This is a genomic window from Sorangium sp. So ce426, assembly GCF_051475585.1.
Classification (GTDB): domain Bacteria; phylum Myxococcota_A; class Polyangia; order Polyangiales; family Polyangiaceae; genus Sorangium; species Sorangium cellulosum_B.
The window spans coordinates 11,662,885-11,778,227 of sequence record NZ_CP150341.1 but is presented as its reverse complement, the minus strand read 5'-3'; the positions used below and the strand labels follow the sequence as shown (position 1 = coordinate 11,778,227).

83 protein-coding genes, 1 tRNA gene and 2 pseudogenes (2 of these 86 only partly in view) are annotated in these 115,343 nt (G+C 69.9%); 56 read left to right on the top strand and 30 right to left on the bottom strand.

Going from position 1 to position 115,343, the window contains the following annotated elements; translation table 11 throughout:
- Positions 1 to 148: pseudogene (locus WMF44_RS44230) on the bottom strand (transposase) (its annotated part extends 254 nt beyond the left edge of the window); the annotation flags it as partial.
- A 98-nt stretch (positions 149 to 246) separates the two neighbouring features.
- Between WMF44_RS44230 and WMF44_RS44225 the strand changes: the two are divergent.
- The 10 genes and pseudogenes from WMF44_RS44225 to WMF44_RS44180 all read left to right on the top strand — a co-directional run.
- Positions 247 to 936, top strand: coding sequence for a hypothetical protein (locus WMF44_RS44225; protein ID WP_437296062.1), 690 nt, complete (start codon positions 247 to 249; stop codon positions 934 to 936).
- 114 nt (positions 937 to 1,050) lie between these two features.
- Positions 1,051 to 1,524 carry a hypothetical protein gene (locus WMF44_RS44220; protein ID WP_437296061.1) on the top strand — a complete coding sequence of 158 codons (474 nt, stop codon included), beginning with the start codon at positions 1,051 to 1,053 and terminating at the stop codon, positions 1,522 to 1,524.
- Positions 1,433 to 2,227 (top strand): helix-turn-helix domain-containing protein, encoded by a 795-nt coding sequence (locus WMF44_RS44215; RefSeq protein ID WP_437296060.1) that lies wholly within the window; start codon positions 1,433 to 1,435, stop codon positions 2,225 to 2,227. The genes WMF44_RS44220 and WMF44_RS44215 overlap by 92 nt, the downstream gene beginning before the upstream one ends.
- Positions 2,228 to 2,353: 126 nt before the next feature.
- Positions 2,354 to 2,932: a hypothetical protein gene (locus WMF44_RS44210; protein ID WP_437296059.1), complete on the top strand. Its 579-nt coding sequence runs from the start codon at positions 2,354 to 2,356 to the stop codon at positions 2,930 to 2,932.
- A 5-nt stretch (positions 2,933 to 2,937) separates the two neighbouring features.
- Complete coding sequence (locus WMF44_RS44205; RefSeq protein ID WP_437296058.1) at positions 2,938 to 3,423, top strand: TIR domain-containing protein; 486 nt, start codon at positions 2,938 to 2,940, stop codon at positions 3,421 to 3,423.
- Positions 3,420 to 4,118, top strand: coding sequence for a hypothetical protein (locus WMF44_RS44200; RefSeq protein ID WP_437296057.1), 699 nt, complete (start codon positions 3,420 to 3,422; stop codon positions 4,116 to 4,118). Before WMF44_RS44205 ends, WMF44_RS44200 begins: the two co-directional genes overlap by 4 nt.
- A complete protein-coding gene (locus WMF44_RS44195) occupies positions 4,115 to 5,260 on the top strand; it encodes a pyrophosphatase (protein ID WP_437296056.1) in 1,146 nt (381 codons plus the stop codon). The genes WMF44_RS44200 and WMF44_RS44195 overlap by 4 nt, the downstream gene beginning before the upstream one ends.
- Positions 5,257 to 5,814 (top strand): TIR domain-containing protein, encoded by a 558-nt coding sequence (locus WMF44_RS44190; RefSeq protein WP_437296055.1) that lies wholly within the window; start codon positions 5,257 to 5,259, stop codon positions 5,812 to 5,814. The genes WMF44_RS44195 and WMF44_RS44190 overlap by 4 nt, the downstream gene beginning before the upstream one ends.
- Positions 5,815 to 5,816: 2 nt before the next feature.
- Positions 5,817 to 6,914, top strand: coding sequence for a nucleotide kinase domain-containing protein (locus WMF44_RS44185; RefSeq protein ID WP_437296054.1), 1,098 nt, complete (start codon positions 5,817 to 5,819; stop codon positions 6,912 to 6,914).
- A gap of 298 nt (positions 6,915 to 7,212) precedes the next feature.
- A pseudogene (locus WMF44_RS44180) lies at positions 7,213 to 7,617 on the top strand (transposase); the annotation flags it as partial.
- 576 nt (positions 7,618 to 8,193) lie between these two features.
- On the opposite strand, the gene tnpC reads toward WMF44_RS44180, so the two are convergent.
- Genes tnpC through WMF44_RS44160 form a run of 4 tightly spaced genes read right to left on the bottom strand, consistent with a single transcriptional unit; the run spans position 8,194 to position 10,811 of the window.
- Positions 8,194 to 9,876, bottom strand: a complete 1,683-nt coding sequence (gene tnpC, locus WMF44_RS44175; protein ID WP_437296053.1) for an IS66 family transposase — start codon at positions 9,874 to 9,876, stop codon at positions 8,194 to 8,196.
- A gap of 42 nt (positions 9,877 to 9,918) precedes the next feature.
- Positions 9,919 to 10,290, bottom strand: coding sequence for an IS66 family insertion sequence element accessory protein TnpB (tnpB, locus tag WMF44_RS44170; RefSeq protein WP_437296052.1), 372 nt, complete (start codon positions 10,288 to 10,290; stop codon positions 9,919 to 9,921).
- Positions 10,287 to 10,628 (bottom strand): IS66 family insertion sequence element accessory protein TnpA, encoded by a 342-nt coding sequence (gene tnpA / locus WMF44_RS44165; protein ID WP_437296051.1) that lies wholly within the window; start codon positions 10,626 to 10,628, stop codon positions 10,287 to 10,289. Before tnpA ends, tnpB begins: the two co-directional genes overlap by 4 nt.
- A 21-nt stretch (positions 10,629 to 10,649) precedes the next feature.
- The gene (locus tag WMF44_RS44160; RefSeq protein ID WP_437296050.1) at positions 10,650 to 10,811 is read right to left on the bottom strand and encodes a hypothetical protein; all 162 of its coding nucleotides are present in this window, start codon (positions 10,809 to 10,811) and stop codon (positions 10,650 to 10,652) included.
- A gap of 96 nt (positions 10,812 to 10,907) precedes the next feature.
- Between WMF44_RS44160 and WMF44_RS44155 the strand changes: the two genes are divergently transcribed.
- From WMF44_RS44155 to WMF44_RS44135, 5 genes are all read left to right on the top strand, one after another.
- Complete coding sequence (locus WMF44_RS44155) at positions 10,908 to 12,146, top strand: hypothetical protein (protein WP_437296049.1); 1,239 nt, start codon at positions 10,908 to 10,910, stop codon at positions 12,144 to 12,146.
- A complete protein-coding gene (locus WMF44_RS44150) occupies positions 12,143 to 13,747 on the top strand; it encodes a hypothetical protein (protein ID WP_437296048.1) in 1,605 nt (534 codons plus the stop codon). Before WMF44_RS44155 ends, WMF44_RS44150 begins: the two co-directional genes overlap by 4 nt.
- Before the next feature lie 298 nt (positions 13,748 to 14,045).
- Entirely contained in the window at positions 14,046 to 16,130 is a 2,085-nt protein-coding gene (locus WMF44_RS44145) for a hypothetical protein (protein ID WP_437296047.1), read from the top strand.
- Positions 16,131 to 16,822: 692 nt separating this feature from the next.
- The gene (locus WMF44_RS44140; protein WP_437296046.1) at positions 16,823 to 18,172 is read left to right on the top strand and encodes a toll/interleukin-1 receptor domain-containing protein; all 1,350 of its coding nucleotides are present in this window, start codon (positions 16,823 to 16,825) and stop codon (positions 18,170 to 18,172) included.
- Positions 18,169 to 24,459 (top strand): WD40 repeat domain-containing protein, encoded by a 6,291-nt coding sequence (locus WMF44_RS44135; protein WP_437296045.1) that lies wholly within the window; start codon positions 18,169 to 18,171, stop codon positions 24,457 to 24,459. Before WMF44_RS44140 ends, WMF44_RS44135 begins: the two co-directional genes overlap by 4 nt.
- Before the next feature lie 216 nt (positions 24,460 to 24,675).
- Here the strand turns inward: WMF44_RS44135 and WMF44_RS44130 are convergent, their stop codons facing one another.
- Complete coding sequence (locus WMF44_RS44130) at positions 24,676 to 25,119, bottom strand: ATP-binding protein (protein WP_437296044.1); 444 nt, start codon at positions 25,117 to 25,119, stop codon at positions 24,676 to 24,678.
- A gap of 135 nt (positions 25,120 to 25,254) precedes the next feature.
- Between WMF44_RS44130 and WMF44_RS44125 the strand changes: the two genes are divergently transcribed.
- Complete coding sequence (locus WMF44_RS44125) at positions 25,255 to 26,403, top strand: nucleoside 2-deoxyribosyltransferase domain-containing protein (RefSeq protein WP_437296043.1); 1,149 nt, start codon at positions 25,255 to 25,257, stop codon at positions 26,401 to 26,403.
- 93 nt (positions 26,404 to 26,496) lie between these two features.
- Here WMF44_RS44125 and WMF44_RS44120 read toward each other — a convergent pair whose 3' ends face one another.
- The gene (locus WMF44_RS44120; protein WP_437296042.1) at positions 26,497 to 27,168 is read right to left on the bottom strand and encodes an RNA polymerase sigma factor; all 672 of its coding nucleotides are present in this window, start codon (positions 27,166 to 27,168) and stop codon (positions 26,497 to 26,499) included.
- A 112-nt stretch (positions 27,169 to 27,280) separates the two neighbouring features.
- Here WMF44_RS44120 and WMF44_RS44115 point away from each other — a divergent pair, with 112 nt between their 5' ends.
- A complete protein-coding gene (locus tag WMF44_RS44115; RefSeq protein ID WP_437296041.1) occupies positions 27,281 to 28,450 on the top strand; it encodes a hypothetical protein in 1,170 nt (389 codons plus the stop codon).
- A gap of 171 nt (positions 28,451 to 28,621) precedes the next feature.
- Here the strand turns inward: WMF44_RS44115 and WMF44_RS44110 are convergent, their stop codons facing one another.
- Both WMF44_RS44110 and WMF44_RS44105 read right to left on the bottom strand, forming a co-directional pair.
- The gene (locus WMF44_RS44110) at positions 28,622 to 31,834 is read right to left on the bottom strand and encodes an efflux RND transporter permease subunit (RefSeq protein WP_437296040.1); all 3,213 of its coding nucleotides are present in this window, start codon (positions 31,832 to 31,834) and stop codon (positions 28,622 to 28,624) included.
- A gap of 7 nt (positions 31,835 to 31,841) precedes the next feature.
- Positions 31,842 to 32,930, bottom strand: coding sequence for an efflux RND transporter periplasmic adaptor subunit (locus WMF44_RS44105; protein ID WP_437296039.1), 1,089 nt, complete (start codon positions 32,928 to 32,930; stop codon positions 31,842 to 31,844).
- Between the two features lie 308 nt (positions 32,931 to 33,238).
- Between WMF44_RS44105 and WMF44_RS44100 the strand changes: the two genes are divergently transcribed.
- Positions 33,239 to 33,871, top strand: coding sequence for a TetR/AcrR family transcriptional regulator (locus WMF44_RS44100; RefSeq protein WP_437296038.1), 633 nt, complete (start codon positions 33,239 to 33,241; stop codon positions 33,869 to 33,871).
- Between the two features lie 539 nt (positions 33,872 to 34,410).
- On the opposite strand, the gene WMF44_RS44095 is transcribed toward WMF44_RS44100, so the two are convergent.
- Positions 34,411 to 34,548 (bottom strand): hypothetical protein, encoded by a 138-nt coding sequence (locus tag WMF44_RS44095; protein ID WP_437296037.1) that lies wholly within the window; start codon positions 34,546 to 34,548, stop codon positions 34,411 to 34,413.
- Between the two features lie 618 nt (positions 34,549 to 35,166).
- Between WMF44_RS44095 and WMF44_RS44090 the strand changes: the two genes are divergently transcribed.
- The 10 genes from WMF44_RS44090 (at position 35,167) to WMF44_RS44045 (ending at position 50,428) form a co-directional block, all read left to right on the top strand.
- Positions 35,167 to 37,572: a protein kinase domain-containing protein gene (locus WMF44_RS44090; protein ID WP_437296036.1), complete on the top strand. Its 2,406-nt coding sequence runs from the start codon at positions 35,167 to 35,169 to the stop codon at positions 37,570 to 37,572.
- A 12-nt stretch (positions 37,573 to 37,584) separates the two neighbouring features.
- Positions 37,585 to 38,343, top strand: coding sequence for a hypothetical protein (locus WMF44_RS44085; RefSeq protein ID WP_437296035.1), 759 nt, complete (start codon positions 37,585 to 37,587; stop codon positions 38,341 to 38,343).
- A gap of 5 nt (positions 38,344 to 38,348) precedes the next feature.
- Positions 38,349 to 39,455, top strand: a complete 1,107-nt coding sequence (locus WMF44_RS44080) for a hypothetical protein (RefSeq protein WP_437296034.1) — start codon at positions 38,349 to 38,351, stop codon at positions 39,453 to 39,455.
- A gap of 50 nt (positions 39,456 to 39,505) precedes the next feature.
- Entirely contained in the window at positions 39,506 to 41,065 is a 1,560-nt protein-coding gene (locus WMF44_RS44075; protein WP_437296033.1) for a PGRS family protein, read from the top strand.
- Positions 41,066 to 41,757: 692 nt separating this feature from the next.
- On the top strand, positions 41,758 to 42,816 hold the full coding sequence (locus WMF44_RS44070; RefSeq protein WP_437296032.1) for a hypothetical protein: 1,059 nt from the start codon (positions 41,758 to 41,760) through the stop codon (positions 42,814 to 42,816).
- 53 nt (positions 42,817 to 42,869) lie between these two features.
- Entirely contained in the window at positions 42,870 to 44,417 is a 1,548-nt protein-coding gene (locus WMF44_RS44065) for a PGRS family protein (protein ID WP_437296031.1), read from the top strand.
- Positions 44,418 to 45,095: 678 nt separating this feature from the next.
- Positions 45,096 to 46,148, top strand: a complete 1,053-nt coding sequence (locus WMF44_RS44060; protein WP_437296030.1) for a hypothetical protein — start codon at positions 45,096 to 45,098, stop codon at positions 46,146 to 46,148.
- A gap of 53 nt (positions 46,149 to 46,201) precedes the next feature.
- A complete protein-coding gene (locus tag WMF44_RS44055) occupies positions 46,202 to 47,758 on the top strand; it encodes a PGRS family protein (RefSeq protein ID WP_437296029.1) in 1,557 nt (518 codons plus the stop codon).
- A 703-nt stretch (positions 47,759 to 48,461) separates the two neighbouring features.
- Positions 48,462 to 48,611 (top strand): hypothetical protein, encoded by a 150-nt coding sequence (locus tag WMF44_RS44050; protein WP_437296028.1) that lies wholly within the window; start codon positions 48,462 to 48,464, stop codon positions 48,609 to 48,611.
- A 566-nt stretch (positions 48,612 to 49,177) separates the two neighbouring features.
- Entirely contained in the window at positions 49,178 to 50,428 is a 1,251-nt protein-coding gene (locus WMF44_RS44045) for a GTP-binding protein (RefSeq protein ID WP_437296027.1), read from the top strand.
- Between the two features lie 167 nt (positions 50,429 to 50,595).
- Here WMF44_RS44045 and WMF44_RS44040 read toward each other — a convergent pair whose 3' ends face one another.
- Positions 50,596 to 51,270, bottom strand: coding sequence for a phosphatase domain-containing protein (locus WMF44_RS44040; RefSeq protein WP_437296026.1), 675 nt, complete (start codon positions 51,268 to 51,270; stop codon positions 50,596 to 50,598).
- Between the two features lie 179 nt (positions 51,271 to 51,449).
- On the opposite strand from WMF44_RS44040, the gene WMF44_RS44035 reads away from it, so the two are divergent.
- The 7 genes from WMF44_RS44035 to WMF44_RS44005 all read left to right on the top strand — a co-directional run bounded on the left by WMF44_RS44035 (position 51,450) and on the right by WMF44_RS44005 (position 61,057).
- Positions 51,450 to 52,322 (top strand): fumarylacetoacetate hydrolase family protein, encoded by an 873-nt coding sequence (locus WMF44_RS44035; RefSeq protein ID WP_437296025.1) that lies wholly within the window; start codon positions 51,450 to 51,452, stop codon positions 52,320 to 52,322.
- 10 nt (positions 52,323 to 52,332) lie between these two features.
- The gene (locus WMF44_RS44030; RefSeq protein WP_437296024.1) at positions 52,333 to 53,838 is read left to right on the top strand and encodes an aldehyde dehydrogenase (NADP(+)); all 1,506 of its coding nucleotides are present in this window, start codon (positions 52,333 to 52,335) and stop codon (positions 53,836 to 53,838) included.
- Positions 53,835 to 55,784 carry a YjhG/YagF family D-xylonate dehydratase gene (locus WMF44_RS44025; RefSeq protein ID WP_437296023.1) on the top strand — a complete coding sequence of 650 codons (1,950 nt, stop codon included), beginning with the start codon at positions 53,835 to 53,837 and terminating at the stop codon, positions 55,782 to 55,784. Before WMF44_RS44030 ends, WMF44_RS44025 begins: the two co-directional genes overlap by 4 nt.
- Positions 55,785 to 56,226: 442 nt before the next feature.
- On the top strand, positions 56,227 to 57,456 hold the full coding sequence (locus tag WMF44_RS44020) for a sugar ABC transporter substrate-binding protein (RefSeq protein WP_437296022.1): 1,230 nt from the start codon (positions 56,227 to 56,229) through the stop codon (positions 57,454 to 57,456).
- Between the two features lie 6 nt (positions 57,457 to 57,462).
- Entirely contained in the window at positions 57,463 to 59,031 is a 1,569-nt protein-coding gene (locus tag WMF44_RS44015; RefSeq protein WP_437296021.1) for a sugar ABC transporter ATP-binding protein, read from the top strand.
- Positions 59,028 to 60,083: an ABC transporter permease gene (locus WMF44_RS44010; RefSeq protein WP_437296020.1), complete on the top strand. Its 1,056-nt coding sequence runs from the start codon at positions 59,028 to 59,030 to the stop codon at positions 60,081 to 60,083. The genes WMF44_RS44015 and WMF44_RS44010 overlap by 4 nt, the downstream gene beginning before the upstream one ends.
- A gap of 5 nt (positions 60,084 to 60,088) precedes the next feature.
- On the top strand, positions 60,089 to 61,057 hold the full coding sequence (locus WMF44_RS44005; RefSeq protein ID WP_437296019.1) for an ABC transporter permease: 969 nt from the start codon (positions 60,089 to 60,091) through the stop codon (positions 61,055 to 61,057).
- Here WMF44_RS44005 and WMF44_RS44000 read toward each other — a convergent pair whose 3' ends face one another.
- The 4 genes from WMF44_RS44000 to WMF44_RS43985 form a co-directional block, all read right to left on the bottom strand.
- Positions 61,058 to 61,978, bottom strand: coding sequence for an SMP-30/gluconolactonase/LRE family protein (locus WMF44_RS44000; RefSeq protein ID WP_437296018.1), 921 nt, complete (start codon positions 61,976 to 61,978; stop codon positions 61,058 to 61,060).
- Between the two features lie 27 nt (positions 61,979 to 62,005).
- Entirely contained in the window at positions 62,006 to 64,510 is a 2,505-nt protein-coding gene (locus WMF44_RS43995) for a GH25 family lysozyme (RefSeq protein WP_437296017.1), read from the bottom strand.
- A 297-nt stretch (positions 64,511 to 64,807) separates the two neighbouring features.
- Positions 64,808 to 66,736, bottom strand: a complete 1,929-nt coding sequence (locus WMF44_RS43990) for a methionine--tRNA ligase (protein WP_437296016.1) — start codon at positions 66,734 to 66,736, stop codon at positions 64,808 to 64,810.
- 433 nt (positions 66,737 to 67,169) lie between these two features.
- The gene (locus tag WMF44_RS43985) at positions 67,170 to 67,661 is read right to left on the bottom strand and encodes an N-acetyltransferase family protein (RefSeq protein ID WP_437296015.1); all 492 of its coding nucleotides are present in this window, start codon (positions 67,659 to 67,661) and stop codon (positions 67,170 to 67,172) included.
- A 120-nt stretch (positions 67,662 to 67,781) separates the two neighbouring features.
- Between WMF44_RS43985 and WMF44_RS43980 the strand changes: the two genes are divergently transcribed.
- The 8 genes from WMF44_RS43980 to WMF44_RS43945 are packed head-to-tail and all read left to right on the top strand — an operon-like array spanning position 67,782 to position 72,360.
- Entirely contained in the window at positions 67,782 to 67,934 is a 153-nt protein-coding gene (locus tag WMF44_RS43980; RefSeq protein ID WP_437296014.1) for a hypothetical protein, read from the top strand.
- A 15-nt stretch (positions 67,935 to 67,949) separates the two neighbouring features.
- Positions 67,950 to 68,486 (top strand): hypothetical protein, encoded by a 537-nt coding sequence (locus tag WMF44_RS43975; protein ID WP_437296013.1) that lies wholly within the window; start codon positions 67,950 to 67,952, stop codon positions 68,484 to 68,486.
- Between the two features lie 20 nt (positions 68,487 to 68,506).
- The gene (locus WMF44_RS43970; RefSeq protein ID WP_437296012.1) at positions 68,507 to 68,848 is read left to right on the top strand and encodes a hypothetical protein; all 342 of its coding nucleotides are present in this window, start codon (positions 68,507 to 68,509) and stop codon (positions 68,846 to 68,848) included.
- A 15-nt stretch (positions 68,849 to 68,863) separates the two neighbouring features.
- Entirely contained in the window at positions 68,864 to 69,472 is a 609-nt protein-coding gene (locus WMF44_RS43965; protein ID WP_437296011.1) for a hypothetical protein, read from the top strand.
- 14 nt (positions 69,473 to 69,486) lie between these two features.
- Positions 69,487 to 70,449 (top strand): hypothetical protein, encoded by a 963-nt coding sequence (locus WMF44_RS43960; RefSeq protein WP_437296010.1) that lies wholly within the window; start codon positions 69,487 to 69,489, stop codon positions 70,447 to 70,449.
- A 41-nt stretch (positions 70,450 to 70,490) separates the two neighbouring features.
- The gene (locus WMF44_RS43955) at positions 70,491 to 71,177 is read left to right on the top strand and encodes a contractile injection system protein, VgrG/Pvc8 family (protein ID WP_437296009.1); all 687 of its coding nucleotides are present in this window, start codon (positions 70,491 to 70,493) and stop codon (positions 71,175 to 71,177) included.
- An 11-nt stretch (positions 71,178 to 71,188) separates the two neighbouring features.
- Positions 71,189 to 71,287, top strand: coding sequence for a hypothetical protein (locus tag WMF44_RS43950; RefSeq protein ID WP_437296008.1), 99 nt, complete (start codon positions 71,189 to 71,191; stop codon positions 71,285 to 71,287).
- Between the two features lie 17 nt (positions 71,288 to 71,304).
- Positions 71,305 to 72,360, top strand: coding sequence for a hypothetical protein (locus tag WMF44_RS43945; RefSeq protein WP_437296007.1), 1,056 nt, complete (start codon positions 71,305 to 71,307; stop codon positions 72,358 to 72,360).
- 74 nt (positions 72,361 to 72,434) lie between these two features.
- Here WMF44_RS43945 and WMF44_RS43940 read toward each other — a convergent pair whose 3' ends face one another.
- Together WMF44_RS43940 and WMF44_RS43935 are read right to left on the bottom strand one after the other, a co-directional pair.
- On the bottom strand, positions 72,435 to 76,691 hold the full coding sequence (locus WMF44_RS43940) for a DEAD/DEAH box helicase family protein (RefSeq protein WP_437296006.1): 4,257 nt from the start codon (positions 76,689 to 76,691) through the stop codon (positions 72,435 to 72,437).
- Between the two features lie 462 nt (positions 76,692 to 77,153).
- Positions 77,154 to 77,465: a hypothetical protein gene (locus WMF44_RS43935; protein WP_437296005.1), complete on the bottom strand. Its 312-nt coding sequence runs from the start codon at positions 77,463 to 77,465 to the stop codon at positions 77,154 to 77,156.
- A 342-nt stretch (positions 77,466 to 77,807) separates the two neighbouring features.
- Here WMF44_RS43935 and WMF44_RS43930 point away from each other — a divergent pair, with 342 nt between their 5' ends.
- Both WMF44_RS43930 and WMF44_RS43925 read left to right on the top strand, forming a co-directional pair.
- Positions 77,808 to 83,864 carry a hypothetical protein gene (locus WMF44_RS43930; protein WP_437296004.1) on the top strand — a complete coding sequence of 2,019 codons (6,057 nt, stop codon included), beginning with the start codon at positions 77,808 to 77,810 and terminating at the stop codon, positions 83,862 to 83,864.
- A 114-nt stretch (positions 83,865 to 83,978) separates the two neighbouring features.
- Positions 83,979 to 85,016: a hypothetical protein gene (locus WMF44_RS43925; RefSeq protein ID WP_437296003.1), complete on the top strand. Its 1,038-nt coding sequence runs from the start codon at positions 83,979 to 83,981 to the stop codon at positions 85,014 to 85,016.
- A gap of 27 nt (positions 85,017 to 85,043) precedes the next feature.
- On the opposite strand, the gene WMF44_RS43920 is transcribed toward WMF44_RS43925, so the two are convergent.
- From WMF44_RS43920 to rpe, 5 genes are all read right to left on the bottom strand, one after another.
- On the bottom strand, positions 85,044 to 91,307 hold the full coding sequence (locus WMF44_RS43920) for a DEAD/DEAH box helicase (RefSeq protein ID WP_437296002.1): 6,264 nt from the start codon (positions 91,305 to 91,307) through the stop codon (positions 85,044 to 85,046).
- A 19-nt stretch (positions 91,308 to 91,326) separates the two neighbouring features.
- Complete coding sequence (locus WMF44_RS43915) at positions 91,327 to 94,785, bottom strand: STY4851/ECs_5259 family protein (RefSeq protein ID WP_437296001.1); 3,459 nt, start codon at positions 94,783 to 94,785, stop codon at positions 91,327 to 91,329.
- 158 nt (positions 94,786 to 94,943) lie between these two features.
- Positions 94,944 to 95,030: transfer RNA gene (locus tag WMF44_RS43910), tRNA-Ser, on the bottom strand.
- Positions 95,031 to 95,203: 173 nt separating this feature from the next.
- Positions 95,204 to 96,484 (bottom strand): hypothetical protein, encoded by a 1,281-nt coding sequence (locus tag WMF44_RS43905; protein WP_437296000.1) that lies wholly within the window; start codon positions 96,482 to 96,484, stop codon positions 95,204 to 95,206.
- A gap of 185 nt (positions 96,485 to 96,669) precedes the next feature.
- Positions 96,670 to 97,383 (bottom strand): ribulose-phosphate 3-epimerase, encoded by a 714-nt coding sequence (gene rpe, locus WMF44_RS43900; protein ID WP_437295999.1) that lies wholly within the window; start codon positions 97,381 to 97,383, stop codon positions 96,670 to 96,672.
- Between the two features lie 175 nt (positions 97,384 to 97,558).
- Between rpe and WMF44_RS43895 the strand changes: the two genes are divergently transcribed.
- A complete protein-coding gene (locus WMF44_RS43895; protein ID WP_012240797.1) occupies positions 97,559 to 97,993 on the top strand; it encodes a GNAT family N-acetyltransferase in 435 nt (144 codons plus the stop codon).
- A 172-nt stretch (positions 97,994 to 98,165) separates the two neighbouring features.
- A complete protein-coding gene (locus WMF44_RS43890; protein ID WP_437295998.1) occupies positions 98,166 to 98,669 on the top strand; it encodes a cyclic nucleotide-binding domain-containing protein in 504 nt (167 codons plus the stop codon).
- 80 nt (positions 98,670 to 98,749) lie between these two features.
- Here WMF44_RS43890 and WMF44_RS43885 read toward each other — a convergent pair whose 3' ends face one another.
- Positions 98,750 to 99,226, bottom strand: a complete 477-nt coding sequence (locus WMF44_RS43885) for a hypothetical protein (RefSeq protein WP_437295997.1) — start codon at positions 99,224 to 99,226, stop codon at positions 98,750 to 98,752.
- Between the two features lie 155 nt (positions 99,227 to 99,381).
- Entirely contained in the window at positions 99,382 to 99,825 is a 444-nt protein-coding gene (locus WMF44_RS43880) for a hypothetical protein (protein ID WP_437295996.1), read from the bottom strand.
- A gap of 213 nt (positions 99,826 to 100,038) precedes the next feature.
- On the opposite strand from WMF44_RS43880, the gene WMF44_RS43875 reads away from it, so the two are divergent.
- From WMF44_RS43875 to WMF44_RS43865, 3 genes are read left to right on the top strand one after another with little or no spacing between them, the layout of a single operon-like run.
- On the top strand, positions 100,039 to 100,737 hold the full coding sequence (locus tag WMF44_RS43875; RefSeq protein WP_437295995.1) for a YggS family pyridoxal phosphate-dependent enzyme: 699 nt from the start codon (positions 100,039 to 100,041) through the stop codon (positions 100,735 to 100,737).
- A complete protein-coding gene (locus tag WMF44_RS43870; RefSeq protein ID WP_437295994.1) occupies positions 100,734 to 101,318 on the top strand; it encodes a TlpA family protein disulfide reductase in 585 nt (194 codons plus the stop codon). Before WMF44_RS43875 ends, WMF44_RS43870 begins: the two co-directional genes overlap by 4 nt.
- On the top strand, positions 101,315 to 102,706 hold the full coding sequence (locus WMF44_RS43865; RefSeq protein WP_437295993.1) for a replication-associated recombination protein A: 1,392 nt from the start codon (positions 101,315 to 101,317) through the stop codon (positions 102,704 to 102,706). The genes WMF44_RS43870 and WMF44_RS43865 overlap by 4 nt, the downstream gene beginning before the upstream one ends.
- 33 nt (positions 102,707 to 102,739) lie before the next feature.
- Here WMF44_RS43865 and WMF44_RS43860 read toward each other — a convergent pair whose 3' ends face one another.
- Positions 102,740 to 103,066 carry a tetratricopeptide repeat protein gene (locus WMF44_RS43860; RefSeq protein ID WP_437295992.1) on the bottom strand — a complete coding sequence of 109 codons (327 nt, stop codon included), beginning with the start codon at positions 103,064 to 103,066 and terminating at the stop codon, positions 102,740 to 102,742.
- Entirely contained in the window at positions 103,063 to 103,584 is a 522-nt protein-coding gene (gene hpt, locus WMF44_RS43855; RefSeq protein ID WP_157907284.1) for a hypoxanthine phosphoribosyltransferase, read from the bottom strand. The genes WMF44_RS43860 and hpt overlap by 4 nt, the downstream gene beginning before the upstream one ends.
- Positions 103,585 to 103,735: 151 nt before the next feature.
- Here hpt and WMF44_RS43850 point away from each other — a divergent pair, with 151 nt between their 5' ends.
- On the top strand, positions 103,736 to 104,182 hold the full coding sequence (locus tag WMF44_RS43850; protein ID WP_437295991.1) for an acyl-CoA thioesterase: 447 nt from the start codon (positions 103,736 to 103,738) through the stop codon (positions 104,180 to 104,182).
- A 22-nt stretch (positions 104,183 to 104,204) separates the two neighbouring features.
- Here WMF44_RS43850 and WMF44_RS43845 read toward each other — a convergent pair whose 3' ends face one another.
- Entirely contained in the window at positions 104,205 to 105,503 is a 1,299-nt protein-coding gene (locus WMF44_RS43845; protein ID WP_437295990.1) for a hypothetical protein, read from the bottom strand.
- Complete coding sequence (locus WMF44_RS43840; protein WP_437295989.1) at positions 105,500 to 106,255, bottom strand: HAD family hydrolase; 756 nt, start codon at positions 106,253 to 106,255, stop codon at positions 105,500 to 105,502. Before WMF44_RS43840 ends, WMF44_RS43845 begins: the two co-directional genes overlap by 4 nt.
- Positions 106,256 to 106,471: 216 nt before the next feature.
- On the opposite strand from WMF44_RS43840, the gene WMF44_RS43835 reads away from it, so the two are divergent.
- Complete coding sequence (locus tag WMF44_RS43835; RefSeq protein ID WP_437295988.1) at positions 106,472 to 106,864, top strand: hypothetical protein; 393 nt, start codon at positions 106,472 to 106,474, stop codon at positions 106,862 to 106,864.
- Positions 106,865 to 106,903: 39 nt separating this feature from the next.
- Here the strand turns inward: WMF44_RS43835 and WMF44_RS43830 are convergent, their stop codons facing one another.
- Together WMF44_RS43830 and WMF44_RS43825 are read right to left on the bottom strand one after the other, a co-directional pair.
- Entirely contained in the window at positions 106,904 to 109,903 is a 3,000-nt protein-coding gene (locus WMF44_RS43830; RefSeq protein ID WP_437295987.1) for a carboxypeptidase regulatory-like domain-containing protein, read from the bottom strand.
- 100 nt (positions 109,904 to 110,003) lie between these two features.
- On the bottom strand, positions 110,004 to 111,266 hold the full coding sequence (locus WMF44_RS43825; RefSeq protein ID WP_437295986.1) for a LeuA family protein: 1,263 nt from the start codon (positions 111,264 to 111,266) through the stop codon (positions 110,004 to 110,006).
- Between the two features lie 158 nt (positions 111,267 to 111,424).
- Here WMF44_RS43825 and WMF44_RS43820 point away from each other — a divergent pair, with 158 nt between their 5' ends.
- The 4 genes in view from WMF44_RS43820 to WMF44_RS43805 are tightly spaced (each overlapping or abutting the next) and all read left to right on the top strand, a layout consistent with a single transcriptional unit that may run on beyond the window.
- The gene (locus tag WMF44_RS43820) at positions 111,425 to 113,719 is read left to right on the top strand and encodes a heme lyase CcmF/NrfE family subunit (RefSeq protein WP_437295985.1); all 2,295 of its coding nucleotides are present in this window, start codon (positions 111,425 to 111,427) and stop codon (positions 113,717 to 113,719) included.
- Positions 113,716 to 114,288, top strand: a complete 573-nt coding sequence (locus WMF44_RS43815; RefSeq protein ID WP_012240781.1) for a cytochrome c-type biogenesis protein — start codon at positions 113,716 to 113,718, stop codon at positions 114,286 to 114,288. The genes WMF44_RS43820 and WMF44_RS43815 overlap by 4 nt, the downstream gene beginning before the upstream one ends.
- Positions 114,285 to 115,034: a hypothetical protein gene (locus WMF44_RS43810; RefSeq protein ID WP_437295984.1), complete on the top strand. Its 750-nt coding sequence runs from the start codon at positions 114,285 to 114,287 to the stop codon at positions 115,032 to 115,034. Before WMF44_RS43815 ends, WMF44_RS43810 begins: the two co-directional genes overlap by 4 nt.
- On the top strand, positions 115,031 to 115,343 hold the 5' portion of the coding sequence (locus WMF44_RS43805) for a carboxypeptidase-like regulatory domain-containing protein (RefSeq protein ID WP_437295983.1). It continues 1,274 nt past the right edge of the window; only the first 313 of its 1,587 coding nucleotides appear in the window; it begins with the start codon at positions 115,031 to 115,033; its stop codon lies beyond the right edge, outside the window. The genes WMF44_RS43810 and WMF44_RS43805 overlap by 4 nt, the downstream gene beginning before the upstream one ends.

Here is a 115,343-nt window from a genome sequence, read left to right as displayed (position 1 = left end):
CTTCAGCGTAATCGTACCCTTTGTCCAGGCACATGCCCTGCGGCTTGCGCCCGCTCGGAGGCGGGCGTTCGACCGGGATGCTCTCGATGGTCTCGCGCGCCATCTTGAAGTCGTTGCGATTGGCTCCGGCCACGGCGACGCCCACGGGCCTCCAGCTGCCTGGCGCTGCTCACATACCGCGTCGGTAAGCGCGACGAGGCGACGACGGACGCCTTCATCGCTGACTTGCGAGCTCGCATGCTCGTGATGCCGCGGCTGATCAGTGACGGCTTCGCGCCGTACATCCCCGCCGTCGGTGCGTCGTTCGGGAAGTCGATCGACTACATGCAGACGGTGAAGAACTACCGCTCTGGCAGCCGTGGACGTCGCGATGACGACCACCGCTACGAGCCACCGCGCGACCCCTTCATCACGAAGTCCGTGGTCTACGGCGTGCCCAACCCGGCCAAGGCGTCGACGGCCTACATCGAGCGTCTGAACGGCACCACGAAGCGCAAGACCGGGCGCATGTGGCGTCTGTGCTTGGCCTTCTCCAAGCGCATCGAGCACCACCGCGCATCGGTCGCACTGGTGTACGCCTACTACAAGCTCTGCCACATCGTGAAGACGCTCAGGGTCACCCCCGCGGTGCAGGCCGGCATCACCGACCACGTGCGGAGCCTGGACGAGCTCCAGGAGACGCTCCTGGCTGAGGCGGACGGGCTCGCCCCCGAAGGGCAGCCGCTCGCTCGTCGCGAGCCTCCCACGCCTGCGAGGCCGCTCCCGAACGGTCGCGGGTTCCTGTGCCTCGTGACCGAGCCGACGCCCGCGTTGAAGCGCGCGCCGCGCCATCCGGAGCCGCCCTCGGGATCGCCTCCGGTCACGGCCGCACCTCCGCCTCCGCCGGTCCAGCCCTACCTGTTCGACCTCCTCGACAGGCCGCCCGCCGATGACTGAGCTTGCGTACGGGTGCGGCACTTTGCTCGCTGGTTACAGCACTTTGACCAAAAGGCCGCACCACCTGTCCAGATGGGCGCGCGGGACGTCCAGATGGGTCGGGGAGCGAGAGCGGTGGGCGTGCCGACGGCGGCGGGGCGCCAACGGCGGGGCAGCGGTAATGGGTCACTTGCCGCCGAGGGCCTTGCGCGTGGGGCCATGTTTGCGGGCGAGCTCTTCGAGGCCGGGCTGGGAGTCGCGGCCGACCGCCTCGTCGCCGCCGAACAGCAGCTCGCCGAGACCGAGCGCGACCTCGCCGACCTCGATGTCGCCGACGCGGAGGCCACGTGGATCCTCGGCGCGCTGCGCGACCTCGCGAACGTCTGGTGCCTGATGACGACCGAGAAGCGCGGGTGCCTGCTGCGTGCGCTCGTCGCCACGGCGCGCGTAAAGGAGGAGACCGGCGTCGTCGAGGTCGTGAACTTCAGGCCGACGCCCGCTCGCAGGAGGCCGCCGCATGACCAGCCCCGACTCGCCGATGCCGCAGGACCGCCACATCCTCACTGGCCCGCTGTTCCGCCGCCGCTGCTCGCGCATGCTCCTCACTGAGCAACCGCCGCCCCCAAAACCCGAACCCGTGCGGCGCCCCGCGAAGGTCGCCCGGATGCTCGCCCTCGCGCACAACCCGCAGGGTGCCATCGACCGGCGCCTCGCCGCCGACCGGGCCGCCGTGGTGCGGAAGCTGGGCCTCACGCGGGCGCGGGTGACGCAGTTGCTCGACTTGCTCCTGCTCGCGCCCGACTTCAAAGAGGTCGTCCTGGCGCTCGAAGCTATCGACGGGGCCGAGCCGATGGCCGAGCGGACGCTGCGCGCCCTGCCGCACGCGGGGACGTGGGGGGAGCAGCGGGCGGCTTGGGTCCGGCTAGAAGGAATAAGGAATCTGAGCCGCGACGCCGCGCGCGTCTTGATGGCGACCTATTCGTCGTCATACTCTGGAAACGGTTGGAAGCCTGCCCCGTCCACTGCCCGGGGGCCTGAATGGATGAGCGACGACATACTCACGATCCTAGAGGTCGCGGACAAGACCGTCCACACGATGGCCCAGAAGGGGGAGATCCCGGCGCACAAGGTTCGTGGGCAGTGGCGGTTCCGGCGCACGGACATCGACGAGTGGATCCTGGAACAGACGACCGCGCCCCGCGAAGACGGCGGGCACCAAGCCAGCCCGCCCTCGCGCTGCCCGTCACGCTCGCCGAGCTCGAATCGCACATCTGGCAGGCCGCGAACATCCCGTGCAGCAGTGCTGTACTGAACAAGACCAGGCCGCTGCAGTCACCAGTTCCGTCCCCTCAACCGCTGCCTCGATCGGCGGGCCAGACCTCCTACATGGTGCGCGACCTGTGATCGTACTGAAAAGCGAACGAGCCGGAGGCCCGCGATGACCACCAAGGTCCGGTTGCTCGTTCACTTCGAGTTTTACCCAGCGTCGAAGGAGGCCGCTGAGGCGGTGGAATACCTTCACAACGTGCTGAACGCCGATCTGGCGGTATCGAGCCTTCAGGTGCCCACCTACTTCACGCTTGACGACGGCTCTCAAGAGCCGCCAGAGCCTCGCGTGGCTACCGAGGCAGACCGCGTGCTGGTCGTATTGCTTGCCGATGCCCATTTGGCTGCAGCCGCACGGCGTCCGACGAAGAGCGGAACGACATGGGGCGAGTACGCTACGAAGCTCCGATCGCTCACAGCATCCCCGGAGCTGACCTGGGCGCACCATCGGACGCTTCCACACTCGGAGGAGCTGAAGCAGCTTTATGCGGTTCGAGGACTCACGTGGGATGACTACCACTCCATCGCTTCCGAGCTGAAGGCGTGCGGCGTCTCCGGGCTCAGGAACGGGCTGACCGTCGACGAGAGCCGAGGGCTCGCGACGTCTCGGTCGGCAGAGCGCATCGTGGAGCTCGTGCTCCGCGGCCTTCAGCAATGCTACCCGCCGGTGGCCACCGGCGACGCGGAGTGAGGAGCATGGCGGACAAGAAGAACATCTTCATCTCGCATGTGCACGAGGACGACAACCTTCTCCCGAAGCTCAAGGACCTCATCGGGCGTGCCGGCATGGAGGTGCGCGATGGATCCATCAACAGCAATAAGCCGAACGAGGCGCAGAACGAGGACTACATCAAGCGCGAGATCCTTGCGCCCCGCATCCAGTGGGCCAGCACGTTGGTCGTGCTAATCACGCATGAGACCGCGCAAAGCGACTGGGTGAACTGGGAGATCAAGTATGCGATCGAGCAGGGAAAGAACGTCGTCGGAGTCTTCGCGCAGGGCGCCACCGACGCCGACATCCCCGAGGAACTTCGGAAGCACGGCGACGCCGTAGTCGTTGGTTGGCAGGGCGACCGCGTAGTGGACGCGATCAACGGCAAGATTCGTGAGTGGGACGACCCCGTCACGGGCGGTCCGCGCACCACGCCGGACTGGGTCGTCAAGAGGTATAGCTGCGGATGAAGCTCTACTCGTACATCGTCGCACGCGACTACGGCTTCGCACCGAACCCGTTCTATGGGTTCTGCACGTTGGCGACGTGCAAGCCGAGGATCCGCGCCGGCGCGAGTGCCGGGGATTGGATCATCGGAACTGGAGCCAAGTCGAGGTATGACTTGGCCGGGCGCCTCATCTACGCGATGCAGGTGGGTGAAGTGCTCGACTTCGACACGTACTGGAACGAGCCTCGTTTTCTCGCCAAGCGCCCCCACCTCAACGGCAGTCTGAAGGTCATATACGGGGACAACATCTACCACCGCGTTGGCAAGATATGGGTCCAGTCTGACTCGCATCACAGCTTCGAGAACGGTCGCCCGAACAAGGCGAACATCAAATGGGACACTGGCGTCAATCGGCTACTCGTCGCCACCAAGTTCGTCTACTGGGGCGCTTCTGCGCCTACCATTCCGAAGCGATTTCGGCCCTTTCGAAAGACGGACGAGGACGTCTGCTGCAAAGCGCGAGGGCATCGCATCTTTGGGGTGGAGCTCGCCACCGCTTTCGCTGCCTGGCTTGAGGAACAGGGCAAGTGGGGCGTGCACGGTGAGCCGCTCGAGTTCGCCAAGCACAAGCGAGTTACCACGGCCGTCGGCGCCAGCGCGCCGATTCAAGGGACACGTGGCGCGCGACAACGGACCGCCCGAAGGAGCAAACGATGAGCGAGGCGACTGCGCTGGCTTGGCTTCATGGGTTCGCCGCGCTGGCGGAGAGGACCGACCGGTTCGCTGGCAAACCTGATCACGCAGCACTATTGGCTGCGGGCCTGATCGGCGAGGCTGGAAGCGTCGTCGCGGAGCTGAAGAAGGAGCGCCGTGAACGGGAGGCGTATCCGGTCTACCGAAATCGGATGCTCGAGGAGGTTGGCGACTTTCTCTGGTACTTCGTCCGTTTGGCCGCAGTCGTCGCTCCCGGTCTGATCGATGAACTGGAAGGCGATGCGGGGGCCGCGACCCCGACGATGGGTGGTCCCCGTCTCTGGGCGTTCCTCGACTTTGGCTCATCCGTGGGCGATGTCCTCGCGTCGATCAGTTCCTCGGGCATCGCCGACATCAGGCCGCGCCTCCGTCGCGCATGGGCTCTGCTGAACGAGATCAGCAAGGACGCAGGCATTTCGCTGCGCGAGGCCGCCAATCGCAACACGGACAAGACAAGAAGCCGCTGGCCGGACGAGATGCAGTATACGCCCCTCTTCGATGACGGCTTCCCCGAGGAGGAGCAGCTTCCTCGGCGGCTTCATGTGGAGTTCCGGGAGCGTTCGCGCGGTTCCCAGAAGGCTGTCCTCCTCCGATGCAACGGCATCAACTTCGGCGACCGCCTGACCGACAACATCAAGGACCCCGATGGGTACCGCTTCCACGACATCTTCCACTTCGCGTATGCGGTGCATCTCGGCTGGTCACCCGTGGTGCGCGCGCTCATGCGGAGCAAGCGCAAGAGTCGACCTGACATCGACGAGGCACAAGACGGCGCACGAGCGGGCATCGTAGAGGAAGCCGTCTCTGCGATCGTCTTCAGCCGCGCGAAGCAGCTCAAGTTCTTCGCGGGCCTCGACCACGTCGACCTTGATCTGCTGAAGACCGTCAGGGAGTTCGTCGAGGGCTTCGAGGTCGCTGCGGTGCCCCTCTGGCAGTGGGAAGCCGCCATCCTCGTCGGCTACCGCATCTTCCGCGCGCTGCGCGACGGCGGCGGTGGCCGCGTGACGCTCGACCTCGTCGAGCGCCAGCTTGTCTATGCACCCCACGCTGCACACCACGAGCAGGCGAAATCGGAGCTGCCTGTATCGTCGCAAGGAAAGACATGAGCAACAGACACAAGGTCTTCGTCAGCTATCACCACGCGCTCGACGAGTCGTACAAGAAGATCTTCGAGCTTCGCTTCGGGAACACGTTCGGAGCCATCGTTCCGGGCTCGGTGCAGGACGGTGATATCGACCCGAACCTCCCGACGGACACCATCCGGCAGAAGATCCGAGACGAATACCTCCGTGACACCTCGGTCACCGTCGTGCTGATCGGCGCGCTGACCTGGCAGCGGAAGCACATCGACTGGGAGATCGGGGCGTCAATTCGGGACACGAAGGCGAACCCGCGCTCTGGCCTGCTCGGCATCCTCCTGCCCGCGTACCACGCGCATCACACTCGCCTTGAGCGTGGGAAGTACAACCCGAAAACCATTCCCCCTCGGCTCTACGACAACATCAAAGCCGGGTTCGCGAGCATCCACAACTGGACGGAGGACCCCACCACTGTCCAGGGATGGATCCATCAGGCGTACCATCGCAAGAGCAGTGCGCTCCCGGACAACTCTCGGGCGTCGTTCGGCAAGAACCGCTCGGGCGACGAGTGGACCGACTGAGCATGCGAACGCCCTACGAAATTCAGCTCCGGAACGGGCGGATGCTGCGTACGACACCCGTGTTCGACACGTACTGGCGCTTCGCGTCTGAGCGCCAAGAGATGTTCATGCGCCGTGTTTTAGGGAGCATGCCGCCGTGGACCGAGGACCCGATCCTCAGCGCGCATCGCTTCACGAACACGTACCGCGCTTCGGATCGGGTGAGTCAGTACCTGATCCGCCACGTGATCTATGAGGGCTCGCAGAAACCTGAGGAGGTCTTCTTCCGAACGATCCTGTTTAAGATCTTCAACCGGATCGACACGTGGGAGGCACTGCGCGCACAGCTCGGGACGGTGAGCTGGCGAGAGTTCACGTTCGATGCGTACGCAAAGGTGCTGGACCGGCTCATCGGCGACGGCCAGCGCATCTACTCGGCGGCGTACATCATGCCGTCGCCTGCGTTCGGAAGCCCGCGCAAGCATCGGAACCACCTCCGGCTCGTCGAACACATGATGGCCGACGGGGCCACGCGGAAGCTCGCCAAGGCGACCTCGCTGCGCGCGGTCTTCGAGCTGCTGCGTGGCTATCCGTCGCTAGGCGACTTCCTCGCGTTTCAGTTCGCGATCGACGTCAACTACAGCGAGCTGATCGACTTCTCGGAGATGGAGTTCGTCGTCGCTGGGCCTGGCGCACGGGACGGCATTCGGAAGTGCTTCAAGGATACCTCGGAGCTGACGGAGGCGGAGGTCATCCAAGTCATGGCCGAGCGCGCGGATGCCGAGTTCGCGCGGCTCGGCATGAGATTCCAGAGCTTGTGGGGACGGAGCCTTCAGCTCATCGACTGCCAGAACGTCTTCTGCGAGGTGAGCAAGTACGCGCGCGTGGCTCACCCGGACGTCGAGGGCGAGTCGAGGCGAACCCGCATCAAGCAGAAGTTCACGCCGCGCCCGGCGCCGATCCCGCAGTGGTACCCGCCGAAATGGGGGATCACCGTCGACGTGCCCGCGCCGACTCCGAACGGAGAAGCGGCCAGCGCTTCCCAGCGGGCACCTGCCCACGCAGGTGACGTGGCAGCAAGGCCACGAGAACGGCGCCGGCAACCGTTGCACGGCCTGTAACGATTCAAGGCGCGAGTGGGCGCGTTCTGTCCGCGAGCCGTGCGCTCGGCGCCTCACGCACCAACGTGGAGACCGCGCGGCGGTCGTCGTGGCTGACCCGGCGATCAACAGGATGCACGCGGGCGACCACCGCGCCTCGCCCGTTCTCGTCCCGCGGCGAGTTACGCCGCTTTGCATCGTTTCCTAAGAACCTATCCCAGTAGGGAGCACTTGGGATCTTGGGCGACTATGTTCAGGAACATGCGGTGGTCCTGGCCAAACGTCTTGCAATTGGCGTGTGACGCGGCAGCCGCGGCAGATGGAGCAGTTCAAGGATGATGGCTGGAGGCTCCCCAACGCGATCTGGGCAGAGATGGGACCCTTGCTGCCGCCGCGCAAGGCGCACCCGCTCGATTGCCATAACCCGCGCGTGCCCGAACGCGTGGCCATCGACGCCATCTTCTTCGTCCTCCGGACGGGCTGCCAATGGGGGGCGCTCGATGCGACCGGTATCTGCAGCCATTCCTCAGCGCATCGACGATTCCTTGAGTGGATCGCGGCGGGCGTGTTTCGGGAGTTCTGGCGCCGCGGGCTGCTGGCGTACGATGAGTTCATCGGCGTCGTCTGGAGCTGGCTGGCGATGGACGGGGCGATGACCAAGGCGCCGCTCGGGGGGAAAAAACCGGGCCCAACCCCAACGATGCCAGGAGGACGAGGAACTCGGAGTCCTCGAGGGCGCTGCGGACGAGGGTGGGGAGATCGGTGCCAGGCCGCAGGTGGCGCTCGTCCCGGGAGATCCGGATAGGAGGTCGCAGGAGCGGCTTCGCATAGGCCATGAGCGCTGCCTCCAGCCGCTCGGCGAAGACGCTGCTCCGCTGGTGCTTGTAGGAGATGAACGCGCGGTAACGTCGCTCCGGGGCGTACGTCGGAAGAACGTATCCGTCCTGTAGACCCCATCCTCGCGTGGTGCGTGGCGTCGCCGTAGATTCGCGACCCGATGCGAGAGGAAGAGCGGTCTGCGGCGAAGGGTGGCTGGGCCCAGCAGCGAGCGGAGGAAACGGCGGTCGACGCTGAGGTCACCGCCCGCGTGCACGTCGCCCGCAGGCGCGCGGCGGCGAAGCCGCGTGCCGCCGATGCCTCTGCCGGGCCCGAATCGTCGACAAGGCGCCGGAAGCCACGCGTCGACCGCGCAAGCGCCGAAGAGCCGGCACCAGCGCGCCAAAGCCGGCGAGCTGCGCGCCCGGCAGCCGGAAAGCATGCGTCCGTGCCCACGGCAGCGGACGGCGACGCCGACGATCGATCAGCTGGGCGTCGCGTCCGGCGCCCGGGGCCACGGACTGGCCGCGAGCCGCTGCCGAGCGTCGGCGTTCTCGAGGGTCTGCTTCCAGGACTTCGGAGCGAGCTCGATGACCCGCTCGGGAGGCCAGGTGGGCAGCATGATCAGCACGTCGCGCAAGTAGGCCCAGGGCTCGATGCCGTGCAGCGCGCAGGAGGCGATGAGCGACACGATGGTGGCGTTCCACTCGGCGCCGTCCTTGCTGCCCACGAAGAGCCAGTTCTTACGGCCCACGGCTTCACGGCGGAGCTCAAGCTCGCTCCGGTTGTTGTCGAGGCGGAGCCGGCCATCCTCGAGGAAGCGAGTGAGTGCGGTCCATTGGTTGAGCGCGTAGCCGATGGCGCCTGCGATGGGGCTCCTCGGCAGGACGAGCAGGTCCTCTGTCTCAAGCCACGCGCGGAAGGCCACGAGCACGGGCTCGGCATCCGTCCGGCGCTGCTCGGTTCGACGGTTCGGAGCCAGCTCCTTGGTCGCCTTGTCGATCGCGTAGAGCTTGCGAATGAAGCCGATGGCTACCGTCGCGCGGTCCCGGTCGGAGGTCATCGCCTCGAAGAACTTCCGCCGGCAATGGGCCCAGCAACCGACCTCGGTCACCCCCTCGGTGCGGAAGAGCTGCTCGTAGACGTTCGAGGCGTCGGCCTGGACATAGCCCTTGTAGCCGCGAAGGAACTCCTTCGGGCCATCCTGGTTGTGATGCGGCGTGAAACGGAACAGGACGTGATCTCGGTCCGCCACCAGGACCCAGAAGTGGCCCCGCCGACACTTGTCCTTTGCTTGCACGAGCACGCCGGTGGCGTCGATGGCGATGCAGTGCGCGTTCAGGGCGTCCTTGGCCATCGCCCCGACGAGGATCGCGAGCTTGTCGGCGCACGACTCGACCCAGCCGCACAGCGTCGAGCGCGAGAGGTGAAGGCCCCAGCGCTCGAACATCTTCTCCTGCCGGTGGAGCGGCAAGTGGTCGGCGTACTTGCTGACCAGCACGTGCGCGAGCAACCCCGGACCGGCGAGCCTGCGCGGGACAGGGCTGTCGGGGACGTCGGCGATCGTGATGCCTTGCTCGGGCTCACCTTTGACCGCGAACTTCGGCCTCACGATCTGCAGTCGCACGAAGCTCGCGGGCCGCCACTCCAGCGTCTCCGACACCTCCTCGCCGATGCGGACAAGCGCGGTCGCGCGCTCGTCCTGCGCCTCCGGCGGCAACAGCTCGATCCGCTCGACCGGCAGATGCTCGGGCAGCCGTTGCCGCCCGTGCGGGCGAGCCTGGCGCCCCTTGTCCCCGCCTCCGGAGGAGCCGTTCGGCGCCGCGCCATCGCCACCGTCGGGTGAGCCGGTCGCGCCCGCATCCGGCTGCGCCCCGGTGCCCGCGAGCATCTGCACGATCGCATCGAAGGCGAGCTGCATCTGCCCGGGGTCGACGTGCTCGGCCTTCTGGCCGAAGATGTGCCGGCGAAGCCGCTCCAGCTCGATGCTGGCGAGCTCGTAGAGCTTGCGGTACTCGTCCCGCTCGTGGGCAGCGCGCGCGAGCTTGTCCTTGAGCTCGCGAATCTGCTCTTCGACCGGCTTGCTCACGACGCGGTAAGTACTCGTGAGCTCTTGCTTTTTGAAGGGGCTTGTGGAGGAAAATTCATGTCGCTCGAGGCAATGCAACCGTGGGGGCTACCCAGGAGCGTGCGAGGCTGTCAGGCGAGATCAGGGGACCTGCGGCGGTGCGGTCTCGGCGAACGGGACCGCTCGCCGCAACTTCGAGGGCGACAGGGCGATGCCTTCCAGGATCTTCGCGAGCTCGGCGGCGTCAATAAGGACGCTCGTGGCTCCCGGAGTGACGGCACGTGGGGCTCGAAATGCCCCACGCTCGAGCCTTTTGTAAAGTAGACAGTATCCGCTGCGGTCCCACCAAAGGGCCTTGCAGCGATCGGCCGCCCGGTTGAAAAAGAGAAACAGCGCTCCGGAGAGCGGGTCTTGTCGCAGCACCTCGCGCACGACGGCAGCGAGACCATCGAACGAGCGCCGTAGATCGAGCGGCTCGGTGGCAACGTAGATCGAGACGCGGCCAGGGATCATCGTGCCCCCCCGAGCGCACGAACAACGCGCGCCAGCGTAACCTCGTCGAACGACGGCGGGACGCGGACGACCGCCCCGTCCGGCAAGACGATCTCCAGCGCCGCGCCCGAAGAGGGCGTCGTGGCTGCAGGCGGGGCGACCACCACGGGCAGCAGCGCCGGAAGCGTCGCCTTCTCCGAGCGCTGCCGGTGCTCGCTCCGCTTCATGCCCAGTCGGCGGCTCCAGGAGTACAGTGTGCCGGCGTTGACCCCCTCCTGCTCCGCGAACACGCGGGCGGAGTGCCCGCTCTTGTGCCAGCGCGCCACGCGGTCGCGCCAGGTGCGTGTGCTCTCGTCCATCGGTACCTCCGGCGCGGGTTTCTAAGCGGCGCAGAGGCTCGAAGACAGGATGTGGTCCGCAGAACGCGTACGAAGAACCGCCCGCTCGGTGACGATGGCCGCCCCGGCCGCGGGCGCGCTGGAGTTCACCGCCGTGGTGGTGCGCTCCACAACCCTTGCCTCGACGGAACGATCGTCGGACATGGGCAGGTACTCTAGCACGTATTCCACCGCCGCAGACGGCCGGGAACGCTCCACGCCGGGGCGCTTCCGGCGCCGATCGTGGTATGCTCGAACCCCATGGAAGAAGCGGCCGTCCGCGATCCGCTGCATGCATTCTTGCGCGTCCGAGACCAGGTGCTCGCCGGCGCCGAGCCGTTCGAGGGCGGCGAGCACCTGTGGATCGGCTACGAGGGCTCCCGCATTGCCGTGGAGCGGGTGGGCGTCGAGTCCTTCGGGCCCTTCCGGCGGAGGAGCGCTACCGACGAGCTCACGTACGGCGAGATCGTGGCCTTCGCCGGGGATTTCTACGAGTCGCCGGCTGCGCTCTTCGACGAGAAGCCCTCCGCCCTGCCCTGGCTCTGGGAGGACAACGATCTCAGCGATCTGATCGAGTCCTTCAAGCGCGAGGTGATCTGGATCGGGCTGCCGCCCAGGCTCCGGGGGACGTCGTATCCCGACGAGAACGCGGCGCTCTGGTGGAACGCCAAGCAATATACTGAGCTCGCCCTGCGGAACACGAGCCACTTCGGCTGGCACAACGCGCTCGCGTACGTCAAGTGGCACGAGGTGGCGCTCGGGCTCGCGTCGACAGCCGCGAAGGAGGCCGACCGCAAGAAGCGCTCCCAGCTCTGGAATGAGGCGGTCTACACGAACGGGTTTGCCGATCACTTCCTCACGGACGGCTTCGCTGCCGGGCACGTGCGGACGCCGGCGGGGCCGATCCGCCGGTGGGCCGGGGAGAACGACATGTCCAAGAAGCTCGCCGGCGCGCTCGTGAAGCTCGTCCATGACCAGGACGGGCACGTTGGCGAGCTGCATGGCCAGGTCGACCACCGTGCAGGCGGGCACGGGCTGCGTGTCGTCAACGCGCGGGGCGACGACTGGTACACGCGCTGCGACGGGCAGCTCTTCCTCGTTGGCACGCGCGAGCAGGCCGTCGAGCAGGCGGTGCAGGCCGTGGCGGCGTCGGTCGAGGATCTCCTCCGCGTCTACAAAGGGGCTCCCGTCCCCGAGGGCGTGTTCGAGGCCACCAGGCGGGTCCCCTGGCCCCATCCCGAGGAACGGCCCCTGATCGAGAAGTTCCCCGCCAACCTCGACGACGCGACCGCCGAGGCGCTCTGCGACGGCATCCGATGGTACGTCAAGCTGCCGGCAGTCGGCGCAGGCATCCGTCCACAGGACGTGAAAGCGTGCTGCTCGGCGCTGCCCTCGCTGATGCAGGCGTTCCGGCATGACGTCGCGGAGCAGGCAGCGAGCAACCCGCTCGCTCGCCGCCTCTCGCCAGCGCTCATCGAGGGCTACAAGGCGATTCAATGATCCCTGCCGACCACGAAGATCGGCTCGAGCGCCTTCGCCGGCGCGGCGAAGCGCTCTTCCGGGACATGAAGCGCGCGCCGCCAGAGCACAGGCAGCTGATGGAGCACGCCTGGGAGGAGGCGCTTCGGGCCACGCACGGCGCGCTCGCCTTTCCCGATGCGGCGTCCGCCGCCGCGCTCAAGACGTCGCGCCTCGACGCGATCCTGTGCCTGATCGAGCGTGTCACCCGCCCGTCCAGCTGGCTCGACGATCAGGCCATGTGGTTCAACCGGGCGCAATGCTGCCTGCTCGACGCGGTATCACACGCGGCCGGCGCTGCGCCCCGACCGCCCCCGCCGATCCTGGCGGTGGAGCCTATCGACTCGCCGCTCTACGTCCCTCGCGCGCGGGTCCCAGCGGCGTGGCTATCGCAGGCCACGCCCGCGGATCTGCCGCTCCCTGTGGTCCTCTGCCCTGGCAACCTCCTCGAGGAGCCGTGGGCGTGGGCGACCTTGTTTCATGAGCTAGGGCATCACCTAGACGCCGCGCGGGGCGACACGTTTTCTGTGGTCCGTGTGCTCGAGGAAGAGGACGACGATCTCGGCTCCTGGGCGAAGGAGAAGTGGGTTGGGGAGGTGATCGCCGACCTGTACGCCGGCATGCTCGGTGGGCCCGGCGCTGTCGAAACGTTGAGAGCTTCGCTCACAACGACGGCATTCTCGGCGAGCCATCCGTCCGACGCTGACCGGATCGCGATCCTCGATGCCGCCTGGACCGGCGTGCGGGACGGGGAGCCGCCCCAGGGAGACCGGCCCCGCGACATCGTCGCGCGAGCACTCGTGAATCGATTCCAGCCCTGGCAGCGCCAGCTCCGGCACGACTGCGCGCGCCCCGAAGGCCCGCTCGACTCCGCGCGGCTCCTCCCGGGCACGCTGCGCCTGCGGCACGAGGCCGGGACTGGGCCCGAAGCGTTGCGTAAGGCGTGCCAGGAAGCGTTCACGTCTGGCCACCTCGGCCGCCCGGAGTGGGTGTTGACCCCGGCTCACCTCGAGACGCTCGCCCGCGCGATGCGGAACCTCGTCGAGACGCGGGTCCAGCCCGGCACCGAATCCCTGAAGGTGCCCCCCGTCGAGTTGTTCGTCCGCCACGACCGGATGAGCTTCATCGGCGCCACCCACGGCCAGTTCCTCGCGGCGCTGCGCGAGGCGATGAAACACCGAACGAAGCGCTACGAGCACATCGAGCTCTTCGCGCTCGCGGACGAGCCGCTGCGGGAGTTGATCCTCGGCGGCAAGACGGGAGACGTGCTGATCGAGGAGCGGAACGAGAGCCTCCGGGCAATCCGCGACTACCTCACCCGGGAGAACGTCCCGCATTGCATCTACATCTACACGCAGCCGTATCTCTTCGCATCGTTCTGGGACAGCGAGCGCGTGGAAGCTCGCCCGGGCGACGCGCCCCCCGCGCACATCCACGTGAGCAGCGCGCTCTGGGGCATGGACCTGCGCAGCGCCGTGGGCCAGGACCTCGAGGCCCCGGCCGGCGTGCCGCTCCCCCCGGCGATGAAGCGCCTGGTGGAGGCGCTGGAGCAGCTGCGAAAGATGAGCCGCAAGCTGGCGTGAGAGGCCGGCCGAGGCGCCGCGCTCATGCGACATGCGGCGGCAGAGCGCCGGTGAGCCGTCGATGCGACAGCGAGCTGTCGGGCGATGGGGTGCGTGTTATCTAATCCGGCGACATCCGAGCAGGGGACGTGCGCCCGATGCGAGGACGCCGACTGCCGTTCGGCGTTACGCGACCGCATCTCCGGGATGCACATCGCCCCGCTCCCGAACGCGAGGGCGCCATGCGCATGCCACAAGCCGTGACCGGGGGTTCCTCAAGTGGCTGCGCGGATGGTAGCGTGCTGAACCACACGGATCGATGCACGTCCCGTCCTCGAGGTCGAGCATGCGCTACGAGCCGCCCCTCCACGTCCACATCGTCTTCGCAGCAGGCAACCCTCACGGCGCAGCGTGGTCCCAGCGGCTCGCACGCTGGTTGACGGGCGATCGTGAGGTCTACGCGGTCCCCGAGGCGAACATCCCGGTGTCCGTGTGGTGCGGCCCCGACGATTCCCCGCTGCCCGATATCGCCTGGGGCGAGGCGGCCCGCACGGCGCTCGTGCTCCTCGTCGACGACGCGATGCTTGCGAGCAAGGCCTGGCGCGAATGGACCGCACGACAAGCCCGCGCCGTGCGCGCGGTCGACCTCCTGCTCACGTGCACGGTGACGCCGAACTTCGCCAATCTCGGTGCGCTCTATTCGGCGAAGCAAGCCATCCGGCTCGACCGGGTGCCTGAGCCCGATCGGGAGAACGACCTCGTGCTGTACGCGACGCACGCGATCGCCCGCTGGTTCGCGAACCGCTCAGGGCCTCCGCGGGCGGTGCAGCTCTTCATCAGCCACTGCAAATTGCCTCATGGCCAGGTGAGCGGCCGGGAGGCCGCGCTTGCGCTCAGGCAGTTCATCGAGGCACGACCGGCGGGAAAGAGCTTCTTCGATGAAGTCGGCATCAGCGCTGGCGATGATTTCGAGTCGGATCTCGCAGCGGGTTTCGAGAACGCGGTCGTCATCGTGCTCCAGACCGATCGCTTCTCGAGCCGGTACTGGTGCGGCTGGGAGGTCATCACCGCGAAGACGCAGAAGCGGCCGTTGCTCGTCGTCAACGCGCTCGAAGAGGGCGAGCCGTCGAGCCTCGGTTACCTCGGTAAATTGCGAACCATTCGCTGGGACATCTCGACCCCCGAGAAGCTCAGCAAGCCGGCGATGCACCGGACGATCGTGGCGAGCGCCCTGCTCGAGCTCCTGCGCAGCGAGCACGACGCCGCGACGATAGAGGCCGTCCGGAGCCACGTGCTGAAGGGTGAGCTTGTCGACATTTGCTGCCGTTCGCCCGAGCTGCCGACATTGCCTGATCGGAGGCCGGGCGGGTCGACGTTTTTCCTGTTGCATCCGGATCCGCCCCTGCCCCGGTACGAGATCGCGCTGATCACGCGGCAGCGTCCCGACGTGCGGCTCACGAGCGTGACCCAGGCGCTGGCCGGCTGTCATGCGGGAGGCGCGCCGCTCGCGGGCAAGCGAATGGCCATCTCCATCTCGGATCCCCCGCAGAGCGAGTCGCACATCCTCGATGCCGACGCGCGCGACCGCCTCTGGGTGAAGCTTTCGACGCACCTGCTCGCCGCAGGCGCAGAGCTCGCCTACGGGGGAGATCTTCGCGTGAAGGGGTACACCGAAAAGCTCCTGGATCTCGCGCGGAGCGCCGCGGATGCCGGACGACCGTTGCCCGCCGGCGTCGTGCACTGGTACGCGGCCTGGCCCGTAGCGGCGGCGCTCGACGTCGGCGCACGCGCGAAGATCCCGCCGGCCTTTGAGCTGCACGAAGAGCTGCGGCCGAAGGAGCTCGACCCGGCGCGGTTCCCGGGGCCCCCTCCGCCGAACGATCTCGTGCCCGAGCACCACTTCGCGTGGGCGTTGAGCATGCGCGACACACGTCTCCGCATGGCGAAGGAGTGCCACGCGCGCATCCTCGTCGGCGGGCAGCTGCGTGGCGTTTCACCCTGGCCGGGGTTGCTCGAGGAGCTCGAGACCTTCGTCGGCAAGCCCATCTACCTCATCGGCGCCTTCGGAGGAATGGCGCGGGCGCTCATCGAGGCGCTCCATGGCGAGCAGCCTGCAGCGCTCACGCACGCGTTCCAGGACGAGAACGGAACGCGCGCGGCGCTGCGCGAATATTATACGTCCCGCGCCGGAACAGCGGGCTTCAAGGACATGCCCCCGATCGATCTGCCTGGCCGCGTTGGAAGGCTCAATGCGCTCGGGGTCCGCGGGCTCAACAACGGGCTCACCGACGAGGAGAACGAGCGGCTTTTCGTCACGCGCGACATGACCGAGATGATCGCGCTCATCCTGAAAGGGCTTCGGACCAAGCTGGCGCCTGAGGAGCAGCAGCGCCCCACAAGCTGAAGAACAAGGTCGTCCGGTTCGCGCAGCAGCGCCGCGTGAGCGACGGCGCCGCGCGGTGACCTCATGGCCGCGTCTGTCGTGTCTGCGTCCTTTGCCGCCTGATGGCTTCGGAGGCCTGACGCCGGAAAGGTAAAGATGAGCGATACCTGGGCTGGGCTTGCCCCTCGAGAGCGACTCGATCCGGGGCGGCCAGGTCCAGGAGGAGCGGAACGCATCGATGACCGCAACGCCCGATTTCGCGCCAGCACCTCCGGTTCGGGCGGCGAGCGCCGGCGAAGCGAGCGCTGTAGAGCGTCAGTGAAAATTACTGTCGCCTGACAGGTGCACCGAGCTGCCGCCTGAAGCTTTGGCCCTGTAACAGACCGGACAGAAAAACGCGGGAGGCCCGGGCGACGACAACGCGCCGGCGAGAGTGCGCCGAGTGCGGGTGCGGGGCGGGGCGAGCGCACAAAACATCACAAACAATCGAAATCGCTCAAGAATCTACGAAAAAGATAGAAACAATCAATTTCACCACCCGCTAGAGAACGTCACACCCTTGCCGTGGGCTGCGGAAGTCGGACTGCGCAGCGCCTCATCGATCGGCGCGGTGAAGCGGGTGCTGATGGACTTGGCTGCCGCTCCCTTGCTCGATACACTCGACGGCTATGCCAGTGCACTTCTACGCAGAACCTGCTTCATCGCGCAGCAAGATGCAGGAGCTGGACTGGGACATTCTGCTCCAGAGCATCAAGGAGCGTCGGGTGGTGCCGATCATCGGACGCGACTTCTTCAGGGTGCGCGATGGGGAAGCGACTGTTCACATCGACCGCTACATAGCCCGTCAACTCGGTGACTACTTCAGGATCCAGGACCCGCCGGACGACCTCCAACAACTCGCACTATCGATCCTTCAAGGCCGCGACATCACCTCCACCAAGTTGCACCGCGGCATCAAGGTGGTCCTTGATACTGTCGCATCGAAGCTTGAGATTGACGAGTCGCTCTGCCAGCTCGCCGGCATCACCGATTTTGACGTCTACGTGTCTACGACCTTCGCTCCACTGATCGAGCAGGCGCTGAGTGCCGCCAGGCGCGGCACGCCCGTGAAGCCGGTCGCCCTGAACTTCGATCCCTATGTCCAAGCCATCAGCGATTTTCAGCCGGACGACGAGAATTCGCTGTCACCAATCGTCTGGTACGTCTTCGGTCGGGTCCAGGCGGCTCGTGCCTTTGCGGTGACCGAGGAAGAGATGCTCGAGTGGCTCGTTCATTTGCATATTCCACAGAGAGCGCCGCGGAACATCCTGAAGAAACTCAACGAGAGCCACCTCCTCTTTCTGGGGTGCAGCTATCCTGACTGGCTCGCCCGATTCTTCATCAGAACGCTTAGCGGAGAGCGTTTTCTCGAGCGCGGCGATCGCTCGGAGGTCGTCGACAGCACACTGCAGTCCGAGAGGAGCTTGCTACTCTTCCTCCAGCAGCACGGGACCAAGCTCGTCGAGCTGGGCGATCCACAAACGTTTGTGTCCGAGCTCTACCGGCGCTGGTCCTCCCGCCGCGAGGTAGCCGCTCGACGCTCTGACGTCCACCGGCCGTATCGGCGCGACATGCCGCAAGACGCCGTTTTTCTCAGCTTTGCGGGTGAAGACCGCGTTCAGGTGCTCGAAATCGCACGCGAACTCACCGACCGAAAGTTCGACGTGTGGCTTGACGAGTGGCAGCTCGAGCCGGGGGCGGAGATCGATCCAACGATTCGCATGAACATCAACTCGTGCGCCTTCTTCCTGCCGGTTCTCTCATCGAGAGCGCTGAGCAACCCGGAGGGCTACTATTACGCAGAGTGGAAGATCGCCCTTTCGCGGCACGCGAAGCACGCCACCGGCGAGAGGTTCGTCATGCCCGTGGTGCTCGATGAGGTCGAGACAAACCACGCGCACATCCCGCATGAGTTCAAGAGCGTACTGTGGTGCCGCTGGAGCGTTCCGAGCGAGCGCGAACAGCTGATAAGAGCCCTCACCGACGGCCTTCGCCGCCGAAGGGCACGGAGAGATGCACGATGAGTATCGCAGAGCGCTTGAAGCCGCTGGATGCGGCGAACCCCTACCCCGGGCTGCCGGCCTTCAAGGAAAGCGACTCGCGATTCTTCTTCGGCCGGAAGCGCGAGACCCTCGAGCTCCTGCAACACGTGAGGCGCGGCACGCTGACCGTTCTGTATGGAACGTCGGGTTGGGGCAAGACATCGCTTCTCCAGGCCGGCCTATTCCCGAAGCTCCGCGAGGAGAAATACCTTCCCGTACCCGTCGACGTCGACTGGCGTCATGCGAGCATCACCCCTGTTCAACAGGCCTTTGCCGCAATCGCCAACGCCGCACAAGGGCTCGACGTGTCCCCGCCCAAGCCGAACGAAGCACTGTGGAGCTATCTCCAACAGACACCGATATGGACTCAAGATCACTGGCCAGTGATGCCCGTGCTCGTCTTCGATCATTTTGAAGACGTATTTTCGGAAGGCGTGAACCGACCCGGCGTCGCGGCGCTCCTCAGCGAGCTCTCCGCGCTGACAGAGCCATGGACATCGATGAGTCGGTCCGACACAGAGCTTTCGGAGCAACTCTCCACGAAACCCAAGGCGCGGGTCGCCATCGCGCTACGCGAGGATTTTCTCGCACAACTCGACGACCTGCAGCGCTTGATTCCAGCGCTCTCTGACAACAGATATCGACTCAACTTGATGCGAGGCACGGAGGCGCTGGAGGCCGTGCTGGATCCCGGGCGGGAACTTGGGCTCCTCGATCGCGATGTCGCCGTAGAAATCGTGCGGCGCGTGGCCCGCTCCAGTCGACCTCGCACGAACCGAGCGGAGCCCGTGCCCTCCGCCGAGTCGAGCTCCGCGCTCGATCACATCGTCGTGGTTCCTGCGCTCCTGAGCCTGGTGTGCCGCGAGCTCAACGAGCGCCGACAAAAGCGCGGGCTCGCGCAGATGACGACCGAGCTCATCGAGCATGAAGGAGATCAGATCCTCGCGGACTTCTATACCAATAGCTTGGGTGACCTGGACAGTCGCGTTCGGGTCTTCGTGGAAGAGAAGCTCCTCACGAGCGAAGGGCGCCGCACGAGCTGCGCCCTCAACGATGCGCTGCTCCAACCAGGCGTATCGAGAGAGGCGGTCGAAGCGCTGGTCCAGAGACGCCTCTTGAAGCTGGAGGAGCGCTTCGGGGACGAGCACCTGGAGCTCGTACACGATGTCATGGCCGAGACCGTGCACCGCAGCCGCGCGGCGCGGCGCGACGCGGAGGCACAACGGAAGCGCGAGGACGAAAGCCGCGAGGAAAAGCGGCGCAACGATGAGGCCGCGCTGGCGAAGCGGCGTGCCGAGGCCGAGCGCCGCCGACGACAATTGGCGCTTTTCGGGCTCATCGCCCTCTTTACGCTGGGCGCAGGCGGATACATCACCTATTTAAAAATACAGGAAAATCACAAGAATCAGGAGCGCGCAATTGCTGCCGCACGAACCGAAGAGCGACAGAAAACGTCAGCTGATGCAGCATCTCAAATCTTTGAACAGGGCCGCCGCGAGCTGCTGCAGCGAAATAATGACGATGCCGTCCGACTTCTGGGCACCGCCTACGCCATGGCGCATCAAGAGGACAGCAGCGTCCTCCCGGCGCTCGCGCTCACGACGAGGTGGGCGCTCGGAGCACTCGATGGCCAGCTGGCAGTCCTTGAGGGCCACGCCGGGCCGATCACCGCGGTGGCGTACGCGCCTCCTTCCTACCGGCGGTCGCTGATCGTCACGGCGGGCAAAGACGGCGTCGCGATGCTCTGGGACGGCGCAAACGGGGAGAAGCTCGGAGTTCTTGACGAGCGCGTCGTCGAAGGGGACGCCCCTGAACTGAAACCGCGGAGCGGGACGAGGCAGCCGGACCCGAAGCCGCCGGAATCGCTGAGCATCCTCCAGGCGGACGGCCTTCTCCAGCAAGAACCGGCGGCGCTCGCGAGCCCGTCGCCCGATGCAGGCAGTCAGCGCATGACCATGCGTCAGAAAGGAGCGGTTAGCAGTGTCGCTTTCGATCCTCAGGAAGAGCACCACCGCCTCGTCACGTTGAGTGAGAGCGGCGTTGGCTTGCTCTGGGACATCTCTACAAGAAAGGCGCTTGCGCGCTTTCGAGACAGTTTCGCAGGAGCGGGCTCAACGGTCGATTTTAGCCCCGATGGTCGGCGCCTGCTCGTCTGGACGCCTGGTGGATCACATTATTCAATATTCGACATCGTCGACTCTTCGACCGAAGGGCCTACAATCTCGAAATCGTGCCAGTGGCCGGATGACGGGCAAACGGAGCGAGTATGGCAGCAAAAAGCTGCAGCTCGCGGAATCGACGGCTCGGACGCGAGTGCGCGCCGGAAAGAGACCAGTCTACCATGGCTGTCCTCCGTGGCGTTCGACGACAGCGGAGAGCGCGTCTTTGCCTCCGGCCGAGAGTTGAACCAACACATCGGAACATTCATCTGGGGATGCGAGCGACAAGACAAATTCACTTCGACACGAACGCTCTCGACTCCGGATAAGACGTCCAAGTCGGAGGAGCTTATTTCCGCAGCCGGCTTTACCGAGGACCACGGTTGGTACCATACGATGAGCGAGACCGGTTTGGCACGCATCTTTCAGGGTGCCACGCTCGCCCCTGGCCCGTCGCTCCTCCAGGGTCAGGCCGCGACGAACATGATGTTCGATAGGCGAAACTCGCGATTCTTGCTCACGCATGAGCGGACACGAACGCTATGGTCTGTCGGGACGTCGACCGAGCCCGCTCGCTTCTCGCAGCAGCTGCCACTGGCCTGGCGTCCCCTGCAGAGCTGGCTGACCGGCCCGGGAGATTCCGTCATCACCTTGAGCGCCAATGTGCAACTTGATGTATGGGATGCCGAGACGGGGCGGCACAAACTCTCGCGCGATTTTCCACGCACCGGCATCTCCACCGCTGTATCACCTGACGGCAAGCGGTTCGTCGTCGGTACCACGAGCGGGGTCGGGAGAATCCTCTCGCTGGAAGGACCTGTGACAACTGAAGAGTCGCGCCACGATCGAACCCTGTCGCAGGGCGCTGTTCTGATCGAAGAGCGTCTCTTGGATCTGAAAAGATTCAACGTGAAGCTTATCCAAGATTTGCGTTGGGTCTCCACGCCCAGTGGAACAGCGTTCGCCGCTGCCACCGAAAGTGGGACTGTAGCGCTAGGCACGTTCGCTGCGGACAACCGCCGACTCAACTATGTCGAGCGTCTAGAGCACGCAATGGGAGTGAGCCGCGTATCGTTTGATCGGGAAGGAAACACGCTGCTCAGCATTGGTCACGAAGGTCGGCTTGCGCTGTGGGACGTCGCACGCAAGGAGGTAGTACGCCGATTCGAGACAAAAAGCGAGGTCGGTCTCGTTGCCACCGGCGTCATCGCACCCGAGGGGAAGACGATCGTGACCGGCGGAGCAACGGGCAAGGTGTGCTTCTGGTCCGTTGAGACATGGATGAAGCGCTGCTCCGACACGGCACAGCCCATCGTACGCATCGAGCTGAGCCAGGACGGCGCACTGGCCGCGTCGGGCGGAGCGATGGGCGAGCTCATCGTCTGGAGCGTGAAGGACGGAGCTCGACTGAGGACGCTCGCGGGTCACCATGACAAGATCAACACGATCGATCTCCGTAATAACGGAGTATTGGTCACAGCATCTGACGACGGCACCGCACGACTGTGGAGCAGCACGAACGGCACTTTGCTGAGCTCCATAAATGTCTCACAGCAAGCTGCCACCGCGCGGCTGGATCACGCGGGGCGACGTCTCGCGGTCGCGAGCAGCGATGGCTCCGTTGAGCTCTGGGACGTCAGCACACCGGAGACTCCTCGAAAGCTATTTTCGCTGCGGGGCCACGAACAGTCTATCGCATCGATCGAGTTCAGCCCTGACGACCGCCTGTTCCTGACAGCGGCAGGCAAAATTACCGCGTTATGGGATGCGAACACTGGCGCGGGAGTTGGCGTGTTCGGCGACGATGCTGCTGTTTCATCGCTGAAGGCAACGTTCTCGCCTGACGGGCGCAATCTCGGCGTGGTCACCGACTCGGGTCGCATCCGCGTCTGGCAGGTCCCCAGCGGCAGCTCGCCTCCGGCGGGAGCCCACCTGGCCCAGATCACCAACGGAGCGTTTTCACCCGATGGAAGTCTGTTCGCGTCGATGGATCGGGTCGGCGCCACGCACGTGTGGAACCTCGCCGATGCCTCGCTGTTGACCACCTTCGACGCCGGGTCGAGCGAAGGTGCCGTCGCGCCAGAGTTTTCTCGGAGCGGAGACTGGCTTCTGGTCCCAATTGCACGGCAAGGCTTGGCGCTCTGGCATCGACGCACGCGCATGTCGAGCTTTCTCGATGGTGCTTCGCAGCGCACCATCAGGGCTGTCGCGACGTCTGAGAGTGGCTCGACGCTGGAGATCGCGGCTGTCGACGATCGCCTCCAGGTGCACGAGTGGAACACCGGCGCGCTTCGCGTCGCTCCGAGCTCGCGGTCGTTCGATCTGGTGGGAAAAGAGCACTCGGGACCTATCCAAGGGATCGCCTTCCACGCAGACGGCGAGGGCATCCTCACCGCAAGCGCGGACGGCACGGTTATCCACTGGAATGCAAAGACGTTCGCACAAACGTCTGCGTTCGAGGTCCGGGATCCTGAGGACCAAAACGCGCCGCGGCATGCGGTCGCTGGGGCAATGATGCGGGCCGGCCAGCTTTTAGCGATCGGCGCCAAAGGAATGTCTCTGTGGCGCGCCCCCGGGAAGATGCCGTTTTACTACTCACCTGATCGTGGCAGCCTTCTCCACACGGACGTGACGCCTGATGGAAGCCGTGTCGGCGTCATTCGTGATGGACGTGTGCTCATCTTCGACGCCGACCGTCCAAACACGGCGCGAGAGCCGCTCAACGAGCCGGACGTGTACAACCGCAGTTCCCGGATCCTCGCGGCCCCGGACAGCTCATCCTTTCTGTCGTTCAACACCACGGGCTCTCTAACAAATGTCGTATTGTGGGATGCGCGAACGGGAGCATCCCATCGACCCGTTCTGGGGAAGAGTCTATTCACAGCCTGCTACAATCCCGATGGGTCAGTTACCGTGTTGGCGGCCACCGGAACACTCACACGAATTACATCGAAGACGACAAGAGCGCTGATGACAGCGAAGGAGCTTGCCTCAGTCCAGACCGCCCATTGTGGAGAGACCCCAGGCTCTCTTATGGTGTTTTCTGGACGACATGCTGAGCTCTGGGATGTCGCGACAACGTCTCCTCGTAAGCTGCGCGAATGGGATGTTGGAGTCCCTGGCATGTTGATCCGCGGCGTCATCTCGAGCGATGACGGTCAACACGTCGGGATCTTCGCAACGATCGGAGAGGAGAACCAGCCCCATATTTTCGTTTGCCCTGTCTCCACCGGCGACTGTCTCGCGCTCGCAGGCATCGACCGCGGCGACAACGTCACCACGCTCCGCGTCAGTCGAGGAGGAGGGAACGTGCTCCTCTTACGGGCGGGCGGCACAGCCGAGCTGTGGCCGGTGCCTTCTTCACGTCCGGTGCACGTGTTCGGATACCAGCGCCCTCTCGATATCGCGAGGATCCAGGGCGAAACCTGGACCGTGACCGGAGGCTCCGAGGGGACGGTGCGGGTCTGGCGGTCCGGGGGTGTCTTTCTCGAAGAGAAGCGTCATGCGAGCGCCGTTCGCGTGGGCCAGCTGGACTCCACAGGCCGGTATCTCATTACAGGAGGGAGTGACGGGTCCGCGGTCCTGTGGGACATCAAGGGTAGAAATGACGTCGCTCTCCCGGGACACACGGAGGAGATCACGTTCGTGAGCTACCGGCAGGACTTGGCGGTCGACAAGGCGGCTCCAGATGCACCGATGTTCATCACCGCGAGCAAGGATTCCACCGCGAGGATCTGGACCCGATATGGCACCACCAGGAACGAATGGGTCCTTCGGGGCCATAGCCGCGACGTCAACATGGCTGGATTCGATCCAAACGGGAACTTCGCCGTTACGGCCGCGGATGATGGCATCGCGAGAATCTGGGATGCCGCAAGCGGGAAGCCGCTGCTCGAGCTAGCGGGTCACGCTGCATGGCTGCCGTTCGCGGCCTTCTCTCCTGATGGTCGTCAGCTCATCACCGGCGGCTCCGATGGCCGCCTCCTGGAATGGGATATGCGTCTGGAGACCCGTTCGGCGAGCGAGATCAAGCGCATCATGGAGAAGCTCCTCCCCAGCGGCAAGGGCGGCTTCGAGCCTCCCCCAAGCCGACCTGCGCAAGCTCCTTGATGGCCGCCAGCCGCAAGGGGCCACGCCCCGGCCGACAACGCTGGCCTCGGGCCGGCGTCAGCCCGCGGTCCGGGCGGGCCTTGGACGCTGCCCTGCGCGCGCGCTTCGGCCCGCGTCGAACACCGCTGCGGAGACCACCCGCCATCGTGATCACCGCGATCGCGCATCGTGATCGCCCTCGGAGCGAAGCGACGCTGGTCCGTCGGGCTCTGGGGTTCAGGTCTCCGTGGTCTCCTTGCCCTTGCGACGCGAGGGGCCCTTCAGCGCGACGCGGTGCGCGTTGTGGGCGATGCGATCCAGGACGGCGTCGGCGATTCTCGGATCTCCGAAATGATCGTGCCACGTTCCGACAGGAATCTGGCTGGTAATATCCGTCGATCGCAGGCCGTGGCGGTCCTCGAAGACCTCGAGCAGGTCGCGGCGCTCCTGGTCCTCGAGCGGAGCGAGACCCCAGTCGTCGAGCACGAGCACGTCGATCTTCGCCAGCCACCCCAGCAGGCGCGTTAGAGCGCCCGCTCGAGCGCCCCGTCGTCCAGTTGCGTGACCTGCTCCCAGGTCGTGAGGCCGGCAGCCTTGGCGCGCGCCAGGACGCTGCCGACCGCCCCTGGGCTCGTGCCGTTGCTCGTCGCCGTCTGCCGGTGCGTACGGCCCAGGAGCCACTTCTTCCGAAGAATCTCTCGCGCATGGCACCCTCGCGTCCGGGACGTCGCGCGTCTCGGAAACGCGGCCGCGTCCCACCGGCCGACAGTCATTCCAGCGTTCGCCTGAGCCACGTGCCACGGTTATGATCGACGCATGGACGTCGTCCGCACAGGTCAGCCCTTCCCCACCACAGTAACCCGCGCGATTTTCCTGGCCGGACCGGCACCGAGCGACGCACGCCGCCCGTCGTGGCGCAGCGAGGTGCTCCGCCTCCTCGTGGAACGGGGCTATGACGGCGCCGTCTTCGTCCCCGAGCCATGCGACGGCATGGCGCCCGGCCCCGACGGCGATCCACGCGCGTGGGAGCACGAGGGCTTGCGGCGCGCCGACTGCATCCTGTTCTGGGTCCCACGCCGGCTCGACACAAAGTCGACGCTCATCACCCATGTCGATCTCGGCGCCTGGCTCGACTCCGGGAAAGTGGTCCTCGGCGTCCCCGACGATCCCGAGCTCCACTATCTCCGGCAGCTCACCGACGGCGCGCAGGTCGCCGCAGCGCCGACGCTCGCAGCGGCCGTGGACAGCGCCCTCGCCCGTGTCGGCGCTGGCGCGGCGCGGCGGCGAGGGGAGTGTCAGATCCCCGCGGATATCTTCCGCACACCCGCCTTTCAGTCCTGGTACGGCGCGCAGCAGGCGGCGGGAAATATTCTAACCGGCGCCACCGTGAAGTGGGTCTTCCGGGTGGGCGTTCGGCAGCAGATCCTGTACTACGCGCTTCTTGTGGACATCGTGGTCGCCGCCGAGAAGCGTCACAAGAAGAACGAGGTCGTCCTGGCGCGACCGGACGTCGCCGCGGTGGTGCTCCACCACCGCGGGGCCACGCCGCGCGAGACGCGGGTGGCGCTGGTACGTGAGTTTCGCAGCACCGCAACCACGGCGGACGGCTACGTGCGCGAGTGTCCGGGAGGATCCTCGTTCGAGGAGACCGACGATATGCGGCGCGTTGCGTTCGACGAGGTGACCGAAGAGGTTGGCTTGCAACTCGATGCGTCGCGCGTGCGCCTCCTGGGAACACGCCAGCTCGCGGCCACGACGTCCTCGCATCGGGCGCACGTCTTCTCCGCGGAGCTCACCGCCTCCGAGCTCGACATGCTGTGCGCCTCCGCCGGGGCGGTGCACGGAGCGGACGCAGACGAGCGCACCACGATCGAGATCTGGACCCTGGAGGACCTGCTGCAGAAACCCGCCGTCGATTGGAGCACGCTCGGCATGATCATGGCGGCCCTCGCTCCCGGCGAGTAGGCAAGGACTCGGACTGAGGCGCTGCCCCTCCAACGTTTTCAGCGCTCAGAAGGCAGGGCACCCGCCCTGACCCCGCTTCGTAAACGTAACCGGTCAGCCCGCTCCACCGTGCCCGTGCCCGCAGCCTCGCTTCGGCTCGGGCTCACCCTTCGACGGCGGGGACACCGGGGCGCACGTGCAGTCGAGGCACCCGTGCTCCGCGCAGCTCCCGCACGACGCGACCACCTGCTTGCGGAGGGCCTCGCGGGCGCGGAAGAGGCGCACCGCCGCGTTGTTCGCGGTGATCGACGCCTCCTCGGCGAAGGCCTGCACCGAGAGGCCGTCGACCTCCACGCGCTGGATCGCGGCGGCGTACTCGGGCTTCAGCGTGCCGGCCAGCGCCCGGACGCACTGGCAGACGGCGCGGCGCTCGACCTCGGGCTCGGCCACCTCGTCGAGCTCGGCGGCCAGCGCGGCCATCGCCCGCTCCGACGCGCCCTTCCGGCGGAAATGGTCGACCACGGCGTTCCGGAGGGTCCGATAGAACCACGCCGTGGCCGACTCCTCGTCGCGCAGGCTGTCGATGCGCCCTATGCCCCGCACGAAGGCGTCCTGCAGGATGTCCTCGGCGATGGCGCGATTGCCCACCTTCCGTTCCAGGAAGCGCAGAAACTCGCGGTGACTCTCGACGAGCGCCGCGACCGCCCCCGCCGCCCGCGCGTCCTCGGCGCCTCCCCTCGCCTGCTCCGCGCCCTCCGGGCTTCGCTCTGGCTCGCGCTCGCTCATGACGCACCAGGCTACCCACGAGGGCCGCCCTCCGCCACCGCGCCACGGCACAAAGCGATGGCCGGCGTGACCGGTCGGGTCAGAATGTCCTCCTCTTCACCGGGAGGCTTGAATGACGCTTCAGAGGGTGCTCGTCCTGGCCAGCGTGGGGCTCCTGCCGGCCTGCTCGGGGGCAGACGCCGATGCCCCGCTGTCGTCCGCGCCGCGCTGTAGTGCGTCGCCGGAGTGCGCCGCCACGCCCGACACGCCGCTGTGCGACCAGGCGCTCGGCGCGTGCGTCGAGCTGCCGCCGGGATCTGCGATCGGCGTGAAGGATGGCAGTCCGTCCTCGGTCGCGCTCGTGTCCGTCTTCGAGCCGAACCGGCAGCGCGAGCCGACCGACCTCGCCTTCAACCCGGAGCGGCCCGAGGAGCTCTGGGTCGTCAACCGCAAGGACGACAGCGTGATCATCATCACGAAGCCCGGCGCGCCGGACGGCTCGTGGGTCCGCCTCCGCGACCCCGCCGCGGCGCACTTCATGGACCAGCCGCCCGCGATCGCCTTCGGCCACCCAGGCACGTTCGGCGTCTGCGGCGACAACGACAACGGCGGCAACTACTTCATGGGCCCGTCGCTCTTCTCCTCGGATCTCTCGATCTTCGCCGAGGAGACGCCCGACGGCCTCGGGTCGCACCTCGACATGCTCCACTCGAGCTCGTTCTGCAAGGGCATCGCGCACGAGCAGGCCAACGTCTACTGGGTCTTCAACGGCAACGACAAGTCGCTCGACCGGTACGACTTCGCCCACGATCACGGCCCCGGCCACGACGACCACTCCGACGGCGAGATCTACCGCTATGCCGCCGGCGAGGTGCTCGGGGTCGAGGCCACGTCGAGCCATATCTTCTACAGCGCCAGGGAAGAGCGCCTCTACGTCGCCGACACGGGCCACAAGCGGCTGCTCAAGCTGGATCCGACGAGCGGCGTGCCCGGCGCGAGCTTCGACGGGCAAGAGCCGGTCAAGGTGCGCAGGCACATGGACGGCGCTACCCTCATCGAGTTCGTCCCCCCGGGGACGCTCGAGGCCCCGAGCGGCCTCGAGGTCCACGAGGGCCTCGTCTACGTCACGGATCACGTGACCAGCAGGATCTACGCCTTCGACACGGCGGGGCAGGTGGTCCGCACCCTGGACACGGGCCTGCCCGCGGGCTCGCTCGCGGGGATCACCTTCGGGCCGGACGGCAAGCTCTACCTCGTCGACACGCTGACGAGCCGGGTCTACCGCATCGATCCGATCCTCTGAGGCGGCCGCGCGGCGCCCCCAGGACACCGATCACGTTGAGCGAGCGAGAGATGAACCGCCAAGGCGCCAAGTACGCCAAGAACAAACACAATCTTGGCGCCCTTGGCGACTTGGCGGTTCGAAATTCTGCGCTTTTCAGGCAGTTTCCAACCCGTTTGTCGCTCTAGCCCATCATTCGCCGCCCGCCGGCGCGCTCGCTCCCGGCCCGCCGAGCAGCGCGTCGAGCTCGGCCTCGCCCTTGTCCTCCGCCGCCCTGCGCCGGCGGCGGCGGATCCACTCGGCCGCGTCGTCGAAGAGCGAGTAGGCCACCGGCACCGCGAGCAGCGTGAGGACCAGGGAGAGCGACTGGCCGCCGAGCACGATGGCCCCTGTCGTCCGGTTCTGGCCCGAGCCGACCCCGTGCGAGAGCACGAGCGGGATCATGCCGGCCACGAAGGCGATCGTCGTCATGAGGATCGGGCGGAGCCGGTCCTTGTTCGCCTGCAGGATCGCCTGGAGCCGCGGCATCCCCTCCGCGCGCAGGTGGTTCGTGTGATCGATCTGGAGGATCGCGTTCTTCTTCACCACGCCGAAGAGGACGAGCAGCCCGAGCCCCGAGAAGAGGTTCAGCGACTGGCCGAAGAGCTTGAGCGAGAGCAGCGCGAACGGCACCGTGAGCGGCAGCGAGAGCAGGATCGTGATCGGGTGGAGCCACGACTCGAACTGCGCCGCGAGGATGAGGTACATGAACACGAACGCGAGCCCGATGACGACGACGAAGCTCGCCGCCGTGCTCGCCGTGTTCTTCGAGCTGCCCACGGGCTGCGCGGAGTAGCCCGCCGGCATCCGCTGCTCGGCGATGATCCTGTCGAGCGCCGCCTGCACCGCCGAGTCGCCGACGCCGGGGGCGGCGTTCGCGCTGATCGTGATCTGCCGGCGCCGGCCGAGGCGGCCGATCGACGAGGGGCCGCTGTCGGGCTCCATCGTGACCACGCTGTGGAGCGGGACGGCGCCGTGCTTGGACGACGGCACCGTGAGGAACGCGAGGCTCCCGGCGTCGGCGCGGTGCTGCGCGTCGGCGCGCACGCGGACGTCGTACTGCTCGCCGGCCTCCGAGTACGTCGACACCTTGAGCCCGCCGACGAAGAGCTGGAGCGCGCCGGCCACGTCGGCCACCTGGACGCCGAGATCCGCGGCGCGGTCGCGATCGATGACCGCGCGCAGCTCGGGCTTGCCCACGACGAGGCTGTTGTCGACGTCCACCGCGCCGGGGACCTTCCGCAGCTCCTCGGTGATGCGCGCCGCGTACTCGCCCAGCCGGTCGAGATCCGGCCCCTGGATCGCCACCTGGATCCTCGCCGACGACTGGCCGCCGGACGAGACCGCCTGCACCTCGCCGGCCGTGACGCGCAGCTCCTCCGGCAGCTTCGCGAGGATCTCCTCGCGCACCCGCTGCATGATCGCGAGCTGCCCGAGCGCGCGCTGCTCCGGGTCGACGAGCATCACGTAGACCTTGGCGACGTTCGCGGCCTGCTGCTCGCCCTCCCCCACCGTCAGGAGCGTCCGGGTGACGCCCGGGAGCCGGCGCACATCGCCGGCGATCCGCTCGGCGATGAGGCGGGTCGAGGTGAGGCTCGTCCCCTCGGGCGCGCGCATGTTGATCTCGAACTGCGCCTGGTCGTCCTCCGGGAGGAAGCCGGCGGGCAGCGTCTTCGCGATGGGCGCGCACGAGCCGAGCGCGACCGCCGAGGCGACGACGATCACCCAGCGGCGCTTCATCACCCACGAGAGCGCGGCCATGTAGGCGCGCTCGATCGGCCGGTAGAACACGTCGACGGCGCGCTCCAGGACCGACGGCTTCGCGGGCGCGCCGTCACCTCCGTTGGGCGCGTCACGCGCGTCACGCGCGTCACGCCCACTGCGCGCGTGCCCCGAGAGCCACCGCGCGGCGAGCGAGGGCGTGAGGGAGAAGCTGACGATCAGCGAGACGCCGATCGCGAACGCCATCGTGAGGCCGAAGCTCTTCAGGAAGCGCCCCACGATCCCGGGCATGAAAGCGACAGGGATGAAGACCGCCATGAGCGACAGCGTTGTCGCGAGCACCGCGAGGCCGATCTCCTTCGTCGCGAGCACGGCGGCCGGGAACGGCTTCATGCCCTTCTCGTCGATGTAGCGGACGATGTTCTCGAGCACGACGATGGCGTCGTCGATGACGATGCCCACGGCGAGCGCGAGCGCGAGCAGCGTGAGGAAATTCAGCGTGAAGCCGGCGATCCACATCACCGCGAACGTGCCGACGACCGAGATCGGGATCGCGAGCGCCGCGATGAGCGTGCTGCGGGCGTTGCCGAGGAAGAGGAGCACCACCGCCGCGGCGAGGAGGGCGCCGAGGACGAGGTGCTCCTTCACGGCGGCGATGCCCGTGCGGATCACGCGCGAGCCGTCGCGCACGACCTCGATCTTCGTCCCCTCGGGCAGCGAGCGCTGCACCTCGTCGAGGCGCGCCTTCACGGCGTCGACGACGGCCACGGTGTTCTGGCCCGACTGCTTGACCACCGACAGGAGGACGGTGCGCCGCTCGTCGAGCTGGGCCCAGGTCTTCTCCTCGGCGCGGCCGTCCTCGACGCGGGCGACGTCCGAGAGGCGCACGGCGTGGCCGTCCTGCTCCCGGAGGACGATGCGGCCGAGGGCCTCGGGCGACTCGACGCGCCCCATCACGCGGAGCGTGAGGTCCTCGGGGCCGGTCTCGACGCTGCCGCCCGGCGTCATCAGGTTCTGCGCCGCGATCGCCCGCTGCACATCGGCCGCGGTGAGCCCCTGCGCCCGCAGGGCGATCGGGTCGAGCCAGACGTTGATCTGCCGGCTCTGCGCGCCGATCAGGCTGACCTGGCCGACGCCGGAGATGCTCTCGATCTGCCGGCGCACCCGCTTGTCGACGATCTCGCTGAGCTCGCGGATCGGCTGATCCGACGCCACAGAGACGAGCAGCACCGGGGCCGCGCCAAGGTCGATCCTGCTCACGATCGGCGGATCGATGCCCTTCGGCAGGCTGGGCAGGACGACGCTGATCTTGTCGCGCACCTCCTGGGCCGCGACGTCGGCGTCCTTCTCCAGCACGAAGCCGACGACGACCTGGCTCACGCCCTGGCTCGACGTCGAGCGCAGGTCCTCGATGCCGCTGATGGTGTTCACCGCGCCCTCGATCCGGTCGGAGATCTCGGCCTCGACCTCCTCGGGCGCCGCGCCGTCGAGGCGCGTCGTGATGACGACGTACGGGACGTCGATGTCCGGGAACTGGTCGAGGCCGAGCCGGGTGTAGCCGGCGACGCCGAGGACCACGATGACGAGCATGAGGACCGACGCGAAGACGGGCCTCTTGACGCAGACGCGAGCGAGCCACTGCATGACGACCTCACTCCACGGCTTGGCCGTTCTGGAGCGCCTCGGACGGGTTGATGACGATCGCTTCCCCTGCGCGGACGCCGCGGAGGACGGCCACGGCGTCGCCCTTCTCCACGCCGGTCTGCACGACGCGCTCCTCGAGCCTGTGGTCGACGACGGCGAACAGGTGCGCGCGCCCGTCCCGCGGGACGAGGGCGGATCTCGGCACCACGGGGCTCGGCGCCTCGTCCGTGGCGAGCGCGACGGACGCGAACATGCCCGGCCGCAGCGCGCCGTCGGGGTCCTGCACCTCGGCCTCGGCGACGAGATCGCGCGTGGCCTCGCGGACCGCGGCGCCCACCCAGCGCACCGTGCCCGCGAACGACCGCCCCGGGTACGCCGGCACGGTGAACGTCAGCGCGCCGCCTGTCTTGACGGCCGCGAGGCTCGCCTCGGGCACGGTGAACCGGAGGCGCGGCGCGCCCTTCGAGACGAGCGCGACGACCCGGGAGTCCTGGCGGACGTACTCGCCGACGTCGACGAAGCGCTCGGCGACCACCCCGTCGAACGGCGCGCGGATCTGGCCGTCGCCGACGCTCTGCGCGGCGGCGCGGGCGCGGGCGGAGGCGGCCGCGACCGAGAGCGGGGCGCTCCGGCACTGGTCGGCGATCCGGTCGTGCTCGACGCCGGAGATCGCGCCGCTCTCGAGCAGCGCCCTGTAGCGCTCGCACTCGCGCTTCGCCGTCTCCTCCTGGGCGCGGGTCAGCGCGGCGTTCGCCTGCGCCTCCGCGGCGGAGAGCGCGGCGGCGCGGACGTCGAGGCGCGCGAGCAGGTCGCCCTTCTTCACCTCGGCGCCGCGCTCGACGAACGTCTCCACCACGCGGCCGACCGCGTTGGCGGCGAGATCGGTCTCCCGATCCCCGCGCAGCGTGCCGGTGAGCGCGATGCTGCGCGGCATGGGCTGCTCGCGCACCTCCGCGGTCTCGACGCGGGCCTTGGGCCCGTTCGTCTCGGCGGCGGTGGAGGCGCTGGCCCTTGTCCCGCAGCCCGCCGCTGCGGCGGCGAGCGCGAGGAGCAGGAGGAGGCTTCGGGCGCGGCCTTTCGTCGTTGTGTGGATCAAGGGTCCCTCGGGGCAGCGTCGGTCGCGGAGCGGCCTGATGCGGGCGGAGCGCGGCCTCGGCGGAGCACGGCGCCGCGCGCGCCGGCGCGCTGCGCCGTCCGCTCGTTCCCCCGTCGCCCAGCCTCCGGCCCCAGCGCCCAGGCGCGCCGGCGCCCAGGCGACCGCAACCGACAGTTGCGATGGGTATAACACGGCCGGAGGCGACCGCAACCGCTGGTTGCGATGATCGCAACGAAAGGGTGCGATAGCCGGCCACGCCGTGAAATTGGGCTGGCGTGTGCCGCGCAGCGGAACTTCAATGGTGGTTGATGCAGGCGACGACGGCGAAGCGCACGGCGAAGCGAGGCTCCGCGAAGACGCGCGCGCTCGTGCGCGGCGAGCCTGTCGTGCGGGGCATCCTCGCCGCCACGCTGGAGGAGCTCGCGAGCGCGGGGTACCGCGCGCTCCGGATCGAGGACGTGGCGACGCGCGCGGGCGTCAACAAGACCACCGTCTACCGGCGCTGGCCGACGAAGGAGGACCTCGTGCGGGCCGCGCTCCTGTCGGTCACGGACGAGAAGATCATCCCGCCGAACACGGGCTCGCTCCGCGGGGACCTCGTCGCGCTGGGGCGCGCGATCATCGAGATCCAGACGTCGCCGGTGGGGCAGAGCCTCTTTCACGTGTTCCTGTCCGAGGGGCTCGACTCGGAGCTCATGACCATCGCCCGCTCGCTGCGCGCGGTCCAGGAGGCGGGGCTTTTGGCCATCATCGAGGCCGCGGTCGCGCGCGGCGAGCTCGCGCCGGGCGCGGATCCGCTGCTGCCGTGCGAGCTGCTCGCGGCCTACCTCCGGCACAAGATGCTCGCGGACCGCACGATCGTGGACGAGGCCCAGCTCGCCCACGTCGTCGACGTGATCCTCCTCGGCGTGCTGCGCCCGGATAGACGGAAGCGGGCCTGAGCCGCGCGTCTGCCCCGCCGAGCGCGATCCCTCCTGCCGACGCGCGGCCGTTCGACGCGCGCGCCGCCGCCTCCCCACAAGAAAAAGGGGCAGTCCATCACACGGCACGAACGCGTGTTCGTGTTCGTGTTCGTGTTCGTGTTCGTGTTCGTGTTCGTGTTCGTGTTCGTGTTCGTGCGCGTGGTCGTGCGCGTGCGCGTGCGCGTGCACGACACACGTGTCTATCGGCACATCCTTGTCAGGATACCCGCGAGGCGTGACAGAAGCCGTTTGCCCTGCTCGACGTCCTTGCCCTGGACGACGCCCATGAGATGGCAACGCGGTAGGCGTCGAGGTTTTCGTGGTCCAGGAGTGGACGGTCGGTGTTGGACGTGCGCGTTACATCGACGGGAAGGGCTCGCGCGTTGTGCGTCTTCGTGCACGCGCACGCGCACGCGCACGAACACGCGCACGAACACGACCACGATCACGATCACGACCACGCGGGGCCGGGAGTCTGTGCGGCTCAGACCCCAGATCGTTTATTGTGGATTTCGCGCCTAGGTGGGACGAGCGAGCCGAAGGTGCTGATGCACGAAGAAGGGCATCGCCGCGCTCGGGAAGAAGCGCAGGAAGATCCGCCGCGAGTAGCTGAGCACCATGACGAAGGCCCAGAGCGGGCGCAGCGCAGGGGCCACCTGATTGCCGCGCAGAGCTCATGCACGAGCCGCGCAGGAGGGCGCCAGGGCCGCGCAGGCACCGAACGACTGTAACAAAGGACACCAACATGGGTGCGCAGGAGAGGCGTCGAGCCTGCGCAGGAGGGGCGTCGGGGGCGCGCAGGAGGGCAACGGAGCTGCGCAGGAGGGGTGCCGCGGCCGCGCAGGAGGGGCGCCGGGGCCGCGCAGGCACCGATCGACTGTAACAAAGGACACCGACATGGGTGCGCAGGAGCGGCGTCGAGCCTGCGCAGGAGGGGCGTCGGGGGCGCGCAGGAGGGGCGTCGGGGGCGCGCAGGGGGGCAATGGGGCTGCGCAGGAGCGGCTACGGGGCTGCGCAGGAGCGGCTACGGGGCTGCCCCTCGTCCCAGCGTCCCCCTCGGAGGCCGCCCCCGATTCGATCGCCGCCCGCCGATTTCCTGAGCACATCCGGCCCCAGCGCCCGATCACTCTGCAGGAGCTCCCAGAGCCGCGGCGCCCCCGCCAGAGCCCCGTGCCCACAGCGCTGAACGCCCTCCCAGAGCCGTACCGCGCGCGCCCCCGCGCCGCGGGCGCCATTGACCCGCCGCGAGCGCGCTGCGTAGAAGGCAGCTCGCCATGAGCCTACCGGAGGGCACCCGCTCGGACGCGCCGCCGCCGGCCGAGGACCGGACCTACGCCACCGGTGATCGCTGCGAGAAATACCGCATCGTGCGGCTCCTCGGCGAGGGCGGCATGGGGCAGGTCTACGTCGCGGAGGACGAGTACCTGGGGCGGCGCGTCGCGCTCAAGGTCGTGCGGCGCAAGTACATGCAGGGCGGCGGCTTCGCCCAGGGCCAGCGCAAGGAGGCGCGCGTCCTGGCAGAGCTCGACCACCCCGCCATCGTCAAGGTCTACGACGCGGGCATCACGCGCGGCGGGGTGATGTACATCGTCATGGAGCTCATCGAAGGCATCTCGCTCCGGGAGCTGATCTTCCGCGCCGGCGCGCTGGACCTCCCGAGCGCGCTCTCGATCGCCGCGCAGATCGCGGACGCCGTCCGCGTGGCCCACCGGGCGGGCATCGTGCACCGCGACCTCAAGCCCGAGAACGCCCTCGTCACGCGCGCCGGGCTGGTCAAGGTCGTGGACTTCGGGATCGCCAAGCGGATCCGGCGGCAGCCGGCGGGGCACACGTCGAGCGACCCGTTCGCGAACATCGGGACGGTGCACTACATGGCGCCGGAGCAGATGCTCGGGGACGGCGCGACCAAGGCGTCGGACGTGTATGCGATCGGGATGATCCTCTACGAGATGATCGCCGGCCGGCACACGTTCGCGGCGACGTCGCACGAGGTGCCGACCGCGGGCGAGGTGATGCTCCACCAACTCCACGCCGTGCCGACGCCGCTCGTGGAGGCGGTGCCGGGCTTCGACGCCCGGGAGATCAGCGATCTCGTCGACCGGATGCTCTCGAAGCTCCCGCGCGAGCGGCCCCGGGCGGCCGAGGTCCAGCGCGCGCTGGCGCGGGCGGTCCGCCGTTACCGGGAGGAGCACCCCCGCGACGAAGGGCGCGTCCCGCTCGCGGCGGAGCACCGGCGCGACCCGCCGGTCGCGCCCCAGCCCCGGAACCGCCAGGTGAGCTGGCCGGAGCTCGACGCCGGCGCGGCGCGGGGCGCGGGCGGCGGTCCGGAGAGCACCGACGAGCGCGCCGCGTGGCCGGGGCCGGACGGAGCGCCTCACGTGCCGCAGTTCGGGACGGCGCCGCTCGCCGCCGCGTTCCAGGCGCCGGAGGCGGCGCTGCCGTTCCGGCCGGCGGGCGCCACGCCGCCCGAGCTGCGGGGCCGCGGCTGGACGGCCCCGATGCCCGGCGCGGCGAGGCCGGCGGCTGGCGTGGCGGGGCCGGCGGCGGGCGTTGCTCCGGCGCCTCACGGCACCCTGCCGCGGGAGCAACCGGCGACCGTGGCGCCCACGACCGCGCCGCTCCTCGACGCTCGCGGGGTGCCCACGGGCGCTCCGGGGCCGGGCGCGTACGCGCCGGAGGCGACGAGGCGGGTGGGGTTTTCGACCGCCCCGCTGGGAGGGAGCGCCGGTGCGCGAGCGAGCACGCCGCACGCGGCCACCGCCGCGGCCGATCCGAACGCACGGGCGCGCTCGTTCGAGGGCCCCCTGCCCTCGACCGCGCCGCTGCGGCCCGACGAGCTGAGCGCTGCACCGAGCGGAGCACCGCCGTGGGCCGAGGCCGGCCTGCCGGGGAGCATGCCGCCCCAGCCGAGCATGCCGCCTCAGCCGAGCATGCCGGCCCAGCCGGGCATGCCGCCCCAGTCGGTCGAGCTCGGCCCGGCGTCGAGCGGAGGGTCTCCGTGGGCGGGGACCGCCCTGACGCAGGGCATCCCCTCCGAATCGCTCGGGCTGGGTCCATCACCCATCGACCGGCGCCGGAGGGCGCGGCTGGGGTGGGTCGTCGCCGTCGCGTGCGCGTGCTCGCTGGCGCTGGGGCTCTCGGCCGGGCTCGTGCTCGTCTGGCGCTCCCCTCGCGACGTCGCGGCCCCGGCGCCCGTCGCGATCGAGCCTGCGGAGAGGCGGATCGTGACCGTGAGCCCGCCGGAGGGGGCGTCGAGCGCCGGCGCACCGGCGCCGCCCTCGAGCGTCGAGCCGCTGATGGAGCCCGCGCCGCCGCCGGCCGCGGGGCCCGCGGCTGGCGGGGCGGCGTCGCCCGAGGCAGGCGGCAGCGCGCGACCGGCGGCCTCGGGGCAGGAGGCGGCGACGCCCCCTCCCCCTGCCACGCCGGACGCCCCCCACGTCGCGGCCGCGCCCCCCACGTCGCCTGCGCCCGCGCAGCCGCGACCCGCCCTGGCGGCGCCGCAACCTCGCCCAGCCGCCGCGGCGCCGCAGCCGCGGGCGACGCCTGGCGCCCAGCGCGCCCGGCCGCCCTTCACGGTGCTGGAGGAGGAGGACGACGACATCTATGGCATGCCGGCACCCGACCGCCGGCGCGCCGCCCCGCCGCCACCCGCGCGCAAGGCGCCCGCACGACCGTTCTGATCGAGGTGCCGCATGAGCCACGACGTCAAGAATTACCTGCCGAACGACGAGACCCTGCGCCGGGTCGCGGATCAGGACGCCTCGGACGAGAACCTGCGCCGCGCCATCGAGAACCCGCGCCTCCAGGACGTGCTGACGCAGCAGGAGGCGGCGCAGCAGCAGGGGAAGCGCGGCGCGCGAGGGGCGGCGAAGGCCGTGCCCGGCGCCGCGGGGGGCGCGGCGACGGCGCGGCCTCGGGCGCGACGATGGCTCCGGTACGCGCTGATCGCGCTGGTCGCGGCGCTCTGCGTCCTCGTTCCGACGGCGCTCGCCTTCCTGGCCGGCAAGAAGAGCGCCCTGGAGGACGAGCGCGGCGGCGCGATCGCCCCGCCGGCACCGCCGAGCGCGCTCCCGGGCGCGGCGAGCTCGGCGCCGGCCCCGAGCGCGTCCGCCACGACGTCTGCTCCGAACACGCCGGCATCGGCGTCTGCTCCGAGCACGGCGGCCTCGGCCCCGGTCGCTCCGAGCACGCCGGCCTCGGCCACCACCGCCCCAACCGCCTCCGCCTCGGCTCTCGCCGCCCCGACCGCCTCGGCCACCGCCCCCGCCCAGAGCGCGGTGGTGCGCCCGAGCGCGGCGGCCGTGCCCGCCCCCCGAGCCGGCGCGGTCCGGGCGCTGCCGAGCGCGCAGCGCGCTCCGGCGCCGCGCTCCACCGCGTCGTCCACGCCCGCCCCGGCGGCGACCGCGCCCGTGCACGCCCCTCTTCCCTTCGGAAATAAGCCGGAGTTCTGACGCCCATGAAGATTCATCGATCACTCGCCGCCTCGCTCCTCGCCGCCCTCGCGCTGTCGCCCGCGACGGGGAGCGCCGCCCCGCCCGCGACACCGCAAGCCCCTCCGGCCGCGACACCGCAGGCCACCTCGCCAGCGCCAGCGCAAACCGACGCCATGTCGCGAGCTGCGCGGGACATGTTCGCGAAGGGCGAGGAGGCGTGGATGCAAGGGAAGTACGACCAGTGCCACGCATGGTTCCTCGCGGCGTGGAGCATCCGGCCGCACAGGCAGATCGCCGGCAACCTCGCCGCCTGCGAGCTCAAAGTCGGACGCTACAGGGACGCCGCTGAACACCTGGCGTTCCTCATGCGACCAACCCCGGACGGGAAGCCTACCCCGCTCAGCCAGGAACACCGCGCCCTGCTCGACGAGGCGATGGCGAAGATCGCCGTCGTCCAGATCGACGCCGCCCCCGGCACAACGGTGGTCCTCGACGGCAAGATCGTGGGGCAGGCGCCGCTCCCCGCGCCGCTTTACCTGGAGCCGGGCGAACACACGCTCGAGGGGCAGTCCCGCGCCGGCGCCCAGGCGCAGGTCCCGCTCACGCTCGCGGCGGGGACGCAACGGAACATCGATCTCCACCTGCAAGCGCCGCAGCGGGCGACCACCACACCGGAGCCGGCGCAGGCGCCGCCGCCGGTCACGCCAACGCCGGCGCAGGCGCCGCCGCCGGATACCCGGGTGCGCGACGGCGTCGTGATCGGCGGCCTGGCGCTCGGCGGCGCGGCGATCGTGGCGGGCGTGGTGTTCGTGGTCGTGTCCAACGGCAAGAGCGACGAGGTGAACGATGCAACCAGAGCGATCGCGATGAACGGCGACGCGAACGCGTGCAACGATCCCGCGTTCAGGTCGCGCTGCGACGCGCTCGCCGACGCATACGTCGCCGAGGGGACGACAAGGAACCTGGCGATCGCAGCCCTGGTGACAGCGGGCGCCGCGCTGGGCGGCGCGGCGCTCGCGTACACCCTATGGCCGGTGGAAACGCCGCGGGCAGAGGCTGCAGGCGGTGTGCGCATCACCCCGGTGGTCACGGCGCAAAGCGCCGGACTCACGATCGGAGGTGCGTTTTGAGTGAGCACGCGGCGGTGCGAGGGACGACTTGCGGTGACCAAAGGAAGAGGATGATGCGACGCATGGAGTGGAGCGGTGTCGTTGTCGTGCTGGCCGGCCTCGTGGTCGCCGCCGGCGCAGGGTGCGGCACGCTGCCGCCAGACTGCCCGCACATGTTCCAGTGCGATTCTGCGGATGGAGGAGGTGGCCAGGGTGGCAGCACGCCGGAGGGCTGCGTGCCGAACAAGAGCAACGACGCGGTAGCCGACATGTGCGGCGTGTTCGTCGCGGCATCGGGGGACGATATTGCAGCGGGAACGAAAGCGGCGCCCGTCAAGACGATCCAGCACGCCATCGCACTGGCGCAGCAGGACGGTACCGCGCGACGCGTGTACGCCTGCGCCGAGGCGTTCGAGGGAACGATTGAAGTGCCAGGCGGCGTCGAGCTCTTCGGAGGGCTCGACTGCTCGAAAGGCTGGGGCTGGATCGGCGACAACGAGAAGACGACTCTCTCCGCGCCGGAAGGCGAGATCCCGCTCGTGATGCGCGGCGGCGATGGCGCGGTGCGCGTCGAGGATGTCCATGTCACCGCGCGCGCCATCGACACGAGCAACGAGGCAGCGCGGGGCCTGTCGTCCATCGCCGCGCTCGCGGAGGGCGTCGCCGTCGAGTTGGCGCGCTGCACGCTCGAGGCGGGCGACGCCGCCGACGGCGTCGACGGCGAGCCGCATACCGAGACGGCGCTCGGCGGAGAGCAGGGCAACCCGGGCCAGGAGGCCTGCTCTGGGGAGTCAACCCCCGGAGGTCTTGTCAAGCGGAATGATTGCGGCACGCCGGACGACCCGAGCGATGATTCCCGAGGCGGGCTCGGTGGCAATGGTACGCTGGACGTCGGCGGTGGCGGGGATACCGGCAAGCCGGCGGGCGCAGCCAACGGCGGCGTCGGAGAAGACACAGACGTCTGCACCGCCGGCGGCGCCGGCGCCGAGGGCACCGGCGGCGAGCCCGGGCCGAGCGCCACCGGCCTTGGCGCGCTCTCGTCCTCTGGCTACACCGGCGTCTCCGGCAGGCCCGGCACGCCGGGCACCACCGCGCAGGGCGGCGGCGGGGGCGGCGGCGCCAAGGGCGGCACCGCCGCAAATCAGTGCTCCGCCGAATCGCCCGGTGGCGCCAGCGGCGGCTCCGGCGGACCCGGTGGCTGCGGCGGCAAGGGCGGCCGCCCCGGCGGTGCTGGCGGCGCCAGCATCGCCCTCATCAGCCTCGAGGCCACCCTCACCTTCAACGACGTCTCGCTCAAGACCGGCCGCGGCGGCCGCGGCGGCAACGGCGGCCCCGGTCAAGAGGGCGGCAGCGGTGGTCTCGGCGGCATCGGCGGCACCGTGCCGGATGGCACCGCAAACCTCAAGGCCGGCTGCGCCGGCGGGCCGGGTGGCAACGGCGGCAACGGCGGCATCGGCGGCGGCGGCATCGGCGGCCACTCCCTCGGCATCGCCTTCCGCGGCACGCCGCCGCCCGCCAGCGGCCTCACCATCCTCACCATCACCACCGGCGAGCCCGGCCCCGGCGGCAACGGCGACGGCGACAGCGCCGCCGCGGGCATCAAGGCCGATACGCAGGAGTTTGCTCAGTAGCCTCGTGCCGGCGACAGCCCTGCCGAGAAAAAACGCACTGCCCTCAACAAAATCTGGCAACAAACCGCGCCCATCGGCAATGCATTCTGGCGAGCAATTTGGCCCTTGGGCACGTACATAGGACCTTCACATCCCTCGGCCGGAGCAGTACGGCTCCAACCGCACCTTGCGTGCCGCAGGTCGCACCCTGCGGGGTGCGACTCGGCGGGTCAGCCGGCAACTGCCGGTTGGTGGCCGATGGGCAGCCGGCGCAACTCTCCACCCACGAAAGTGGCCCGAGACCGGCTCAGCCCCGCTTTCTCGATGGGCGACGCGCGCATGCGCGGGTACCGCCCGCGCGCTGATGACGCCGGGTGCTGCCGGAAATCGACTGGGTCCGCTGCACTTTCCTGAGCACGTTGGCGCGCTCGATCCGATCTCCTCTGTAGAGCCGACGTGCACCGCTGCGGTGCCCGCGAGCGCTGCCTCGCGTGCCAAGCCGGCCCGGGAGATGTCTCGTGAGCAAACCTGCCTTGGGGGTCCCCACACGACGGCGCACCCCTCCCGTCCGGCGCGCAGCGCCGGACCGGGGAGGGGCCGGCGGCGCGCAGGCGCGAAGCGCCGAGCACCGACGGGGGGTGGGCAGCCCTCTCCTTCTCTCTCTCCATCTTCCTTCTTGCATCTTTCCTGAACAACCCGGAGCTCTTGCGCCCATGAAGCTCCATCGACCGGGCGCCTCCCTGCTCGTCGCCGCGCTGCTGCTCCCGCCCGCGGCAGCGAGCGCCGCACCACCCGCGCCGCCGCAAGCCGACACCCTGTCGAGAACGGCCGGCGAAATGGTCGCGAAGGGCGAGAAGGCGTGGATGCAGGGGAAGTACGACCAGTGCCACGCATGGTTCCTCGCAGCGTGGAGCATCCGGCCGCACCGGCAGATCGCCCGCAACCTGGCGGCCTGCGAGCTCAAAGTCGGACGCTACAGGGACGCCGCCGAGCACCTGGCGTTCCTCATGCGACCGACCCCGGACGGGAAGCCTACCCCGCTCAGCCAGGAACACCGCGCCCTGCTCGACGAGGCGATGGCCAAGATCGCCGTAGTCCAGATCGACGCCGAGCCCGGCACGACCGTCGCGCTCGACGGCAAGATCGTCGGGCAGGCGCCGCTCCCCGCGCCGCTGTACCTGGAGCCGGGCGAGCACACGCTCGAGGGGCGGTCGGCCGCGGGCGCGGTGGAGAAGCACTCGACGCGGTTCGACGCGGGGACGCAGCGGACGATCGCGCTGCAGCCGCGGGCGGAGCAGGCGGCGCCGCCGCCCCAGGCGGCGCCGCCGCCGGTCGCGCTGGCGCCAGTCGCACCGGCGCCGCCGCCGGACACGCGGGTGCGCGACGGCGTCGTGATCGGCGGCCTCGCGCTCGGCGGCGCGGCGCTCGCGGCAGGTGTGGTGCTGGCAGTCGTGTCGAACGGAAAGCGCGGGGAGGCGAACGACGCGCGCCGTTCGATCGCGAAGGACGGCGGCTTCAACGCGTGCAACGACCCCACGTTCAGCAGAGCACGCTGCGACGCACTCGACGACGCAAACAGCGCCGAGCGGATGACGAGGAACCTGGCGGGCGTCGCCTTCGTGACGGCAGGTGCCGCACTGGGCGGCGCGGCGCTCGCGTACGTGCTGTGGCCGGTCGGCGGGCCGCGGGCAGCGGCCTCATCACGTGGCGTGCGCATCGTCCCTACGGTCACTGCGCAGAGCGCCGGCCTCACGATCGGAGGTGCGTTTTGAGTGAGCACACGGAGGACCGAGCGACGACTTGGGGTGACCAGAGGAAGAGGGTGATGCGACGCATGAAGTGGAGCGGTGTCGTTGTCGTGCTAGCCGGCCTCGCGGTCGCCACGGGCGCTGGATGCTGGACGGCGCCTGAGGGCTGCTGGTACGACATGCGGTGCGATTTTGCGGAAGCAGGCGGGGGCGGTGGAGGGAGCACGCCGGAGGGATGCGTGCCGAGCACGAGCGGCCGGCCGGTAGACGACGCGTGCGGGGTGTTCGTCGCGGCCTCGGGGGACGATGCCGCGCTGGGGACGAAAGCCGCGCCCGTTAAGACGATCCAGGCGGCCGTGGCGCGAGCGCAACAAGAGGGCGCTACACGTCGTGTGTACGCGTGCGCCGAAGCGTTCGAGGGAGCGATGGAGGTGCCGGGGGGCGTCGCGATCTTCGGGGGGCTCGATTGTACGAACGGCTGGGGCTGGATCGGCGAGACGGACAAGACGATCCTCACCGCGCCCGAAGGCGAGATCCCGCTCGTGATGCGCGGTGGCGACGGCGCCGTGCGCGTCGAGGATGTCCACGTCACCGCGCGCGCCATCGACCCGAGCCACGACGCGGCGCGCGGCCTGTCGTCTGTCGCCGCGCTCGCCGAGGGCGTCGCCGTCGAGTTGGCGCGCTGCACGATCGAGGCAGGCGACGCGGCGGACGGCACCGACGGCGAGGCGTACGCCGAGGCAGCACTCGGCGGCGAGCAGGGCAACCCGGGCAAGGAGGCCTGCTCGGGGGAAGCAACACTCGGAGGCCTTGTCAAGCGGAATACGTGCGGCACGCCGGACGACCCGAGCGATGATTCCACGGGCGGCACCGGAGGCATCGGACAGCTCGACAGTGGCGGAGGGGGGGACAACGGCACGCCGGCCGGCGCCGAGAATCGCGGCCTCGGAGAAAACGTCAACGCGTGCTCCCCCGGCACCGCCGGCACCGAAGGCGCAGCCGGTGAGCCCGGGCCGAGCGCCACCGGCCTCGGCTCGCTCTCCTCCTCCGGCTACGCTGGTATCTCCGGCAAACCCGGCACACCGGGCACCACCGCCCAGGGCGGCGGCGGGGGCGGCGGCGCCAAGGGCGGCACCGCCGCCAACCAGTGCGCCTCCGATTCCGCCGGCGGCGCCAGCGGCGGCTCCGGCGGACCCGGCGGCTGCGGCGGCAAGGGCGGCAAGCCCGGCGGACCGGGCGGCGCCAGCATCGCCCTCATCAGCGTCGACGCCAGCCTCACCTTCGACGACGTCTCGCTCAAGACCGGCCGCGGCGGCCGCGGCGGCAACGGCGGGCCCGGTCAAGAGGGCGGCAGCGGTGGCCTCGGCGGCCTCGGCGGCACCCTGCCGACCGGTGTCGAGGACCTCAAGGCCGGCTGCGCCGGCGGCCCCGGGGGCAAGGGCGGCAACGGCGGCATCGGCGGCGGCGGCATCGGCGGCCACTCCCTCGGCATCGCCTTCCGCGGCACTCCGCCCCCCGCCACCGGCCTCACCATCACCACCGGCGAGCCCGGCCCCGGAGGCAACGGCGACGGCGACAGCGCCGCCGCAGGCATCAAGGCCGATACGCAGGAGTTCGCCCAGTAACGGTGCGCCGACGGACGGGCCCGAGAGAAAAAACGCACTTCCCTCAACAAAATCTGGCAACGAACGGCGCTCATCGGCAATGGCTCGTGGCGAGGACGTTTTGCCCTCGGGCACGCGCATTGGGCCTTCACGTCCCTCGCTCGGCGCGGTAACAGCCCAACTGCACCTTGCGTGCCGCAGGTCGCCCCTACGGGGTGCGACTCGGCGGGTCAGCCGGCAACTGCCGGTTGGTGGCCGATGGGCAGCCGGAGCAACTCTCCACCCACGATAGTGGCCCGAGACCGGCTCAGCCCCGCTTTGTCGATGGGCGCCACGCGCGGGCGCTGCGTTCCGATGACGCCGGGCGCTGCCGGAAATCGACTGGGCCCGCTGCACTTTCCTGAGCAGGTTGGCGCGCTCGATCCGATCTCTTCTGTAGAACCGACGTGCACCGCTGCGGTGCCCGCGAGCGCTGCCTCGCGTCCCAAGCCGGCCCGGGAGATGTCTCGTGAGCAAACCTGCCTCGGTGGTCCCGACACGACGGCGCACCCCTCCCGTCCGGCGCGCAGCGCCGGACCTGGGAGGGGCCGGCGGCGCGCAGGCGCGCAGCGCCGAGCACCGACGGGGGGTGGGCAGCCCTCTCCCTCTCTGCACCTTCTTCCCTGCATCTTTCATGAACACGCCGGAGCCCTTGCGCCCATGAAGAGCCGTCGTTCGATCGCCGCCTCACTCCTGGCCATCCTCCTGCTGTCGCCCGCAACAGCGAACGCCGCCCCGCCCGCGCCACCGAGGGAAGACGCGCTGTCGAAGATCGCCAGCGATATGTTCGCGAAGGGCGAGAAGGCGTGGATGCAAGGGAAGTACGACCTGTGCCACGCATGGTTCCTCGCGGCGTGGAGCATCCGGCCGCACCGGCAGATCGCCGGCAACCTGGCGGCCTGCGAGCTCAAGGTCGGGCGCTACAGGGACGCCGCCGAACACCTGGCGTTCCTCATGCGACCAACCCCGGACGGCAAGCCGACCCCGCTCAGCCAGGAACACCGCGCCCTGCTCGACGAGGCCATGGCCAAGATCGCCGTCGTCCAGATCGACGCCGAGCCCGGCACGACCGTCGCGCTCGACGGCAAGATCGTGGGGCAGGCGCCGCTCCCCGCGCCGCTGTACCTGGAGCCGGGCGAGCACACGATCGAAGGGCGGTCGGCCTCGGGCCTCGTGGAGAAGCACTCGACGCGGTTCGACGCGGGGACGCAGCGGACGATCGCGCTGCAGCCACGGGCACCGCAGGCCGCGGCACCGCCCCAGGCGGCGCTGCCTGTCGCGCCGCCACCTGTCGCACCGGCGCCGCCGCCGGACACGCGGGTGCGCAACGGCGTCGTGATCGGCGGCCTTGCGCTCGGCGGCGCGGCGATCGCGGCGGGTGTGGTGTTCGTGGTCGTGTCGAACGGCAAGAGCGAGGAGGCGAGCGAGGCGCTCCAGTCGATCGTGAAGGACGGCGGCGCATACGCATGCAACGATCCCAAGTTCAGCAGGGCGCGGTGCAACGCGCTCGCCGACGCGTACATCGCCGAGGAGACGACAAGGAACCTGGCCATCGCCGGCTTCGTGACCGCAGGCGCGGCGCTGGCCGGCGCGGCCCTCGCTTCCGTGTTGTGGCCGATCGGAGCGCCGCGAGAAGCGGCCTCACGCGGCGTGCGCATCGTCCCCACGGTCACAGCGCAGAGCGCCGGGCTCACGATCGGAGGTGCGTTTTGAGTGAGCACGCGGCGGAGCGAGCGACGACTTTTCAGAACCAGAAGAAGAGGGTGATGCGACGCATGAACTGGAGCGGTGTCGTTGTCGTGCTGACCGGTCTCGCAATCGCCGCCGGCGCTGGGTGCGGCACGCCGCTGCCGGACTGCCCGTACTTGGCGCGGTGCGCCCTACCGGACGGAGGGAACGGCGGTGGCGGCGAGGGAGGCAGCACGCCGCTGGGGTGCGTGCCGAGCAAGAGCGGCGAGGCAGTGAGCGATAACTGCGGGGTGTTCGTCGCGGCCAGCGGAGACGATGCCGCCGCGGGAACCAAGGACGCGCCCGTCAAGACGATCGAGCAGGCCGTGACGCTGGCGCAGCACGAAGGCGTCGCGCGAAGGGTGTACGCCTGCGCCGAGACCTTCGAGGGAGCGATCGAGCTACCCGGTGGCGTCGCGCTCTTCGGAGGGCTCGACTGCTCGAACGGCTGGGGCTGGATCGGCGAAACGACGAAGACGGCGATCTCCGCCGCTGAAGGCGAGATCCCGCTCGTCATGCGCGGCGGAGACGGCGCGCTGCGCATCGAGGACGTCCACGTCACCGCGCGCGCCATCGACCCGAGTCACGAGGCAGCGCGGGGCCTGTCGTCAATCGCAGCGCTCGCGGAGGGCGTCGCCGTCGAGTTGGCGCGCTGCACGCTCGAGGCGGGTAATGCTGCAGACGGCAGCGATGGCGAGCCGTACGAAGAGCCGGCCCTCGGCGGCGAGCAGGGCAACCCGGGCATGGAGGCGTGCTCGGCGCAAATCGTCGTGCCCGGAGGTGTCAAGCGGAATACGTGCGGCACACCGGACGACCAGAGCGACGATTCCACGGGCGGACGGGGAGGTATCGGGGAGCTAGACAGCGGCGGTGACGGGAACAACGGCACACCGGCGGATGCAGTTAACGGCGGCATGGGAGAAGACACAGACGTCTGCACCGCCGGCGGCGCCGGCGCCGAGGGCGCCACCGGCGAGCCCGGCCCGAGCGCCACCGGCCTTGGCGCGCTCTCGTCCTCTGGCTACACCGGCGTCTCCGGCAGGCCCGGCACGCCGGGCACCACCGCGCAGGGCGGCGGCGGGGGCGGCGGCGCCAAGGGCGGCACCGCCGCCAACCAGTGCTCCGCCGAATCGCCCGGCGGCGCCAGCGGCGGCTCCGGCGGACCCGGCGGCTGCGGCGGCAAGGGCGGCAAGCCCGGCGGACCGGGCGGCGCCAGCATCGCCCTCGTCAGCCTCGACGCCAGCCTCACCTTCGACGAGGTCTCGCTCAAGACCGGCCGCGGCGGCCGCGGCGGCAACGGCGGGCCCGGTCAAGAGGGCGGCATCGGCGGCCTCGGCGGGCCGGGCGGCACCGTGCCGGATGGCATCCAAAACATTAAGGCCGGCTGCGCCGGCGGCCCCGGCGGCAAAGGCGGCAACGGCGGCATCGGCGGCGGCGGCATCGGCGGCCACTCCCTCGGCATCGCCTTCCACGGCACTCCGCCCCCCACCGGCGGCCTCACCTTCACCACCGGCGAGCCCGGCCCCGGCGGCAACGGCGACGGCGACAGCGCCGCCGCGGGCATCAAGGCCGATACGCAGGAGTTTGCGCAGTAACGGTGCGCCGACGGACGGTCCTGAGAGAAAAAACGCACTGCCCTCAACAAAATCTGGCAACGACCGGCGCTCATCGGCAATGGCTCGTGGCGACGGGGTTCGCCCTTGGGCACGCGCATCGGGCCTTCACATCGCTCGACCGGAACAGTACAGCTCCGAGCGCACCTTGCGTGCCGCAGGTCGCACCCTGCGGGGTGCGACTCGGCGGGTCAGCCGGCAACTGCCGGTTGGTGGCCGATGGGCAGCCGGAGCAACTCTCCACCCACGAAAGTGGCCCGAGACCGGCTCAGCCCCGCTTTGTCGACGGGCGCCGCGCGCGTGCGTGGGCGCCGCGCACGCGACGCGCGCCATGCATTCCGACGACGTCGAGTGCTGCCGGAAATCGTCAGAGGCCGCTGCACTTTCCTGAGCCGATCGGCGCGCTCGATCGGATCACTCTGTAGAGCCGACGCGCACCGCTGCGGTGCCCACGGGCGCTGCCTCGCGTCCCAAACCGGCCCGGGAGATGTCTCGTGAGCAAACCTGCCTTGGCGGTCCCGACACGACGGCGAACCCCTCCCGTCCGGCGCGCAGCGCCGGACCGGGGAGGGGCCGGCGGCGCGCAGGCGCGCAGCGCCGAGCACCGACGGGGGGTGGGCAGCCCTCTCCCTCTCTGCATCTTCGCCTTTGCATCTTTCTTGAACATGCCGGAGCTCTTGCGCCCATGAAGGCCCATCGACCGCTCGCCGCCCTGCTCATCGCCGCGCTGCTGCTCCCGGCGAGCGTGCCGGCGGAGGTGGCGCTGAACACGGAGACGAGGGTCCACGTGAGCGTCCCGCAGATCTGCTTCGAGGCGAGCGCGGTCGTGGAATAGCGACCGACCATGCCGCGCCCGACGAGGAAGACCAGCGTCAGGAGCAGCATGTGCGTGATCGCGGGCCAGGCGAGCCGCCAGACCTGCCCCGCCAGCGCCGCCCATTCCCGCGCAGCGGGGGCGGCGCGCTGGGCCGTCGGGGAGCGTGGCGCGGCCACGCGGCTACCGTAGCGCCGAGCCGGCGCCCGTCGAGGCGAGCGACCAGGCGGCACGGCGACCTGCGCTGGGCGCGGCGATCGGGTCGGTCCCGGCGTACGGATCCGCGGCGCGCCGGCCCGCGCGCGAGGTGTCCGGCGTGCGTGCCGGCGACAGAAGATATTTTATTGCAAATGCAATACGATTGCCTTAACTAGAGCCCACGCCAGACCGGAGCCCTGCCGTTCGCGCCGTGACGCGGATGCGCCTCGTTCACCCCGCGCCGCGGCCGCGGGTGCACCTCGTTCACCCCGCGCCGCGGCCGCGGGTGCACCTCGTTCACCCCACGCCGCACGCGGCAGGGCCGCACGCGCGGCGGGGCCGCCCGCGCGCGCTGGAGCGCGCCGGCGCTGGCGAGAGAGGATCTCGACGTGACGCAAAAGCTTCCTGTGACCGTGCTGTCCGGCTTCCTGGGCGCCGGCAAGACCACGCTGCTGAACCACGTCCTCGCGAGCCGCGATTCGCTGCGCGTCGCGGTGATCGTCAACGACATGAGCGAGGTCAACGTCGACGCCGCGCTCGTGCGCGGCGGGGGAGCGGCGCTGCGCCGCGTGGAGGAGCGGCTCGTCGAGATGTCGAACGGCTGCATCTGCTGCACGCTCCGGGAGGATCTCCTTGTCGAGGTGGCCCGCCTGGCGGCCGAGGGGCGCTTCGACTACCTGCTGATCGAGTCGACGGGCATCTCGGAGCCGCTCCCGGTCGCCGAGACGTTCACCTTCGATGATCCGGCGACGGGCAAGCGCCTCTCGGAGGTCGCCCGGCTCGACACGCTGGTCACCGTCGTCGACGCGCAGCGGTTCCTCGCCGACTGGACGAGCGCCGACGACCTGCGCGCGCGCGAGGCCGCGCTGGACGGCGACGACGAGCGCACGGTCGCGGATCTGCTCGTCGAGCAGATCGAGTTCGCGAACGTGCTCGTGCTCAACAAGACGGATCTCGTGAGCGATGACGAGGTGGAGCGGCTCACGGCGATGCTGCTGCACCTGAACCCCGGCGCCCGGATCGTCAGGGCCTGCCGCGGCCAGGTCGATCCTCGCGAGATCCTCGGCACCGGGCGCTTCGATTTCGAGGAGGCGGCGCGCTCGCCCGGCTGGATGCGGGAGCTGCGCGGGGAGCACGTCCCGGAGACCGAGGCGTACGGGATCGAGAGCTTCGTCTACCGCGCCGAGCGCCCGATGCACCCGGAGCGGCTCTGGGCCTTCCTCCACGGGGCGGCCGCCTGGGATGGAGTGCTCCGCTCGAAGGGGTTCTTCTGGCTGGCGACGCGCATGGACATCACAGGCGCCTGGTCGCAGGCGGGCGGCGCCGCCTCGTTCGAGGCGGCCGGGCTCTGGTACGCCGCCTTGCCGGAACCGGAAGAGGAGCGGCCGGAGGACGACCGGCCGTGCGCCGCGTGGCATCCGGTCTGGGGGGACCGGCGGCAGGAGATCGTGTTCATCGGCGTCGACATGGTCCGAGAGGAGCTCACGCGCGGGCTCGACGCCTGCTTGCTCACGCCGGACGAGATGGCCGCAGGGCCTTCCGCCTGGCGCCGGTTCGAGGATCCCTTCCCGGCGTGGGAGGACGCGGGTGAGCCGGATGAACAGGAGCGCGAGGCCGGGCCGGCGCAGCTGCGGGCCTGAGGCGCTCCCTGCAGGCCGGCTGACTCGGCCTTGGCGGGGCGCGCTGCGGCGCGGCGCGCTCACGCTGGCCGCATGGCCGCGAGCTGTGGAGTCGCGACTACTTGCCTCCTCCCTTCGAGATCTTCCCTTTCCGTGAAGATCACGTGTTTGCGGACCTGCGAACAGGGTCACCCGCCCTCATGTCGAGTCAGCATTCCCTCCAGAGATCGCCGCTGCGCGGCGTTCAGCCGGATCCCCGGCCGCCGGAGCCGGAGCTGGGCCTCCGCCTCGCTCACGCTCGCCGCGAGCCCCCGGGTCAACAGCAGCGCTGCCGCGATCGTCGCCGAGCGACCATGGCCGGACGCGCAATGCAGGTAGATCGCCTCCCTGCCGTGCAGTCGATGGATGAGCTCACGCAGCGCGCCCGCTTCGGGAGCCGCGCCGTCGAGCACCGGCACGCACAGGTAACCTGGATGGCGGCGCAGCGCGGCGACGGCGGGAAACTCGGCCGTCAGGTCCACGATCACCCGCACGCCCTCCGGTAGCTCCTGGCCGCAGGGGCGCCGGCCGACCCAGAGCCCCGGCACGACCTCGTTCGCGCAGTCCTCGCGCCCGAGCAGGCGCTCGCCGTGCCATATCGACCACGTGAGCAAGAAGTACGGCGCGAACAGCAGCCAGGCCCACCACGCCAGCGCGCCGTCGACCCGCTTTCCTAGCAGGGCGGGCTTGCGCGCCAGGTAGGCAGCGCCGACGAGGGCGAAGCTCAGCGCCGGCCAGAGCAGGGCGAGCGCGGCGCCGCCGGCCACGACGGCGAGCCACAGGAGCGACGCGCTCAGCGCGATGAACAAGGAGCCGTAACGCATCGAGCCGCCCGATCGTACGGCCCGGGCTCAGCCGGCGCGAGCGTTCCCTCGGAAGAGGCAGCGACGAGAGAAGTGTTGACGCGATTCCAGGATTGCATCGAGAGTGCGTGGGTCGGCGCGCAGGGCGGCGCGGCCCTGGCATCGCGATCGACAGGGCGGCCCTGCAGGAAGGAGCGGACATGAAGCTGTTTCGGTTTGCGAGCGGTGGCGGTCCTCGGCTCGGGCTCGAGGACGAGCGGGGAGCGCGCCACGACCTCACGGCGGCATCCCCGGAGGCGTTCGCTTCCGTCGCCTCGTGGCTCGCCTTGCCGGATCCCCTCGGCGCTGTGCGCGACGCGCGCGCGCGCGCGCACGTCGAAGCCCACCCCCTCCCGCCCGACATCCCGCTGCTCGCCCCGATCGACGGGCAGGAGGTCTGGGCGGCGGGCGTCACCTACGAGCGCTCGCGCGCCGCGCGCAAAGAGGAGAGCGCCGGCGGCGGCGACTTCTACGACCGCGTGTACGAGGCCGAGCGCCCCGAGCTGTTCTTCAAGGCGACGCCCCGCCTGGTCGTCGGCCCGGGCGCGCCGGTGCGCATCCGCCGCGACTCGAGCTGGAACGTGCCCGAGCCGGAGCTCTCGCTCGTCGTCTCCGCGGCGGGCCGCATCGTCGGCTACACGGCCGGCAACGACGTCTCGTCGCGGTCCATCGAGGGCGACAACCCCCTCTACCTGCCGCAGGCGAAGGTCTACGACGGCTGCTGCGCGCTCGGCCCCGCCATCGCGCTCGCGGACGACCCCGGGCTGAACCTGCGCGCGCTCTCCATCGAGCTCGCGATCCGGCGCCGGGGCGAGGCGGTGTTCGCGGGGAAGACCTCGACCGCGAGCATGCGGCGCTCGCCCGAGGAGCTCGTCGCCTACCTCACGCGCGAGCTGAGCTTCCCGACGGGCGTCGTCCTCATGACCGGGACCGGCATCGTCCCGCCGGACTCGTTCACCCTGGAGCCCGACGACCTCGTGGAGATCACCATCCACGGCGTCGGCACGCTGGCGAACCCCGTATCTCCACGTTGACAAGGCACCCATGGAATTCCTCGCCCACAACGCCGCGACCGGGGAAAAACTCGGTGCCTACCGTGACGCCACCGCCGCGGAGATCGACGCCGCCGCCCGCGCCGCCGTCGCTGCGGCGCCGGCCCTCGCCGGCCTCGCGCCGGAGCTGCGCGCCCGGCTCCTGGAGACCGCCGCCGACGAGCTCATGGCGCTCGGCGACCCCCTGATCCAGACCGCGCACAGGGAAACCGGGCTGCCCATCGCCCGCCTCGAAGGCGAACGCGGCCGCACCACCGGCCAGCTGCGCCTCTTCGCCGCCGTCGCGCGCGAGGGCTCGTGGGTCGATGCCCGGATCGATCCCGCGCTGCCGGACCGCAAGCCGCTCCCGCGCCCCGACCTGCGCCGCATGCTGCGGCCGCTCGGCCCGGTCGCCGTCTTCGGCGCGAGCAATTTCCCCCTCGCGTTCTCCGTCGCCGGCGGCGACACCGCCTCCGCCCTCGCCGCGGGCAACCCGGTCGTGGTCAAGGCCCACCCCGCGCACCCCGGTACCTCCGAGCTCGCGGCCTCGGCCCTGCGCTCCGCCGTGCAGAAGGCGGGCCTGCCCGCGGGTGTGTTCGGCATGGTGCACGGCGCCTCGCCCGAGGTCTCGCTCGCGCTGGTGCGCCACGAGGCCATCCAGGCGGTGGGCTTCACCGGGTCCACCCGCGCGGGGCGCGCCCTCTGCGACGCCGCCGCCGCCCGCCCGCGGCCCATCCCCGTCTTTGCCGAGATGAGCAGCATCAACCCGCTCGTCGTGCTGCCCGGCGCGCTGCGCGAGCGCCGCGACGCGATCGCCGAGGGGCTCATCAGCTCGTGCACGCTCGGCGTCGGCCAGTTCTGCACCAAGCCCGGCCTCGTCCTGGGGCTGGCCTCCCCCGAATGGGATGCGTTCGCGCTGTCGGTCGCCGACCGGGCCCGCGCCATCACGCCCGGCGTGATGCTGCACGCCGGTATCCAGGCGTCGTTCGACCGCTCCGTGCGGGAGCTGAGCGGCGTGGAGTGGCTGACCGAGGCCGGCGCGCGCGTCGCTCGCGTCTCCGCCGCCGACTTCGCGCGACAGCCCCACCTCGCGCACGAGATCTTCGGACCGTACACGCTGCTCGTCACCGCCTCGGACCGCGGAGAGCTGCTCCAGCTCCTCGGCGCGCTCGACGGCCAGCTCACCGCCACGCTCCACGGGACCGCCGACGACCTCGCCGCCGCCCAGGACCTCGTCGATGTCCTCGGCCGTGTCGCGGGCCGCCTCGTCTTCGGCGGCTACCCGACCGGCGTGGAGGTGTCGCACGCCATGCACCACGGCGGGCCGTATCCAGCGAGCAGCGACGTGCGCTTCACGTCGGTCGGGACCGCGGCCATCCTCCGCTTCGCGCGCCCCGTTTGCTACCAGTCGTGCCCGCCCGCGCTGCTCCCGCCGGAGCTGCGCGACGAGAATCCGCTCGGAATATCGCGTCTCCTCGACGGCCGGGCCACCCGCGACCCCATCCCGCCCCGCGCATGAGCCACGACCCGGTATTCGAGTCCGGCAGCGAGGCGATCTACACCCTGCGCACGACGGCGCCCGGGCCGTCGGGGCGCCTCCCGCTCGGGGCCGAGCAGCTGCGCGCCATGTCGAGCGGCGAGCTGTTCGGCTGGACCCAGAACGCCGGCATGGGGTGGGATCCTGCGCGCCTGAACGGCAAGCAGTTCCTCGTGCTCAGCACGCAGGGCGGGATCCGCGCGCCCGACGGCACGCCGATCGCGCTCGGGTACCACACGGGGCACTGGGAGGTGGGGCTGCTCATGGAGGAGGCAGCCCGCACGTTCACGGCCGGCGGGGCCATCCCGTTCGCCGGCTATGTCAGCGATCCGTGCGACGGGCGGACCAATGGCACCGTCGGCATGCTCGACAGCCTCGCTTACCGCAACGACGCCGCCATCGTCTTTCGGCGACTGATACGCTCGCTGCCCACCCGCCGGGGCGTGCTCGGCGTCGCCACCTGCGACAAGGGCCTGCCGGCCATGTTGATGGCGCTCGCCGGCACCCTCGACCTCCCCGCGGTGCTCGTGCCGGGCGGCGTCACGCTCCTCGCGGAGGAGGCCGAGGACACCGCCAAGGTCCAGACGCTCGCGGCGCGTTATGCGCGCGGGGAGGTGAGCCTCGACTACGCCGCCGAGATGGGCTGCCGCGCCTGCGGTTCCCCCGGCGGCGGCTGCCAGTTCATGGGCACGGCCGCGACGAGCCAGGTGGTGGCGGAGGCGCTCGGCCTCGCCCTCCCGCACGGCGCGCTCAGCCCGTCGGGCGCCGAGATCTGGCGCGACCTCGCCCGCCGCTCCGCGCATGCGCTCATGGCCCTCGAGCGACGCGGCGTGACCACGCGGGACATCGTCACCGACGACTCGGTCCACAACGCCATGGTGCTGCATGCCGCCGTCGGCGGGTCGACCAACCTGGTGCTCCATGTGCCGGCGATCGCGCACGCGGCCGGGCTCCGGCGCCCCACGGTGGACGACTGGGCGCGCGTCAACGCCCTCGTTCCGCGGCTCGTGGACGTGCTGCCCAACGGGCCGAAACATTACGCCACGGTCCAGGTCTTCCTCGCGGGGGGCGTCCCGGAGGTCATGCTCCACCTGCGCGAGCTCGGCCTGCTGCGGCTCGGCGCGCGCACCGTCAGCGGCCGGACCCTGGGCGAGAACCTCGAGTGGTGGGAGCGCAGCGAGCGGCGCCGGCGCCTGCGCGACAAGCTACGGCAGCTCGACGGCATCGACCCGGACGACGTGATCATGTCCGCCGGAAAGGCACGCGAGCGCGGCCTCACCAGCACGGTGACCTTCCTGCGCGGCGACCTCGCGCCGGAGGGAGCGCTCGTGAAGAGCACCGCGATCGCTCCCCAGGTGATCGGACCGGACGGCGTTTATCTGCACGAAGGGCCTGCGCGCGTGTTCGGCAGCGAGGACGCGGCGATCGAGGCGATCAAGGCGGGCGCCGTGCAGCCGGGCGACGTGATGGTGCTGATCGGCATCGGTCCCGGTATCGGGATGCCGGAGACGTACCAGATCACCTCTGCCCTCAAGCACGTGAAGGAGGGGCACCGTATCGCCCTGGTCACGGACGGTCGTTTCTCCGGCGTCTCGACCGGCGCGTGCATCGGCCATGTCAGCCCGGAGGCGTGGGCGGGTGGCCCCATCGGCCGCGTGCGCGACGGAGACCGCATCCGGCTGCGGATCGACACGCGCAGGCTGGAGGGGACGGTGGACGTCGTGGGTGTGGAGGACGGCGGTCTTGACGCCCGCTCGCCCAATCCAGCCCTTCAACCGGACGGCCGGGTGAACCCGGATACGCGGTTGTGGGCCGCGCTTCAGGATGCCAGCGGCGGCAGCTGGGGTGGTTGCGTCTATGATGCGGAGCGCATCATCGGGCTGCTCGGTCGCGGCATCGCCGCGGAGCGGAGCTCCTCTGGCACATGAGCTTTTGATGTAGCGTTATTTTTCCAGAAGAAAGGCGGATCGCGTGATGTTCCATCATTCAGCCAGCGCGTGCAGCGTGGCTGTACGATGTGAACGATCACAACGAGAAGCTTGACTTCCGGATCGCGTTTGGATTTCCTAAGCGCCGAAACCAGAAGATCTGTCGTGGTTAGGCCCCACGAGCGTCGACGATCACGTCATTGAATTGTGAGGGCGCCCGCGAAACCCGCGTGGTGTCCCGGGAATGACGCGCGACACCGTCGCTCGCCAGATGCGAATCGTTGTACCCCGGTGTTTTTGCCGTGAGCACTATGGCGGCACGCAGACATTGCCCTCGTCGTTCGTGAGGGCGAGAACGTGACGACGTGGGATGGGCCGCAGAGGTCTCCATCCGACCACGTCTCTTTGCTCGAAAGGTAGCGGCACGATGTCGATTGGCCAGTTGAAGTCACGTGGATCGGCGCGGCGCGCAGCGGCGGTGTTGAGCTGTGCGCTCGGGCTCTGGGGTCTCTCTGGCCTGTCTGCTTGCAAAGACAAGCCCGACAGCGCTCCGGCCGCAGGGGGCTCCGCCAGCGCCGCGGCCAGCGCCGCGGTCGCGCAGGCGCCGGGCGGGCAAGGGCCCAAGGTCGTGCCGGGGCCCGGCCATAACCCCGAGTGCTTCGCGCCGTGGAAGCAGGACACCAAGTATCTGCAGTGGACGGCGCGAAAGCCGCCGTTCCGCCTCGCGCTCGTCAACGGCTACGTCGGTAACGCCTGGCGCATCCAGATGGTCAAGACGGCCAAGGCCTTCGCCAAGGATCCGGCCATCGCGCCGCTGATCAAGGAGTTCAAGGTGGTGTCGACAGGCACCGACGTCGCGGCCCAGCTCGGCGCGATCGAGGACTTCATCAACCAGGGCTTCGACGGCATCGTCACGCTCGCCGTCAGCCCCGACGGCTTCGATCGCGTGATCCGGCTCGCTGACAAGAAGGATGTCGTCCTGGTTCCGTTCGACAACGTGCTCGACACGGACAAGGTGATGCAGGTCAACGAGGACCAGCTGGCGATGGGGCGCCAGTGGGGCGAGTTCCTCGACAAGCAGCTCGGCGGCAAGGGCAAGGTGCTCGAGGTCCGCGGCCTGCAGGGCAACTCCGTCGATCGCGACCGCCACGTCGGCTTCCGCCAGGTCATGGAGGCGCCGGGGAAGAGCTACACCATCGTGGAGGTGGTGGGCGGATGGGACGACGGCAAGGCGCAGAAGGCGGTGGCCGACGCGCTGGCCGTGCACCGGAAGTTCGACGCGCTCTTCGCGCAGGGCGGCTCGACGGGCGCCGTCCGCGCGCTGCTCGACGCCGGACACAAGCCGATCCCGGTCGCCACGGAGGCCGAGAACGGCGTGCGCAAGCTGATCGCCAAGCACCACGAACAGGGCATGAAGGGCCTGTCGCTCGGCCAGTCTCCGGGGCTCGCGGCCATCGCGATGAAGGCGGCGCTCGAGGGCCTGCAAGGCAAGGTGATGCCGCAGATGATCTCCGTGCCGATCCCCGCCGCCGATCACACGACGCTGAAGGACGGCGAGAGCTTCTTCTCCCAGCTCTCCGACAACTTCTTCACGCCCAACGAGTTCCCGCCCTGCGGGGTCAACATCTCGGGCGTGAAGATCATGAACGAGTCGGAATCCGACGTGAAGTAGACGTTCGTGAGCCCTCCGCTTCTCGAGCTCCGGGCCGTCTCCAAGCACTATGGCGGAGTCACCGCGCTCAGCGGCGTCGACTTCGCCTGCGAGCCGGGGAAGGTGCACGCCATCCTCGGCGAGAACGGCGCCGGCAAGAGCACCCTCATCAAGATCATCGGCGGCGTGGTCCAGCCGAGCGCCGGGGAGCTCTTGCTCCAGGGCAAGCCGGTCCGGTTCGATCACCCGATCGAGGCGAACGCCGCCGGCATCGTCTGCGTCTTTCAGGAGCTGTCCCTGATGCCGACGCTGACCGTGGCCGAGAACATCGGCATCACCATGCCGACGAACCGCCTGGGGCTCTTCGATCGCAAGGCGCAGGTCCGCAGGGCCGAGGAGCTCCTCTCGCGCGTCGGCTGCGAGGGCGTGAACCCGAACGCCTGGGTGAGCGATCTGCCGCTCTCGCGCCGCCAGATGGTCGAGATCGCGAAGGCGCTCGGCAAGGACCCGCGGCTCTTGATCCTGGACGAGGCCACCTCGGCGCTGACCAGCAGCGACGTCAAGAAGGTCTACGAGCTCCTGGCCGAGCTCAAGGCCCAGGGCGTCGGCATGCTCTACATCTCGCACCGCATGCACGAGATCAAGGAGCTCGCGGACGTGATGTCGGTCTTCCGCAACGGCCGGCACATCGAGACCTTCGCCAAGGGCCAGCGCAGCGACGACCAGATCGTGGAGCTCATGATCGGCCGTGACATGGGCCACGTCTTCCCGCCGAAGCCGGCGGCCCGCGACTTCCCGGCGACGCTGCTCGAGGTGAGCGGCCTGAGCTGGGAGCGGCAGCTCGAGGACGTGTCGTTCAAGCTCGGCAAGGGCGAGATCCTCGGCATCGGCGGGCTCGACGGCCAGGGCCAGCGCGAGCTGCTCCTCAGCTTGTTCGGTGTGCTCAGGGATGTGCGCGGCGAGATCAAGATCGACGGCAAGCCGGTCAAGCTGGCGAGCCCGCGGAAGGCCAAGGACCGCGCGCACGGCATCGCCCTCGTGCCCGAGGACAGGAAGACCGAAGGCCTGATGTTGCCGATGTCCATCGCCGCGAACCTGTCGCTGGCGTCGCTCGACAAGCTCACGAGCGGCCTGGTGCTCGACCGCCGGCGCGAGGCCGCGCGCATCGACGAGATGGTGCGCCGCATCCAGATCAAGATCGGCTCGCCCGAGCACCCGGTCTCGTCGCTGTCCGGGGGCAACCAGCAGAAGGTCGTGCTGGCCAAGTGGCTGATGACGGAGCCGCGGCTGCTGATGCTCAACGATCCCACGCGCGGCATCGACGTCGGCACGAAGCAGGAGATCTACCAGCTGCTCCGCGAGCTGGCGGACGCCGGTACGTCCATCCTCTTCTACACGACGGACTACGACGAGCTGATCGGCTGCTGTGACCGCGTGCTCGTCCTTTACCGGAACCGCGTGCAGGGCGAGCTCGTGGGGCCCGACATCACCGAAAAGAACATCCTGGACCTGGCCCTCGGCCTGCGCGGCGGGCCTGAGCGCGCGAGGCGCGAAGACGAACACGCGCAATCAGAGGCACGATCAGAGGCACGATGAAGGACTGGAAGCTCCGCCTGCGCCAGAACCAGGGCCTGCTCGTGGCCGTCGGTCTGTGCATCGTGTTCTACGGGCTCTACTCGCTGTCCCATCCCAAGGGCTTCAGCGCGTCGCTGGTGGGGCAGAACGCCAACGAGTCGTTCGTGCTCGTGGCGGCGGCCATGGCCCAGACGATCCCCGTGCTGACCGGCGGCCTGGATCTGTCCGTGGGCGCGGTGATCACGCTCGTCAACTGCGTGGCCTCGCACGTCCTCGCCGGCAGCGCGCTCACGATGTTCCTGGGCATCCTGCTGTGCCTGGCCGTGGGCATGGCGGCGGGCCTGCTCAACGGCTGCCTCGTTGTCTATGGCCGCCTGCAACCGATCATCGCCACGCTGGCCTCGGGCACGATCTTCCTCGGCGTCGCGCTGTTCCTGAGACCGACGCCCGGCGGCCAGGTCGACGGCGATCTGGCGTTCGCGGCCACCTTCGATCTCAACGAGCTGCTGCAGGTCGCGGGCGCCGCCCCGCTCGACGGCGCGCTGGGTTTCGTCGGCCAGATCCCGTCGCCCGCGATCTGGATGGCGCTGCTCGCGCTGCTCTGGGCCTACTACCGCCGCACCCGCTACGGCCTCGGCGCTTACGCCGTCGGCGCGTCCCAGGAGGCGGCGTACATGTCGGGCGTCCGCATCAAGCGCGTCAAGCTGGCCGCATACACGCTGTCGGGGTTCTTCGCCAGCGTCGGCGGCCTCTACCTCGCGCTGCAGACGACATCGGGCAACGCCGACATCCCACAGGCCGGCTCCTACACGCTGAACTCCATCGCCAGCGTCGTGATCGGGGGCACCTCGCTGTACGGGGGGATCGGCGGCGCCATCGGATCGCTCTTCGGCGCGCTGGTGCTCCGCTCCGTCGCCTTCAATTTCCGCGTCTTCGACGAGGGCTCGGCGCTCGGCCTGCTCGCCAACCCGCTCTACCAGCCGCTGTTCGAGGGCCTCATCCTGCTCGCGGCCGTCTGCCTCGGCGCGCTCTGGGTCATCCGCGTCAAGAACCGGCTGCAGATCTTCAGGTGAGCTCGATGCAACAGCCCCTCTCCCTCAAGAGCCGCCTCGGCGAGATCGACAGGCCGACCTGGTACGCGCTGCTGTCGATCGGCGTCGTCCTCGTGTGCGGCTCGATCGGCACGCTGGTCACCCAGGGCACGCTGAGCTTCCTGAGCCCGTACTACATCCTGCAACAGCTGCAGATCGCGGCCTTCCTGGGCGTGGCCGCCACGGGCATGATGATCGTGATCCTGCTCGGCCACATCGATCTCTCGCTGCCGTGGGTGCTCACCTCGAGCGCCATGCTGGCCGCAGGGATCGGCGGCTGGGCCGCGCTGCCCTGCGGCCTGGCCGTCGGCGCCGCCGCGGGTCTGGTGAACGGCCTCGGCGTGGCCTACCTGCGCGTGCCCTCGATGATCTTCACGCTGGGCACGAACACCGTGCTTCAGGGGCTGATGGTGCTCTACACCGGCGGCTTCGCTCCGCGCAGCGAGGCGCCGGAGTGGATGGAGGTCCTGGCCGTGGGCAGGACGCTCTCCATCCCGAACTCGCTGTTCGTGTGGATCCTGGTCGGCGGCGTCGCCACCTTCGTGCTGAAGAGGACGGCGCTCGGTCGCTACATCTATGCCGTGGGCAACCAGGAGCAGGCCGTCTACCTGTCGGGCGTCAGAACGCACCTGGTGCTGATCGGCGCCTTCGTGATGTGCGGCGTGTGCTCCGCCATGACCGGGATGCTGCTGGCGGGCTTCTCGCACAAGGCCTACCAGGCCATGGGCAACGATTACCTCATGCCGGCCATCGCCGCGGTGGTGATCGGCGGGACCAACATCATGGGCGGGCGCGGGACGTACCTCGGCACCGTCCTCGGCACCCTCCTGATCGTGCTGCTCCAGAGCATGCTCAGCGTGCTGCAGATGCCCGAAGCCGGCCGCCAGATCATCTACGGCGCCGTGATCATCGCCATGCTGCTGGTCTACGGCCGACAGCGTCAGGAGGGGCGATGACTAGCGCCCCGCGCCGCGGGTGTTCAGGTAAACCGCGTACAGCGAGGTCGTGCCGCAGATGAACAGGCGGTTGCGCTTGGCGCCGCCGAAGCAGACGTTGGACACCGCCTCCGGGATCAGCACCTTTCCGAGGAGCGCGCCGTCGCTCGCGTGGCAGTGCACGCCGTCGCCGGCCGACAGCCACAGGTTGCCGTGCACGTCGACGCGGAAGCCGTCGTACAGGCCCACCGGGCAGGTCGCGAACACCTCGCCGCCGGTCAGCGTGCCCTTCGCGTCGACGCGGAACTTGCGCACGTGGCGCGGGCCGCCCTTCACGTGCGTCGCCCCGGTGTCGGCGATGTACAGCAGCGACTCGTCCGGCGAGAAGGCGAGGCCGTTGGGCTGCACGAAGTCGTCCGCGACGACCGTCAGCGCACCGGAGGCCGGGTCGAGGCGGTAGACGCGCTGCGCGCCCTGCTCGCTCGGCGACGCGTCGCCTTCGTAGTCGCTGTCGATGCCGTAGCTCGGGTCGCTGAACCAGACGCTGCCGTCGGACTTCACGACCACGTCGTTCGGCGAGTTCAGCCGCTTTCCCTCGAAGTGCGACGCGAGCACCGTGCGCGAGCCGTCGTGCTCGGTGCGCGAGACGCAGCGGCCGCGGTGCTCGCAGGACACGAGGCGGCCCTGCAGGTCGACCGCGTGGCCGTTCTCGTTCATCGAGGGCTGGCGGAACACCGAGACCGAGCCGTCGGTCTCGTCCCAGCGCATCACGCGGTCGTTCGGGATGTCCGACCAGACCAGGTAGCGCCCCGCCGGGAACCACGCCGGCCCCTCCGCCCAGCGGCAGCCCGTGTACAGCTTCTCGACGTGCACGTGCGGGAACGCGAGCTTGCGGAAGCGCGCGTCGACCACCTGGAAGCTCGGTGTCAGCTCGATGACCATCGGGTTCTCCTTCTAGCCGATCCGGACTTACCCGAGCGGGTGCACTTCGTACCTCGGAACGCTGATGATCCCCTCGTCGCTCACGAGGCCGCACAGCGCCGGGTCGAGCAGGACGTCGGCCACGCAGCGCTGCTCCGACCCGAGGGCCATCAGGCCGCCGATCAGCCGGACCCCGTGGCTGTAGTCGGCGTAGGTGTCCTCGTGCGGCAGCCGCCGCCGGAGCGACGTGTCCAGCGGCTGCCACGGCTTGCCGTCCGCCTTGTAGAAGCCGAAGATCGCCAGCCGGCGCGCGTGGTGGTGCAGCCGGTTGGTCACCACGACGTCCTTCTTGTGCCCCGCGAGCAGCTCGCCGAGCTCGCCGACCCGGTGCTGCTCGATGGCCAGGTGGTGGTCACGAAAGCGCTCCACCTTGGTGCCGTCCCGGGGATCGAACGGGATGGCCGTCTGCTTCCGCGAGGCGGCATAGATGTCCTTCACGAGCTTCTTCGTCGGCAGCACGCAGCCGCACGCATCCGCGACGCGCTGGGCGGTGACGCCGGTGAGCGGCATGCGCAGGAAATCGGTGTCCGGGCCGATCGCCAGGTAGTCGGCGCACACGTACGCGACGCCCCGCTTTCCGTCGGGCGCCTCGACCGTGACGCGATGGAAGCGGCGCAGGAAGCTGGGCACGTTCCCCCGCAGCACCTCCTGGAGGAAGAGCTCCTCCCGCGCCGCGAGCGACAGGCCCCGGACCTGCTCGTAGAACCTCGTGCCGGTGAGCGCGCCCGGATCGCGCGGCGGCAGCCAGTCGAGGCCCGTCCCGTCGAACACGGGCGCCAGACGCGCGAACCCGGGCTGCGCCTGGCTCGACGCGAAGAACGCCACGGCGCCCCCGGCGTCGTTCGCCCGGGCCGCCGCGGCCGGCTCGGGGGTGGCGGTCACCGTGAACCGGAAGCCGCTCTCCGCGAACGTGTAGCTGCGGACGCCGGCCGCGTCGTGGCCCGGCGTCGCCGTCGCCGCCGACCCGCCCACCGCGCCCTGGAGCTCTGCCTGCGGCCCCGCCGCGCGCGCCGCGCCTCCCGCGGCCGCCCCCTGGCCGACGACGCCCAGGAGCGCCCGGCCCAGCGTGCGCGGCAGATCGAGCGCGCAGGGCGGGCGCGGCAGCGCGCGCTGCATGGCGTCGCGCGTCTCGGGCCCGACCGCGCCGGTCACGGGCAACCCCATCTCCTGCTGGAAGATCCGCGTGGCCGCCTCGGTCTCCGCGCCGAACTCGCCGTCCGCGCCGAACCGCGGCAGGAGCCCGGCGCGCCACATCAGCAGGTGCTGTTGCCAGGCCTTGACCTCTGGCCCCTTGGCGCCGCGCGCGAGCCCGCCGCCGGGCGGCGCGGCGCCGTAGTCGACGCCCGGGATCCGGCCCGCGTGTGTCCAGCCGCGGTCCAGCGCCGGGAACACGCCGACGCCGTGCGCTGTGTCGCGCGCCTCGATGGTGCGGCCGTCGCCCAGGCTCATCGCCACGTGGGCGTGCTCGGGGCGCCCGCCCGTGAACGGATCCGCCGAGAAGCGGAACAGGAGGGTGCCGCGGGTCGCGATCGCCGTGTCCACCGGCATGAGCAGCCGCGCCGCCTTCACGTGGCGCGCCTGCATCCAGGAGCCGTCAGGCATCGTGGGCTCGACGGCGAGCTGGGCGCAGCCCCACTCGATGAGCTCGGAGCAATCGAACGCGGAGGGGTTGGGGTCGGTCAAGCGCACCTCGTGCCCGAAGATGTACCTGTCATCCGCTTGCGAGAGCAGCTTCTGGCAGAGCGCGTCGGCCGTGGGCAGCGGGTCGGACGTCACGGACCCGGCCTCGAGCCGGGCGAGGCGCCGCAGATCGCTCACCGTTCCATTGAACAGGTTGGCGTCCACCGTGTTGGTCCGGACGCCCGGCATCACGGCCTTGGCGGTGATCTGCCAGAACGACCACGCGGACCAGGGGTCCCAGGCCCTGAGCGGCTTCCTGCGCGCCCAGTCCGCCCATGCCTTCGGGTCGGCCGGGGGCCTCGCCCGCACCGAGTCGAGGCCATAGGTGTAGTTCGCGATCCAGAGCGGGCAGTCGACGAACTCGGAGCTGCCGCCGAGGTGATCGTGCCAGAAGTTGTGGCGGGTATAGAGGATGACGGAGCGGCCCGGGTAGCGCGCCTTCACCTCCTGGACGAAGCGGCGGGTCCACACCTGAAGAGCCAGGGTGTCCTCCGACGTCCAGACATGGCCGCTATTGCCCGCGTGCTGCGTCTCCTCGAGGTCGAGCACCATGTCGAGCTCCCCCGGCTCGAGGTCGCCGACCGCGCTGCAGAGCCTCTGCGCCTGCTCGGCGGCGTCGAGGCGCGGTAACGCGTAATGGTAATACCCCCGGAGGACCCCGCAGCGCGCGGCCTCGGCGCGGTTGGTCGCAAACTTCCTGTCGACCCCCTCGATCCCGTACGTCGCCCGGATGAAGACGAAATCGAGCCGTGAGGCGAACGCGTCCCACTGAATATTTCCCTGGTGGACGGAAACATCAGCACCGCTCAACATAGGCTCCCTCCTCCGCCGCACGCGCGGAGCGCGGCCTCGTGCCCGAGAGCCGTGCCCTGCGTGCGCGCCTTTGCGCTCCTATCGCGCCGCCCGGGCGACGTGATCCCCGGGGTACTCAATTGCTATCGCAGGGCGGCGCGTCCGTCGAGTCAGGCCGATGCCGCGGGGCATCCGTCCCTGCGGTCATCGCGGCTGTGGACGCGGCGATCAGCGCGTGTGTTGGAAGCCGATGGCACCGTACAGCGGAAGATGCGAGACGCCTTCACGCTCGTGAACGGCGGAGGCAGCGCCTCCCGATCAGCGGGTCTCGCCCTCTCTCGACGGTGCCGGGAAATACGGCTGCTTGGCGCCGATCTCGTGGCCCGCGGGGATGGGCGTGCCGAGCTCTTCCAGGCGGAACACCTCGGGCGGCAGCCGGAGCGACGCGCGGAGGCGATCCATCGTCTCGGGGACGAACGGGTAAAGCATGATCATCAGGGTCTTCAGCACGTAGAACGACGTGTAGAGGGCGTCGCGGCGCCCCTGCTCCGGGTGCCGATCGTCGTGCGGTTTGTACTGCGTGAAGAGGCTGTTGATCGTGCGGGCGTAGTTCTCGATCTCGAAGAGGAGGTTCGGGTAGTCGGCCCGATCCATGGCGCGCACGTAGCGCTGGACGATGCGCACCGTGTCGGCGACCACCTTGTCGAGCAGGGCGCCCTCGGGGACCTTGCCGCCGAACTTGGAGTGCACCGCCGAGATGGGGCGCTCGAACGCGGCGTTCATCGGCCCGGCGAGGAACTTGTTGCGCTCGTCGAGCTTCTCGAAGTCGAAATCCGAGGGTTTTTCCGCGAGCGAGAGGAGCGCGAGGTAATACCGGATCTGATCGACGGAGTAGCCCTTCTCGTCGAGGAGCTGATCGCCGGTGAAGAAGTTGCCGCGGCTCTTGCTCATCTTCTCGCCGCCGACGAGGAGATGGAAGCAGCCGAAGACGTCGGTGAGCTGGAGCTCGCCCGCCGCCGGCAGCCGGTGCGGGTCCGCCTGCGTCCCGAGCCACATGGCCCCCTGCATGAGCACGTAGAAGTAGACGTTGTCCTGCCCCAGGAACTGGACCACGCGGGCCTCGGGATCGCGCCAGAACTCCGCATAACGCGCCGGGTCGACCCCCTTGTCGCGGAGGGCCACCTTCGAGAACGAGATGGGCGCGATGAGCGAGTCGGGCCAGACATAGAGCGTCTTGCCCGCGAGGTCCGGATCCTCGGTGATCGGGATCCCCCAGGTGATGTCGCGCGTGATCGACCGGTGCGCCCACTCGTCGACGAGCTCGACGCGGACGCCGTTCTGCTCGAGGATCGCGCGGCCGCTCTCCAGATCGGCCTTGTTGCCGAACTGGACGACGAGCTCCTTGCCGCGGGCGAGCTTGCTCTTGTGCTTGGGGAGGCTCGCCTTGATCTCCTTGTAGGTGGCCTCGTGCGCCCGGTCGAGCCGCACCGAGGGCATCACCGTCTCCAGGACCTCGGACAGCATGGCGCGCCGCCACGTCTTCTCTTTGCCGCTGATCCACGCGCGCAGCGTCTCGGACACGGACCACATGTCGAGCCACCAGTGGACCGTCTCGCGGAGCTCGGGCACGGCGTCGCTCAGCGTGCTGCGCGGGTCGAGGAGCGCGGCCGGGGCGTGCTGCTGGCCGCAGCGGTCGCACTCGTCGCTGTAGGCGTCCTCGTTGTCGCACTGCGGGTTGGGGCAGCGGCCGCGCACGTAGCGGTCGGGGAGGAATCGCCCCATCTTCGGATCGAACCACTGACGCGTGGCGCGCTTCTCGAGGAGGCCGTTCTCCGAGAACCGCGTCAGGAACTCGTGCGCGAGCTCTCGCTGGAGCGGAAAGGTCTCCGGCTGCGAGGTGCCCGTGAAGGCGTCCAGGCTGATGCAATACCGCTTGAGCGTCTTCTTCTGCGCCTGCTGGATGCGATCGATGTACTCGCGGATGGGGAGCCCGGCCTGGACCGCGGCGATCTCGCTGGTCGACCCGTGCTCGTCGGTGCCGCACACGTACAGCACGTTCTCTGCCCCGATGAGCATTCGACACCACCGAGCGTAGATGTCGGCGGGCAGCTGGGCTCCGGCGAGGTGCCCGAGGTGCAACGGGCCATTCGCGTACGGCATGCCCGCGGTCACCACCATCCGCTTGGGCCTGCGGAGCTGCCCGATGATCGAAGCGACGTCGGAGGGGGGGCCTTTACGCGTTTCCATTGGTAAATCCAGGGTTTCCTTTAGCCCGAAGCCCCTCCCCTGACAACCGCAAAGGGCGTACCCGCCGGAGCGGCGAGCGCGCGCGTCACCCGTTTTGACCGGATTTCCACGACCGGATCGGCGCGGACGCGCACGTCGATCGCTCCAGAGGGAGCCGCGGACGATGCTGCCCGCTCGCCACGTGGTGAGCGCTGGCCAGCGGCGGCGCGGTGTCGTGGGGCGGAGGGAGTCGGGGGCGAGGCGCCGGCGATCCGCGCTGAAGCGCGAGCTCGCCCTGGCGGCGCTCGGCGGCGGCGCTCCACACGAATCGATCGAATCCGATGCTTCCCCCGCGGGCTTCCCTCGGTCGACTACACCCGTGAGGACGACTTCGAGCGGCGGGCACAGGGAGCGTACCAACCCACCGAGTCACCGGAGCCGGGTGAGGAGCCGTTCAGGCGAGCGCGCGGGACATCCGGAGCTCGTCGAGGCCGTCGCTGGTCTTCGCGCCGCCGTCGAGCGCGAAGCCCGCGCGCTCATAGAACCGGATCGCGCGCGCGTTGCCGCGCAGGACCCAGAGCTCCGCCCGCGGGAAGCCTCCCGCCGAGAGCCAGGCGAGCGCGTCGATGATGAGCGTGCGCCCGGCGCCTGTCCCCCAGGCGTCGGGGTGTGCATAGAGCGCGTAGAGCTCGCCGTGGCGCGGGTCGTCGCGGCTTGGCCCGGCGCTGGCGAAGGCCACGACTCGAGCGTCGCGCTCGAGCACGGTGGTGCGTGATCCGGGCAAGGGCTCGGCGAAGTTTCGTTGCCAGCGTTGCGTCCGGGCCTCGACGGTGAGCCCGTCGAGCACGGTGTCGGGCATCAGGCCGCGGTAGGCGGCCTTCCACGCGGCGACATGCACGACGGCGATCGCCGCGGCGTCGACGCCGGCGGCGGGACGGATGGACATGCGCCGAGGCTGCCACCGCGAGGCGGCCGTGACAACGGGCGGGCGGAGCGCACGTTGCGCCATCTCCTCTCGAAAGCCTGCGGAATACAGCGGGTTCACGCGATAGCTGTCGCCTCGCCCGTGGACCGATCCATCGGCCAGCGGCTGGTCGTCGTCACGTACCGTGTCGAGTTTCAGTACCCCTATCTCCGCCGGAGGCGGCGCTCCGCCGCGCTCGTCCTTGGCCCGGGGCGCGCCGCGCCGCAGGCCGAGGAGCAGCGCGGCGGCCATTGAAAGGATCGACCACCCATGGGCGTCCCCTGCATGCCGGTGCGGCCTTCGTGCTTCGTTCAGAGCATCGACCTTCACGGCGCGCTCGGCACGCTCATCGCCCCGCCGGCCCCGCCCGTGCCGTTCACGCCCTCCGACATCACGATGTGGTTCGCGTTTTCGAACACGCACTACGGCACCGGCGACCGGCCGGTGGCGAGCGTCCTCATCTGCGGCGAGCCGCTCTCGTTCCTCTTGAACCTCCTCTTCGGCGGGCTGAAGGGAACGGGGAAGTTCTTCGGAAAGATGGTTTTCAAAGCGATCATGCGGCGCATCGCGCCGAAGCTGCGGGGTCTGCTCGGCAAGGGGCTGGCGCCCGTATTCGATTGGATCGTCGAGAAGGTCAGCGAGAAGGCGGGGAAGGTCCTTGGAGAGCAGGCGGGCGAGGCGATCGGGAAGTGGCTCGGTAAGGCCGCGGAGGAGAAGGCCAAGAAGGCGACGAGCGACAAGCTCGGCGGCCTGAGCCCCGACGACCTGCTCGGCTTTGGAAACGACCCGCCTCTCTGGGCGCGTTGAGCGCCGCCATGGCACGACGCATGAGCACCGAAGCCCCGGTCACGTCGATTTCCCACTTCACCAAGGACACCCAGGGGAGGCGCTACGCGCACGTCCTGGCGAAGCGCACCTATCGCCTGCCGCGGACGCGCGCCCCGGAGGTCGCGCCCGAGCAGCTCGCCATCGTGAGCGAGCTCGTCCAGATGATCCTCGAGCTCTTCGGCGGCGCGCCCCGGGAGCTCGCGCCGGGGCTCCGCACCGTGATCCTGCGCCCGGACAGAGAGCTCCTCGTCTGCGTGTGGGTGGGAACGATGCCGGTCGACAGGCCGCCGACCGAGATGCAGCTCGAGAAGACGCGCCACGCGGTACGGTGGAGCCGATGATCTGGGTGAGGGGGAATGAACACGCGCCGTGAGCCGCTCGCCGGGCAGGCGATGGAGATCGATGACGTACCTTTCGTCGAGGCGGTGGATACCGTCGCGACGGCGCGGCGGGACGAGCGAATCCCGATCCGCTGGGGCAAGACGATCCAGGTGACCTCGGCGCCCGATCACGAGCGCGTGGTCCTCGTGAGCGGGACGGGGCGCGTCGAGCTCACCCTCGAGATCACCGCCTCCGGCGCGAAGGTGGTGCTCGACGCGACCGACGTCGAGCTCCGCGCGAGCCGTGAGGTGGCGGTCGCCTGCGACAGCTTCAAGGTCGCGGCCCGCCGCTTCGAGGTCGACGCGGCCGAGGTCGCGGTGATCACCGCGCAGGACGCGGCGATCACCGCGACCGAGGGCGACGTGGCGATCACCGCGAACGACGACGTGAAGGTGAACGGCGAGCGCGTGCTGCTCAACAGCGACGGGGAGTCGCGGGTGCCGGGCTGGATGAAAGCGCAGCTCTCCGCCACCCTCGGCGCAGCACCCGCGGCGCCCGCCGAGCCGGCGACCGTGGCTGCATCGGACGTGTCGGGGGACGAGGACCTGCTCCGCGCGTTCGACGAGGGCGCGCGAGAGGGGTGAGAGACGGGCGCGCGATGGATGCCGAGGAGCTCACATGGAACCGGAAGGGGCAGCTCGGGCCCGGGCAGCGCCGCGAAATAGAGGCGCAGCTCGGCGCGTGGCTCGCGCGTCCTGAGTACGACGGCTGGCGGCGTGATCTCGCGGACGGGCGGGTCGTCGCGTTCGAGGGTGAGGTGGTCTTCGATTTTCAAGCGATCCGCGACGAGCGTTCGGCAGATGCGCCCCGACCAGGCCGGCTCGAGCCGGTGCAGGCGGCCCATTTCGCCGTGGCGCCGCGGCAGGCGCCCGCGCTTCTCGCACCCTGGCTCGGACTCCCGCCGGGCCCTTACCGGCTCTACCTCGCGCCCCACGCGCGGACCGTCGTCGGCGCCGAGCCGATGGCCTCGCCCGAGGTGTACCAAACGAACCTCCACGCGGTCCTCCGCGGCGCGCAGGACCTCACGGAGGCGACGCTGGCAGCGAACCGGAGCGGCCGGATGAGCGCCGAGCAGAGCGCGGCGCTCGCGGCGCGGCGGGGCACGGACGCGGCGTTCGCGTCGAGGCTCGGGTGCGCAGGCGTGTTCTTCCTGCTCCTGGCGATCGGGGGTGCGCTCCTGGATGGGCTCTCCGGCCCGAGCTCCGCCGGCCGCGCCGCGCGGTGGCCGGCGCTGCTCGCCGTCGCGGGGGGAGCGTTCGCGCTCGCCATCGTCGCGGCCGTCCACCGTCGCTTCGCGCGAGCCGCCGAAGCGGATGACGCGCGCGAGGGGCGCGCCGTCGCCGTCGAGGGGCCGTGCACGAAGCAGCTCGTGATCCGCCACCACGGCCGGATCGAGCGATCGCTGCGGATGGGCGATCGCTCGTTCGACGTGTCGCACCAGGGCGAGCTCTTCGCGGCCGTCGTCGAGGGGCCGATCTACCGTGCCTACGCTGCGCCGCGCTCGGGGCGGCTCCTCGCGATCGAGCCCGCGCGGGTGCAGCTCTCGTTGGGGTCCGGATAGAGTGAGCGAGCGGCACAGATCACAGAGCGCTGGAGTGTCGAATGGATAAGGACTTCACGTTCGCCTGGGAGGGGGCCAGCTCCTCGGAAGGCCCCTGGCGCCACCTCGAGGTGCTCGAGTTCCGAGGGACCGAGGCCATCAACGCTCTCTACGAGTTCGAGATCGATCTCGTGCGCCGCGGTCACGCGCCCGACGTCGACGTCTCCGACCTGGTGGGCGCGCGCGCCGCGCTGCGGATCCGCACCTGGACCGACCCGCCGTTCCGGATCATCCATGGCCTCATCAGCACGGCGCGGGAGCTCGGCGATGTCTCGTTCGGGACGCGCTATCGTGTCACCCTGGTCCCGCCCTTCTTCCGCGCCACGATGATGAAGAAGAGCGTCATTTACCTGGAGAAGACGCTCAAGCACATCCTCGAGCAGGCACTAACCCGGACCGCCTGGGGCGCCGGGCTCACGCTCTCGAAGAGCGACTCGCCGCCCGGCGACGACGGCGATGAGAGCGCGTTCAAGCCCGCTGCGGCGACCTACCTGTGGTCGATCCGCGACCTCAGGCGCCTCGTCGACGACGCGGCCAGGCCCTACTGCGTGCAGTACCAGGAGGCTGACTTCGCCTTCATCGCGCGGCTTTTCGAGGAAGAAACGCCGCCTGGATCGATATCAACGGCTCCGCGAAGATCCGCGTCGGCACCGCGCTCTACGAGCTCAACGCCGCGACCGTGCTGGTGAACGGCGGCGCGGTGTCGATCCAAGGGGACGTGAAGATCACGGGAGGGACGGTTGACATCAGCGGAAGCACGGTGACGGTCACCCGGGGCACGGTGAAGCTCAACTGCTGACGAAGTCGAGGAGAGTGATGACCGACGCGAGCGGCGCGCCGCCCGAGGGGCTCGGGAGCGGAGAAGACGACGGCGAGGAGACGACGCACGGCGGGCTCACGATCGCGCGGTACGGGGAGATCATGGCGCACGTGCGCTATTTTTCTCGCGCCAAGAAGCATGAAGTGCTCGTGCGTCTCGGGGTCGACGAGGACGACTGGGAGGAGGCCGTCTCCTCGTGGACCGACGCGCTCGCCGACGCGAGCGAGCGGGAGGACGAGGGGCTCTCGCGGCAGTTCGGGCTCGCGGTGGCGCAGACGAAGGACCGGCTCGCCCGCGAGAAGCCGCCCATTGCGTCGCTTGGTCCGCTGCCCGGCGAGCGCGAGAAGGAGCCGGCGACGGCGCAGCAGCTGCCGCTGCAGCCGGTGGTCGAGCCGAGCGCGCCGCCTCCGGCCCAGCCGATACGGAACCTCGCGCCGCCTCCGCTCGGGCTCGTGGCGCCGCCCGTGCCTCCCACCCCCGTCGCGCCGGCCTTCGTGATGCCGAAGGGCATGAGGCACTGGACCGACATTCATGGGACGCAGCCCGCGCTCGCAAATGCGCCCGTGAAGCCGGCGCTCCCGTTCTCGTCAGGCGAGCCGGGCGACAGGTCTGGCTCGCCATCCCACGCGGCTGCCCCCGCGGAGGCCTCGCGGGCGCCGGGCCCCGCCGCGCCGCGGGTGGGGGGCGAAACGCTCGATATCTCGTCGGTCGTCAAGGCCGTGCTGGCGCAGGGGAGCTCCGTGAGGCCGGCGTCGGCCGTCCCGCAAGGGACGCCCGACGTGCGGACCTCACCCGCGCCGCACGACGTGCTTCCCGCGGACGCGGCGCCGGGGCCACCGACGCTGACGCTGGAGCAATATGCATCGCTCTGCGTGGAGTTCGCGGCGGCGCCGGGTCAGGCGCAGGAGATCTCGTCGCGGTACGGGCTCACGCAGGAGCGATGGACGAATGTCAACGCTTACTGGACAGGGCGGATGTCGCGCGAGCCGGCGGTGCGGGCGGCGTGGGAACGGGCCTGTGTGACCTACAGGCAGTGGCTGATGCGGAGGTAAGATAAGATAGAGGATGCCTACGCTTCAGCTTCAAGCGATTCCAAAGGCCTTCAGCAAGGCCGCGGGAGATCCATTTACCCCTCGCCCGCCGTCGCAAGCGCGAGCGCCCAACCGGTGTCGATCCACCGCGTCGCCGCCCGAGGCGTCCCCTCAAGATAGCGCAGCAGGTTGACCCGCTGCTCGTCCAGCCGCCCGCCGTTCTTTCTGACGTCGTCGCGCGCTACGATCACCCACGCGAGATCGGTCAGCGACACCGTTCGCTCTGCAAAGCCGTCCGGGCCACCGTCGATGCGCAGCCCGCCGCCGTCGGCCCGGCCGACGATCCTGCACCGCCGGCCGTCCCGCTCCACGAAGGCGCCCGCGCCGGGCCGCCGGAGCAGCTCCTCCACGAGCACTCGCGCACACTCGCTGCTCCCCGCCGGCAGCGATCGGGACACTGCACGGCCTGATCCCAGGGCGCGGTACGCAGCATAGTCGACATCCGGACAGGCCCAGAGCCCCTCCTGATCGAGGTAACGGGCCACGCCAAGGTATCGCCATCCGGGCTCGCCGGGCGGCCGCGCGAGCACGAAGGCCGTCTCCCCAGGGCGGCGCTCCTGGGCTGGCACCGGCGATCGAATGCGATCGGGCGCGACCAGCGCTCCTGGTGCCTCCAGACAGAAGAAGAGGTGACCGCCGACACGGCCGGTCCGCGGCGGCTCCTCCAGCCCGAACGCGCGGGCTGCGGCCTCGTCGTCCTCGAAGCGCTCGCCGGCGCTCGGGCCGATGTCCTCGGGGCGGACCACCTCGACCAGGAGCGCGATAGGCACTGTCTCGGCCGTGGCCTCGTAGGACGGCCCGTCCGGATTGTCCGAACGGAGCCACCATCGCGACCGATCGCGCACGATCCGCTTGATCTGGTAGGCAAACCCCAGATCGCGATCGGGTATCTGAAGCAGCGCCACCTTACCGTCCAGCGCATCGTACGAGGCGCCGCGCGCAAACCTCATGATCAGCCAGTCCCCGTCGCGGATCGGACGCTTCCCGCCATACATCGAGTCGCCCGCAGCGCGCACCGCAAAGAACCCATCGCCACGCGCGGCGGCGATCGGGAGCAGCACCTTCTCGGCCTCAGGAGGGAGCTCCGTCGGTACGCCGGCGGCGCCGGCCGCCGCGCGCAGATCAGGGAAGGCTATGAGCGCGCCGCGCGGCGCTGTGGAGACCCCTTCGGGGCTCTCCGGCTCAACCCACAGCCCATCGGGCGAGCGGACGAAGCGGACGTAGAACGCCGTTCCAGGCCGGCCGACGGCGAGGCCGAACCAGCGGCGCATCAGATCCGGGAGCTCGTTGCGCTGCGAGCCCACGCGGTGCGCGACGTTGCAGAACTCCTTCATGAAGCGGAAGCGCCACACCTCGCCGTCCGGAAGGCGGACGTCGACGTCCCCTGAAGGGCGATCAGGGCGGGCTGCGCGCGAGGGCAGCTTGAGGATGGGGTCGCGCTTGTTCCACAGCACCTTGGCCGAGAACGACGCGCCGGAGCCGTCCTCGCGGCGGCGCGCGCGGTACATGGCGAGCCGGTAATCGACGAGCTCCCGCGTCATCGCGGCGAAGGCCTCCTCGTCGCCTGGAGGACAGGAGAGCTTCGAGACGAAGCGGTCCCCGTCGAGCGCAAACCAGCGGCGGCCTCGCGCGCCCGTCCACGCGGCGATGGGGTTCTCCTTCCAGTAGCCGACGAAGCGCGGCTCGTCGAACCTCTGGCCGCCGCCCAGCTCGGCCACGCCGTCGAGATCGCGGGAGAGCTCCGGAGAGCGGGCGAGAATGGATTGGCTCCGGCGCGCGAGCTCGATGGTCGAGATCCCGTCGAAGAGCGCACCCGTCTCGAGCAGCGCTTCGAGCGTGACCATCTTATAACACCTGCTCATCGCGGTGTTCTCGAGCTCCCTGAGCCACGCGCCGGCGGTATGAAGGACCCGGAGCTCCGGCGGGCTCAGATCACCCTCGGAAGCCACGAAATCGAACCAGCCCTGGTGAGCTGGCCGCAGCGTGGCAGGCCGGTAGCCCATCCGGAACAGCTCGCCGGCCGTCGGGCGCTCTCCGCGCGCGTCGCGGAGATCGCGGTACACGCGCTCCACCTCGCTCTTCCCGCGGGCAGGAAGCAGGCTGAGCAAGATGTGTTTGGCCTCGAGATCGAGGTCCACCGTGCAGCCCGGCGGCAGGCGCGCGGCGCGGATGCCGCCAAGGAAATCGCGCAGATCGGACGGCTTGGAGCCGAGCGAGATCAGCGTCCGCACGCGGTCGAGGAACACGCGATGATTGCCCACGAAGTCGAGCACGGTGAGGCGCGCCTTCCCGTCCGCGACGCGCAGGCCGCGGCCGAGCTGCTGCAAGAAGACGACAGGAGACTCCGTGGGACGGAGCATTACCACGCGATCGACGTTCGGCAGATCGATGCCCTCGTTGAAGAGATCGACAGCGCACAGCGCGTCGAGCTTGCCGGCGACGAGGTCCGCCAGCGCCTCCTCGCGCGGCGCCGACTCCGGACCGGAATGGACCGCGGAAACGCGAACACCTCGTGCGGCAAGGAAGTCGCAGGCATGGTGCGCGTGCCGGATCGAGCAGCAGAACACGAGCGTGCGCTCCCCCGGGTGCTCCTGCCACGCATGCCACATCTGCTCGAGGCGCCGGTCCGTGTCGATGGCCTTCTCCAGCTCTCCTGGGTCGAACCTCCGGTTCTGGAAGGTGACAGCGCGGTAATCGATCTCGTCCCTGAGGCCGAAATACGCAAAGGGGACGAGCAGCTTCCGCTCGATGCCGGCGCCGATGTCCGCCCGGTAGACGACATGATCGTCGAAGAGCCCGACGACATCCGCGCCGTCGGCGCGCTCGGGCGTGGCGGTCAGGCCGAGCAAGAAGCCCGGCTCGAGGCGATCCAGGATGGCGCGGTAGCTCGGCGCGGTGCCGTGGTGAACCTCGTCCACGATGGCGTAGTCGAAGCTCCCCGGGGCGAGACGCGCGAGGTGCTCGGGACGGGACAGCTTCTGCACCGAGGCGAAAACCACATCGCCGGCCAGCTCATTGGCGCTCCCGGCGCACCAGCCGAAGCGCGCGATGTGGCCCCGCAGGAGGCGGCGGAACGTCCGGGCTGCCTGGACGAGGAGCTCCTCGCGGTGGGCGAGCACGAGGACGCGCGGACGGCGGCCGTGGTGCTCGGCCCAGGCCTCGACGTCGAGCGCGGCGAGGTACGTCTTGCCGAGGCCGGTGGCGAGCACCACGAGCGCGCGGCGGCGCCCCTCCTCCACGCGGCTCCGCTGCAGCGCGGCGAGCGCCTCGCGCTGGATGGGGTGCGGGGGAGGCGGGGGATCGACGGGCTCGGCGTCTTCCTCACCCGGCGGCAGGCCCACCGCGACCTGCCGCGCGCGACGAGCGTAGCTCTCGACCCAATCGGCGGTGAGCGGCCGGGCGCGCGACCACCAGCGCTCGAAGGCGAAGGCGACGGCCCGGTAGGCGTCCGGATCGCGGTGGCGGTCGACACGGAGGTTCCACTCGATGCCGGGACCGAGCGCAGCGCGGGAGATATTGCTCGATCCGACGAACGCGGCGCCGAAGCCCGGGCCCTCGAAGCGCCACGACTTGGGGTGGAACGAGCGGATCTTGCCGGTGAGCGCGTCGACCTCGACCACGCGCGCCTCGAAGCTGCCCCGGGTGCCTTCGGCGCCCGCCAGCGCGGCGTTGCCGCCGGCCCAGTCGAGCAGCTCGGCGAGCGCCGTGGCCTGCGTGATGTGGAGGTAATCGCCGGTGACGAGCCGGACGCGAGCGCCGCGGCCGAGGGCTGCGAACACGTGGCGCTCCAGGACGTCGAGGCCGCTCTCCTGGACGAAGGCCGAGAGGATGGCCACGTCGGTCGCGCGTGCGAAGACCGGCGCGAGGTGGCGCGAGAAGGGGTCCTCGGCGCCGCCGGTCGCGAGTGGCGGGGGTCTGCCGGCGAGGTAGTTCCCCCGGCCCGGGATGACATGGCGCACGCCGCCACGCGGATCGTCCACGTCGCCGCGGAAGCGCGGGATCACGTGGAAGTGCAGGTGCATCACGGTCTGCCCTGCGGCCTCGCCGGCGTTGATCCCGATGTTGTAGCCGTCCGGGTGGAGCTCGGCGTCGAGGTCCCGCTTGACCGTGTCGACCAGCTCGAAGATCGCGGCGCGCTCCTCGGCGGTGGCGTCGAACCACGTCGCGACGAGCCGGCGCGGAACGACGAGCGTGTGGCCGGGGCTGACCGGGAAGCGGTCGCGCAGCGCGAACGCGAGCGCGTTGCTCGCCACCCAGGCGGACTCGGGGGCCTCGAGGAACGGGGAAGTCACCGGCCGGCGGATGGTACTTCGAAGCGGGCGCGCGGCGTCTGCTCGTCGCCGTCACGTACTGCTTCTCGACGAGCTCGTTCATGGCCACCGTCAGCTGTGTGACTTCGCGGCGAAAGCACAGCATAAGCAGGACGTGACCCTCCGAAAGGGAGCATGGCTGGGGATCGACGTTGGCTCATCACGGAGCAAGGTCGTGAACCTGTGCCCCATCGCACCCGACGGCACAGGAACCGTCACGGTATCGTTCGAGCGCGGTCAGGTTCGTGAGGCACCTGGGGACGCGCGATGGCCGGCGAACAACGCGGCAGGCTTCTTGGATCTCGCTCGCAGCACCTGGTTCACCCAAGCGGTCGAGTTGGGTGCCAATCGCCACCCGCATGGTGATTAGCTACAAGTACTCGTGGATCAGCCCCTGACGCGTGGGGGGGTCCGCTTCTGGACGGGGCTGCGATTGGTAGCCGGTCATGCCGAAAGCTCGACATCACCCGTTACCTCGGCCTTGAGCTGCGTCAGGATTTGGTCAAGCTTGCCCGCGCCGTTCATGACCGCAACGTCGAGCAGACAGGTATGAGCGAGGCGGAACACAAAGCGCTGCTGTTGCTCGATCAGCTGCGTGAAGAGGCCGGAATCGTCGGCGTCGCGGTCCATCACGTGCACGACGCTCCGCACGTCGCGGCTCATGGCGGCTACACGCTGAATCTGCTCGCCCCAGCGATCGTGCTCGCTCTCCGGGCCCTCGCCCTCGCGCACGTAGGTGCTCGTGTCGAGCACCACCAGGGGCAACGTGTGCCATCACCGCTGATCGCCAAGGCGGGCCCACGCCCGCGACCAGCGCGGTCCCCCAGCCGCCGCTCGCGCCACGTCGCCCGCCGCTCCAGCCGTGTCGATCAGCCAGTAGTCCCCGCTGACCTCGTTCGGGCAGGCCCCGCTGTTCGGTCCCGAGGAACGGCAGACGAGCCTGCTCGGTGAGGTGGACGAGGGGGAGGCGGCGGAGGAGAAAGAGGTCGGGAGCAGCAGACGTCCTGCTCCGATGCGGATCGTCAGAGCGTACCTGAGCGTACTCCAGGAGAGGGGTACAAATCTCCTGCAACCATGATAGCCTGCGATCTCCTCAGGTTGAAGGCTGGCATGCACGACAATCACGCGAAGCTGCTCTCGACCATCGACGCTCTCTCTTCGGACCTCGAGAAACTCGTGGCAGCGCTGGAAGCAGCCGCTCGAGACGCGCGCATCGGGCGCGTGCCCGATGCATCGGTGGCATCGCTGCTCACCGCAGTATCATCCACGACGAGTGGGATCGTCGAGCGCATCGAGGCATTGACCGAACCGGAAGATCTTCACGGGCTCGACCTCACGCGTCCCGTCGCAAGTGAGCTGCGCGGTGCGCTGCTGCGCGCGAGAGACCGCGAGGTGGCCCGGGGTCGTCAGCGGGAGGAAATCCTCCGGCTCTGCGCCGCCGCGAGGGCCGTGAAACACCGGGGAATTCCCTCGTGGCCGCCTCTCGGGCTCGTCGCCACACACGCCGGCCGCCTCGAAGAGGCCGTGACGGCAGGACGATGGGAGGACCTGGGGTTGCGGTCGCCCCTCGACGACATCCTGCGGCTCATGGACTGCAGCGACCTCTCGGAGTGCGCGGCGCTGACCGAGCGAATCTGCTCGTCGTTTCCCGATGACCTTTTCTCGGCGCTCCAGATCGCGATGGCGGCTCAGGCAAAGAAGCTCGAGCTCGTGCGGTCGATCGCCGGACCGGGCGCAGCGCCTCACGGCGAGGCGCAGGAGCCTTCGTGCGCCGGTACTGAACCAGCCCCTCCAGAGCCTGACGGCGAGGCGCAGGGGCCTCCGTGCGCCGGTACTGAACCAGCTCCTCCAGAGCCTGACGGCGAGGCGCAGGGGCCTCCGTGCGCCGGTGCTGAAGTAGCCCCTCCAGAGCCTGACGGCGAGGAGCAGGAGCCTCCGTGCACCGGCGCTGAAGCAGTCGTTACAGAGCAGCTGGAGTCGTCCGACGTCGGTGCCCCAGCAGCTCCGACACCGGAGCCCGCCGCGGCGTCCGTAGGGGCCGAGTTCAGGCAGGCAGCGCCGCCGTCGCATCGTGGCTCCGCGGGGAAGGCCTCCATGTCCGCCCCTTCCCCCATCCTTGCCATCGGCAACGCTGAGCCGGATGCTCCGGCGATTCCGAGGACGCGACGACATACGGCCCTCGGAAGCCTGTCCCTATCGCACGATGAATTTTCCTCGGCTTTCTCGGATGATGCGCGCCCTCCTGTCGAGAGCATCGCGGAGGGGGAGCGCCGGCGCAAGCCGCGCTCCGCTGCCGCCGCAGTTCCTGCGCCGAAGCGGATGACGCACAGCGTGCCCCCTGCGGCGCGAAGCGCTCCAGCGTCGAGCGGCTCGCCCTCCGTCGCCGGCGCGCGCGCACTGCGGCGCGAGACCGGCGTCGTCCAAGGAGTCGAGGCGAAGGCGCCGGCAGCCTCATGGGCCGAGGGCGCTCCCTGCGCGCTCGGAAGGCAGCCTGCCGAGGAAGTGCGCGTCCACCCGGCGATTGAGGTGAACCCCGCAGGCAGCCCGAACGCGGTGCCCAGGCCGGAGGAGACAGCTCGCGACGGAACGATAGGCGAGGGGGAGCTCCAGACATCCGCGGAGGCCCCCGCGATCCACGCGGCAGTGCCGCGGCTCGCGACCGAGCCGGTGGCCGAGGTCGAGTCGCGTATATGGGAGATGATCGAACGGGACGAGGAAAGTCTTGCGCTGCTGCTCACGCGGCAGCTCGCGGGGCAAGGAGAACGTCCCCTCCTTCCTGTCCCGAGGGCCGAGCTGATCGAGATCGCCATCCTCACGCGCTGCGGCGCCGATCGCCAGGAGCTCCTGACTGCCTTCCAGCAGCGGGAGTCCGTGCTCGTCGAGCAGAGCCTGGAAGTGGACGAGGAGGCCGTCGCCCTCTACGCGGCAGGCGCCCTGGCCGCGCGCGCGCTGCTGGCCACCGGGGGGGAGGTCTCGGCGCTCCTCGGCCAGATCGAGTTTCAGGGACGCGCAGGGATCATGGCCGAGCTCTGCGACGCCATCGTCGCATTCCAGCGCTTCGGCATCGCGCTCACACCCGAGCTCCTCCGTGGTGTCCGGACGCTGGAGGCGGTGGAGACGGAACGGCGGCGTGCGCTCGAGGATCTCGTCGCGTGGCGCGAGACCAACCGTGGCGCGCTGATGCGGTTCGCCAGGGCCACGAACGTCTGGCGCGCCTGGCTGCGAGACGACGGTGCCATCGGGATGACGATCGAGGCCGCACAGCGAGGCGACATCCAGCGCTTGCGCGCCTTCTGCGAGCAGTGGGCCCCGAGTGGCAACCACTGGAAAGAGCAGCTGCGGCGTACTGACGAGCGGCTCAACGGGCCCGGCGCGAGACCCCCGATCGAGGGTGCGGTGGTTCGTCACGACTTCCCGGCGAAGCTGCGGGAGCTGAATCAGCTCTGCGGGCGGCTCGTCGCCGTTTGCGATCGGCTTGAGGCCCCCCAGGGCAGCGAGCAGCTGCAGTTCCATCTTGAGGAGTTCCGGCGGAGGCTGCGAGACGCGCTGCGCGACATCCGTCCGCGCCTCGAGCAGATCCGGGCGGAAGCACCGACCGCCCGGCTTCGGGCTGCTGCCACCTCGGTCAGCCGTCAAGTCGACTGGATAGAGCGCTTCTTGCAGGTGGAGTCAGGCGTCACCGAGCAACAGCTCAACCCTCAGGAAGTGCTGGCCGGCGATTTCCTGCGCATCCCCGGCCTCCGGCTCGACCGGAGCTGGAACGCGATCAACCCGCCGCCGCTCTCCAAGCTCTGTCAGCTCGTGGGCGATGCCGCAGGCGGCGGGCTCTCGCCCCTCAGCGACGTGATCCGCGTCGCTGAGGCGCGCTGCAATATCCGCACGTTGCGCCAGGCGCTAGCCGTCACCGAGCGACGCCAGCCAGCCGATGTCGACTGGCAAGGACCCATGGAGCGTCATGACCAGACCCGGGAGCGCGCCGCTCGCCAGCGCGACGTCCGCGCGCACGAGGTGGAATCGAACCTGGAGCGCGCGCTCGTCGAGAACCTCGTCCCCGAGGGCCATATTGTCGAGTTTCGGGCGCGCGTGGAGGCGATCCGCAACGCCGCGGGGGAAGACATCGAGCTCGACGAGATCCGCGCCATCCTTAACGACATTGAGAAAGACCTGGAAGAGCGCCGGACGCAGCGAGCGAGAGAGCTGAACGAGCGGTTGCTGCGCCTCGAGATCAACTCCTCTCTTCATGGCCGGATCATGGAGGCCATCCAGCGGAGAGATCTGCAGGTTGCAGAGGAGCTGGTCGCTGCGGCCGAACGCGGAGACTCGCTGTCGTCGGACAGCGGCCGTCGAGACCCGTTCCTGGAGTTCTTTCCGCAGCGTTGCCAGGAAATTCAGACCTGGCTCGAGCAGTCCGATGGTTGGACGCTGATTCGCAACGCGTTGCGGGAAGACGCCCCCGCCACCACCTCCGTCATCGATCTCAGCACCATCGACGATAAGGCCCGGAGGGCGTCAACTGGCAAGCTTATCGACGCCTGGCGGGCCGTGAAACGACTCGATCCGGGCACAATCTCGGCTTCGCGTGACACGGGCGCGCGTTTCAGCGAGTCAGTTCGAACCATCCTGCAGGAGCTCGGCTGGCGTGTGCGTGAGGTGCTCGTCACCAGTGCCACAAAGCGCGATAACAGCGCCTGGTTGACCGCCATCACCGACCCAGTCCAGGATCTCCCCCGGTTCGTCGTTCCACACTACGGGTCCCGCGCCGGCGGGCGCTACCGCATCCTGTGCGCCTGGAACCGTCCCCCCGAGGAGACTCTCCTGCATCTTGTATCGAGCAACACCGAGGAGCCGAACGCTCCCGTCATGGCTTTCTTCCTCGGCAGGCTCAGCGAGGCCAAGCGCCGCACGCTGGCCCGGCTCTCCCGGGAGCAGCGCCGGACGGTCTTGGTGCTCGACGATGTGCTGCTGGCCTTCCTCACCGGCGAGCCAGGGATGCGGCTGCCGACATTCCTCGCCTGCGCGACCCCGTTCACGACGATGAGCCCCTACACCACGACGGCCGGGCTCGTCGATCGGGAGATGTTCTTCGGTCGGCTACGCGAGCGCGAGCTGATCTGGGACACGCGAGGTGCGCACCTGCTCTACGGCGGGCGGCAGCTCGGGAAGACCGCGCTGCTGCGAGCCATCGAGCGAGAGCGCCACAATGAAGCAAAGGGTATCATCGTTCAGTGGATCGATCTGAAGGAAGAGGGCATCGGCCACGCACGCAGCATCGACGATATATGGCTGCTCATCGCGTCGCGGCTCCGGCAGTTCAGCATCTGCAGTCGAAGCTCGTCCGGGTACGAAGGGCTGCGTGCGCAGATCCACGAGTGGCTGGGGCGGGATCCCGGGCGGCGAATCCTCCTGCTGCTCGACGAAGCGGACGCCTTCCTGCGCGCCGACGCGACCTCGAGGGCGTTGGAGTACGGAGAGGGTTTCGAGCGCGTATCGCGTCTCAAGGCGCTCATGGATGATACAGGCGGTCGTTTCAAGGTCGTCTTCGCAGGGCTCCACAATGTCCAGCGGACGGCCCGGAACGTCAACAGCCCGCTCGCACACCTCGGCGAGCCAATCTGCATCGGTCCGCTCTTCGGCGGCAGCGACGCCCCAACGGGGGAAGCCAGGGCCGCGCTGAGCCTGGTCCGAGATCCCATGGAGGCGCTCGGGTTCCGGTTCGAGTCCCAGGACCTGCCGCTCCGCATCCTGGCGCACACGAACTGGTACCCGAGCTTGACGCAGCTCTTCTGCCGGGAGCTGCTCGAGCACATGGTACGCACCAGGTCGGACGCATCCCGCGTGCGGCAGGGGCCTCCCTACGCCATCACGGCGAAGGACATCGAGGAGGCGTACAGAGGACAGAATCTGCGCAAGGAGATCCTGGAGCGGTTTCGCATCACGCTCGACCTCGACCGGCGCTACCGCGTGATTGCGCTGTGCATCGCCGCCGAGACGGTGCGTGACCGAGTATCGGGAATCAGCGTGGGGTTCTCGCTCGACTGGATCCGGTCGCATTGCCTGTACTGGTGGGAGCAAGGCTTTCAGGAGTCGCGGACGAACGAGGCTTTCCGTTCCCTGCTCGACGAGATGGTTGGGCTCGGGGTGCTCCGCACGACATCGCGTGATCGATACGCCCTGCGCAACCCGAACGTCCTCAATCTGCTCGGTACCCACGAGGAGATCGACCGCGATCTTGTGGACGCCATCACCCAGGAACCGGCCGCCGAATACGAGCCGGCCACGTTCAGACGAGCCGTGCCTGGCATGGTCTGGCAGCGGAGCCCGCTCACGGCGAGCCAGGAGTCCGATCTCCTGGCGCGAGCCCACGGCATCCGCGTGGTGTTCGGTCTCACCGCCTCCAGCATTCAGGACATCCAGCGGTTCATCGAGCTACCTGTGCCCGGAGCAGAGGGATACATGCTTCGCGACGTGCGGTCGCAGACAGATTTTCGGGCGAAATTGGACCGCCTCACCGACCGCCGCGAAAACGAGTTGCTGGTCGTCTGCGTGCCACAGAATACGCCATGGAGTGAGGGGTGGATCCAGGCAGCTGCTGAGAAGCTTGGCCGCGCGCGCTCGCGTCGCAACTTCATTCGGGTCGCGTTCCTCGCCGACAGCGAGCGCGCGTGGTCGTACAAGGAGCCGGAGATCGCCCCCGACATCGATTTCGGTCACCTGTCTCTCGGGCCTTGGGCACCGGTGGCCATCCGGCGGCTGCTCTCCGATCTGCACGTCAGCGAGGCTGCATGGAAGGTGATCGCCGACGCCACAGGGGGCTGGAGCTGGTACGTGGGCAAGGTGGCCGACGAGCTGAAGACGGGTGCTCCCGGTGGAACTGCCCGCGTGGAGGAGGTCTGTGCCTCGCTCCGACCGCAGTGGAAGGATATTGTCCTTCGCGATCTCTGCAGCCGGGCATTACCCGCCATGAAGGCGATGGCGAGCTATGGGGAGCCGCTCACCACGGCAGAGCTCCTGGAGCTCCTCGACGCCGACCAGAGGAACCCTGTGGTCTTGGAGCAGGTGCTCCGCTGGGCGCAACGTGTGGGAATCCTCCGCGTGGCCTCGGGCGACGCGCACGAGGTCGATCCGGCGTTCCGCGCGGTGCTTCTTCAGAGCTAGCGCGCCGGACGGGCTTGTATGGACGAGATCGCCCGACTCTGGTGGTCCCTCCCTGGACCTTCGCGCTTCATCGATCGGTTGTGCCGTACGTTCCGGAGCGGCCGGAGCAGCGTCGTGCTGGTTCCGGATGTGATCCCATGCAGGCTCAGGGATGCAGTGCGAAGGATTGTGCAGGACCATGAGATCGCCGAGTGGGTGGATCTCGATCCCGCTGCGCTCCGCGGCGGGGCGCCCGCGGGGTTGATCCGCGAGCGATTGCGCCTCGAGCCGAGCATCGTGTCTGCGGTCGACGTCGCTCGATCCGCTGCTTTCATCGGATATCTCGTGTGGGTGGACGGGATTCCGCCCGGTGATTGGAGTCGTTGGAGCGTTTTCCTCGAAGAATACGCGAACGCGTCTCGCTCGAGGGGGGAGCACGAGCGATCCATTTTCTGCGTCCAGGCTCCACCAGCAGTAGCAGGGAGCCTGCCCAGACAAGACGTCGCCCTAGGCATCGAGCTGTGGCGTGACGTCGTGACGCAGCTGGATCTCTTCTTGTTCTCGCTTCAGCTGAGCTCTCTGCAAACCATCGGGGAACGGCCACTGCTCCAGCGGTTGCACGCGGCGCTCGTCTCGGAGCTCGCGGTGTTCGACGGCATCCTCGCAGCGAGGCTCGCGGAGCGCACGACGGCGGAGCTCCTCGATCCAGAGGCCCTGCTCGAGGACTACGCCGCCTCTCGTGGCTGGCACGGGGCTGCCTGGGGCCAAGGCTGGGCGTCCGGAGCGGAGGCAATAGTCGACGGGCAACCGATCCCACACGTCTGCGCGGACCTTGTGAACCGCCGTGAGGCCAGGGCGATCGAGCAGAGATTATGGCGCGCTCAAGTATCGATCCTGTTCCCGGCGATCGAGGAGCAACGGATACGGCTGTTGAGACGCTACGGTGCGTTCGTGCGGTTACCGTGGCGGACCGCCTTCGGGGAAATCCATGACGTCCATGATCTTGAGCTCGGGCACCTGCTCAAGCAACTGCACGGGCGCCATGGGGTCCGATCCGAGCACGCACGGCTCCTCGAGTGCCTGGCGAAAGCGCGCAATGCGCTGGCGCATATCGAGCTCGTGGATTTCGAGTCGATCAAGACGATTGCGGCAACAGGGCTACCGCCACCATGACACGAGGATGCTGGATTGCAGGGGTGGTCAGCTGTTCACGTAGACGACCGCTGGCATGGCGTCCCGCTTCTGCACGCTGTACTTCGTGGCGAGTAGCGCCTTCTGTTGCTCATCGCACGCTTTCTCGAAGGGGAAGGGCGGCGGAGGGTCCGCCTGGCAGAACGAGAGCCCCTGGTCCAGCCGAAGACACAGGATCGCCTCGGGCCAGCGCAGGAGCATCTGCCGGTAGTGGGCGACTCTGTGGATGTCCGTGCCAGCCGTGAAGCGGAGGTTAATCCCGAGATGCCTCAGCGTCGCCTCCAGCATGGTGTTCCTCGCGGCCGGGTCGCGCCAGTCATGGTCGACCTTCGTCGGAGGCCTGTTTGCCCTGAAAGAGCTTGTCGCGTCGACGTTGACAAGCGTCGCTGGTGTGATGCCACCCGGGCGCCTCTGCAGGGCTTTGAGCACCTCGTACAGCAAGCGGGTGGCGAGAGGTGACTTGAGGTAACGCTCGCCGTACTCGACGGAGGCCAAGGGCTCGGCGGCGTCGAGCCGCTCCATGAGCTCTGGGAAGCGGCGCTCGAGCAGCGCCCAGAAACGATGTCCGAAGTCACCGACGGGCCCGTCCAGCTCGTTGTTGATCTTGACCTCGACGTACGTGCCGGGCCGCGGCTTACGCACCTGTGCGGGCGTGAGCGCTGCGCCTGGCGCGGCGGCGAGGGCGACGGTCGTCCTGCCGATGACGCAGCGCGCGCCGTCGCCGGCGAGCCCCCATGCCTCGCCAGGATCCAGGGTTGTCTCCGACGTGACGGCCCAGCGGCTGCTCCAGCTCGAACCGGCGATCTCGACCGCGATCCGGGGCGAGCTACTGGCCGGCGGGAGCTGGTCAACGATCCGCAGGGTTGCCCCGGTCCCCTCCATGATGCTGGCCCAAGTCCCGCTCTCGTCCCACTCGAGCGCCGTGATCGCCTTTCGCGGCACGATCAGGACGACCTGCTTGCTGGTGGACGTCCACCGCAGGATGTGGCGGTAGAGGGGCCAGCTGAACAGGTCCCATTCCTTGACGTCGTCACCGAGGTGCAGCTGAATCCGCTGGGCGTCGAGCCGCTGCGCTTCGCGGACCACGGCGTCGAGAAGCGGCTGGTATTCGAGCGTCGTCGACTCGCCGAATACCTTAAGCTCATCGGGTAGCCGGAAGGCATCGAGTAGCTCGTCGGTGAGCACCTCGAGGGCCTTCCGGCGGTCGAGCCGGTGGGCGTCGTGCTGGGTGTCATACGCCAACAGACACCCGTGGCACGCCTTATCGCAGCCCTGGCTGCACCTCAAGAGCTCCTGCGCTCGCTTGAGGCGATCGCACAGCGACTCTGCGGCCCGCGCCACATACCCCGCACCGCCTGATGCAGTGTCATAGAGAGCGATGGTGCAACGGCGGGGTGCTCCCACCGGCTTGGAGGGCGTCACCGCCCAGCCGATCTCTCGATCCTCGACGCCGAGCATCTCGGCGAGCGCGTGCCGCAGCGCGACGGCGATGGAGGTGGCGGCTATCTCGTCATGGCACGGCACGCGGCTCGCGGGGTTGAACAGCTCGAGCTCAAACACATTCGTGATCTCGCTCCCGCCGAGCCAGAGGCTCGTCTTGATTGCCCAGTCCTTCCGATTCCCATCGCAGAGGGCCTCGCCGTCCTTGCTCTTGCCCCCGCGCAAGCGCCAGTGCTCCTTAAGGTCTGCGGGTATGTTCTCGCCGTCATACGATGCCGCGCGGCCGCAGCGAAGGCACACGGCGTAGCCCTTCTGATGCAACCCGCCGTGGCGATAGATGACCTGCCCTTCGCCCGTGTAACGGAAGCGTCCCACCTCCGGTCGCGGCAGCGCCAGCCAGGGGCCGCTCCCCGCCGAGATCCACGGGTCCAGCGGCACGAGGTAGCCCCGTGAAGACAGATCGTTGTCGGGCCGGCTGAAGAGATCGACCGCGAAGCCAGCCGGTTGAAGATACTGCACACGGGTTAGGTCGGCGGACCCGCAGGGGCACCGCTCGGGCATGAGTTGACGAGATCCTGCCGCCCCGCAGCCTTTGCAGCGCCATGCCCAGCGCAATGCCTGCAGCTCCGGGATCTGGCGGTCCCCGGGCTCGATATGCCAGTTGAGCGTCACGCCGGAGGACTCGTAGACGACGCCGTTCATCACCACACGCGCTCCCGGCGCGTACTCCCGGATGGCGAGCGGCAGTTCGCGGGTCGCATAGCCGCGGCGTCGGCCGAGGCGATCCTCCTTGGTACCGTCGGCCTTGGCCTGGGTACGCTCCTTCGCCTCGGCGTCGAGCAGCTCTTTCGTCGTGTTGACGAACGGCACCACGCCCACCGGAAAGCCATAGGCTGGCAGGAATGCTTGCTCCGCAAGCTCGCGCAGTAGGTACTCACCGCGGTATCTCTTGAGCTGGTTCCAAATCGCTCGCTGCGCCGGGTTCTGCGTCTTCTCGGTCGGCTCACCACCGACCTCCTCGAGCATCCGGCGCAGGGCGTGGTGCTCAGCGCGCCAGCGCTCGGCCATCATCAGCACGGCGTCGGCCGACTCGGCCAGGAGGGCGCGTGGGTCGACGCCCTCCAGGTCAGAGCGCCTGACGATTGCCTTGATTCCATCGATGAGCCACGCGTCTTCCGCGGCGGTTCCCCGCGCCCAGCCGGCAAAGGCATCCGCATGCGCCGCGCTGTCACCGACCTCGTCGAAGAACCAGGAAGCCTCCAGATCCACCTGCTCGGCGCCGAGCCGCGAGAGATAGCGGGTGAGCGCGAGTGCGTTGATGTGACGCTGCACGATCCTTTCGCTCTCCAGCGACACCCGGGGTACGTGTATCGTCGTGCGGAATGGCCAGAGCGGGTTCTGAAAGATCGCCTGGCCGTGCGGCGCGTTCTGGCAGAGGGTCAACGTGATGGCCGCGGGCTCCCGGCGCCGACCGGCGCGGCCGGCGCGCTGCAGGTAGTTCGCCGGGCTGGGCGGGGCGTTGTTCATGGCCACCGCGGTGATCCCGCCGATGTCCACGCCCATCTCCATCGTGGTCGAACAGCTCATCAGGTTGATCGCGCCCTGCTTAAAGTCCTGCTCCAGCCTGCGAAGGCGGCCTGGGGCCTGCTGGGCCGAGTGCTCCGCGACCTGAAAGTACGGGGCGAAGGCGGCGATGCGGTCGCAACGCTCGCTCCAGAAACCGCGCTCCCGGAGCGCGATCACCCGCGGATCCTCCTCGAGCCAGGCCCGGGCGTCCTCCGGGCCGTAAGCTCGCCCCAGCGCGTCCCTGCCGAAGGGGAACGGCAGCCGAGGCATCTCTACCTGCTCGCACGGATCGCTCTGGGCCCAGCGTTCGGTCTGGTAGGGCGAGATCGCGTCCAGCGTCGTGTCCAGCAGGCGCCGGGTCACCGGGCAGATCCACGCGGATGGGACGGAAACGATATCCACCTTGCTGAGATCGAGCTTGTAGTAGCCTCCCTCGATCCGCGTCAGCTCCCGAACGACGGCGCGCCAGGCCGCATCGAGGAGCGCGTTCACTTCACCGCGCGCCTCTACGTCGTCCTCGTCGAGCCGCAGTGCGATCATGAGCATGCGCGCCAGCCTGGGCGGGCGGTTCGTGCCGCGGATCGCTGGCCACAGCACGGTCCTACGCGAGTCGATCGGCTCCGCGTCGGGTACCGCGAGATTCTTCGGGCGGACCGGGGCGCCCATCCACCGGAGGTAGTCATTGTTGACGAGCACCGCCGTGCGGCCACGCACGAGGTAGTCGACGGTGATCTTCAAGAAGTCTCGCCACGCCCGAAGGGAGAGCTCGCGGCGGCGCCATTCCGGCGGCACGTCAGCGTCCGTGATGTTGTCCAGGAAGGAATAATGGAGCGCGGCAAGGCCCATCGTCTCGAGGGAGTTCTGCCGGCGGGGGCGCCTGACGAACTCGCGGTAGATGCACAGCTCCGCGAGCTGCTCCGGCGTGAGCTGGGCGGGAAGGTAGCGCTCGCGGAGCTGCCTTGGCATCCATAGACGGACCGCATCCTCCTGCAGCAGCGACTGGACAGCATATCGCCACGGCACGCGTCCGATCGGGCGCCGCGCCTGACTCTCCAGGCGCTCCAGCTCATCTCGCTTGGCGGCGAGCGTGCCCTTGAGTGCCGGGCGCGAGATAGCGGCGTCTGCGAGCGCTTCGACCGCCGTTCTTGCCGTCTCGATCTCCTCGGCGCTCGGCTGCTTCGCTTCGCGCCAGAGCAGATGGTAGATGTGGCTGCGTGCGTAGTTCAGCTCCGCCTCGAGCTGCGTCCGCGCGGCGAAGCGGGCCGTCCCCTGCCGGCTGTCGCTGAACGTGATCACCCGCCTGCCCTGGAATGGCAGGTCGATGTCCTTCGTCGGCGGCACGGCCTCCAGCACCGTCGGAATGGCCGTGCTCAGGAAGAAGGGCGCCCCCAGCAGGACGGGCCGGAAGAGCTCCCCCGGGCTCTGCTGCCGCTCGCCACAGCGCGCGCAGCGGAGGTTCGCGCTGTCGCCCGACATCACGCACCTCACGCCGCCGCTGTCGGGATCCACCTCGCCAGTGCTCGGGTCGTAGCGGAAGCTACGCTGAAACGCGTCAGGCTCGACATTTTCCGGGGGCTCCCAGTGCCCAATCAGGCAGGGACCTAACCTGCCTCCGGGACGCACCGCGCGGCTCTCGTCGCCTTCGCTCTCCCGGTCCTCGAGATCGGAGAGCCAACCATCGTCGCCGTTCTCGTCGCCCGGACGCGTCGCGGGGACAAGGGTGTACATCCCGCCGGACTCTCGACGGCGACTGACCCATAGATAGTCAGCGCCGCAACCCCGGCAGACGACCAGCTCGAAGACCGCGCTCTTGCACCGCCTCTCGCCGTCCGGGTGGAGCGCGTCGCATTCTTCACGTCGCGCGTCGAACACCTTCCCGAACTTCCACGCCGCGCTGTCGAGTGGTCCGATGCGGCCGGGACAGACGGGGGACGAGCACGCCCACAGGCCGGCGAGGGTCCGGTGGAAGACGTGGCAGCGCAACGGGAGGAAGATCTCGGGATCCACGGCTGGATCCTTCTGATGCTCCTCGGCGCGCCGAGCCGCCGAGGCGCAGAGATCCAGGATCCGCAGGGTCTGATGCATCGCTGCCGCATCGATCACGGCGTCGGGCCCGGTGGCGCTGGCCGCGATCTCGCGGAGCGACATGGCACCTTGCCGCTCGCCCAGGGCCGCGCGCACTCTCCGCGCGCCTGGCGCCGATGCAATGCATTCGAAGCGAGCGCGTGGATCCTGAAGGGCTTCCAGCGCCTCGAGCGGCCCAAGCGCCTCATCGCGTTGCTCGAGCGCCTCCGGCAACACTGGGGTTGCCCTGCGGCCCGGGATCACCTCCACCCGCTCCGGGCTGACGCCCGCGAGGTCTGCGAGGTAGCGCTTCAGCTCGTGCCTCGCCTCGTCACCATCCCCGATGGTCGCCGACGTCGCTACGAAGCGCACGTCCTCGGCCTTGGAGCCGAACGCGTGCAGGACCCGGCGGAGGAGCAGCGCAATCTCGGCGGCCTGCGAGCCGACGTACGTGTGCGCCTCGTCGAGGACGACCCAGCGGAGGAGGCCGCGCGAAGCTTCGATGATCGATGCATCGGCGCCGCGGACCAGCATGTACTCGAGCATCGTTGCGTTGGTAACGAGGATCGGCGGCGGATCGGAACGGAGGGTCTTGCGGGAGAGCACCTCCTCGGGGTGCTTCTGCTCCTCTTGCTTGGGCACCTGATCGCGGGTGTAGCCGTTATAGAGGCAGAACCGCACGGGCCCCGGCAATTCTTTGCACCACGCGCGGAGGCGGTCGCGCTGGCTGTTGATTAGCGCATTGAGCGGATAAAGAAAGAGCGCCCGGACGCCGGACAACCGCCCGGCAGCCGCGGTCTCGCGTGCCAGATCATGAAGAATCGGCACGAGAAAACACTCGGTCTTCCCGCTGCCCGTGCCAGTGCTCACGATGACTGATCGTGGATCGGGGCCACACAGCAGGCTCCAGGCGTTCACCTGATGCACGTACGGGTGTGCCGTCGCCGGGAATCTGGACTCCTGGGCCTGGTCCAACGCCCGAACGACGTGAGGGTGGAGGAGCGCCCCGGAGAGCGCCGCCATGGTGCGCGGATCCTCCTGCCATCCGAAGGTGGCCTCGAACACCGGCTCGGCGAGAAAGCTGCCAGGCTCGCCGGCCCGACGCTGGAGGGTTGCTTGGAGGTGGCGGAGGAGCGGCTCCGAGGCGAGCCCCAGCTGGCTGACGGCCGCGCGAGCGGCGCGCAGGGTCAGCTCCCGGGTCAACGAAGTGAATAGGCGGGGGTCATGCGTAGGGGTCATCGAGGTATCCGCTGTTCCGTGAGAGCGTATCCGCGAGGAGAATGCTGGCTATCAAGGCGTGCGCCTCGTCGAACCAGGTCGGATCGAACCAGCGCAGCCGGATGAGCTCGAACTGCTGATGGGAGCTGAAGCAGATCGTATCGTCGACCGTGGCGCATGCGGCGAGCGCCGGCGCGCTGAGCACGTCCTTCCGCTCGGCGATCCCGTCGGTCTCCGGCCAGAGCCGGAGGCGGGTGAGCGCGCTGCTCGCGGCGGCGTACGGGAGGTTTCCGGTAGGCCACACCGGATCGGGGCGCGAGTCGCCGCCAGCGTGCTCCTGGAGGAGCGCTTGCCGGCACTGCTCGAGCCGCTCGCGGATCACTCGCTGTCCGCCGGGGTTGCTGGCGAGCCACAGAGGTCGATCCCTGGGCGCTGGAATTCCCTGGAATGTCAGCGTCATGGCGTCCACGACCACACCGAGGACGGGAGCGAGAACGGGCGCCTTATCGACGAATGGCCGGAGCGTCTGCGCGAACATGTCCATCGGGTCGAGGTCCTTCCCGCTGCACGCGCGATGGTATGATCTCTGAAATCGCCTGGTGGCGCGAATCCAGACGCGGACCGGTACCAGCGATACCGGGAAGGGAAGCGTCTCCAATCCACGCCAACGGCTCTCCAGCGCAACTGCGCTGGGGCACCTCAGGAGTGCCAGCGCCACTGCTTCCGGAGCCTCTGTGATGCGTGGCATCACCTCGAACGTTGCTGCTGGCAGGACGCCCAGCGTATCGAGCAGTGCATCGAGCGCGCTCCAGTCCGATGCATCAGGATCGCGGGCGAGCTGATCGATGAGCTCTCGGAAGGCGACCAACCGCGCGGATCGCTCAGAGAGATACGTGATCTCGCGAAGGGAAAGCGTTCTCGCAGACCTCGGCGTCCGCGCGGCGACCGGCAGCCGGTTGCCGAGCGTCACACGGAGCGGCCTGAGCCGAGACAGCCGGCCCTCCCAGCCCGTGATGAGCCAGGGACCGCGGGCATCTGGTGGCGGGACGAACCGCCACCGACCTGCCTCGATCCTGGGGACCTGCACCGCCGGTGCGACAGGATCCTCGAGGGGGCGAGCCTCCAGCCGGAGCGACTCGACGGTCGTGCCGAGGCGGGCGAGGCTCCTTGGTTCGAGCCATAGCTCCTCCGCTGAACGATTCAGCGCTCCGTCGTAATGCGCAACCAGCAATCGAAGCTGTGCGAGCTGCCGGCCTCCGTGTGCCTGTAGCGTGAGCTTGGCCTTCGCGTCTAGCTCCTGGGAGGCGCTTAGCAGAGCCCTGATACTGCCGGCAAGGGCCCGAAGGTCGAGCTCATGGCGGCCAGGGCCTACCTCGAGGAGCTCTTCCTTGACGGTGAGCGGCTTGGTCGGATCGGCGTCGCGCGCTTGCAGGACGCCCTCGACGTAGAAGCGACCGCCGGCTTGGGCATCGAGCACTTGCGCGCGCACCCCGACGAGCTGCTCGACCCAGATCGTCGCCTCGTCCGGCAGGCCTTGGCCGCTCCTCGCAAGGAATCGAGCCTCGCGCCTCGGATAAGGCACGTTGACCGCGGTGCTCCGGTTCCCGCCAAAGTCGATGTGGAGCCGGACGCTCGTGGGGGCGGGGCCGCTGCTCTCGAAGCGAAGCTTGAGCTCGCCATTCCCATCCCGCTGCTGCGCAGCGCTCGGCGGCACTGCGCCTACACGGCAGTCGCCAAATCCGTGAAGCACGAGCTCGCCATGGCCATTCGTCCCGGGGATGAGCCTGATGTCGGCTGTCGCCGGCAGGACGGTCCACCGGGCGCGGAATCGCTGCTCGCCGTCAGGCGCATAGCGCACCTCCACGTCCCCGAGGCATCTCTCGTCCATCCGTCGCCACGACGCGCCCACGCCGCGTGGGCGCCACTCCAGGTGGGCCGGCGAAATCGGGCGAACGGGCTGGTCGGTGGCCTGGCGCTCCATGAGTCTGGGAAGCCCTCGCCATACGTCGCCCGGAGAGAGGAGATGACCCAGCCGGCTGCCTCGCGTGTGGTACTCGGGAGCGTCGTCTCTCGACTGAGCCAGCGAGACGACGCATCGAGTCCCATCGCCGATGTCGATCTTGACACGGCCGTGGATCTCGTACGCTTCCCAGCCGATATCGTGCACGCGACCCCTTGAGCTCAGGCCACCGCCAGGGTCAGGGCGCGCGTGCGCGTCGGGCGGCAGGACGAGCACGGCCGCATCGGTGCGGAGCGCTACCGCGCCAGTTCCGGCGAGGCGCCAGCGGCCTTCCTGACCGTGGTCGTCCCCCGCGCGAACGAAGACCCAGGGAACCTCACCCAGGGCAGCTCCGCCTTCGACCTCCGCCGCCGCCAAGATGTCACGCCGGCGCACCGCGACGATCCGAAAGACATCCCGCGCGGCCGACCCGGTTCGCTCGAACGTGCCCACCAAGGGCTCGACGTGCATCGCCCCCAGCTCGCCTTCGCTGGCACGGCTGACCAGCGCCACCGGGGTGAGCACGCCATCCGCCTCCTCGAGGCAGAGCTCAAAGGTGCGGGGCAGCGTGTCCCAGCTCCTTTCGAGCGCGACCGCGACGTCGTGAGTACGCACAATTCGCGGCATGCGCAGCGTGCGCGTGATCGTCAAGCCCGCGTTGCTCGCTGTGAGCATCGTCTCCGCAGCGATGATCGGCTGCGGCTCCTTCTCGACCGCCGCGATGTCATCCATCAGGCCCCGCACGAGGGCCGCCGCAAGCGCCTTCCCCGCGTTGAGCGGGATATGGTTGTGCCAGTCGGGGTGATGGGCGTCCAGATGGGCTACAGGGTCAGCCGCGCCGACCGCAAGCGCCTGAAGCTTCTCCACGCCCATCACGAGCTGCGCGGCGAGCTCATAGACCGACGGCTGCCGGTAGCTCGCAGGCAGATGATATGCATTGCGCTCCGCCAGCTCGCGGAGGGGAGTGTCGCGAAAGATGCGAGCGTCGCGGAGTAAGGCGCGGAAATAGCGGCGCAGGTGGGCGCCTTGCCGCTGAATCAAGCTGAGGGGCAGACCGCCCTCACACGCCAATGTGACGATATAGCCCGTCCGATCGCCGACGCGGAGGAGAGGGCGTTGCCATTGCCTCAGTCCGCGGTGAATGACGTCCTCTCGCCAGGCGTGGGGCTTGCCTCCATGGCCGGCATCCCGCAGGATTGGCTCCCAGGCCCAGGGGCCACCCGTGTAACGGCGGCGCCACCACTCCGCCACGTAGAGGCAGAAACAGGCGGCCTCTTCATCGCCAAGGGTTCTGACAGGGGCACACTCGCGAAGGAGCTGCTCGAGGGCTGTGAAGTCCTCGTCGCAGCAACGGTAGGTATAGAGTGGGCGGTGCGAGTCGAGCGCGACTGCGCTCCGCGCGGCGATCGCGCGGCGTAGGGCGGCGGCCGCTGTCTTGGTGGCTGCGGGGGGGCGCCTGTCCATGGAGGCCTACGGTACGCTACCGTCAGGGATGTCCCGTGGGCAAGCCCGGTTCGACAGCCTTGCTTCTCAGCGGCCGGTGTGCTCCACCGCGAATCAGCCAGGACGCCGGCGAGCGCCTAGCCGCTCACCCGACGGTGGCGTCGGCGCAGCAAATTCAGCGGAGGAGAAGGGATTCGAACCCCTGGTTGAGTTGCCCCAACGGCGGTTTTCAAAACCGCTGCCTTCGACCGCTCGGCCACTCCTCCAAACATCCAGAACGACTCGCTTTTCTGCCTCTTCTACCGCCCCCTGTCAACGCCGCCCTGAGAACCCGCCCCCTACCCTACCCTGCTCCGGGCCGCCCCTGAGCTCTCCGGCCCCGGCACTTCCGCCCCCACCAGCATCTCCCACCGCCCCCACCGCCCTTCGCTCCCTGCCCTTACTTCTCCCTCCCCACCGCCGCCCCCGCCACCGCCCCGGCGCCCTGCCCCCCCACCCCGCCCTTCATCACCTCCGCCAGCCACTTCCCCGCCACCGCGCACGTCCCCACCGCGCTGACCTCCCCTCCCCCGCCTCCCCCGCGCCTCGCGTACGGCCCTGCCACGATCGCCACGTCGCTCCCTCGCGCCGTCCACGCGATCGGCCCGAGCGACGGCCGCTGCTTGCACGCCTTCCCGAAGCGCCGCTCGATCAGCTTCCCCGCCTCTGCCGCGTCGCTCGCGCTGTCGAACCGCAGCCGCCACGCGAGCGCGAACTCTCTCCGCGACGGGTCCTCCGGGTCATCCCGCCGCACCACCGCGAACCGATCCCCTCCCCACCCCGCCGCCGCGCCGATCGCCGCATCGCGGTGGGCATACGCTCCGAACGCGATGCGCAGCGCCTGCTCGCCCATCACGTCATCAAAAACGACGCGGAATCCCGGGCCGAGCGCCGCGGCTGTCGGGACCGCCACCGCGACGGCGGGCTCCCGCGCCGCGAGCTTCTCGGGGTGGAGCAGCTGCTCGGTGGTCTCCGGCAGCGCGCGCCAGACCGCATCCACCGAAGCCCACCCGCCGTCCCGGCGCAGCGCCTGCACGAACGCGAAGCCGTCGGTGTACGGGGCGCCCAGCGACTCCTGCAGCACGAGCGGCGTGTCGCCCACGGACGACAGCGCCGTCGACATCGCAACGAGCCTGCGGAGCATCGCCTCGTCGACCTGGAACGCCGAGCCGACAAGCACGTCGAACATCGCGCTCATCGCCTCGCCCTCGACGAGCGCGTGTGTGGCCGCCAGGCGATCGCTGTCGCCGAGCTTGAAGTCGAGCAGCCTCCCCAGCGAGAAGCTCTGGTCCTGGAGCGCGTGGACGAGCTCGTGCGCCAGCGTCTCCTCGGCCTCGGCCTCGCTGAGATCGTCGACGAGGTACATCGTCGCGTCCTCCGGCTCGTAGAAGCCCGCGATGCGGCCCTCGAGCAGGCGGTACATCCCGGCGGTGAAGTCGTAGTCGGCCGGGATGAGCTCGAGCGCCGCGAGCACCTCGCGCTGGTGATCGAGCACGCCCTCGGGGATCTCTCGCTCCACGTGCGCGCGGACCCGCTCCAGGATCTGCCCGCGGGCGAGCACGCGGCTCCGCACCTCGCGGTGGACCGGCAGGCCCCGCGCCTTCGCCACGCGTGCGAGCACGCGCGCGATCTCGCCGTCGGTCAGGCGCGCCGCGTCCTCGTCGAGCTCGCCCGCATCCACCGGGCCTGCGCCTCCAGCCGATCCTGGCGCAGCTGACGCCGCAGGCAGCGTCGCAGCCGAGGCCTGCGCTCGCGGCGGCGCCGCAGGCGCGGCCGCCGGCGCGCACCCGGCGAGCACAGCTGCCCCGATCAACCCGATCGCACAACGCGCCTGACCCACCGCGGCAGCGTCCTCGACGCGCCGGGTCACGACGGCTCCCTGGCGGGCGCGCGGAGCGCGCGGATCGCCTCGGCATACCGCGCGACGCGCACGTCGAACGGCGGATCCTCGTCCCGCGCCACCGCGCCGAACACCGCCGAGCCCGCGACGAGCGCCCGCGCCCCGGCGGCGATCACCTGCCCGGCGGTCGACGGGGCGACGCCGCCGTCGACCTCGAGCGCGATGTCCAGGCCTGCCTGGTCGATCGTCTGACGCAGGGTCCGCAGCTTGGTGAGCGCCCCCGGGATGAACCGCTGGCCGCCGAACCCGGGGTTGACGCTCATCACAAGCACCAGATCGATGTCCGCCATCACGTGCCGGATCGACTCCTCCGGCGTGTGGGGGTTCAGCACGACGCCAGGGCTCGCGCCTGCGTCCCTGATCTGCTGGAGCGTCCGGTGCAGGTGAGGCGACGCTTCGACGTGGACCGAGATGCGATCGGCGCCGGCGGCCGCGAACTCCGCGACGTAGCGCTCGGGCTCGACGATCATCAGGTGGACATCGAGGGGAAGACGCGTCGCGGCGCGAACCGCGCGGACGACGAGCGGCCCGATCGTGATGTTTGGCACAAACCGGCCATCCATCACGTCGACGTGGATCCAGTCGGCGCCAGCGGCCTCAGCGGCCCGTACTTCCTCCGCGAGACGACCGAAGTCAGCCGACAGGATCGACGGAGCGACGATGATTTTGTCGTGACGCACAGGGTAGCGCTAGCAGGCGTGACGCGCGGCGGCTAGCCGAGCATCCCACGAGCGCGCTTACGGGGAGGCCGGCGCGGCTGCTAGGCTGCGCAGGTCTTCGCGAAGCGTTCGTGTCGTGCGCGCGGACGCTGCAGATCGAAGGCTGGGGATCCGAACCGTTCGAGTGAGGTGATGCATGGAGACACGGCCGCTGACGAAGCCCGACTACGACCGGATCGTGGGTGAGATCGATCGGTGGTGGGCAGGCCCAACCAGCGCGCTCGCGCACCCGATCTTCTTCTACGAGCTCGGCAGGCTCGCGCGCGTCGTCGAGGATCGCGGGTTGCTCGTCGGTTTCCTGCTCGGGTTCAGGTGCCCGGACGCGGCGGTCGGGTACGTGCACCTCGTCGGCATTCACCCGGACTATCGCCGCCGCGGCGTCGGCAGGATGCTCTATGCGGCGTTCGAGGAGGACTGCCGCCGCGAGGGCTGCCGGCAGCTCAAGGCGATCACGACGCTCGGCAACGAGGGCTCGGTGCGCTTCCACGCCGCGGTCGGCTGGTCGGCGGCCGAGGTCGAGGACTACGCCGGGCCTGGGCGTCCGCGGATCGTGTTCACGAAGGACCTCTAGCGCGGATCGCGCGGAGCACGCGCGTGTTGCGGCGTACGCTCTCGACGGGGTACATCTGCTCGGGACCGCGAGGTGGAGCGATGCGAGAAGGCGAGCATGTTCGCGACGTGGTGGTAGGCGTTGTCGGGTCAGCCGACAGGACGGTCGCCGCGGGCGCCCTCGGTGCATCCAGGTGAGCGCTAACCCTTCGCTGATCACGCAGCTGCGCGAGATCGGGCTGTTCGGAGGCCTGGGCGATCACGTCCTCCAGGGCCTCGCCGACACCCTGGAGCTGCTCGATCTGGAGCCGGGCGCCGTCGCCTTTCGCGAGGGCGACAGCGGCCGCGAGATGTTCGTGCTGCTCTCGGGGGAGATGGAAGTGCTCAAGCGGTCGAAGCGCGACGTCGAGGCGCGCGTCGCGGTCCTCGGGCCGAACGACTGGTTCGGCGAGATGTCGATCCTCGACGTGATGCCTCGCTCGGCGACGGTCCGGGCGATCGCCCCGTCGCGCTTGCTGCGCGTCACCGCGCACGATCTCGACACCCTCTACCGGCGCGATCTCAAGTCGTACACGCTGCTGGTGCTGAACATCGCGCGCGAGATGTCGCGCCGCCTTCGCGTGGCGGACAGCCTGCTCGCCGAGCTCGTAGCGAACATGCTCGACGAGTACGCGCGGCCGCGGCGACCCGGGATCTGATCCGGCGCCGCCGCGTCAGTCGGCGCCGAGCGCTCTGCCCGCGGGCGCCGGGCCCGCCGGCGCCGGGCCCGCCGGTCGCCTCATCCGCCGTCTGGACCGATCGCTCCACCGGCGCCGGCTTCGCCACCCGCGCCGCCGGCTTCGCCACCCGCGCCACCTGCACCACCGCTGCCGGCGTCGCCACCGGCGCCACCTTCGCCGCCTGCGGCGCCCGCACCACCGTCGTCGGCTTTGCCACCCGCGCCGCCCGCACCGCCGCCCGCAGGGTTGGCCTGTTCGCCCCCCGTGCTGGTTGAACCGGTGCTGCTACCGGCCCCAGTCGAAACGGCGCCGCTCGAACCGGCCGCGTCTGGTGGCAGGAGGCCACCGCCGCCCGCGCCGTCGTCTTCACCGGGATCGCCGGGATCGCCGGCGGCGACGCCCCCTCCTGCGCCGGTCGCGCCCATGTCTCCGCAATCACCGCACCCGATGCCCCCCTCGGCGGGAGGCTCCGGTTGTGGATTGAACACACAGCCCGCAAGGACGACCCCGAACACAAGGACGACAAGCTGGCGCATAAGCTCCCTCCTCATAGCACCCTGCGCATCTCCCTGCCCGCTTGTGCGGCGCTCTCGTCCGCGGGAACGCTGCGTCGAGCGCGATCCGTCGGCTGCTTCTCGCTCGCGCTTACCGCCGGGTCGACATCGCCGTCAGGCCCGGGCCGCGTGCTCCTTCAGCCGCATTCCACGGCACCGGCGCCTCCAGCGCCGCCCACACCGCAAGGCTCGCCGCCCGCGCCACCCGCGCCGCCCGCGCCACCCTGGCCGCCCGCGCCGCCCTCGCCGCCTCCAGCACCGCCCTGGCCGCCCGCGCCGCCCTGGCCGCCCGCGCCGCCCGTGCCGCCCTCGCCGCCTCCAGCACCGCCCTGGCCGCTTGCGCCGCCCGCCGCGCCCCCATCGCCACTGCCGCCCGCGCCCGTGGTCTCCCCGCTGCCAGCGCTGGTCCCTGCCGCCGTGTTGCCGGCGCCCGTGCCACCCGAACCTGAGCTGCCCATCGCCGCACCTGTCGACGTCGACCCCGAGGGATAGGGATCCCTGTCATCGAACGGCGGTTCAGGCTGCGGGTTGAACGAGCATCCAACCGCGAGGAGCAGGGTGAGGAACAGCAGGCTTCGCATGGCGGGTACGCCGAGTATGGCAATCAACATGCCACGTGAAAATAGCCGAAAAGCGCTTCGATCGGTCCGCCGTCGACGCCGCGCTCAGGCACACTCTGGCACGCCGCTCGGGCGGTTGGATCCGGCACTCCCTCCGCGCCACGACCTGCGCGGACCGTCCGCGGCAGGTGGTCCCCCTGGTGTCCACGGCGGCAGCTCGCGGTATCGTGCGGCGTGATTTCGGAAGACCTGGGGAACGTCGCGCCGCGGCTCGACGAGGTGCGGCGCCGGATAGCGAGCGCCGCCGCGCGGGCAGGGCGCGGGCCAGAGGAGGTCCGGCTCATCGCCGTGTCGAAGGGGAAGCCCGCGGAGGCCATCCGCGCCGCCTACGCCGCCGGGCAGCGGGATTTCGGCGAGAACTACGCGCAGGAGCTCGTCGAGAAGGCCGAGGCGCTCGCCGATCTCGACGGGCTCGTGTGGCACGCCATCGGCCAGCTTCAGAGGAACAAGGCGAAGCTCGTCGCGCGCGTCGCGCACGTCGTGCAGTCGGTCGACCGGGAGGAGCTCGCCGTGGAGCTCGATCGGCGCGCGGCCGCGCTGAGCCGCACCCTCGACGTCCTGATCGAGGTGAACGTCGGCGGCGAAGCCTCGAAGGGCGGCTGCGCCCCCGGCGATTTCGCGCCGCTCCTCGCCGCGATCGCCCGGTGCGCGCACCTCCGGCCGATCGGCCTCATGACCATCGCGCCGTTCCTCGAGGACCCGAGCGACGTCGCGCCGTTCTTCGCGCAGCTGCGCGCCCTGCGCGACGCGCACGGCGGCCGGGCCGTGCTGCCCGAGCTCTCGATGGGCATGTCGCACGATTTCGAGGCGGCCATCGCGGAAGGCGCGACGTGGGTCCGCGTCGGCACCGCCATCTTCGGAGCCCGCGGATGACGGCGACGTCCGCCGCGTCGCGCCTCGGCGCGGCCCTCCGTGGCGGTGGCGTCGCGCGCGGCGCCACGCTGGCTGCGTGCGCGCTGCTCGCGCTCGGGTGCGGGCCGGGCGCGATGCCCGCGTCGGTGCGCCACCCGCTCGTCGGCAGCGCCGCGCCGGAGTTCCACGCGGAGTCCACGGCGGCGGTCACCGTCGGCGTGCCCGGCACGCGCAGGACGCGGGTCACCGTGATCGACTTCTGGGCGTCCTGGTGCGCGTCGTGCAGCCGGACCATGCCGGCGCTCGACCGGCTCTGGCGCGACCGCAAGGCGGACGGGGTGGCCGTGATCGGCGTGAACGTCGACGACTCGGAGGCCGCCGCGGAGGCCGCCGCCCACGAGCTCGGCGCGACGTTCCCCATCGTCGCGGATCTCGATCAGCGGCTCTCCGGGACCTACGGCGTCGCGCAGGTCCCCCTCACGTTCGTGGTCGACGGCGCGGGCACCGTGCGCTGGGTCGGGCACGATCCGGCGAGCGCGCGCCGCGCCGTCGAGGTCCTCCTCTCGGAGCGCCCCGCGGGCGCGCGGTCGGTTTTCGAATGAGCGCGACCCGGGGCGGCGGCGGCGGCGCGCGACGGCGGCCCGCGGGCGACGAGCCGACGCTCTTCGACGCCGCCCGGCAGCGGGAGCCGGAGCTCAAGGCCACGGTGCCCCTCGCCGAGCGCATGCGCCCGCGCTCGCTCGAGGACATGATCGGCCAGGGCCACCTCCTCGGCGAGGGCAAGCTGCTCGCGCGCGCGATCGCGGCCGACCGGATCCCCTCCATGATCCTGTGGGGCCCGCCGGGCGCCGGAAAGACCACGCTGGCGCGCGTCGTCGCGCACACGACGAACGCCCGCTTCGTTCCCTTCAACGCCGTGCTGGGCGGCGTGCCGGAGCTCCGCGAGATCCTCGCCCAGGCGCGCACCGCGCGCTCCTACGAGGGCAAGCGGACGATCCTGTTCGTCGACGAGATCCACCGCTTCAACAAGGCCCAGCAGGACGCCTTCCTCCCGCACGTCGAGGACGGGACGATCACGCTCATCGGGGCGACCACCGAGAACCCCTCGTTCGCGGTCAACGCGCCGCTGCTCTCCCGGTGCAAGGTCTTCCGGCTGCAGGGCCTCGGCGCCTCGGAGCTCGTCGAGCTCCTGCGCCGCGCCCTCGAGTCGCCCGCCGGGCTCGCCGGCGCGATCGCCGCGGACGACGACGCGCTCTCGGCCATCGCGGCGCTCGCGCAGGGCGACGCGCGCAGGGCGCTCACCACGCTGGAGATCGCCGCGGACGAGGCGGGGCGCGCGGGCGCCCCCACGATCACGCGCGAGCTCATCGCCGGCGCGAGCGAGCACAAGACGCTGCTCTACGACAAGGCGGGCGAGGAGCACTACAACGTCATCAGCGCCTTCATCAAGTCGATGCGCGGCTCCGATCCCGACGCCGCCATCTACTGGCTGATGCGCATGATCGAGGCCGGCGACGACCCGCTCTTCCTGCTGCGCCGGATGATGATCTTCGCGTCCGAGGACATCGGCAACGCCGACCCGCGCGCGCTGGAGATCGCCGTCGCCGCGGACGCCGCGTTCCGGCGCATGGGGATGCCGGAGGGGCTCTACCCGATCACGCAGGCGGCGCTCTACCTCGCCACGGCCCCGAAATCGAACGCCTGCAAGACCGCCTGGCACGCGGCGCAGGCCGCCGTGCGCGAGCACGGCGCGCTCCCGGTCCCGCTCACGCTGCGCAACGCGGTCACGCGGCTCATGCGCGACGAGGGCTACGGCGAAGGCTACCGCTACGCGCACGACGAGCCGGGCGGCGTCGCGCTGGGCGAGGCCTACCTCCCCGAGCCGCTCGCCGGCAGCCGGTTCTACGAGCCGACCGATCGCGGCTACGAGCGGACCATCGGCGAGCGCCTCCGCCGGATCCGCGGCGAGGGGGAGGGTGAGGGCGGCTGAGGCGCGGCGCCGGCCGGCCCATCCGTCACGGCGTCACGCGTCGTCGTCGCCGCCCGCGCCGGCGAGCGCCTGCTGGAGCTCGCTCAGCGCGTGCTGATCTCCCTTGCTGCGCGCGGCCCCGATGCCGTCGACAAGCCAGGAGCGCCCCTCGTCGATGCGGCCTGCCTTCACCAGCATCGTCCCGCACATGAGGTACATCGGCACGTACGCCGGATCCATCGCCCGGAGCGCGCCGAACGTGGCGAGCGCGTCGTCGTGGCGGCCCTGGCCCGCGTACTCCAGCGCGAGCGCGTACCAGTGGAACGGATCCTTCGACCCATCCCGGGTCATCTTCTCGAGCATCAGCAGCCGCTTGCTCACGTCGCCTCCACAACCCCGATGAACGGCAGGTTCCGATAGCGCTCGGCCCAGTCGAGCCCGTAGCCGACCACGAATTTGTCCTCGATCGTGAAGCCCAGGTAGTCGATGGGCACCTCGACCCGCGCGCGCGCCGGCTTGTGCAGCAGCGCGCAGACCTTCACGCTGTTCGGCATCCTCGTGCGGAAGAGCTGGAGCAGGTGCGAGATCGTGAGGCCCGTATCCACGATGTCCTCGATGAGGAGGATGTCCTCGCCCTCGATCGGTCGGGTGAGGTCCTGCGTGATCTGGACGACGCCGGTCGAGGCGGTGCCCTCGCCGTAGCTGCGCACGCCGAGGAACTCGATGCGCACCGGCAGGTCGATGTGGCGCGCGATGTCGGCGGTGAACACGAAGCTCCCCTTGAGCACGGAGACGAGCACGAGCCGGCGCTCCGCGTAGTCCCGGGTGATCTGCGCGCCGAGGTCGCGCACGCGAGCGCCGATCTGTTCGGCGGACAGGAGCGTCCGGACATTCGCCATGGTGCCCGCTAACATCGCGGCGCCCGCGCCACCAGCGCCCAGGCGGGCCCTGCGTCGCCGCGCGCGGCGATCCCATGTCACGCCGCTGATGTCGCGCGGTCGCTCTGCTGCTGCCCGGGTCGAAACTGGGTTAGTCTCTGCGCCTTCCGCGATGCCGCTCCCTTCTCTGCCTGACGCGCCCCCGCACCTCACCTCGCGCACGCCCCTGGCCGTCCGCTTCTGCGAGACGGATCTCATGGGCATCGTCCACCACGCGAACTACGTCATCTACCTGGAGGCTGGCCGCATCGACTGGCTGAAGCGCCGCGGCCTCTCCTACGAGGAGATGGTGCGGCGCGACCTTCACCTCGCCGTCGCGGAGCTGCGGATCAAGTACCGCCAGGCCGCGCGGTTCGGCGACGACCTCGTGGTCGAGACGACCTGCCGCGAGGTCCAGCGCGTCACAGCGCGCTTCAGCTACCGGATCCTCCGGGGCGAGGACGTCATCTGCGACGGCGACATCCTCCTCGCGTGCCTGGGATCGAACCTGACGCTGACGCGGATCCCGGACGACATCGTCCAGCTCCTGGCGAGCCCCGAGACGACGGCCGATCGCTAGGGCAGGGGACGCCGTCCTCGCTTCAGCCGCCGTCCGCCGCCTCGGCGCCGCTGCGCACGATGCGCGCCGGCATCTCGACCGTCTGCGGCGGCTCGATGCGCTCGCCGAGGAACGTGCGCCACTGGACGACGTAGCGCCCGCGCAGGGGCCCGATCACGTAGCGCTCGCTCGCCGGAGGCACGGCGACCGCGGGGATCCCGTCGACGAGAAGGTACAGCAGCTCGTCCGTCTGGTTGACCGCGACGAACCCCTCGCCGGGCGCGCCCGGGTCGACGCTCGCGGGCAGCTGGAGCGGCTCGGCTCGGATGGCCGCGAGCTCGTCGCGCGTCAGGAAGACGCCGCCCTGCGCCGACGGGAGCCCGGCGGCGGCGTACGCGGCGCTCGGGGGCGGCATGAGCATATCGGTCGAGATCAGGTCCGTTCGCCGGGCGATCGACGTGACCTCGAACGCCACGCCGCCGCCGCCTTGCCAGGCGTAACTCGCGTAGAGCGGCACCTCGCCGGCCACGCACTCGGGCGACTTCGGATCCACGCCGAGGATCTCCAGCAGCGCCCGGCAGAGCAGCGGCCCCCCGTCGCCGGCCTCGGTGACCCTGCCGAGCTCGACGTACAGCGCGCCGAGGCTGCCGTGCACCTCGACCTTGCGGACGTCGATCTCGAGCCGCTTGCCGTCGCCGACAGGGCGCGCCGAGCCCGTCGACAGCGGCGTCACGTCGACGCGCCGCTCGCCGAGGAGCGTGCGGAGCGCCCCCGGCGGCACGACCCGGTACTGGGTCAGGGACGGCCAGAGCAGCACCTCGCCGTACACGTCATGGCGCGCGCGGAGCTCGGAGCCCGCGGGCAACGGGAGCGCGCGCGACGTGAACTGGACCCGCATCCGGCCCGTCTCCGCGAGCTCGACCTTCCACGTCAGCTCGGTGAGCTTCTGCGCCGCGTGGATGCCGGAGGCCGCCACCTCGGGCGCCTTGGGGGGCTGCGGCACGTCACGGAAGCGGAACGCCGCCTCGAGCATCACGCCGGGGAGCTCGCGGGGCGAGAGCGCGTCGTCCGGCAGGGGGGTGGCGGGCGAGAGCGGCAGCGGCGACTGCGGGCTCGCCTCGGACATGATGAGCCGGCCGTAGTCGTCGGCGATGATCTTCGCGGTCGCCTCGGCGGCGGACGCGTCGAGCAGGTCCGGCGTCTCGTTCGCGAGCGGCGCGGGGAGGATTTTCGCGTTCGGGCTCGCGCCGGCGTCCAGGGGATCGACGGGCGCGTGGCGCGACGGCTCGCACCCGGCGGCGGCGAGCAGCAGGAAGGCCGCGGCGGCGCGCGCGGCGATCACGGCTCCAGCTCGAACGTGTGGATGACGCGCACGCGCGCGTCGAGCGGCGGCGGGTCGGGCGCGCACTGCGTGTCCAGGAAGACCGCGGTGCAGCGGGGGTGGCAGCCGAGGAGCAGGTTGCAGTTGGCCGCCTCGTTGTCGAACACCGCGATGACCCGCCCGAGCCGCGAGAGCTGCGGCGCGACGCTCCGCTTGAACTCGGTGTCGGGCATCTCGAACCTCGGCTTCACGACGAGCTCCGTGCCGATGACCCCGATGGGGAAGCCGAGGTCGCGCAGGCTCGCGAACGAGCCGAGCGCCATCTTCGGCAGGTCGCGGCCGGTGAGGTACACGAGGGTCGCCCCGGCCGCGTGGCAGTCGCGCGCGTACTGGCTCGCGCCCGGCACCTCGACGTCGTGCCGGATGTGCGGATCGTTGAAGAAGCGGGCCCTCCAGAAATCGAACGCGTGCAGGTGGAGCGCCTCGTCGTCGACGCCGAGCCGCCGCAGGTTGTCCTGGAACCCGTACACGATGCCGTCGGGCGACGCGCGCTCGAGGAGGGCGGCGGCGTGCGGGTGCTTGCGGCGCCACTCCTCCGCCAGCTCATGGAGGATCGCGACCACCCGCGGCCGGTTGTCCATGAGGGTGCCGTCCAGATCGAAGACGATCACGGGGGGCCCCTCCGACCGATCGGCCGCGCGCTCGACGATGGATCTCAGGAGCCGCGTCCGCTCGAGAGGGACGAGGCGCTTCTCGTGAAACAGCGTGCTCAAGGTCGTCGCGCCGCGGAAACGCGCACCGTCCGCGCGGCTCCTCGGGCCGGAACCCTAGCGCGAACTCGCCCTCCCCAGAAGCGACGGCGCCCACCCCCTCGCCAGAGCCCGCGATCCTGCGTAAGTGTGCCGAAATATCCTACATTGTTGGCCTATTCATTCCGCTCTTCGTAGGATTTTCCAAGTCGGGACCCTCGAGGCTCCGAAGGAAGGCCCATGCAGAACCGCATCAAGACCGCTCTGACCCTGGCGATGGCGATGACCGCCGTGGTGGGCTGCTCGAAGACCCCTCGCGATCGTTTGCAGGGGCGCTGGCATGGCGATGCCATCGAGAACGCCCCTGTGGACCAGCTCACCAAGGCGACCGGGTGGGTGAAGGGAACGGCGCTCGAGTTCAACGGCAGCAAGGTGACGGTGACCGTGCCCGCGGAGACGCCGCGCAGCGGCACCTTCAAGGTGACGAAGGCAGACGGCGATCAGGTGACCGTCGCGTTCCTCCGCCCCGAGGGCGGGCTCGATGAGGCGGCGTTCCGCTTCACCGCGGATCAGACGCTGCGCTGGGAGATCGGCGACGGCCGCGCCATCGTGCTGACGAAGGCGAAGAACTGAGCTCCGCCGGCGCCCCGGCGGGAGCGGGCGCCGGGCCGTCTATCGCCGCACCCGCTCCCTCCGCACCCGCGTGAGCCACCGCGCCTCGCCGCGATCGCCGTCCCGCGCGAGCAGCACCACGACATCCTCCGAGAGCGGCCCGGTGAGGCGCCGCCGCGCTTCCTCGATGGAGCGCACCTCGACGCCGTTCACGGACAGGAGCCGATCGCCGGGCTCGATGCCGGCCTCCTCGGCCTCGCTCGCCGGGGGCACCGACACGACGGTCACGGTCCTTCGCTCCTCGCCGAGCGTCACCGCCAGGCTCCCCGCGCCCTTCGGATCTTGCCGCGCGCCGTCTCCTGGCAGCGCGATCCTCACGCGCTCGGTCGTCCTGCCGGCCCGGACCTGCACCGGCTGCGACTCGGCGCGCCCGAGATCCGCGCTGTACGCCTCGATGATCGCCGTGCCCTCGGGCAGCCCGCCGAGCTGGAACCGCCCGTCGCGGTCGGTGGTCACCACGCCCGGCGGCAGCGGGCCGAGCGGCAGGTACGTCGGCACGCGGTCGCGCGCGACGCGGGCCCCCGCCACCGCGTCCCCGCGCGGATCGACGACCTGGCCGGCGACCTCTCCCGCCTCGGACAGGTCGATGCGCCCGAGGTCCATCGGGCGATCGGGATCGCCGGCGATCGTCACCCGCAGCGTCGCCGGCGCGTACCCGTCGCGGCTCACCGTCACGCGGAACTGGCCCGGCGCGAGGTCGGTGAGCGTGAAGGCGCCCTCCGCGTCGCTCGTGGCGCGGCGCGGCCCGGTCGTCGAGAACAGCGTGATCCGCGCGCCCTCGAGCCGCTCCCGCCCGCCGCGCCCGGTCACAGTGCCGGTCGCCTTGAGGGCCGCGCCCATCTCGAGCCGCAGCGCCTTCGGCGCGGCGTCGACCTGCTCGACGCGCGGGGACCTGCCGGAGCGCACGAGGCTCACCCGGAGCGGCAAGCCGGCGGCGTCGGGCAGCAGCGCGTCGCCGTCGTCGTCCGTGAACAGCGTCTTGCGGAGCGGGACGGCCACGTCGAGCGAGAGCACGCGCACCTCCACGCGATCGAGCGGGTAGCCGCGATCGTCGGCGACGTGGATGGCCACCGCCTCGCGCACCTTCGGGAGGACGACCTCGATCTCCTTGCGATCGCGCTCCGGCACCTCGACGACGAGCCGCGCCACGACGTCGCCTGGCGACTCGGCCCGGGAGACCGAGACGAGCACCTCGTCGGGGACCGCGGCGAAGGCGAACGTGCCGTCGTCGGCGGAGTACGTCACCCGCTCGAGCGAGCCGGCGGTCGCGGCCAGCTCCACGCGCGCGCCGGCGACGGGCTTGCGGTCCTCCTCGAGGACGCGGCCCTCGAGCAGGCCGCCCTGGCGCATCACCACGCGCACGTGGGCCTCGCCGCCCGGCTGCAGGGTCACGATCTCGCTGGGCGTCTCGACGTACTCCGGGTGCCGCACGATGGCGTGGACGCGCCCGGGGGTGACGGGCTCGGCCCGGAACGTGCCGTCGGCGCGCGTGACCCACGGCTCGCCCGAGCGCACCGAGGCGGCCGGCAGCACCGCGTCGCCATGCGGCAGGTCCGGGATGGGGCCCGGCATGACCCCGAGCTCGCCCGCGGGGATCAGCGGCGCCGGGCCGGGCAGGGCGCGCTCGAAGTGCTCGTCCCTGAACTCGGACATCGCGGTGGTCTCGTCGATCGGCATCCCCTCCGCGTCGGCGCCCACGACCTCGATCGTCGCGCCCGGGACCGGGTAGCCGCGGTCGTCGACGACCTCACCCACGAGCGCGCCGCCGCGGAGCAGGGGGATGCGCACCTCGGTGGCGCCCGCGTCGACCTGCACGGCGTTCCTCGGCACGAAGCCGGCCGAGAGGGCCGAGGCGCTCGCGTATCCCGGCGCGATGGGCCCGAGCGTCACCGACCCGTCGTCGCCCGTGCGGCCGTGCAGCGGGAACGCCGACAGGCCCTGCTCGACGAGCACGACGTTCGCGCCCTTCACGGCCGGCGCGTCCTCGCCGTCGCCGTCGGTCACGAGGAGCCGCACGTGGCGGCCGGGCCCGAGGACGAGCTTCACCTCCTTGCCCTCGCCGCGCCTCACGGGCACGGCCAGCGCTGTCGCGCTCACGGCGGCGCCGCGCCGGGCCTTGAGGTCGTATACCCCGTCGCGGAGCCCGGCGATCCTCGCGGCGCCCGTCGCGTCGGTGGTCGTGCTGCGCGCTGGCCAGAGCCCGGTGCCGGCGGCGAGCACGGTCGCGCCGTCGGCCGGCTGCCCCTCCGCGTCCACCACGCGGACCGTGAGGGCGCCGAGCCGATCCATGCGGAGCCGGAGCGGCGCCGGCCCGGGCACGATGCCCGTCCGCACGGTGTCCTCGAAGCCGAGCGCCGACGCGCGGACGACGTAGGGCGCCGCCCCGAGCCGATCGAACCGCGCGCGCCCGCCTTCGGCGGTGGTCGCCACGAAGGGGACGGGATCGGCGGTCGCGACCGTCACCTCGGCGCCGTCGATCGGGCGCTCGGCCTCGTCGACGACCAGCACGTCCAGCACCTTCGCGGGCCGCAGCACGAGCTCGACGGCGCGGGGGCCTGGCTCGAGCGCGACGCGGGTCGAGGCGCGGGCCCGCTCCGCGCCGTACGCCATGATCCAGGCCTCCCCGGACGGCAGCCCGGTGAAGCGAGCCTCGCCCGAGGGATCGGTCTTCAGCTCGCCCGCGAAGTAGGCGCGGTCCTCGCGCATGGCGAAGACGCGCACGGCGGCGTCCTTCAGCGGGCGCCCCTGCTCGTCGCGCACGGTGGCGGTGAGCTCCGCCGCGCGCCCCTCCACCCACGCGGGCACCGGCGGCGCCGGGATCGGCGCCCGCGGCAGGAACCGCGGCCCCAGATCGCGCAGCGTTGTCGCGGCGAGGAAGCAGACCAGCGCGGCGATCGCGGCCAGGACGGCATCGAGCCGCGACCGGCGATCGGCCCGGTCGGCTTCCGCTGCGGGTCGCCTGTCCTGTTCCGCTGCGGGTTGCTTGTCCTGCTCGGCCACGGCCTGGATTTCTACTCCGGATCCGTGAAAACGCCGAACGTCCCGCCGCCGTTCCCCCGGCCGCGCCCGGATCCCGCGGCGCCGCGCCGGCGTCCCGAGATCAGGCCTGGCGGCCGCGGTGCAGCTCGATCACGGCCTGGATCTCCTGCTCGGACAGGATGTGATCCGTGGCCTTGGCCTTCGCCAGGATGGCGTCGACGAGCTCCTTCGAGGGCTCGATCCTCCGCTGCCGGAGCCAGTAGTTCACGTTGGAGGCCCCGGACATGTAGCCCACGCAGATCTCCTGCTTTCGCCCGAACATGCCGGCGGGGACGCCGGAGTAGATCCGGTCGGCCATCCAGGAGTCGCCCTTCGACTCGGCCTTGATGATGGCCGCCGCGTGCACGCCGGTCGCCGTGCGGAAGGCGTCCCGTCCGACCAGGGGATAATTGATGGGCACCTCCCAGCCGACCGCCTTCGCCGCCGTCGTGCAGTACTCGAGGAGGTGGGTGAGGTCCTGGTGCTCGAGGAGGCCGAGGAGCTTCATGTTGAGCAGGATGAGCTCCATCGCGGCGTTGCCGACCCGCTCGCCGATCCCGAGGGCGGTGCCGTGCACCCGGTCCGCGCCGAACTGGAGCGCCCAGATCGCGTTCTCGAGCGCGAGGCCGCGATCGTTGTGGCCGTGCCAGTCGATGCCGACCGACGCCCCGGCCCCCGCGACGATGGCCCGCGTGAAGTTGATGAGGTTGCGAACCCCGTCCGGCGTCGCGTGCCCGACGGTATCGCAAAGGCACAGCCGGGTCGCGCCGTGATCGATGGCGACCTTGAAGAGCGTCGCCAGCACCTCGGGGCGCGAGCGCGTCGTGTCCTCCGTGACGTAGGCGACGGGGAGCCCGGCCTTCACGCCCGCGTCGATCGCCGCGGCGCTCCGCTGCGCGATGAGCTCGACGTCCCACGCCTCCGCGAGCTGGCGGATCGGGCTCGATCCGATGAAGGCGTAGATCTCCACAGGGATCCCTGCGCGCTGGGAGATCTCGATCATGGGCGTGATGTCCGAGACGACCGTGCGGCCTGCGCAGGCGATGCGGAGCGGCAGGTTGTTGTCGGCCACCTCCCTGCACATCCGGAGCACGTCCTCGAACGCGCGCTGCGAGCTGCCGGGCAGGCCGACGTCGGCGATCTGGATACCGATCTTGGCCATCAGGTGGAGCAGCTTGAGCTTGCTCTCGATGTTCGGATCGGCGACCGAGGGGTTCTGCAGGCCGTCGCGCAGGGTCTCGTCGAAGAAGCCGATGTTCTCCGGGATGACCCGCCCGGCGCGACCCACCTCGTTCCAGTCGTAGATCAGCTCGGTCGGGCGGTTACCGGAGGCAGCGATCGCCATGCACTATTATAGTGCGCCTCGCTCGACGCCGGGCCTTGAGCGAAGCTTTTCCGGGGCGCTCGACATGACGCACGGCGCAGGTGAAGGCGGGCGATCGGTGGCGCGCTGCGGTGCGCTGGCCCTGCGCGCCCGGCAAGCCTAAGCTTGCGCCCACGACGATGTGGCAATCCCTACCTGAGTTCGGGACCGGCGTCCTTTACGCCATTCTGGTCACCGCGGCGTATACCTTCGCCGTCGGTCTCGCGTCGGCGCGCGGGCGGCCGCGGCTGCTGCAGGCCGCGCGGCTCGGCGCGTACGGCACGATCGCGCTGGTCGGCCTCGCGGTGCTGGTGCTGGCGTACGCCTTCGTCAGCCACGATTTCCGGATCGCCTACGTCGCGCAGTACAGCGACCGGTCCATGAGCACGCCGTACCTCATCGCCGCGCTCTGGGGCGGGCAGGACGGCTCGCTGCTCTGGTGGATGTTCCTGACCGCGTTCTTCTCGGGCACCTGCGTCGTCTGGCTGCAGCGCCGGTACCTGGAGCTCCAGCCCTACGTCATCGCGACGCTGATGAGCGTCCTGATCTTCTTCGCGGCGCTGATGATCTTCGCGGTGAACCCGTTCCGGACGAGCGTGGCGGGCGCCCCGCTCGACGGCAACGGGCTGAACTACCAGCTGCGCAACTTCTACATGATCATCCACCCGCCGAGCCTCTACATCGGCTTCACGAGCGCGGCGGTCCCGTTCGCGTTCGCGATCGCCGCGCTCGCCACGGGCCGGCTCGACAGCGAGTGGATCGTGGCGACGCGCAAGTGGATGCTCTTCTCCTGGCTGTTCCTCTCCATCGGCAACGTGCTCGGCATGCTGTGGGCTTACGAGGAGCTCGGCTGGGGCGGCCCGTGGGCCTGGGATCCGGTCGAGAACGCCGCGTTCCTCCCGTGGCTCACCGCGAGCGCCTACGTCCACTCGACGATGATCCAGGAGCGCCGCGGCATGCTGAAGGTGTGGAACGTCTCGCTCATCTGCGGGACGTTCTTCCTCACCATCTTCGGCACCTGGCTCACGCGGTCCGGCCTCATCGCGAGCGTCCACTCGTTCGCCCAGTCCGGCATCGGCATCTGGTTCGTCGGCTTCATGGCCGTGATCGTGGCCACGTGCACCGCGCTCATCGTCTACCGCCTGCCGCGGCTGCGCAGCGACGGGCAGTTCGAGTCGATGCTGTCGCGCGAGGCCGCGTTCCTCTTCAACAACTGGGGCCTCTTCAGCATCATGATCTTCATCGCGGTCGCGACGGTGTGGCCGCGCATCAGCGAGTGGCTGCTCGACCAGAAGTCGACGCTCGGGCCGACGTTCTACAACATGTGGCTGCCCCCGGTCGCGCTCGTGGTCTTCCTGCTCATGGGCGTCGCGCCGCTGCTCGGGTGGCGGAAGACGTCGCCGGAGCTCTTCCGGAAGAGCTTCCGCTGGCCCGTGCTGGTCACGGTCGTCACGGCGGCGCTCCACCTGACGCTCGGGAAGAGGGTGGGCTTCGCCCCGTTCGTCGCCGTGGACCCGATCTACCCCGGCCAGCTCGGCGACGCGCTGGCGAAGCTCGCGTCGACCTACCCGTTCTTCACGGTGGCCATCGCCGCGTTCAACATCTCCGTGGTCGTCCAGGAGTTCGCCCGCGGCATCGCGGCGCGGCAGAAGCGCGGGAAAGAGCCGCTCTTCACCTCCTTCTACAACCTCATCGCCAGGTCGCGGCGCCGCTACGGCGGCTACATCGTGCACGTCGGCATCGCGGTGATGTTCCTCGGGTTCGCCGGCCGCGCGTGGGGCGTCGACAAGGAGATCAGCCTCCACCCGGGCGAGTCCGTGCAGATCGAGGAGTACCGCCTCACCTACGCGGGCCCGCGCATGGAGGTCGACAGCGAGAAGCGGATGGTCTTCGCCGACCTCGACGTCGAGCGCCACGGCGCGCCGATCGGCCGGATCAGCCCGGCGAAGTTCATCTACAAGGCGTCCCCGGAGGCGCCTTCGACCGAGGTCGCGCGGCACATCACCGTCAAGAACGACCTCTACGTGATCATCGGGATGGCGAACCCCCAGACGAAGGTCGCTTCGTTCCAGATGCACGTGAACAACCTGATCTCGTTCATGTGGTTCGGCGCGGGCATCCTCATCCTGGGGGCCCTCGTCGCGATGTGGCCCGACATCACGCTCGAGGAGGCCGGCGCGTTCGGTTATGTGCGGGCGGCGGGGTCCGTCACCGCGTCGGTCGTGTTCGCCTTCCTGCTCGCCGGCGGCCCGTCGCAGGCCTACGGGCGCCCCGTCCAGCAGGGGCTCGGGCGGCCTGTCCTGGTCGCGCCCGGCGCGGCGGACGGCGACGTCCGCGCCCCGGGCTCCGGCGCGTCGCTTGATCCCGGGCGGTCGCCCGCGAAAGGTGCCATCCTCCCGACCGCTGCCGAATCGAGGCAGCCGGCGTTCGAATGAGCCGCACACGAAGACTCATCCAAGGCATCACCCTCCTCGTCGCGGGCGCCCTCGCCCTCGTCGTCCTGCTGCGCTCGCCGGAGTTCGCCCACGGGCAGCAGCTCGGCGAGGGGATGCAGCGCTCGGGCGTCGTCGGCATCGCGAACGACATCGAGCGCAAGCTCTTCTGGAGCCTGATCTGCACGTGCGGCTGCCCGCGCGAGACCCTCGGGACGTGCACGTGCGGCACCGCGCACGAGCGCCGCGACCAGCTCCGCGCGGCGCTCGCGTCGGGGCTGTCGATCGAGGCCATCCAGGCCGCCTACGCCGAGCGCTACGGGGCGGAGGCGCTGGCCGTGCCGCCCAACAAGGGGAGCCAGCGGCTGCTCTACCTCCTCCCGCTCGGCGCCATCGTGGTCGGCGCGGGCATCGTCGTCGCGACGCTGCGCCGATGGAAGCGGCGCAGCGACGAGGCGGGCGCCGCCGGCCAGCAGCCGTCCCCGAAGGGCGTTGTCCCCGGCGCCCGTGACGATTACGACGACAAGCTCGACGAGGAGCTCAAGAGCCTGGACCGCGAAGACCGCGAATGAGCGCCGAACAGCCCGCCAAAAGCGCCACCTCGGCCACGGCCGACGAGACCGTGACCCGGGGTACTGACTCGCCGCTGGAGCGGCAGATCGTGCACTACGCCCGCTTCGGGGCGCCGCTCGCGGCGCTCGTCGGCGCCGGCGTCGCGGGGCTCGTCGCCGGGCCGCCCGCGGCGATCCTCGTGCTCGCTGGCGGCGCGCTCGTCGCCGTCATCGCCATCTTCTGGGCGAGCCTCCGCGTGCTGATCGGCGAGACGCCGCTGAGCGGCGCCGACGCGTACGCGATCGGCGCGCCGCGCGCGGAGGAGGAGCAGAAGCAGGCCGTCCTGCGCGCGCTCAAGGACCTCGAGTTCGAGCGGAGCGTCGGGAAGATCAGCGACGAGGACTACGCCGAGCTCGTCGCGAAGTACCGCGCCGAGGCGAAGCGGCTCCTCCGCCTGCTGGACGCCGACGCGCAGCCGCGGCGCGAGCAGGTCGCGGCGCTCGTGGCGAGGCACCTCCAGCGCGCCGGGCTCCAGGACGACGGCACGCCCAGGGAGCCGGACGAGGCCGCGGCGGCGGCGGAGCCCGCGGCGACGCAGGGCGTGGCGTGCGGGGAGTGCGGCACGCTGAACGACGAAGACGCGGTGTTTTGCAAGAAGTGCGGGACGAAGCGCGCGCTCGGCGCGCCTCAGGACGACCCGGCTGCGACGGACGACGCCGCGGCCAGCGTCGATGAGGATGAGAACGACCGCAGGAGGGCCTCGTGATGCGCTGGACCGGGTGTACCGCGCTCGCCGCGATCGCCTCGCTGAGCATCACCGCCGCGCAGGCGGTGCAGGCGCAGCCGGCGGCGTCGGCGCAGCCCACGGCGGACAAGGCCGCGCCGGCGCAGCCCGCAGCGGGGGCGCCGGGTGCGAAGCCGGCGGCGGCGGCGGGTGCGAAGCCGGCGGCGCCGGGCGGCGCCGGTGGTCCTGCTGCGACCTCGACGGCCGCGGCGGCGGACGCGGGCGCGCCCGACGCTGCGAGCGAGCTCCCGCCGGGGCATCCCGAGGTCGGGCAGGCGCTGCCTTCGGGCC

Bases quoted from the DNA above. Each gene is read 5' to 3' on its own strand.
- WMF44_RS44225 (WP_437296062.1), top strand. From the start codon at position 247: ATGCCGCGGCTGATCAGTGACGGCTTCGCGCCGTACATCCCCGCCGTC.
- WMF44_RS44215 (WP_437296060.1), top strand. From the start codon at position 1,433: ATGACCAGCCCCGACTCGCCGATGCCGCAGGACCGCCACATCCTCACT.
- WMF44_RS44210 (WP_437296059.1), top strand. From the start codon at position 2,354: ATGACCACCAAGGTCCGGTTGCTCGTTCACTTCGAGTTTTACCCAGCG.
- WMF44_RS44205 (WP_437296058.1), top strand. From the start codon at position 2,938: ATGGCGGACAAGAAGAACATCTTCATCTCGCATGTGCACGAGGACGAC.
- WMF44_RS44200 (WP_437296057.1), top strand. From the start codon at position 3,420: ATGAAGCTCTACTCGTACATCGTCGCACGCGACTACGGCTTCGCACCG.
- WMF44_RS44195 (WP_437296056.1), top strand. From the start codon at position 4,115: ATGAGCGAGGCGACTGCGCTGGCTTGGCTTCATGGGTTCGCCGCGCTG.
- WMF44_RS44190 (WP_437296055.1), top strand. From the start codon at position 5,257: ATGAGCAACAGACACAAGGTCTTCGTCAGCTATCACCACGCGCTCGAC.
- WMF44_RS44185 (WP_437296054.1), top strand. From the start codon at position 5,817: ATGCGAACGCCCTACGAAATTCAGCTCCGGAACGGGCGGATGCTGCGT.
- tnpB (WP_437296052.1), bottom strand. From the start codon at position 10,290: ATGATCCCTGGCCGCGTCTCGATCTACGTTGCCACCGAGCCGCTCGAT.
- tnpA (WP_437296051.1), bottom strand. From the start codon at position 10,628: ATGGACGAGAGCACACGCACCTGGCGCGACCGCGTGGCGCGCTGGCAC.
- WMF44_RS44160 (WP_437296050.1), bottom strand. From the start codon at position 10,811: ATGTCCGACGATCGTTCCGTCGAGGCAAGGGTTGTGGAGCGCACCACC.
- WMF44_RS44155 (WP_437296049.1), top strand. From the start codon at position 10,908: ATGGAAGAAGCGGCCGTCCGCGATCCGCTGCATGCATTCTTGCGCGTC.
- WMF44_RS44150 (WP_437296048.1), top strand. From the start codon at position 12,143: ATGATCCCTGCCGACCACGAAGATCGGCTCGAGCGCCTTCGCCGGCGC.
- WMF44_RS44145 (WP_437296047.1), top strand. From the start codon at position 14,046: ATGCACGTCCCGTCCTCGAGGTCGAGCATGCGCTACGAGCCGCCCCTC.
- WMF44_RS44140 (WP_437296046.1), top strand. From the start codon at position 16,823: ATGCAGGAGCTGGACTGGGACATTCTGCTCCAGAGCATCAAGGAGCGT.
- WMF44_RS44135 (WP_437296045.1), top strand. From the start codon at position 18,169: ATGAGTATCGCAGAGCGCTTGAAGCCGCTGGATGCGGCGAACCCCTAC.
- WMF44_RS44125 (WP_437296043.1), top strand. From the start codon at position 25,255: ATGGACGTCGTCCGCACAGGTCAGCCCTTCCCCACCACAGTAACCCGC.
- WMF44_RS44120 (WP_437296042.1), bottom strand. From the start codon at position 27,168: ATGAGCGAGCGCGAGCCAGAGCGAAGCCCGGAGGGCGCGGAGCAGGCG.
- WMF44_RS44115 (WP_437296041.1), top strand. From the start codon at position 27,281: ATGACGCTTCAGAGGGTGCTCGTCCTGGCCAGCGTGGGGCTCCTGCCG.
- WMF44_RS44110 (WP_437296040.1), bottom strand. From the start codon at position 31,834: ATGCAGTGGCTCGCTCGCGTCTGCGTCAAGAGGCCCGTCTTCGCGTCG.
- WMF44_RS44100 (WP_437296038.1), top strand. From the start codon at position 33,239: ATGCAGGCGACGACGGCGAAGCGCACGGCGAAGCGAGGCTCCGCGAAG.
- WMF44_RS44090 (WP_437296036.1), top strand. From the start codon at position 35,167: ATGAGCCTACCGGAGGGCACCCGCTCGGACGCGCCGCCGCCGGCCGAG.
- WMF44_RS44085 (WP_437296035.1), top strand. From the start codon at position 37,585: ATGAGCCACGACGTCAAGAATTACCTGCCGAACGACGAGACCCTGCGC.
- WMF44_RS44080 (WP_437296034.1), top strand. From the start codon at position 38,349: ATGAAGATTCATCGATCACTCGCCGCCTCGCTCCTCGCCGCCCTCGCG.
- WMF44_RS44075 (WP_437296033.1), top strand. From the start codon at position 39,506: ATGATGCGACGCATGGAGTGGAGCGGTGTCGTTGTCGTGCTGGCCGGC.
- WMF44_RS44070 (WP_437296032.1), top strand. From the start codon at position 41,758: ATGAAGCTCCATCGACCGGGCGCCTCCCTGCTCGTCGCCGCGCTGCTG.
- WMF44_RS44065 (WP_437296031.1), top strand. From the start codon at position 42,870: ATGCGACGCATGAAGTGGAGCGGTGTCGTTGTCGTGCTAGCCGGCCTC.
- WMF44_RS44060 (WP_437296030.1), top strand. From the start codon at position 45,096: ATGAAGAGCCGTCGTTCGATCGCCGCCTCACTCCTGGCCATCCTCCTG.
- WMF44_RS44055 (WP_437296029.1), top strand. From the start codon at position 46,202: ATGCGACGCATGAACTGGAGCGGTGTCGTTGTCGTGCTGACCGGTCTC.
- WMF44_RS44050 (WP_437296028.1), top strand. From the start codon at position 48,462: ATGAAGGCCCATCGACCGCTCGCCGCCCTGCTCATCGCCGCGCTGCTG.
- WMF44_RS44040 (WP_437296026.1), bottom strand. From the start codon at position 51,270: ATGCGTTACGGCTCCTTGTTCATCGCGCTGAGCGCGTCGCTCCTGTGG.
- WMF44_RS44035 (WP_437296025.1), top strand. From the start codon at position 51,450: ATGAAGCTGTTTCGGTTTGCGAGCGGTGGCGGTCCTCGGCTCGGGCTC.
- WMF44_RS44030 (WP_437296024.1), top strand. From the start codon at position 52,333: ATGGAATTCCTCGCCCACAACGCCGCGACCGGGGAAAAACTCGGTGCC.
- WMF44_RS44025 (WP_437296023.1), top strand. From the start codon at position 53,835: ATGAGCCACGACCCGGTATTCGAGTCCGGCAGCGAGGCGATCTACACC.
- WMF44_RS44010 (WP_437296020.1), top strand. From the start codon at position 59,028: ATGAAGGACTGGAAGCTCCGCCTGCGCCAGAACCAGGGCCTGCTCGTG.
- WMF44_RS44005 (WP_437296019.1), top strand. From the start codon at position 60,089: ATGCAACAGCCCCTCTCCCTCAAGAGCCGCCTCGGCGAGATCGACAGG.
- WMF44_RS44000 (WP_437296018.1), bottom strand. From the start codon at position 61,978: ATGGTCATCGAGCTGACACCGAGCTTCCAGGTGGTCGACGCGCGCTTC.
- WMF44_RS43995 (WP_437296017.1), bottom strand. From the start codon at position 64,510: ATGTTGAGCGGTGCTGATGTTTCCGTCCACCAGGGAAATATTCAGTGG.
- WMF44_RS43990 (WP_437296016.1), bottom strand. From the start codon at position 66,736: ATGGAAACGCGTAAAGGCCCCCCCTCCGACGTCGCTTCGATCATCGGG.
- WMF44_RS43985 (WP_437296015.1), bottom strand. From the start codon at position 67,661: ATGTCCATCCGTCCCGCCGCCGGCGTCGACGCCGCGGCGATCGCCGTC.
- WMF44_RS43975 (WP_437296013.1), top strand. From the start codon at position 67,950: ATGGGCGTCCCCTGCATGCCGGTGCGGCCTTCGTGCTTCGTTCAGAGC.
- WMF44_RS43970 (WP_437296012.1), top strand. From the start codon at position 68,507: ATGAGCACCGAAGCCCCGGTCACGTCGATTTCCCACTTCACCAAGGAC.
- WMF44_RS43965 (WP_437296011.1), top strand. From the start codon at position 68,864: ATGAACACGCGCCGTGAGCCGCTCGCCGGGCAGGCGATGGAGATCGAT.
- WMF44_RS43960 (WP_437296010.1), top strand. From the start codon at position 69,487: ATGGATGCCGAGGAGCTCACATGGAACCGGAAGGGGCAGCTCGGGCCC.
- WMF44_RS43955 (WP_437296009.1), top strand. From the start codon at position 70,491: ATGGATAAGGACTTCACGTTCGCCTGGGAGGGGGCCAGCTCCTCGGAA.
- WMF44_RS43945 (WP_437296007.1), top strand. From the start codon at position 71,305: ATGACCGACGCGAGCGGCGCGCCGCCCGAGGGGCTCGGGAGCGGAGAA.
- WMF44_RS43915 (WP_437296001.1), bottom strand. From the start codon at position 94,785: ATGGACAGGCGCCCCCCCGCAGCCACCAAGACAGCGGCCGCCGCCCTA.
- WMF44_RS43895 (WP_012240797.1), top strand. From the start codon at position 97,559: ATGGAGACACGGCCGCTGACGAAGCCCGACTACGACCGGATCGTGGGT.
- WMF44_RS43885 (WP_437295997.1), bottom strand. From the start codon at position 99,226: ATGCGCCAGCTTGTCGTCCTTGTGTTCGGGGTCGTCCTTGCGGGCTGT.
- WMF44_RS43880 (WP_437295996.1), bottom strand. From the start codon at position 99,825: ATGCGAAGCCTGCTGTTCCTCACCCTGCTCCTCGCGGTTGGATGCTCG.
- WMF44_RS43870 (WP_437295994.1), top strand. From the start codon at position 100,734: ATGACGGCGACGTCCGCCGCGTCGCGCCTCGGCGCGGCCCTCCGTGGC.
- WMF44_RS43865 (WP_437295993.1), top strand. From the start codon at position 101,315: ATGAGCGCGACCCGGGGCGGCGGCGGCGGCGCGCGACGGCGGCCCGCG.
- hpt (WP_157907284.1), bottom strand. From the start codon at position 103,584: ATGGCGAATGTCCGGACGCTCCTGTCCGCCGAACAGATCGGCGCTCGC.
- WMF44_RS43850 (WP_437295991.1), top strand. From the start codon at position 103,736: ATGCCGCTCCCTTCTCTGCCTGACGCGCCCCCGCACCTCACCTCGCGC.
- WMF44_RS43835 (WP_437295988.1), top strand. From the start codon at position 106,472: ATGCAGAACCGCATCAAGACCGCTCTGACCCTGGCGATGGCGATGACC.
- WMF44_RS43825 (WP_437295986.1), bottom strand. From the start codon at position 111,266: ATGGCGATCGCTGCCTCCGGTAACCGCCCGACCGAGCTGATCTACGAC.
- WMF44_RS43820 (WP_437295985.1), top strand. From the start codon at position 111,425: ATGTGGCAATCCCTACCTGAGTTCGGGACCGGCGTCCTTTACGCCATT.
- WMF44_RS43815 (WP_012240781.1), top strand. From the start codon at position 113,716: ATGAGCCGCACACGAAGACTCATCCAAGGCATCACCCTCCTCGTCGCG.
- WMF44_RS43810 (WP_437295984.1), top strand. From the start codon at position 114,285: ATGAGCGCCGAACAGCCCGCCAAAAGCGCCACCTCGGCCACGGCCGAC.